The 111,060-nt window shown below is 69.0% G+C and carries 111 protein-coding genes, 1 tRNA gene and 1 riboswitch (1 of these 113 only partly in view); of the genes, 72 read left to right on the top strand and 40 right to left on the bottom strand.

Going from position 1 to position 111,060, the window contains the following annotated elements; genetic code table 11:
- The 3 genes in view from CQ034_RS09800 to CQ034_RS09790 are tightly spaced (each overlapping or abutting the next) and all read left to right on the top strand, a layout consistent with a single transcriptional unit that may run on beyond the window.
- Positions 1 to 151: the 3' end of a hypothetical protein gene (locus tag CQ034_RS09800; RefSeq protein ID WP_081859885.1), read on the top strand. The gene continues 494 nt to the left of window position 1, outside the view; the window shows 151 of its 645 coding nt (coding positions 495-645); the start codon falls outside the window, past its left edge; the stop codon is at positions 149 to 151.
- On the top strand, positions 148 to 831 hold the full coding sequence (locus CQ034_RS09795; RefSeq protein ID WP_105710888.1) for a DUF4166 domain-containing protein: 684 nt from the start codon (positions 148 to 150) through the stop codon (positions 829 to 831). The genes CQ034_RS09800 and CQ034_RS09795 overlap by 4 nt, the downstream gene beginning before the upstream one ends.
- Entirely contained in the window at positions 828 to 1,493 is a 666-nt protein-coding gene (locus CQ034_RS09790; protein WP_105710887.1) for a DUF4166 domain-containing protein, read from the top strand. The genes CQ034_RS09795 and CQ034_RS09790 overlap by 4 nt, the downstream gene beginning before the upstream one ends.
- Here CQ034_RS09790 and CQ034_RS09785 read toward each other — a convergent pair.
- The 6 genes from CQ034_RS09785 to sdhC all read right to left on the bottom strand — a co-directional run bounded on the left by CQ034_RS09785 (position 1,481) and on the right by sdhC (position 7,179).
- Complete coding sequence (locus CQ034_RS09785; RefSeq protein WP_181156274.1) at positions 1,481 to 2,320, bottom strand: exodeoxyribonuclease III; 840 nt, start codon at positions 2,318 to 2,320, stop codon at positions 1,481 to 1,483. The genes CQ034_RS09790 and CQ034_RS09785 overlap by 13 nt on opposite strands.
- Positions 2,321 to 2,330: 10 nt before the next feature.
- Positions 2,331 to 3,539: a YihY/virulence factor BrkB family protein gene (locus CQ034_RS09780; RefSeq protein WP_029262560.1), complete on the bottom strand. Its 1,209-nt coding sequence runs from the start codon at positions 3,537 to 3,539 to the stop codon at positions 2,331 to 2,333.
- A gap of 144 nt (positions 3,540 to 3,683) precedes the next feature.
- Entirely contained in the window at positions 3,684 to 4,451 is a 768-nt protein-coding gene (locus CQ034_RS09775) for a succinate dehydrogenase iron-sulfur subunit (RefSeq protein WP_105710885.1), read from the bottom strand.
- Positions 4,452 to 4,453: 2 nt separating this feature from the next.
- Positions 4,454 to 6,280 (bottom strand): succinate dehydrogenase flavoprotein subunit, encoded by a 1,827-nt coding sequence (gene sdhA / locus CQ034_RS09770; protein ID WP_029262558.1) that lies wholly within the window; start codon positions 6,278 to 6,280, stop codon positions 4,454 to 4,456.
- A gap of 18 nt (positions 6,281 to 6,298) precedes the next feature.
- On the bottom strand, positions 6,299 to 6,745 hold the full coding sequence (locus CQ034_RS09765) for a succinate dehydrogenase hydrophobic membrane anchor subunit (protein WP_091030821.1): 447 nt from the start codon (positions 6,743 to 6,745) through the stop codon (positions 6,299 to 6,301).
- On the bottom strand, positions 6,745 to 7,179 hold the full coding sequence (gene sdhC / locus CQ034_RS09760) for a succinate dehydrogenase, cytochrome b556 subunit (RefSeq protein WP_105710884.1): 435 nt from the start codon (positions 7,177 to 7,179) through the stop codon (positions 6,745 to 6,747). Before sdhC ends, CQ034_RS09765 begins: the two co-directional genes overlap by 1 nt.
- Positions 7,180 to 7,358: 179 nt before the next feature.
- On the opposite strand from sdhC, the gene CQ034_RS09755 reads away from it, so the two are divergent.
- The 10 genes from CQ034_RS09755 (at position 7,359) to CQ034_RS09710 (ending at position 18,875) form a co-directional block, all read left to right on the top strand.
- The gene (locus CQ034_RS09755; RefSeq protein ID WP_029262556.1) at positions 7,359 to 8,474 is read left to right on the top strand and encodes a mannose-1-phosphate guanylyltransferase; all 1,116 of its coding nucleotides are present in this window, start codon (positions 7,359 to 7,361) and stop codon (positions 8,472 to 8,474) included.
- 160 nt (positions 8,475 to 8,634) lie between these two features.
- Positions 8,635 to 9,747 (top strand): BMP family protein, encoded by a 1,113-nt coding sequence (locus CQ034_RS09750; RefSeq protein ID WP_029262555.1) that lies wholly within the window; start codon positions 8,635 to 8,637, stop codon positions 9,745 to 9,747.
- 120 nt (positions 9,748 to 9,867) lie between these two features.
- On the top strand, positions 9,868 to 11,382 hold the full coding sequence (locus tag CQ034_RS09745; RefSeq protein ID WP_029262554.1) for an ABC transporter ATP-binding protein: 1,515 nt from the start codon (positions 9,868 to 9,870) through the stop codon (positions 11,380 to 11,382).
- The gene (locus CQ034_RS09740) at positions 11,379 to 12,698 is read left to right on the top strand and encodes an ABC transporter permease (protein ID WP_029262553.1); all 1,320 of its coding nucleotides are present in this window, start codon (positions 11,379 to 11,381) and stop codon (positions 12,696 to 12,698) included. The genes CQ034_RS09745 and CQ034_RS09740 overlap by 4 nt, the downstream gene beginning before the upstream one ends.
- Positions 12,698 to 13,981: an ABC transporter permease gene (locus tag CQ034_RS09735; RefSeq protein ID WP_374956817.1), complete on the top strand. Its 1,284-nt coding sequence runs from the start codon at positions 12,698 to 12,700 to the stop codon at positions 13,979 to 13,981. Before CQ034_RS09740 ends, CQ034_RS09735 begins: the two co-directional genes overlap by 1 nt.
- A gap of 26 nt (positions 13,982 to 14,007) precedes the next feature.
- Positions 14,008 to 14,406 (top strand): cytidine deaminase, encoded by a 399-nt coding sequence (locus CQ034_RS09730; RefSeq protein WP_029262551.1) that lies wholly within the window; start codon positions 14,008 to 14,010, stop codon positions 14,404 to 14,406.
- Entirely contained in the window at positions 14,403 to 15,695 is a 1,293-nt protein-coding gene (locus CQ034_RS09725; protein ID WP_105710882.1) for a thymidine phosphorylase, read from the top strand. The genes CQ034_RS09730 and CQ034_RS09725 overlap by 4 nt, the downstream gene beginning before the upstream one ends.
- 50 nt (positions 15,696 to 15,745) lie before the next feature.
- On the top strand, positions 15,746 to 16,861 hold the full coding sequence (locus CQ034_RS09720) for an adenosine deaminase (protein WP_029262549.1): 1,116 nt from the start codon (positions 15,746 to 15,748) through the stop codon (positions 16,859 to 16,861).
- Between the two features lie 56 nt (positions 16,862 to 16,917).
- Positions 16,918 to 17,985: a polysaccharide deacetylase family protein gene (locus CQ034_RS09715; RefSeq protein ID WP_258134165.1), complete on the top strand. Its 1,068-nt coding sequence runs from the start codon at positions 16,918 to 16,920 to the stop codon at positions 17,983 to 17,985.
- Positions 17,986 to 18,011: 26 nt separating this feature from the next.
- Entirely contained in the window at positions 18,012 to 18,875 is an 864-nt protein-coding gene (locus CQ034_RS09710) for a carbohydrate kinase family protein (RefSeq protein ID WP_105710880.1), read from the top strand.
- Positions 18,876 to 18,878: 3 nt separating this feature from the next.
- On the opposite strand, the gene CQ034_RS09705 is transcribed toward CQ034_RS09710, so the two are convergent.
- The 10 genes from CQ034_RS09705 to CQ034_RS09660 form a co-directional block, all read right to left on the bottom strand.
- On the bottom strand, positions 18,879 to 19,625 hold the full coding sequence (locus tag CQ034_RS09705) for an alpha/beta hydrolase (protein WP_258134163.1): 747 nt from the start codon (positions 19,623 to 19,625) through the stop codon (positions 18,879 to 18,881).
- Positions 19,626 to 19,634: 9 nt separating this feature from the next.
- Positions 19,635 to 20,600, bottom strand: a complete 966-nt coding sequence (locus CQ034_RS09700; RefSeq protein ID WP_105710879.1) for an SDR family oxidoreductase — start codon at positions 20,598 to 20,600, stop codon at positions 19,635 to 19,637.
- Positions 20,600 to 21,550 carry a bile acid:sodium symporter family protein gene (locus CQ034_RS09695; RefSeq protein WP_105710878.1) on the bottom strand — a complete coding sequence of 317 codons (951 nt, stop codon included), beginning with the start codon at positions 21,548 to 21,550 and terminating at the stop codon, positions 20,600 to 20,602. Before CQ034_RS09695 ends, CQ034_RS09700 begins: the two co-directional genes overlap by 1 nt.
- On the bottom strand, positions 21,547 to 22,839 hold the full coding sequence (locus CQ034_RS09690) for an NAD(P)/FAD-dependent oxidoreductase (protein ID WP_105710877.1): 1,293 nt from the start codon (positions 22,837 to 22,839) through the stop codon (positions 21,547 to 21,549). Before CQ034_RS09690 ends, CQ034_RS09695 begins: the two co-directional genes overlap by 4 nt.
- 86 nt (positions 22,840 to 22,925) lie before the next feature.
- Entirely contained in the window at positions 22,926 to 24,083 is a 1,158-nt protein-coding gene (locus CQ034_RS09685) for a mannitol-1-phosphate 5-dehydrogenase (protein WP_105710876.1), read from the bottom strand.
- A complete protein-coding gene (locus CQ034_RS09680; RefSeq protein ID WP_105710875.1) occupies positions 24,080 to 24,514 on the bottom strand; it encodes a PTS sugar transporter subunit IIA in 435 nt (144 codons plus the stop codon). Before CQ034_RS09680 ends, CQ034_RS09685 begins: the two co-directional genes overlap by 4 nt.
- Positions 24,511 to 26,139, bottom strand: coding sequence for a PTS mannitol transporter subunit IICB (locus CQ034_RS09675; RefSeq protein WP_105710874.1), 1,629 nt, complete (start codon positions 26,137 to 26,139; stop codon positions 24,511 to 24,513). Before CQ034_RS09675 ends, CQ034_RS09680 begins: the two co-directional genes overlap by 4 nt.
- Complete coding sequence (gene ptsP / locus CQ034_RS09670) at positions 26,136 to 27,827, bottom strand: phosphoenolpyruvate--protein phosphotransferase (protein ID WP_105710873.1); 1,692 nt, start codon at positions 27,825 to 27,827, stop codon at positions 26,136 to 26,138. Before ptsP ends, CQ034_RS09675 begins: the two co-directional genes overlap by 4 nt.
- Positions 27,824 to 28,105 carry an HPr family phosphocarrier protein gene (locus CQ034_RS09665; RefSeq protein WP_105710872.1) on the bottom strand — a complete coding sequence of 94 codons (282 nt, stop codon included), beginning with the start codon at positions 28,103 to 28,105 and terminating at the stop codon, positions 27,824 to 27,826. The genes ptsP and CQ034_RS09665 overlap by 4 nt, the downstream gene beginning before the upstream one ends.
- On the bottom strand, positions 28,102 to 28,419 hold the full coding sequence (locus CQ034_RS09660) for a PTS sugar transporter subunit IIB (RefSeq protein ID WP_029273791.1): 318 nt from the start codon (positions 28,417 to 28,419) through the stop codon (positions 28,102 to 28,104). Before CQ034_RS09660 ends, CQ034_RS09665 begins: the two co-directional genes overlap by 4 nt.
- Positions 28,420 to 28,585: 166 nt before the next feature.
- Here CQ034_RS09660 and CQ034_RS09655 point away from each other — a divergent pair, with 166 nt between their 5' ends.
- Positions 28,586 to 30,508: a PRD domain-containing protein gene (locus tag CQ034_RS09655; RefSeq protein ID WP_105710871.1), complete on the top strand. Its 1,923-nt coding sequence runs from the start codon at positions 28,586 to 28,588 to the stop codon at positions 30,506 to 30,508.
- 8 nt (positions 30,509 to 30,516) lie between these two features.
- Here the strand turns inward: CQ034_RS09655 and CQ034_RS09650 are convergent, their stop codons facing one another.
- The 3 genes from CQ034_RS09650 to CQ034_RS09640 are packed head-to-tail and all read right to left on the bottom strand — an operon-like array spanning position 30,517 to position 33,286.
- On the bottom strand, positions 30,517 to 30,780 hold the full coding sequence (locus CQ034_RS09650) for an HPr family phosphocarrier protein (RefSeq protein ID WP_029262535.1): 264 nt from the start codon (positions 30,778 to 30,780) through the stop codon (positions 30,517 to 30,519).
- A 2-nt stretch (positions 30,781 to 30,782) separates the two neighbouring features.
- Positions 30,783 to 32,456 carry a phospho-sugar mutase gene (locus CQ034_RS09645; protein WP_029262534.1) on the bottom strand — a complete coding sequence of 558 codons (1,674 nt, stop codon included), beginning with the start codon at positions 32,454 to 32,456 and terminating at the stop codon, positions 30,783 to 30,785.
- Complete coding sequence (locus tag CQ034_RS09640) at positions 32,453 to 33,286, bottom strand: purine-nucleoside phosphorylase (RefSeq protein ID WP_029262533.1); 834 nt, start codon at positions 33,284 to 33,286, stop codon at positions 32,453 to 32,455. The genes CQ034_RS09645 and CQ034_RS09640 overlap by 4 nt, the downstream gene beginning before the upstream one ends.
- 48 nt (positions 33,287 to 33,334) lie before the next feature.
- Between CQ034_RS09640 and CQ034_RS09635 the strand changes: the two genes are divergently transcribed.
- Complete coding sequence (locus tag CQ034_RS09635) at positions 33,335 to 34,783, top strand: NAD(P)H-quinone dehydrogenase (protein WP_029262532.1); 1,449 nt, start codon at positions 33,335 to 33,337, stop codon at positions 34,781 to 34,783.
- A gap of 70 nt (positions 34,784 to 34,853) precedes the next feature.
- On the opposite strand, the gene CQ034_RS09630 is transcribed toward CQ034_RS09635, so the two are convergent.
- Positions 34,854 to 36,620, bottom strand: coding sequence for a biotin carboxylase N-terminal domain-containing protein (locus CQ034_RS09630; RefSeq protein ID WP_105710870.1), 1,767 nt, complete (start codon positions 36,618 to 36,620; stop codon positions 34,854 to 34,856).
- 78 nt (positions 36,621 to 36,698) lie between these two features.
- The gene (locus CQ034_RS09625) at positions 36,699 to 37,337 is read right to left on the bottom strand and encodes a nucleoside triphosphate pyrophosphatase (RefSeq protein WP_105711007.1); all 639 of its coding nucleotides are present in this window, start codon (positions 37,335 to 37,337) and stop codon (positions 36,699 to 36,701) included.
- Between the two features lie 23 nt (positions 37,338 to 37,360).
- Between CQ034_RS09625 and CQ034_RS09620 the strand changes: the two genes are divergently transcribed.
- The 5 genes from CQ034_RS09620 (at position 37,361) to CQ034_RS09600 (ending at position 43,048) form a co-directional block, all read left to right on the top strand.
- Positions 37,361 to 38,608: a class I SAM-dependent RNA methyltransferase gene (locus tag CQ034_RS09620; RefSeq protein ID WP_105710869.1), complete on the top strand. Its 1,248-nt coding sequence runs from the start codon at positions 37,361 to 37,363 to the stop codon at positions 38,606 to 38,608.
- A gap of 40 nt (positions 38,609 to 38,648) precedes the next feature.
- Positions 38,649 to 39,308 carry a response regulator transcription factor gene (locus CQ034_RS09615; RefSeq protein ID WP_029262528.1) on the top strand — a complete coding sequence of 220 codons (660 nt, stop codon included), beginning with the start codon at positions 38,649 to 38,651 and terminating at the stop codon, positions 39,306 to 39,308.
- Positions 39,298 to 40,533, top strand: coding sequence for an ATP-binding protein (locus tag CQ034_RS09610; protein ID WP_105710868.1), 1,236 nt, complete (start codon positions 39,298 to 39,300; stop codon positions 40,531 to 40,533). Before CQ034_RS09615 ends, CQ034_RS09610 begins: the two co-directional genes overlap by 11 nt.
- Complete coding sequence (locus tag CQ034_RS09605) at positions 40,530 to 41,537, top strand: hypothetical protein (protein WP_231481809.1); 1,008 nt, start codon at positions 40,530 to 40,532, stop codon at positions 41,535 to 41,537. Before CQ034_RS09610 ends, CQ034_RS09605 begins: the two co-directional genes overlap by 4 nt.
- 311 nt (positions 41,538 to 41,848) lie before the next feature.
- Positions 41,849 to 43,048 carry an ROK family transcriptional regulator gene (locus CQ034_RS09600; protein ID WP_105710867.1) on the top strand — a complete coding sequence of 400 codons (1,200 nt, stop codon included), beginning with the start codon at positions 41,849 to 41,851 and terminating at the stop codon, positions 43,046 to 43,048.
- 6 nt (positions 43,049 to 43,054) lie between these two features.
- Here CQ034_RS09600 and CQ034_RS09595 read toward each other — a convergent pair whose 3' ends face one another.
- The 4 genes from CQ034_RS09595 to CQ034_RS09580 all read right to left on the bottom strand — a co-directional run bounded on the left by CQ034_RS09595 (position 43,055) and on the right by CQ034_RS09580 (position 46,701).
- Positions 43,055 to 43,297: an acyl-CoA carboxylase subunit epsilon gene (locus tag CQ034_RS09595; RefSeq protein WP_374956815.1), complete on the bottom strand. Its 243-nt coding sequence runs from the start codon at positions 43,295 to 43,297 to the stop codon at positions 43,055 to 43,057.
- Positions 43,294 to 44,883, bottom strand: coding sequence for an acyl-CoA carboxylase subunit beta (locus tag CQ034_RS09590; protein ID WP_372466447.1), 1,590 nt, complete (start codon positions 44,881 to 44,883; stop codon positions 43,294 to 43,296). The genes CQ034_RS09595 and CQ034_RS09590 overlap by 4 nt, the downstream gene beginning before the upstream one ends.
- Before the next feature lie 87 nt (positions 44,884 to 44,970).
- A complete protein-coding gene (locus CQ034_RS09585; protein WP_105710865.1) occupies positions 44,971 to 45,930 on the bottom strand; it encodes a hypothetical protein in 960 nt (319 codons plus the stop codon).
- A 78-nt stretch (positions 45,931 to 46,008) separates the two neighbouring features.
- On the bottom strand, positions 46,009 to 46,701 hold the full coding sequence (locus CQ034_RS09580) for an NTP transferase domain-containing protein (RefSeq protein ID WP_029262521.1): 693 nt from the start codon (positions 46,699 to 46,701) through the stop codon (positions 46,009 to 46,011).
- 247 nt (positions 46,702 to 46,948) lie between these two features.
- Between CQ034_RS09580 and CQ034_RS19765 the strand changes: the two genes are divergently transcribed.
- The 3 genes from CQ034_RS19765 to CQ034_RS09565 are packed head-to-tail and all read left to right on the top strand — an operon-like array spanning position 46,949 to position 50,566.
- Complete coding sequence (locus CQ034_RS19765; RefSeq protein WP_258134161.1) at positions 46,949 to 48,718, top strand: ABC transporter ATP-binding protein; 1,770 nt, start codon at positions 46,949 to 46,951, stop codon at positions 48,716 to 48,718.
- A complete protein-coding gene (locus CQ034_RS09570) occupies positions 48,694 to 50,259 on the top strand; it encodes a hypothetical protein (protein ID WP_105710864.1) in 1,566 nt (521 codons plus the stop codon). The genes CQ034_RS19765 and CQ034_RS09570 overlap by 25 nt, the downstream gene beginning before the upstream one ends.
- Before the next feature lie 40 nt (positions 50,260 to 50,299).
- Positions 50,300 to 50,566 carry a DUF3039 domain-containing protein gene (locus CQ034_RS09565; RefSeq protein ID WP_026049764.1) on the top strand — a complete coding sequence of 89 codons (267 nt, stop codon included), beginning with the start codon at positions 50,300 to 50,302 and terminating at the stop codon, positions 50,564 to 50,566.
- A gap of 2 nt (positions 50,567 to 50,568) precedes the next feature.
- Here the strand turns inward: CQ034_RS09565 and CQ034_RS09560 are convergent, their stop codons facing one another.
- Entirely contained in the window at positions 50,569 to 51,894 is a 1,326-nt protein-coding gene (locus CQ034_RS09560; protein ID WP_105710863.1) for a nicotinate phosphoribosyltransferase, read from the bottom strand.
- 63 nt (positions 51,895 to 51,957) lie between these two features.
- Between CQ034_RS09560 and murI the strand changes: the two genes are divergently transcribed.
- The 4 genes from murI to CQ034_RS09540 all read left to right on the top strand — a co-directional run bounded on the left by murI (position 51,958) and on the right by CQ034_RS09540 (position 55,202).
- Positions 51,958 to 52,788 (top strand): glutamate racemase, encoded by an 831-nt coding sequence (gene murI / locus CQ034_RS09555; protein ID WP_029262517.1) that lies wholly within the window; start codon positions 51,958 to 51,960, stop codon positions 52,786 to 52,788.
- 53 nt (positions 52,789 to 52,841) lie between these two features.
- The gene (gene rph, locus CQ034_RS09550; protein WP_029262516.1) at positions 52,842 to 53,579 is read left to right on the top strand and encodes a ribonuclease PH; all 738 of its coding nucleotides are present in this window, start codon (positions 52,842 to 52,844) and stop codon (positions 53,577 to 53,579) included.
- Positions 53,580 to 53,581: 2 nt separating this feature from the next.
- A complete protein-coding gene (rdgB, locus tag CQ034_RS09545; RefSeq protein ID WP_029262515.1) occupies positions 53,582 to 54,175 on the top strand; it encodes an RdgB/HAM1 family non-canonical purine NTP pyrophosphatase in 594 nt (197 codons plus the stop codon).
- Between the two features lie 106 nt (positions 54,176 to 54,281).
- A complete protein-coding gene (locus CQ034_RS09540; protein ID WP_105710862.1) occupies positions 54,282 to 55,202 on the top strand; it encodes a cation diffusion facilitator family transporter in 921 nt (306 codons plus the stop codon).
- 22 nt (positions 55,203 to 55,224) lie between these two features.
- Here CQ034_RS09540 and ligD read toward each other — a convergent pair whose 3' ends face one another.
- A complete protein-coding gene (ligD, locus tag CQ034_RS09535) occupies positions 55,225 to 57,201 on the bottom strand; it encodes a non-homologous end-joining DNA ligase (protein ID WP_105710861.1) in 1,977 nt (658 codons plus the stop codon).
- A 58-nt stretch (positions 57,202 to 57,259) separates the two neighbouring features.
- Between ligD and CQ034_RS09530 the strand changes: the two genes are divergently transcribed.
- Complete coding sequence (locus CQ034_RS09530) at positions 57,260 to 58,069, top strand: Ku protein (RefSeq protein WP_029262512.1); 810 nt, start codon at positions 57,260 to 57,262, stop codon at positions 58,067 to 58,069.
- A gap of 32 nt (positions 58,070 to 58,101) precedes the next feature.
- On the opposite strand, the gene CQ034_RS09525 is transcribed toward CQ034_RS09530, so the two are convergent.
- From CQ034_RS09525 to CQ034_RS19430, 3 genes are all read right to left on the bottom strand, one after another.
- Positions 58,102 to 58,866: a DedA family protein gene (locus tag CQ034_RS09525; protein WP_105710860.1), complete on the bottom strand. Its 765-nt coding sequence runs from the start codon at positions 58,864 to 58,866 to the stop codon at positions 58,102 to 58,104.
- A gap of 96 nt (positions 58,867 to 58,962) precedes the next feature.
- Positions 58,963 to 59,044, bottom strand: a tRNA-Leu gene (locus CQ034_RS09520).
- An 85-nt stretch (positions 59,045 to 59,129) separates the two neighbouring features.
- Positions 59,130 to 59,345, bottom strand: a complete 216-nt coding sequence (locus tag CQ034_RS19430; protein ID WP_146114827.1) for a hypothetical protein — start codon at positions 59,343 to 59,345, stop codon at positions 59,130 to 59,132.
- 189 nt (positions 59,346 to 59,534) lie between these two features.
- Between CQ034_RS19430 and CQ034_RS09515 the strand changes: the two genes are divergently transcribed.
- From CQ034_RS09515 to CQ034_RS09485, 7 genes are read left to right on the top strand one after another with little or no spacing between them, the layout of a single operon-like run.
- Positions 59,535 to 60,677, top strand: coding sequence for a CpaF family protein (locus CQ034_RS09515; protein WP_258134160.1), 1,143 nt, complete (start codon positions 59,535 to 59,537; stop codon positions 60,675 to 60,677).
- Positions 60,674 to 61,531, top strand: a complete 858-nt coding sequence (locus tag CQ034_RS09510; RefSeq protein ID WP_105710858.1) for a type II secretion system F family protein — start codon at positions 60,674 to 60,676, stop codon at positions 61,529 to 61,531. The genes CQ034_RS09515 and CQ034_RS09510 overlap by 4 nt, the downstream gene beginning before the upstream one ends.
- On the top strand, positions 61,528 to 62,466 hold the full coding sequence (locus tag CQ034_RS09505) for a type II secretion system F family protein (protein WP_029262507.1): 939 nt from the start codon (positions 61,528 to 61,530) through the stop codon (positions 62,464 to 62,466). The genes CQ034_RS09510 and CQ034_RS09505 overlap by 4 nt, the downstream gene beginning before the upstream one ends.
- A 33-nt stretch (positions 62,467 to 62,499) precedes the next feature.
- Positions 62,500 to 62,730, top strand: coding sequence for a hypothetical protein (locus CQ034_RS09500; RefSeq protein ID WP_105710857.1), 231 nt, complete (start codon positions 62,500 to 62,502; stop codon positions 62,728 to 62,730).
- A gap of 1 nt (position 62,731) precedes the next feature.
- Positions 62,732 to 63,133, top strand: coding sequence for a TadE/TadG family type IV pilus assembly protein (locus CQ034_RS09495; RefSeq protein WP_105710856.1), 402 nt, complete (start codon positions 62,732 to 62,734; stop codon positions 63,131 to 63,133).
- A complete protein-coding gene (locus CQ034_RS09490) occupies positions 63,123 to 63,557 on the top strand; it encodes a TadE family protein (protein WP_231481811.1) in 435 nt (144 codons plus the stop codon). The genes CQ034_RS09495 and CQ034_RS09490 overlap by 11 nt, the downstream gene beginning before the upstream one ends.
- A gap of 35 nt (positions 63,558 to 63,592) precedes the next feature.
- The gene (locus tag CQ034_RS09485) at positions 63,593 to 63,994 is read left to right on the top strand and encodes a pilus assembly protein TadG-related protein (RefSeq protein ID WP_374956816.1); all 402 of its coding nucleotides are present in this window, start codon (positions 63,593 to 63,595) and stop codon (positions 63,992 to 63,994) included.
- A gap of 13 nt (positions 63,995 to 64,007) precedes the next feature.
- On the opposite strand, the gene CQ034_RS09480 is transcribed toward CQ034_RS09485, so the two are convergent.
- Complete coding sequence (locus CQ034_RS09480) at positions 64,008 to 64,568, bottom strand: NUDIX hydrolase (protein ID WP_105710854.1); 561 nt, start codon at positions 64,566 to 64,568, stop codon at positions 64,008 to 64,010.
- Positions 64,565 to 65,818: an MFS transporter gene (locus CQ034_RS09475; protein ID WP_105710853.1), complete on the bottom strand. Its 1,254-nt coding sequence runs from the start codon at positions 65,816 to 65,818 to the stop codon at positions 64,565 to 64,567. The genes CQ034_RS09480 and CQ034_RS09475 overlap by 4 nt, the downstream gene beginning before the upstream one ends.
- A 118-nt stretch (positions 65,819 to 65,936) precedes the next feature.
- Here CQ034_RS09475 and prfB point away from each other — a divergent pair, with 118 nt between their 5' ends.
- A complete protein-coding gene (prfB, locus tag CQ034_RS09470; RefSeq protein WP_029262501.1) occupies positions 65,937 to 67,046 on the top strand; it encodes a peptide chain release factor 2 in 1,110 nt (369 codons plus the stop codon).
- Between the two features lie 50 nt (positions 67,047 to 67,096).
- Here prfB and CQ034_RS09465 read toward each other — a convergent pair whose 3' ends face one another.
- Positions 67,097 to 68,053, bottom strand: a complete 957-nt coding sequence (locus tag CQ034_RS09465) for a DUF2510 domain-containing protein (RefSeq protein WP_181156273.1) — start codon at positions 68,051 to 68,053, stop codon at positions 67,097 to 67,099.
- A gap of 25 nt (positions 68,054 to 68,078) precedes the next feature.
- Entirely contained in the window at positions 68,079 to 69,131 is a 1,053-nt protein-coding gene (locus CQ034_RS09460) for a DUF2510 domain-containing protein (RefSeq protein WP_105710851.1), read from the bottom strand.
- Between the two features lie 184 nt (positions 69,132 to 69,315).
- Here CQ034_RS09460 and ftsE point away from each other — a divergent pair, with 184 nt between their 5' ends.
- The 3 genes from ftsE to smpB all read left to right on the top strand — a co-directional run bounded on the left by ftsE (position 69,316) and on the right by smpB (position 71,909).
- Positions 69,316 to 70,458, top strand: a complete 1,143-nt coding sequence (gene ftsE, locus CQ034_RS09455) for a cell division ATP-binding protein FtsE (RefSeq protein ID WP_105710850.1) — start codon at positions 69,316 to 69,318, stop codon at positions 70,456 to 70,458.
- A complete protein-coding gene (gene ftsX / locus CQ034_RS09450) occupies positions 70,455 to 71,369 on the top strand; it encodes a permease-like cell division protein FtsX (RefSeq protein WP_105710849.1) in 915 nt (304 codons plus the stop codon). Before ftsE ends, ftsX begins: the two co-directional genes overlap by 4 nt.
- A 63-nt stretch (positions 71,370 to 71,432) precedes the next feature.
- Positions 71,433 to 71,909 carry an SsrA-binding protein SmpB gene (gene smpB, locus CQ034_RS09445; protein ID WP_021199784.1) on the top strand — a complete coding sequence of 159 codons (477 nt, stop codon included), beginning with the start codon at positions 71,433 to 71,435 and terminating at the stop codon, positions 71,907 to 71,909.
- A 10-nt stretch (positions 71,910 to 71,919) separates the two neighbouring features.
- Here smpB and CQ034_RS09440 read toward each other — a convergent pair whose 3' ends face one another.
- Together CQ034_RS09440 and lexA are read right to left on the bottom strand one after the other, a co-directional pair.
- Positions 71,920 to 73,785, bottom strand: coding sequence for a prolyl oligopeptidase family serine peptidase (locus CQ034_RS09440; protein ID WP_105710848.1), 1,866 nt, complete (start codon positions 73,783 to 73,785; stop codon positions 71,920 to 71,922).
- 22 nt (positions 73,786 to 73,807) lie between these two features.
- Positions 73,808 to 74,494 carry a transcriptional repressor LexA gene (gene lexA, locus CQ034_RS09435; protein WP_029262496.1) on the bottom strand — a complete coding sequence of 229 codons (687 nt, stop codon included), beginning with the start codon at positions 74,492 to 74,494 and terminating at the stop codon, positions 73,808 to 73,810.
- A 290-nt stretch (positions 74,495 to 74,784) separates the two neighbouring features.
- On the opposite strand from lexA, the gene CQ034_RS09430 reads away from it, so the two are divergent.
- The 7 genes from CQ034_RS09430 (at position 74,785) to CQ034_RS09400 (ending at position 79,619) form a co-directional block, all read left to right on the top strand.
- Complete coding sequence (locus tag CQ034_RS09430; RefSeq protein WP_029262495.1) at positions 74,785 to 75,153, top strand: LysM peptidoglycan-binding domain-containing protein; 369 nt, start codon at positions 74,785 to 74,787, stop codon at positions 75,151 to 75,153.
- Between the two features lie 66 nt (positions 75,154 to 75,219).
- Entirely contained in the window at positions 75,220 to 76,305 is a 1,086-nt protein-coding gene (locus tag CQ034_RS09425) for a histidinol-phosphate transaminase (protein ID WP_105710847.1), read from the top strand.
- Complete coding sequence (gene hisB, locus CQ034_RS09420; protein ID WP_029262493.1) at positions 76,302 to 76,919, top strand: imidazoleglycerol-phosphate dehydratase HisB; 618 nt, start codon at positions 76,302 to 76,304, stop codon at positions 76,917 to 76,919. Before CQ034_RS09425 ends, hisB begins: the two co-directional genes overlap by 4 nt.
- Positions 76,916 to 77,551 (top strand): imidazole glycerol phosphate synthase subunit HisH, encoded by a 636-nt coding sequence (gene hisH, locus CQ034_RS09415; protein WP_105710846.1) that lies wholly within the window; start codon positions 76,916 to 76,918, stop codon positions 77,549 to 77,551. The genes hisB and hisH overlap by 4 nt, the downstream gene beginning before the upstream one ends.
- Positions 77,552 to 77,654: 103 nt before the next feature.
- Positions 77,655 to 78,401 (top strand): bifunctional 1-(5-phosphoribosyl)-5-((5-phosphoribosylamino)methylideneamino)imidazole-4-carboxamide isomerase/phosphoribosylanthranilate isomerase PriA, encoded by a 747-nt coding sequence (priA, locus tag CQ034_RS09410; protein WP_029262491.1) that lies wholly within the window; start codon positions 77,655 to 77,657, stop codon positions 78,399 to 78,401.
- The gene (locus tag CQ034_RS09405) at positions 78,385 to 79,182 is read left to right on the top strand and encodes an SseB family protein (protein ID WP_029262490.1); all 798 of its coding nucleotides are present in this window, start codon (positions 78,385 to 78,387) and stop codon (positions 79,180 to 79,182) included. Before priA ends, CQ034_RS09405 begins: the two co-directional genes overlap by 17 nt.
- Positions 79,183 to 79,205: 23 nt before the next feature.
- Entirely contained in the window at positions 79,206 to 79,619 is a 414-nt protein-coding gene (locus CQ034_RS09400; protein WP_105710845.1) for a hypothetical protein, read from the top strand.
- 1 nt (position 79,620) lies between these two features.
- Here CQ034_RS09400 and CQ034_RS09395 read toward each other — a convergent pair whose 3' ends face one another.
- Positions 79,621 to 80,019: a DUF1844 domain-containing protein gene (locus CQ034_RS09395; protein WP_029262488.1), complete on the bottom strand. Its 399-nt coding sequence runs from the start codon at positions 80,017 to 80,019 to the stop codon at positions 79,621 to 79,623.
- Positions 80,020 to 80,250: 231 nt separating this feature from the next.
- Here CQ034_RS09395 and infC point away from each other — a divergent pair, with 231 nt between their 5' ends.
- From infC to argH, 22 genes are all read left to right on the top strand, one after another.
- Positions 80,251 to 80,901, top strand: coding sequence for a translation initiation factor IF-3 (infC, locus tag CQ034_RS09390; RefSeq protein WP_081860006.1), 651 nt, complete (start codon positions 80,251 to 80,253; stop codon positions 80,899 to 80,901).
- Positions 80,902 to 80,972: 71 nt separating this feature from the next.
- Entirely contained in the window at positions 80,973 to 81,167 is a 195-nt protein-coding gene (rpmI, locus tag CQ034_RS09385; RefSeq protein WP_017828564.1) for a 50S ribosomal protein L35, read from the top strand.
- Positions 81,168 to 81,202: 35 nt separating this feature from the next.
- On the top strand, positions 81,203 to 81,589 hold the full coding sequence (rplT, locus tag CQ034_RS09380) for a 50S ribosomal protein L20 (RefSeq protein ID WP_029262486.1): 387 nt from the start codon (positions 81,203 to 81,205) through the stop codon (positions 81,587 to 81,589).
- Positions 81,590 to 81,673: 84 nt separating this feature from the next.
- Positions 81,674 to 82,486, top strand: coding sequence for an RNA methyltransferase (locus tag CQ034_RS09375; RefSeq protein ID WP_105711006.1), 813 nt, complete (start codon positions 81,674 to 81,676; stop codon positions 82,484 to 82,486).
- Positions 82,487 to 82,521: 35 nt separating this feature from the next.
- Entirely contained in the window at positions 82,522 to 83,193 is a 672-nt protein-coding gene (locus tag CQ034_RS09370) for a response regulator transcription factor (protein ID WP_105710843.1), read from the top strand.
- Positions 83,194 to 83,196: 3 nt separating this feature from the next.
- Entirely contained in the window at positions 83,197 to 84,573 is a 1,377-nt protein-coding gene (locus CQ034_RS09365) for a HAMP domain-containing sensor histidine kinase (protein ID WP_029262483.1), read from the top strand.
- On the top strand, positions 84,570 to 85,532 hold the full coding sequence (locus CQ034_RS09360) for a TAXI family TRAP transporter solute-binding subunit (protein ID WP_105710842.1): 963 nt from the start codon (positions 84,570 to 84,572) through the stop codon (positions 85,530 to 85,532). Before CQ034_RS09365 ends, CQ034_RS09360 begins: the two co-directional genes overlap by 4 nt.
- Before the next feature lie 252 nt (positions 85,533 to 85,784).
- Positions 85,785 to 86,534, top strand: a complete 750-nt coding sequence (locus CQ034_RS09355; RefSeq protein WP_372466466.1) for an amino acid ABC transporter ATP-binding protein — start codon at positions 85,785 to 85,787, stop codon at positions 86,532 to 86,534.
- Positions 86,535 to 86,598: 64 nt separating this feature from the next.
- Positions 86,599 to 87,513 (top strand): glutamate ABC transporter substrate-binding protein, encoded by a 915-nt coding sequence (locus tag CQ034_RS09350; protein WP_029262480.1) that lies wholly within the window; start codon positions 86,599 to 86,601, stop codon positions 87,511 to 87,513.
- Between the two features lie 82 nt (positions 87,514 to 87,595).
- Positions 87,596 to 88,243 (top strand): amino acid ABC transporter permease, encoded by a 648-nt coding sequence (locus CQ034_RS09345; protein WP_029262479.1) that lies wholly within the window; start codon positions 87,596 to 87,598, stop codon positions 88,241 to 88,243.
- Positions 88,240 to 89,142: an amino acid ABC transporter permease gene (locus CQ034_RS09340; protein WP_029262478.1), complete on the top strand. Its 903-nt coding sequence runs from the start codon at positions 88,240 to 88,242 to the stop codon at positions 89,140 to 89,142. Before CQ034_RS09345 ends, CQ034_RS09340 begins: the two co-directional genes overlap by 4 nt.
- A 42-nt stretch (positions 89,143 to 89,184) precedes the next feature.
- Positions 89,185 to 90,225, top strand: coding sequence for a phenylalanine--tRNA ligase subunit alpha (gene pheS / locus CQ034_RS09335; RefSeq protein WP_105710841.1), 1,041 nt, complete (start codon positions 89,185 to 89,187; stop codon positions 90,223 to 90,225).
- Positions 90,225 to 92,735 (top strand): phenylalanine--tRNA ligase subunit beta, encoded by a 2,511-nt coding sequence (gene pheT / locus CQ034_RS09330; RefSeq protein WP_105710840.1) that lies wholly within the window; start codon positions 90,225 to 90,227, stop codon positions 92,733 to 92,735. The genes pheS and pheT overlap by 1 nt, the downstream gene beginning before the upstream one ends.
- Positions 92,736 to 92,812: 77 nt before the next feature.
- Positions 92,813 to 93,775: an NAD-dependent epimerase/dehydratase family protein gene (locus CQ034_RS09325; RefSeq protein WP_105710839.1), complete on the top strand. Its 963-nt coding sequence runs from the start codon at positions 92,813 to 92,815 to the stop codon at positions 93,773 to 93,775.
- Positions 93,776 to 93,802: 27 nt separating this feature from the next.
- Positions 93,803 to 93,896, top strand: a riboswitch (TPP riboswitch).
- A complete protein-coding gene (thiM, locus tag CQ034_RS09320; RefSeq protein WP_105711005.1) occupies positions 93,887 to 94,735 on the top strand; it encodes a hydroxyethylthiazole kinase in 849 nt (282 codons plus the stop codon). (Overlaps the previous riboswitch by 10 nt.)
- Positions 94,732 to 96,882, top strand: coding sequence for a bifunctional hydroxymethylpyrimidine kinase/phosphomethylpyrimidine kinase (locus CQ034_RS09315; RefSeq protein ID WP_105710838.1), 2,151 nt, complete (start codon positions 94,732 to 94,734; stop codon positions 96,880 to 96,882). The genes thiM and CQ034_RS09315 overlap by 4 nt, the downstream gene beginning before the upstream one ends.
- 240 nt (positions 96,883 to 97,122) lie before the next feature.
- Positions 97,123 to 98,175, top strand: coding sequence for an N-acetyl-gamma-glutamyl-phosphate reductase (gene argC, locus CQ034_RS09310; protein ID WP_029262472.1), 1,053 nt, complete (start codon positions 97,123 to 97,125; stop codon positions 98,173 to 98,175).
- Positions 98,172 to 99,329 carry a bifunctional glutamate N-acetyltransferase/amino-acid acetyltransferase ArgJ gene (argJ, locus tag CQ034_RS09305; protein WP_105710837.1) on the top strand — a complete coding sequence of 386 codons (1,158 nt, stop codon included), beginning with the start codon at positions 98,172 to 98,174 and terminating at the stop codon, positions 99,327 to 99,329. Before argC ends, argJ begins: the two co-directional genes overlap by 4 nt.
- Complete coding sequence (gene argB / locus CQ034_RS09300) at positions 99,326 to 100,243, top strand: acetylglutamate kinase (protein ID WP_105710836.1); 918 nt, start codon at positions 99,326 to 99,328, stop codon at positions 100,241 to 100,243. Before argJ ends, argB begins: the two co-directional genes overlap by 4 nt.
- Positions 100,240 to 101,445: an acetylornithine transaminase gene (locus CQ034_RS09295; RefSeq protein ID WP_105710835.1), complete on the top strand. Its 1,206-nt coding sequence runs from the start codon at positions 100,240 to 100,242 to the stop codon at positions 101,443 to 101,445. The genes argB and CQ034_RS09295 overlap by 4 nt, the downstream gene beginning before the upstream one ends.
- Complete coding sequence (gene argF, locus CQ034_RS09290; RefSeq protein ID WP_105710834.1) at positions 101,442 to 102,371, top strand: ornithine carbamoyltransferase; 930 nt, start codon at positions 101,442 to 101,444, stop codon at positions 102,369 to 102,371. Before CQ034_RS09295 ends, argF begins: the two co-directional genes overlap by 4 nt.
- Positions 102,371 to 103,801 carry an argininosuccinate lyase gene (gene argH, locus CQ034_RS09285; protein WP_105710833.1) on the top strand — a complete coding sequence of 477 codons (1,431 nt, stop codon included), beginning with the start codon at positions 102,371 to 102,373 and terminating at the stop codon, positions 103,799 to 103,801. Before argF ends, argH begins: the two co-directional genes overlap by 1 nt.
- 134 nt (positions 103,802 to 103,935) lie before the next feature.
- Here the strand turns inward: argH and CQ034_RS09280 are convergent, their stop codons facing one another.
- Both CQ034_RS09280 and CQ034_RS09275 read right to left on the bottom strand, forming a co-directional pair.
- Positions 103,936 to 104,772: a type IV toxin-antitoxin system AbiEi family antitoxin domain-containing protein gene (locus CQ034_RS09280; RefSeq protein WP_105711004.1), complete on the bottom strand. Its 837-nt coding sequence runs from the start codon at positions 104,770 to 104,772 to the stop codon at positions 103,936 to 103,938.
- Positions 104,773 to 104,997: 225 nt separating this feature from the next.
- Complete coding sequence (locus tag CQ034_RS09275; RefSeq protein ID WP_105710832.1) at positions 104,998 to 105,582, bottom strand: DUF1349 domain-containing protein; 585 nt, start codon at positions 105,580 to 105,582, stop codon at positions 104,998 to 105,000.
- Positions 105,583 to 105,642: 60 nt separating this feature from the next.
- Here CQ034_RS09275 and CQ034_RS09270 point away from each other — a divergent pair, with 60 nt between their 5' ends.
- From CQ034_RS09270 to CQ034_RS09255, 4 genes are all read left to right on the top strand, one after another.
- Positions 105,643 to 106,287, top strand: coding sequence for a SatD family protein (locus tag CQ034_RS09270; RefSeq protein WP_105710831.1), 645 nt, complete (start codon positions 105,643 to 105,645; stop codon positions 106,285 to 106,287).
- Entirely contained in the window at positions 106,284 to 107,111 is an 828-nt protein-coding gene (locus CQ034_RS09265) for a hypothetical protein (RefSeq protein WP_105710830.1), read from the top strand. The genes CQ034_RS09270 and CQ034_RS09265 overlap by 4 nt, the downstream gene beginning before the upstream one ends.
- 84 nt (positions 107,112 to 107,195) lie before the next feature.
- Positions 107,196 to 108,497, top strand: a complete 1,302-nt coding sequence (tyrS, locus tag CQ034_RS09260; RefSeq protein ID WP_181156271.1) for a tyrosine--tRNA ligase — start codon at positions 107,196 to 107,198, stop codon at positions 108,495 to 108,497.
- Positions 108,498 to 108,525: 28 nt separating this feature from the next.
- A complete protein-coding gene (locus CQ034_RS09255) occupies positions 108,526 to 109,320 on the top strand; it encodes a DUF4184 family protein (protein ID WP_105710829.1) in 795 nt (264 codons plus the stop codon).
- Here CQ034_RS09255 and CQ034_RS09250 read toward each other — a convergent pair.
- Positions 109,305 to 110,648 carry a CoA transferase gene (locus CQ034_RS09250; protein WP_105710828.1) on the bottom strand — a complete coding sequence of 448 codons (1,344 nt, stop codon included), beginning with the start codon at positions 110,646 to 110,648 and terminating at the stop codon, positions 109,305 to 109,307. The two genes, CQ034_RS09255 and CQ034_RS09250, sit on opposite strands and share 16 nt — an antisense overlap.
- Between the last annotated feature and the right edge of the window lie 412 nt (positions 110,649 to 111,060).

The raw sequence follows: 111,060 nt of genomic DNA, 5'->3' as shown, positions 1-111,060 counted from the left end.
AGAGGGGACCTCCCCGGAGCAAGCCAGCGGATGGCGGTCGCTGCGCCGCGGATATCGGCCCCGTGCGCGGAACTGTCGATCGCGACCTGCCCGCCGCACCGGGCGCACGATCATGGACGACGCACCGAGATCGCTCGAGGAGATCGCATGACGACGTCGACCGGTATCTTCGAGCGCGCGCTCGGAGACGATTTCGCCCGGCTCCACCCGCAGCTCCAGCGTCGCTTCGGGGTCGGCGTCGAGGCCGGGTACGGCTGCATCGGACGCGGCACGATGACGGAGGTGCGTCGTGGCCCCTGGTGGACGCTGCCCTTCTTGCTGATCGGGACGTTCCGGAACATCCTCTTCCCGGAGCGCGGACGCGATGTCCCGTTCCGGATAGACAACCATGCGTACCTCGATGATTTCGGCCGTGAGACCGTGACGTTCGTCCGGACGATGGAAGTGCGCCCCGGTCGTCGCCGACGCTTCGACGCCACCATGATCTACAGCGACGCCCGCCGTCGAGTGGTCGACTATCTGGGCACGCATCAGCACCTGGCGGTCGACCTCGACCTGGCCGTCACCGACGACGGCGCTCTGCAGCTGACCTCCGGCGAGCAGCGGTTCTACGAGGGGCCTCTCGCCTTCCGATTCCCGATGCTGTTCAGCGGGCGGGCGCGGCTGCGGGAGAGATACGACGATGAGCAGCAGCGGTTCCTGATCGATCTCGAGATCCACAACGACATCCTCGGATTCCTGTTCGGCTACCGCGGCGCGTTCACGTGCGAGTTCGTCGAGGGGCCGGCGCCTGCGACCGTCAAGCCCTATCGTGAGGAGCTTCGCGAATGACGGCCAGGGGCGCCGTCTTCCTCGCCGCGCTCGGCGACGACGCGGAGCGGCTGCACCCGGAGATCCTCGCGCAGATGCGGGTGGAGGCCGAGAGCGACAGCGCGGTCGGCGTGTTCTCGGTCGCCGGCAGCCGGTTCGGGCGGCTGACCGCTCTGGGCTACCCGGTGGTGGGACCCGGACTGCTCGTCACGCGTTTCGCCCGCGATGTCCCGTTCCGGATCGACACGGTGGCCGGCCGATCGAGATCGGGCCGGGCGACCCTCGCCGCCCGGCGGGAGTTCCGGTTTCCCGGGGCGATCCAGCACATCTCCGATCGCCTCACGGTGACCGAGCGCCCCGGGATCCTCCACAACGTACTGGGCGTTCGCGGGCGCGTGGAGATGCTCGAGGAGTGCGCCGTCACGTCGGAGGGCGCCCTGCGGATGCGCTCCCGCGCGGTGGCCCTGCGGGTCGGCAGACACCGGATCACACTTCGCGGCATCCTGCGCCTCGATGTCGACCTCGTCGACGGCTGGGACGACGCCGAGCAGCGTCGCACCATCGCGATGCGCGCCACGAACCCCGTGCTCGGAACAGTCCTCGAGTACCGCGGTTGGTACCGTCACGCGGAGCACACCGACCGCGACGCCGGGGCCGCCCCCGGATCGGGTCAGTACGAGTAGTCGACGACGACCGGAGCGTGATCGCTCCAGCGCTGGTCGTAGGCCGCCGCGCGGGCGACGTGATAGGTCGCGACGCGCTCGGCGAGTGCCGGCGTGGCGAGGTGGTAGTCGATGCGCCACCCCGAGTCGTTGTCGAATGCCTGACCGCGCATCGACCACCATGTGTACGGCCCGTCGATCTCGCCGTGGAAGCGGCGGCCGACGTCGACCCACCCGAGGCCCGTGCCGATCGTGCCGTCGACGGCGGTGATCTCTGCGCCCGACTCGCCGAGGAAGCGGTCGAAGTAGGCACGCTCACGGGGCAGGAATCCGGCCTTCTTGCGGTTGCCACGCCAGTTCTTGATGTCGAGCTCACGGTGCCCGACGTTGAGGTCCCCGGTGACGAGGGCGAGCGCACCGTCGGCGCCGAGTTCGCCGAGCCGCGTGCCGAACGCGTCGAGGAACTTCCACTTCTCGTCCTGCTTCGGGGTGTCGGCCTCGCCGGAGTGCACGTACGCGCTCACGACGGTGAGCGGACGGTCTCCGAGCAGGTAGTCAGCCTCGATCCAGCGGCCCTTCGAGTCGAAGTCCGCAGCACCGAACTCGGTGCGCGACGCGATGGCCGGCGTACGACTCGCGATGGCGACGCCCGCGCGACCCTTGGCGGTGGCCTCGTCGTGCACGAACGACCAGCCGGGCAGCGCGGCTTCGAGGTGCTCGTCCTGCCCGCGCACCTCCTGGAGCGTGAGGATGTCGATTCCGGCCTCGTCGAGCCAGCTGCTCATCCCGTTGCGAGCCGCGGCTCGGATTCCGTTGACATTGACCGTGGCGATACGCAGATGAGGCATGCTCACAAGCCTAACGAGCGCCGCCGACATCCCGATCCGGCCGGTGCAGGTCGGCGATGAGTCGCTGCGCGAAGGGGGTGGGGGAATCCACGGGCGGGGGAGGGGACGCCTCGAGAGCCGCGAGCTCGTTCTCCGCGGCGCGCAGCGCTCGTCCCGCCGTCCATGCCTGGAACCACGGGGCGGCGTCGCGGGCCTCGCGAGCCTCCCGCACACGGATCCGCGCCGCGGTGAGCAGGGTCTCGTACTCGATCAGGCGGCGCTCCGCCTCGGTCTGCTCCAACAGGGGCTGATCCCGGTCCTGCGCGGCGACCGCGATCCACGACGAGGCCACCAGCATCACGACGCCGTTGACGCGGAACCACAGCAGGAGGCCGATGAAGATGGCGAAGGTCGCGAGCAGCGGATTCGACGGGGTATAGCTCAAAAGGAAACCGGCTCCGTACTGGAGAACGGTCATCGCGCCGCCGCCGAGAAGGGCACCGGGCCAGATCGTCCGCCACTGCAGGGACGTCCCTGTGAGGAAGCGGACCATGGCGGCCAGCGCCGTCGACATGATGGCGAACGACACGATGACGGTCGCGATGCGGATGCCGAGGTTCAGCCCGTCCGAGCCGGAATCCCAGCCCAGCAGACTGAGGAGCCAGCTCAACACGGCGGCGCTGGCGGAGCTGAGGAGGGAGCCGACGATCAACGAGACGCCGAAGATCAGTGCGGCGAGCAGGTCCCGGGCCTTCAGGATGACGTAGCTGCGCCGGTCCGGAGGAAGGCCGAAGATGTCCCTGGTCGCTCGCCGCGAGAACGTCACCCAGCCGATGGCCGTCCAGATGACGGTTCCGAGGGCGATCAGGCCGGTGATACCCAGGACGTTGGCGGTGCTCGCGGCGACGTCCTGCACCTGTTCCGGCGTGAAGACGCCACCCTCGGGGAGGATCAGGTTGGGGATGTACCTGTTGATCATGTCGATCAGACCGTTGACGGCTTCTTCGCTGCCGCCGAGCCAGAGCCCGGCGATGGCGAAGGCGAGGTAGATCGCCGCGAAGATCGCGAAGAGCGCCTGATAGCTCACGCCCGCAGCGAGCAGGAACCCGTTGCGCTGCAGGAAGTGTCGCCAGACGCGGACGGGAAACAGGCCGAGAGTGCGCTGCGTGAGTGCGGTCGCGCGCTCGACGGCCGCATCGAGGCGACCGGGCTCGGCCGCGGAGCCATCGGGTTCAGACACGTCCCCACCCTATCCAAGGGCCGCGCGATGCGAGAGCAGCCGGGGACGTGAGAACAGCCGGAGACGCGTGAACAGGCGGAGACATGGGAACAGGCGGCCCCGGAAGGGAACCGCCTGTTCTCGGATGTTGGCCTGCGGGGCGCGTCAGGGACGGCCGCGAAGAACCGCCTGCTTGACCTCGGCGATGGCCTTGGTGACCTCGATGCCGCGCGGGCAGGCCTCGGAGCAGTTGAAGGTCGTGCGGCAGCGCCATACGCCTTCCTTGTCGTTGAGGATGTCCAGACGCACGGCCGCGTTGTCGTCGCGGGAGTCGAAGATGAAGCGGTGCGCGTTCACGATCGCGGCAGGGCCGAAGTACTGGCCGTCGGTCCAGAACACAGGGCAGGACGAGGTGCACGCGGCGCACAGAATGCACTTGGTGGTGTCGTCGAAGATCTCGCGGTCGGCGATCGTCTGGACGCGCTCCTTGCCCTTCTCCGGGACGGAGCTGGCGACGAGGAACGGCTGCACCTCGCGGTACGAGGCGAAGAACGGCTCCATGTCGACGACGAGGTCCTTCTCCAGCGGCAGGCCCTTGATGGCCTCGACGTAGATCGGCTTCGAGATGTCGAGGTCCTTGATCAGCGTCTTGCAGGCCAGGCGGTTCCGGCCGTTGATGCGCATGGCATCGGAGCCGCAGATGCCGTGCGCGCAGGAGCGGCGGAAGGTCAGCGAGCCGTCGACCTCCCACTTGATCTTGTGCAGCGCGTCGAGGACACGATCGGTGGAGTACAGCTCCACGTCGTAGTCGACCCAGTGCGGCTCGGCATCGACCTCGGGGTCGAACCGGCGGATGTTGAACGTGACGATGAAGGACTGGATGCCGGTCTCTGCGGTCGTGTCCGCGGGTGCTTCGGCGATGGCGTTCGACATGCTCAGTACTTCCTCTCCATCGGCGGGTAGTTCAATTCGCCCTGATCGTTCTTCGTGAAGACGACGGGCTTCCAGTCGAGCTTGATGTGGTCGCTCGGAGTCGACGAGTGCGGGTCACCGGTGAGGTAGGCCATGGTGTGCTTCATGTACTTCTCGTCGTCGCGCGTCGGGAAGTCGTCGCGCATGTGGCCACCGCGGCTCTCCTCGCGGTTCTGCGCGGCGTAGACCACGACCTCGGCGATGTCGAGAAGGAAGCCCAGCTCGACGGCCTCGAGGAGGTCGGTGTTGAACCGCTTGCCCTTGTCGTCGACGTGCACGTTCTTGTAGCGCTCACGCAGCTCGGCGATCACTCCCAGCACGTGCTGCAGCGAGTCGTGCGTGCGGAAGACCTGCGCGCCCTTGTCCATCTCGTCCTGCAGCGTCTTGCGCAGCACGGCGATGCGTTCGGTGCCCTGGTTGTTGCGCAGGTCCTCGAGCATGCCGGAGACGAAGCCGGCGGGGTTCTCGGGGAGGGGCACGAACTCGGCCGTCTTGACGTACTCCACGGCGTTGCGGCCGCTGCGCTTGCCGAACACGTTGATGTCGAGCAGGGAGTTGGTGCCGAGACGGTTGGCACCGTGCACCGAGACGCAGGCACACTCGCCGGCGGCGTACAGGCCGGGGACGATCGTGTCGTTGTCGGCCAGGACCTCGCCGTTGTTGTTGGTCGGGATGCCGCCCATGGCGTAGTGCGCCGTCGGCATCACCGGCACCGGCTCGACGACCGGGTCCACGCCCAGGTACGTGCGGGCGAACTCCGTGATGTCGGGCAACTTGGTCTCGAGGACCTCGGCGCCCAGGTGCGTGCAATCCAGCAGCACGTAGTCCTTGTGCGGGCCGGCGCCACGGCCTTCCGCGACCTCCTGCACCATGCAGCGGGCGACGATGTCACGTGGAGCGAGGTCCTTGATCGTCGGGGCGTAGCGCTCCATGAAGCGCTCTCCCGAGGCGTTGCGCAGGATCGCGCCCTCGCCTCGTGCGCCCTCGGTGAGGAGGATGCCGAGGCCGGCGAGCCCGGTCGGGTGGAACTGGAAGAACTCCAGGTCCTCGAGGGGGAGGCCCTTGCGCCAGACGATGCCGACGCCGTCGCCCGTGAGGGTGTGCGCGTTGGAGGTCGTCTTGAAGATCTTGCCGAAGCCGCCGGTCGCGAAGATCACGGCCTTGGCCTGAAACACGTGCAGCTCGCCGGTCGAGAGGTCGTAGGCGACGACTCCCGAGACCTGGGTCTTGCCGTCGGCGTCCTTCACCGTCAGCAGGTCGAGCACGTAGAACTCGTTGAAGAAGTTGATGCCGAGCTTGACGCAGTTCTGGAAGAGCGTCTGCAGGATCATGTGGCCGGTGCGGTCTGCGGCGTAGCAGGCGCGGCGGACCGGGGTCTTGCCGTGCTCTGCGGTGTGCCCGCCGAAACGGCGCTGGTCGATCTTGCCCTCGGGCGTGCGGTTGAAGGGGAGGCCCATGTTCTCGAGGTCGATGACCGCCTCGATGGCCTCCTTCGCGAGGATCTCCGCCGCGTCCTGGTCGACGAGGTAGTCGCCGCCCTTGACGGTGTCGAAGGTGTGCCACTCCCAGGAGTCCTCCTCGACGTTCGCGAGGGCTGCCGCCATGCCGCCCTGCGCCGCACCGGTGTGCGAGCGCGTGGGGTACAGCTTGGAGATCACGGCGGTCTTCGCCCCGGGGCCGGCCTCGATGGCCGCCCGCATCCCGGCGCCACCGGCGCCCACGATCACGATGTCGAACTGGTGGTAGTGCACGCCGTCACGGACGACGGAATCCTGCGTCTCGGTAGTCACTTCTTCTTAGCCTTCTTCTCAGTTCCCGACCAGTGCGGCGCATTCGCTCCACAGGACGCTGTCCTCGGTCGCACCCAGGCACGGGTCGAACGTGAAGACGACGAGCGTGCCCAGGATGATGAGCAGGCCGGCGGCGAGCCCGAGGGCCCAGGTGAGGGCCTTCCGGGCGGTGGTGTTCGTGACGTAGTCGTTCACGATCGTGCGCATGCCGTTGGCGCCGTGGATCAGTGCGAGCCACAGCATCAGCACGTCCCACCACTGCCAGAACGGCGTGGCGAACTTGCCGGCGATGAATGCGAAGTCGAGGGCGTGGATGCCCTCGCCGACCATGAGGTTGACGAAGAGGTGGCCGAAGATCAGCACCACGAGCACGACGCCCGAGGCGCGCATGAAGACCCAGCCCCACTTCTCGAGGTTGACTCCGCGCCGGCGGCGAGCCGGGGCTGCGATGGTCTGCGCGGTCATCAGTGTCCCCCTCCGAATCCGGCGAACGCGAGCATCAGGTGGCGGGGCACGAAGCCGGCCATGATGATGCCCCAGACCAGCAGCACGCCCCAGAAGAGCTGACGCTGGTACTTGGCGCCCTTCGACCAGAAGTCGACGGCGATGATTCGCAGTCCGTTCATCGCGTGGAACACGATGCCGGCCACGAGCACGACCTCGCCGAACGCCATGATGGGGTTCTTGTACGTGCCGATCACGGCGTTGTACGCCTCCGGCGAGACCCTGATCAGTGCCGTGTCGAGCACGTGCACCAACAGGAAGAAGAAGATGGCGACTCCGGTGATGCGGTGAAGCACCCACGACCACATGCCTTCGCGGCCCCGATAGAGGGTGCCGCGGGGGGTCTTGGACGTGGTTTCCGAAATCGACGGTGTCAAGCGAGCGCTCGTGGACACGGTCGTCCTCCCTGATCGATGTGCGTCGGTCGCATGCGCTGCTCTCGTTCAAGTGTGAGCCTGTCGAAGTCAGGCACGCCCGATCGCTGTCCATCCTATTCCTGTCAGAAGACTGGGAGCGACGAAGGGGAGCCTAAGTATCTCGATGTCGAGAGGTCTCCTCGGGCTACCCTGGCAGGGTGAGCGCACCCATCAAGGATTTCTACGCAGTGATTCCCGCCGGCGGCATCGGCAGCCGGCTCTGGCCGCTCTCCCGGGCGGACGCGCCCAAGTTCCTGCACGACCTCACGGGTTCCGGGCATTCGCTGCTCCGCGACACCTGGGACCGCCTGGAACCGCTCAGCGGATCCGACCGGATCGCCGTGGTCACCGGACGCGCGCACCGCGCCGCGGTCGAGGCCGAGCTGCCGGGCATCGCCGACCTCAACGTCTTCCTCGAGTCGGAGCCGCGGGAGTCGGCCGCCGCGATCGGCCTCGCCGCAGCCATCCTGCACCGACGCGAGCCCGACGTGATCATCGGCTCGTTCAGCGCGGACCATGTGATCCGCAGCACGCGCGTTTTCGAGTTCGCGGTGCGCGACGCCGTCGAGGTCGCCCGCGAGGGGTACATCTGCACGATCGGCATCTCACCCACCGAGCCGGCGATCGGCTTCGGCTACATCAAGAAGGGCCCGGAGCTCGTGGTCGACGGCGCGCGCGAGGCCGCGCTCGTGGAGAGCTTCGTCGAGAAGCCCGACCTGGAGACGGCGAAGGAGTACCTCGCCGATCGCGACTACCTGTGGAACGCCGGCATGTTCATCGCGAAGGCGAGCGTGCTGTTGGACGAGCTCGCCGCGAACGAACCCGAGCTGCACGCCGGGCTCCTCGAACTCGCCGAGGCCTGGGACGACCGCGAGCTGCGCGGACCTGCGGTCGACCGCATCTGGCCGCGCCTGAAGAAGATCGCCATCGACTACGCGGTCGCGGAGCCCGCCGCCCGCCGCGGACGGCTCGCGGTGGTCCCCGGCCATTTCGACTGGGATGACGTGGGTGACTTCGCCTCGCTGACCAAGCTCATCAACAACGGACGTAAGAACGACCTCGCCGTCCTCGGGCCGAATGCCCGGGTGCTGACCGACGGCGCGAGCGGGATCCTCGTCAGTCAGACGTCTCGGGTGATCAGCCTGGTGGGCGTCCAGGACATCGTCGTCGTGGACACCCCCGACGCGCTCCTGGTCACCACGGTCGAGCACGCGCAGCGCGTGAAGGGCGTCGTCGAGTCCCTCAAGCTCACCGGCCGCGGAGACGTGCTCTGAACCCTGCGCCGATGAGCAGGCGTTCACGCTCATCGGGTGGCTTGATTTCAGCTTTGTAACCTTTGGCCAGCGCATCCGCCGCGCACGTGCGCAAAAGGCGAAACAGTAGGTAACTTTGATCGATCCGCGATGGCCGCGGTTTCGTTGAGGGAGGCATCAGTTGACCATCTCCACCACCAAGAAGCTGCTCGGCGCGACGGTCGCCGCGGGCGTCATCTTCGCGCTCGCCGGCTGCGGTCAGGCACCGACCGACAAGCCCGCGGGCTCCGAGAAGCCGGTCGACTCCGACTTCCTTCCCTGCCTCATCTCCGACGCGGGCGGCTGGAACGACAAGTCGTTCAACCAGTCGGCCAAGGAGGGCATGGACAGCGCGGCTGACGAGCTCGGCATCAAGCCCCTCGAGTTCGAGTCGGCGAACGACAACGACTACGCGCCGAACCTCGAGACCGCGGTCTCCGAAGGCTGCTCGCTCATCGTCGCCGTCGGCTTCAAGCTCTCCGCAGCCACGGTCGAGTCCGCGCTCGCGAACCCCGAGATCGACTACGCGATCATCGACGACTACGCCGACAACGACTTCGACGGCACCACCGATGCCCCGAACATCAAGCCCCTCGTCTTCGACACCGCGCAGGCGGCCTACCTCGGCGGCTACGCCGCGGCAGCCTGGTCCGCGCAGAGCGGCGTGAACAAGGTCGGCACCTTCGGCGGCATGCAGATCCCGTCGGTCGCCGTGTTCATGGACGGCTACCAGCTCGGCGTCGACAAGTACAACGAGGACAAGTCGGCTGCGGTCGAGGTCTTCGGGTGGGACGCCGCGACGCAGAAGGGCTCGTTCACGGGCGGCTTCGACGCGAACGACACCGCCAAGCAGACCGCACAGGGCGTGCTCGACCAGGGCGTCGACGTGATCCTCCCGGTCGGCGGTCCCGTCTACCAGAGCGCTGCTGCGGCGATCACCGACAGCGGCAAGGACACGCTGATGCTCGGCGTCGACAGCGACCTGGCCGTGGCCGACCCGAACGTGGCCGGCATGACGCTGGTCTCGATCATGAAGGCGATCGACGTCGCCGTGCATGACGCCACCGTCGCGGCCGCCGCCGGCGAGTTCGACGCAGCGCCGTACGTCGGCACGCTCGAGAACGAGGGCGTCAAGCTCTCCGGCTTCGGCGACTTCGAGGGTGAGCTGCCCGACGGCCTGCTCGACGAGCTGGCCGAGCTGCAGAAGCAGATCATCGCCGGTGACATCACGGTGGAGTCCGAGAACTCCCCGTAAGTCGTAACCGGTCCAGCACGGGGCGAGTGGTGAGCAGGCTGCCACTCGCCCCGTGCCGTGGACGGACGACGATTCTCCTGGATGACTCTTCTGGATAACTCTTCTGGATAAGGTGCAGATATGAAGCTCGAACTTCGCGGCATCACCAAGCGATTCGGTAGCCTCGTGGCCAACGACCACATCGATCTGGTGGTCGAGCCGGGGGAGATCCACGCGCTCCTCGGCGAGAACGGCGCGGGCAAGTCCACGCTCATGAACGTCCTCTACGGCCTGTACCAGGCCGATGAGGGAGAGATCCTCCTCGATGACGAGGTGCAGCGCTTCCGCGGTCCTGGCGACGCGATGGCTGCGGGGATCGGCATGGTCCACCAGCACTTCATGCTCGTCCCGGTCTTCACCGTGGCCGAGAACGTGATGCTCGGTCACGAGCAGACCAAGGCGCTCGGCAGGCTCGACATCGCGAAGGCGCGAGAGCACGTGCGCTCGGTCGCCGCCCGCTTCGGATTCGACATCGACCCGGATGCGCTCGTGGGCGACCTGCCCGTCGGCGTGCAGCAGCGCGTCGAGATCATCAAGGCCCTGTCGCGCGACGCGAAGGTGCTCGTCTTCGACGAGCCGACCGCGGTGCTCACCCCGCAGGAGACCGACGAGCTGATGAACATCATGCGTCAGCTGCGCGACGAGGGTACGGCGATCGTGTTCATCACACACAAGCTGCGCGAGGTGCGCGAGGTGGCCGACAAGATCACCATCATCCGTCTGGGCAAGGTCGTCGGCGAGGCGTCTCCCACCGCGACGAACGCGGAGCTCGCCTCCCTCATGGTCGGTCGCGCGGTCGAGCTGACCGTGCACAAGGACCCGCCCCGCCTGGGCGAGGGCGGTTTCGAAGTCAAGGGACTGCGCGTCCTCACCGCCACGGGCGCGATCGTCGTCGACGGCGTCGACCTCGCCGTCCGTCCCGGCGAGGTCCTCGCGATCGCCGGTGTGCAGGGCAACGGCCAGACCGAACTGGTGGAGGCCATCGTCGGCCTCGCCGCCCGCGTCGAAGGCAGCATCGTGCTCGACGGGAAGGAACTCGTCGGCAAGAGCGTGCGCGCCATCCTCGACGCCGGCGTCGGCTTCGTCCCCGAGGACCGCACGGAGGACGGGCTGGTCGCCGGCTTCTCCGTCGCGGAGAACCTCATCCTCGACCGCTCGGACGACCCGGCGTTCAGCCGCGCCGGCACGCTGCGCCGTTCGGCTCTCGACGAGTTCGCCCGTGCGCGCATCACCGAGTACGACATCCGCACGCAGGGGCCGGAGACGCCGGCGGGCACGCTGTCGGGTGGCAACCAGCAGAAGGTCGTCATCGCCCGGGAGATGAGCCGCGACCTGCGGCTCCTCGTCGCCGCGCAGCCGACGCGTGGCGTGGACGTCGGCTCGATCGAGTTCATCCACAAGCGGATCATCGAGACGCGCGATGCGGGCATCCCCGTGATCGTCGTCTCCACGGAGCTCGACGAGGTCGCGGCTCTCGCCGACCGGATCGCGGTCATGTACCGCGGCACGATCGTCGGCATCGTCCCCGGAGACACGCCTCGGGAGACACTCGGACTCATGATGGCCGGAGCGGCCGAAGGGGAGGTGGCCGCGTGAGCGGAGCGACGCCCGGCGCAGGAGATGTGACCAAGGGGATCCCGCCGCAGGAGCTCGCCACGAGCACCGGCACCGTCCCGCGCGACCCCTCCGACGTGCCGCCGCCTCCGCGCGGAAACCTCATCCTCAAGGAGATCCTCCGCGGCAACGCCGTCACGACGATCCTCGCGATCGTCCTGGCACTGATCGTGGGCGGCATCCTCATCGCCTTCACGAACGAAGACGTGCAGACGGCCTCGGTGTACTTCTTCGCGCAGCCGGGCGACACGTTCGTCGCCGCCTGGAACGCCGTGTACAACGGCTACGAGGCGCTGTTCCGCGGAGCGATCTTCAACGCCCGTGGCGCGGACTTCGCGGCCCAGATCCGGCCGTTGACGAACACCCTCGGCTTCGCGGCTCCGCTGATCGCGGCCGGCCTCGGTGTCGCTCTGGCGTTCCGCGTCGGCCTGTTCAACATCGGTGCCCGTGGGCAGATGCTCATCGGTGTCGCCGTCGCGGCGCTCCTGACCTTCTCGCTCGATCTGCCGATCTGGCTGCACATCCCGGTGACGCTGATCGCCGGTATCGCCGGCGGTGCTCTCTGGGGCGCCATCGCGGGGCTCATCAAGGCGCGCACCGGTGCGCACGAGGTGATCCTCACGATCATGCTCAACTACATCGCGTACTACCTGCTGCTGTGGATGATCCGCACGCCGGGTCTGCTGCAGAAGCCGGGCACCAACCAGGCACTCGGCTCGGCGACGCCGCAGAGCGCGCAGTTCCCGACCCTGCTCGGTCCGCAGTTCCCGCTGCTCGATCTCGGCTTCGTGATCGTGATCGTCGCGACGCTGTTCGTCTGGTGGCTGATCGAGCGCTCGTCGCTCGGCATGCGGATGCGCGCGGTGGGGGAGAACCCCCATGCGGCACGCGCCGCCGGCATCAGCGTGCAGCGCATCTACGTCTACGCGATGCTGTTCGCCGGAGGCCTGGCGGGTCTCGCCGGCATGAACCAGATCCAGGGCGCCGTCACCACCGGCGTGACCGAGACGATCGACGCCGGCATCGGCTTCGACGCGATCACGGTCGCGCTCCTCGGCCGCAGCCGTGCGTGGGGCACGTTCGCCGCCGGCATCCTGTTCGGGGCGCTCAAGGCGGGCTCGTTCTCGATGCAGGCGCAGGACATCCCGGTCGACATCGTGCTCGTGGTGCAGTCGCTCGTGGTGCTGTTCATCGCGGCGCCGCCGCTGCTGCGGACGGTGTTCTTCCTTCCGAAGACCGATGCGGAGAAGGCTGCCAAGGCAAGAGCCAAGGCCGCGAAGAAGGCGGTGATGGCATGATGTCCCTCGTTCAGACCCAGGCCGCCGACGGCACGGTGCAGCTCGCGACGGTCAAGGAGCGGCACCTCAAAGCGCCGATCGTCCTCGCCGCAGCGACCGCGCTGCTGGCGCTGCTGTTCCTCGCGGTGCCGCGCTCGGGCACCAGCACGTTCCGCCTCTCCGACCAGTCCTCGGCCCTCTCGCTGCCCGACGTGGCATTGCCGACCGCCTCGACCTTCTGGGTCGTGTTCGGCACCCTGGTGGTCCTGACCGTCGGTGCCTTCCTCCGGGCATGGACCTACCGCAAGCCCTCGCTGTGGCTGGTCGTGGCTTACGGGGTGCTCGCCGTCTTCGCGTTCCTCGTCTGGGCATCGGCCGGGGGACTCGTTCCGGTCACCAGCCTGCTGTTCGGAGCGGTGTCGCTGTCGGTACCGCTCGTGTTCGGTGCTCTGGGCGGCGTCATCGGCGAGCGTGCCGGTGTCGTGAACGTCGCGATCGAGGGTCAGCTCCTGCTCGGTGCCTTCTCCGCCGCTCTGCTCTCGAGCATCACCGGCAACCCTTTCGTCGGTCTGATCGGGGCGATGGTGGGCGGCGTGCTGGTCGCCAGCGTGCTGGCCGCGTTCGCGATCAAGTACCTCGTCGAGCAGGTCATCGTCGGTGTCGTGCTCAACGTGCTCGTCACGGGTCTCACCGGCTTCCTCTACGGCGCACTCCTCGCACCGAACGAGATGACCTTGAACACCCCCGTCCGGTTCCCGCGCGTCGAGATCCCGGTGCTCAGCGACATCCCGATCATCGGGCCCGTCCTGTTCAACCAGACGTTCATCGGATACCTGATGTTCATCACCGTCGCCGTGGTCGCGTGGGGGCTGTACCGCACCCGCTGGGGTCTGCGGCTCCGTGCCGTGGGTGAGCACCCGCAGGCCGCGGACACCGTCGGCATCAAGGTGAACCCGACCCGATTCTGGAACGTGCTGCTCGCGGGGGCGATCGCCGGCATGGGTGGTGCGTACTTCACGCTCGTCTCGGTGCCGCAGTTCGGCAAGGACATGACGGCGGGACTCGGCTTCATCGCCCTCGCCGCCGTGATCTTCGGCCGCTGGGACCCGATCCGTGCCACGCTCGCCGCGCTGCTGTTCGGCTTCGCGACCAACCTGCAGAACCTGCTGTCGATCCTGAAGACGCCGATCCCGGGTGAGTTCATGCTCATGCTGCCGTACCTGGTCACGCTGCTCGCCGTGGCCGGATTCGCCGGGCAGATCAAGGCGCCCGCCGCCGACGGCAAGCCCTACATAAAGTCCTAGCCCGGTCGGAAGAGGAAAGCATCGCAATGACAGACATCGACTGGGATGAACTGCGCCAGGTCGCCACGGATGCCATGACGAAGGCGTACGCGCCGTATTCGCGTTATCGCGTGGGGGCGGCGGCCCTCGTCGGCGACGGCCGCATCGTCGCCGGCTGCAACGTCGAGAACGCCTCCTACGGCGTGACCCTGTGCGCCGAGTGCGCCCTCGTCGGCGATCTGCACATGTCGGGCGGCGGCCAGCTCGTCGCCTTCGTGTGCGTGAACAACGACGGACAGACGATCATGCCGTGCGGACGCTGCCGGCAGCTGCTGTTCGAGCACGCGATGCCGGGCATGCTGCTGGAGACCGTCTCCGGCATCCGCACGATCGACGAGGTGCTGCCCGATGCGTTCGGGCCGCGCGACCTGGAGGAAGCACGATGACTGTTGAGCCCTTCGACGCGGTGGACGTGATCCGCGCCAAGCGCGACGGCGGTGCGGTCCCTGAGGCGGCGCTGCGGTGGATGATCGACGCGTACACCCGCGGCTACGTCTCCGACGCGCAGATGGCCTCGTTCGCGATGGCGATCTTCCAGCGCGGGATGGAGCGCGATGAGATCCGCGTACTGACCGACGCGATGATCGCATCGGGGGAGCGGATGAGCTTCGCATCGCTCGGCAAGAAGACCGTCGACAAGCATTCCACCGGCGGCGTCGGCGACAAGATCACCCTGCCGCTCGCCCCGCTGGTCGCGTCGTTCGGCGTCGCCGTCCCGCAGCTCAGCGGTCGCGGACTCGGCCACACCGGAGGCACGCTCGACAAGCTCGAGTCGATCCCCGGTTGGCGCGCCGCCCTCAGCAACGAGGAGATGTTCGCGCAGATGCAGGGCGATGTCGGCGCGGTCATCTGCGCCGCGGGCTCGGGTCTCGCGCCTGCCGACAAGAAGCTGTACGCCCTCCGTGACGTCACCGGCACGGTCGAGGCGATCCCGCTGATCGCGTCGAGCATCATGTCGAAGAAGATCGCCGAGGGCACCGATGCGCTCGTGCTCGACGTGAAATTCGGCTCCGGCGCCTTCATGCAGGACATCGACCGCGCCCGCGAACTCGCGCGCACGATGGTCGCGCTCGGCACCGATTCCGGAGTGGCGACCACCGCGCTCCTCACCGACATGAACGTGCCGCTCGGACTCGCGATCGGCAACGCCAACGAGGTCCGCGAATCCGTCGAGATCCTCGCCGGCGGCGGCCCCGCCGATGTCCGCGAACTGACCCTCGCGCTGGCACGGGAGATGCTCGCCCTCGCCGGACAGCCGGATGCCGACGTGGAGGCCGCGCTCGACGACGGCCGCGCGATGGACACCTGGAAGGCGATGATCCGCGCCCAGGACGGCGACCCCGATGCGGCGCTGCCGACCGCGCGGGAGACACATGTCGTGACCGCCCCGGCCGACGGCGTGATCACACGTATGGATGCGCTGCCCTTCGGCATCGCCGCGTGGCGGCTCGGAGCCGGTCGCGCCAGGGCCGAGGATCCGGTGATCTTCGAGGCGGGGATCGACCTGCACGCCAAGCCCGGTGACCGCGTCGTCGCGGGGCAGCCGCTGTTCACCCTCTCCGCTGCCGACGACGCACGCTTCGGCCGGGCTCTCGATGCTCTCGAGGGCTCGTGGGAGATCGGCGACGAGGCTCCGGCGGCCGGTCCCATCGTGCGCGAGCGCATCACGGCGTGACCCACGACCGCTAGCCTGAACTGAGCACATCCGCGACCGAGAGGATCACCATGTCGATCGATGCGAACGGCGACGTCACGCTGCAGGGCGTCTCCCTGCGGAGCCTCCCGAAGGTGTCGCTGCACGACCACCTCGACGGCGCTCTGCGCCCCTCGACGATCCTCGAGCTCGCGGACTCCATCGGCCTCGAGGTCCCGGAATCCACGCCCGCAGCCCTCGGGAAGTGGTTCGCGAAGCAGAGTGACTCCGGTTCGCTGGTCGAGTACCTCAAGACGTTCGACCTGACCACCGCCGTGATGCAGACCCAGGAAGGGCTCACCCGCGTCGCGCGCGAGTTCGTCCAGGATCTCGCAGCCGACGGCGTGGTCTACGGCGAGGTGCGCTGGGCTCCGGAGCAGCATCAGGCGCAGGGCCTCACGCTCGAGCAGACCGTCGAAGCCGTGCAGCAGGGCATCGAGGAGGGCGAGGACGCGGCGGATCGCGACGGTCGCAGCATCCGCGTCGGCCAGCTCATCACGGCGATGCGCCACACCGACCGTGCACGGGAGATCGCGGAGCTCGCGGTCGCCTTCCGCGGTCGTGGCGCCGTCGGCTTCGACATCGCCGGCCCGGAAGACGGCTTCCCGCCGTCGAACCACCGCGCGGCGTTCGACTACCTCGCCGACAACTTCTTCCCGGTGACCGTGCACGCGGGTGAGGCCGCAGGGCTCGCGTCCATCCGCTCGGCGCTGATCGACGGTCGCGCGCTGCGCCTCGGCCACGGCGTGCGCATCGCCGAAGACCTCCAGGTCGTCACGCAGGAGGGCGACGAGGTGCAGGTGCAGTTCGGCGACCTGGCCCGTTGGGTGCGCGACCGCGAGATCCCGCTCGAGCTGTCGCCGTCGTCGAACCTGCAGACCGGTGCGATCGCCGCGTGGGGCGACACCCTGGCCGACCACCCGTTCGATCTGCTGTACCAGCTCGGGTTCTCGGTGACGGTGAACGTCGACAACCGCACGATGAGCGCCACCTCGCTGACCCGCGAGCTCGCCCTGCTCGTCGAGACCTTCGAGTACGACCTCGACGATCTCGAGACGTTCCAGTTCAATGCGGCTGCGGCCGCGTTCCTCCCCGTCGAGGAGCGGGAGGAGCTCGTCGAGTTGATCGCCGAGGGATTCGACATCTGACCGTGGCCTCCGGGGGGAGACGGCGCGGGGGCGTCGCGGGAATCATCATCGCTGCGGTGATCGTCGTCGTGGGCGGTGGCTTCACAACATACGTCTGGCTGAACCATGCACCGGCCGAGGCCGAGGCCGAAGCGAAGCCGACACGGACACCGACTCCGGTCGAGACCGTGGTTCCGCTGACACCGGCGGAGCAGCTCATCGCGGATGCCGATGATCCGCTCGCCTGCGCGGTGACGTTCACGGGCGAGGGGGCCCCAGCCGATCCGCAGCTGCAGCGGCAGGACGGTCTGTACCAGGCGCTCCCGATCCCGGCGGTCGCCGGCCGCGTGTTCGCCGGCTGGTACGCGACGGCGGCGGATGCCGCGGCCTACACCGTCGCCGCACGGGTGAACGGCGCGGACCCCGTCGTCTGCGACCAGCAGCAGGTCGAGCTCTTCGCCGCCTGGAAGACGCCGGAGCAGAATACGGCCGAGGGCGTGCAGGTCCCGATCCTCATGTACCACCAGTTCACGGCGAATCCCGAGGGGGAGTCCGGCTGGCTGCGCGGCAACTACGCCTACATCGGCGACTTCGACGCGCACATGAACCACATCGCGACGACGGGCTTCTACCTGCCCACCTGGGACGAGCTGAGCGCCTTCATCGACGGTCGGCTCTCGCTGCCCGCGCGGAGCGTGATCATCACGGATGACGATGCCGACCAGACCTGGTTCGACCTCGGGGCCCCCGTCGTGGCGAAGCAGAAGCTGCTCGCGACGTCGTTCATGGTGACCGCCTACCGCTCCGACCCGCCGCCGTCGATCCACGTGCTGCGCCGTTCGCACACGCACGACATGCACAAGGCGGGCGATAACGGTGACGGGCTGATGGTGAACTGGACCGCGGATCAGATCGCCGCCGACCTCAACCTCTCCGGCGACACTCTGGGCGTTCGCGAGGTCATCGCCTATCCGTTCGGGCACTACAACGACACCGCCAAGCAGGGCGTCCGGCAGGCCGGCTACGAGATGGCACGGACGATCGAACCCGGGTTCGTCACCATCGGCACCGACAAGCTCGCCCTCCCCGTGGTGCGCATCGACTACGGCATGGGCCTGGACGCCCTGGTGTCGCGCATCGGCTGACGGCGTCGAAGCGGCAGGATGGTCGCATGCCCGACTCCGTCTTCATCGCCGGTCCCGCCTCGTGGAACACGATCGTCGTTCTCGACCGGCTTCCCGAGCCGGTGCCCCACATGCAGTTCGCCGACGAGACGTGGGCGACCGTCGGCGGCACGAGCGCCGGTAAGGCCCTGACCCTCACCGGGCTCGGACGTGCGGCGCAGCTCTATGCCCTCGCCGGACCCGACGAGGAGGGCGGCCGCGTGCGTGCGGCCCTCGACCGTGCAGGAGTACGGGTGCGCTGGGGCGAAGGAGCCACCGAGCGGCATCTGAACCTCATGACCCGCGCGGGAGCCCGGGTCTCGCTGTACCTGTCGTCGCCGGAGGCGACCGCGGGCGAGGACGATGCCTGGGTGCGCGAGCGGATAGGGGAGGCGGCGGTGATCGTGCTCGACCTCGCCGCCGAACCGCTGCGGCTCCTGCCGATGGCGCGCGAGACCGGAGTCCCGATCTGGGTCGACGTGCACGACTACGACGGTGAGGCCGAGTTCCACCGCCCGTTCCTGGCGGCGGCGGACGCGGTGTTCTGCAATGCAGATCGCCTCCCGGACCCGGTCGCATTCCTGCACTCCCGCATCGCCGCCGGTGCCTCACTCGCCGTGTGCACGCTCGGGGCCGAGGGCGCAGTGGCCGTGGATGCGGAGGGGGTCGAGTATCGGGTGGCGGCCGTGCCCGTCGAGGTCGTCGACACGAACGGTGCGGGCGACGCTTTCCTCGCGGGCGTGCTCGACGCGCGCCTGGACGGCGCGGGAGTCGGCGCGGCACTCGAGGTGGGCGCCCGGACAGCCGCTACCGTCCTCCGTTCGCGACACCTGCATCCGCTGTTGGATGCGGTCATCGACGCGGGGGAGTGAGTCTCAGGGCGCGAGCGGCGCGAGGAACTCCTCGGTGAGTCGCGTGACCTCGTCGTGCATCTCGTCCGTCGAGATCGTCGGGGTGCCGTCGCCGTCCTGCGGGCCGTAATCCCCGAAAGATGCGTGCGATGCGCCGTCGATCTCCACCATCTCGGCGTCAGCGGGCAGCAGGTCGCGCGCGTCTGCGATCTTCTCCGGAGTGGAGAGGCCGTCTTCGCTGCCCGAGATGCTGAGGACCGGAAGGCCGCTGTCCGACACGTCGGTCGCGCAGTACGAGCCGAACAGCACCAGCGCGTCGGCATCCGCTGCGAGCTGGCAGGCACGGACGCCCCCGAGCGAGTGCCCGCCGACACCCCAGACATCGATATCCGGGGCGACCGAGGTGAAGGCGTCGAGTCCGCGCGGGTCGAAGAAGGCCAGGTTCAGCCAGGGGCGGGTGATCACGACCGTGGTTCCCTCCTCGGCGAGCCCTTGGAGGATGGCCGCGTAGGCCCACGGGTCGACCTTGGCGCCGGGGATGAAGACCAGGCCGAGATCCGAGTCGCCGTCGGCGGGGGCGAGCACGATGCCCTCGTCCGCGTCGGTGACGGTGATCGCGGGGTTCTCCCGTACGCTCGCGAGCGGCTCCGGCTCGGCGGCCATGACACCGATCTGCGTGTACGCGAGGACGCCGACCACCGCCAGCACCAGCACGATCGCGAGACTCCACAGCACACGTTTCAGGACCCGGCGGCCACGCTTCTTCTGCACGGATCAACGCTACCCCGCGTCACCACGCTTCCGGGCGACGGCCGGGTGCGTGCGGAGATACTCCTCGAAGGCCTCCCGCGTCGTGCGGCGCGGGGTGTAGCCGAACTCCTCCTTCAGCCGACGGTTCGCCAGCACCGGGCGGTACCGGAGGAACGGGACCTTCTCCGGTCCGTGTGGGGTGAGGCGCAGCGTCCGTCCGATCCGCAGTGCCGTCGACAGCGCCCACGCGGGCAGCACGAGCTGCGGCTTGCCGAGACGAGCGGCGATCTCCGGCACCGTCGTCCGCCCGTCACCCGCGACGTTGAAGATGCCGGCCGGGCCGTCGGTCGCCGCCCGCACCATCGCGGCCGCCACGTCGTCGACCCAGACGAAGACGAAGGGCGACTCCGAGCCGGCGATGCGAAGGATCCGCCGCCCGTGCCAGAGCGCGGTGATCTGGTTGCGCACGGTCGGACCGAGGATCGTGCCGATGCGGAAGATCACCTGGGCGAGCTCGGGGTGGGTACGCCGGTGCTCGGCCAGCATCTCCTCGACCAGCCGCTTGTGCCGGGCGTACGGGAACGCGTCGTTGCCTCGAAGCGGCTGGTCCTCGTCGATCCACTCCGGGTTGTCGGAGTGATAGCCGTACGCGGCGCCCGAGCTGGAGACCACGATGCGGCGGACTCCCGCCTCGACGCACGCGGCGAGGACGTTGGCGGAACCGGTCACATCGACGCGGTACTCCAGATCGACGTCGTGGCCGGGATTCACGATCGCCGCGAGGTGCACGACCGTGTCGATGCGGTGCTGCCGCAGCACCGGGGCGATCGCCGCCGCATCCGTCACATCCAGCGCGGCATCGATGATGCCCGCGCGGGGTGCGCCCGCTCGCAGATCCGCGGCGACCACGATATCGACGTCGTCTCGCGCAGCGAGCGCCAGCGCCACGTGCGAGCCGAGGAAGCCGCTGCCGCCCGTGATCAGAACCCGGGGCATCAGGCGGCCTCGACGGTCGTGCGGCCGCTCGCATCGCCGGTGCTCGATCCCGTGCGCTTCCTGGTGTGCCGAGCCCAGAGTCCGGCGAGGACGAGGCCGGCGACGATGTCCCAGATGCCCCACCACCCGGCCACGATCGCCATGCCGCCGAGGCCGTCGAAGAACAGGAACACCAGGCCCAGCCCGAGGCCGGCGTTGCGGATGCCGACTTCGAAGGTCATGGCCTTGCGCTCGCGGGTGCCGAGCCCGCCCACCACAGCAGTGCCGTAGCCGAGCGCGAGCGCCACCGCGTCGTGCACCGCGACCACCAGCAGGATGATGCCGAGCACCTGCACGAACACCGCCCAGTTGCCGACGAGGGCGGCGATGATGAAGCCGAGCAGGGCGATCAGGCTGAACCACTTCACGAACGGCTGCACGCGGGCGCTGAACCGGGGTGCCTTCGCACTGAGGAGCAGGCCGAGAGCGAAGGGGAGACCGACGATGAGGAGGATCTCCAGGAGCATCCGCCACGGGTCGAGCGTGATGTCGCGCAGCAGAGTGCGAGCGGTCGGATGCAGCGAGGCCCAGAAGGTGATGCTCAGCGGCATCGCGACGATGTAGATGAGGTTCCCCACCGCGGTGAGCGACACCGAGAGGGCGACGTTGCCCCCGGCGCGATGCGTCAGCACCTGGGAGATGTTCCCCGGCGGGCAGCAGGCCACGAGCAGCATCCCGAGCGCCATCGACGGCGGCACGGGGAGCACGAGCGTCAGCAGGAACGTCGCGATCGGCAGCAGGAGCAGCTGGGCGAGGATCGCGATCGCGAACGGCTTCGGATGCTTCGCCACGACGCGGAAGTCGCTCGGTGAGGTGTCCAGCGCGATGCCGAACATGATGAGGCCGAGGACCACGTTGAGGATCGTCAGCGTGCCGGGCGTGAACGAGAGGACGACGTCGTCGACGTTCATGCCGAGGCCTCCAGTGCACTCTTCTCGCGCCGCACGGCGCCCCGGTAGGCGTCTTTGTTGACGTAGTACGCCATCCGGTCGAGGCCCAGGTAGTGATAGCCGCCCGTGACATCGGGCCACGCCGCGCCGGTGACCCGGTCGCGGAAGCGGGCGGCGCGGGTGGGATCGGTCTCCACCGCGTCGAGGTAGGCGGCGAGCAGCTCCGCCTGTTCGTAGCGACCCTGCCAGCCGATGCCGGACGCCTCGATCATGCCCATCACGTAGAGGCCGTTGAACGAGGCGGGGAAGACGTTCAGGAAGAGCCGTGGCGAGGCTCCCTGCCAGTGCAGGTGCTCCCGGTCGACGAACGGATAGTCCAGGGTGTAGCCGGTGGCGAGCAGCACGAGGTCGTACTCGTCGGCGCTGCCGCCGCGGAAGTGCACCGTCTGCCCGTCGAAGCGGTCGATGTCCGAGCGGATGCGCAGGTCGCCCTGGCCCAGGTGGTTGAGGATCAGGGTGTTCACGATCGGATGAGACTCGTAGATGCGGTAGTTCGGCTTCGGGAAGCCGAACCGCACGGGGTCGCCCGTGAACGCCCGCAGGACGCGGCTGTCGACGGCCTGCTTGATGCGCGCCGGCAGCGGGCGGCCCTGGTTGAGGGTGTCGCTGGGCTTGCCGAACAGGTAGCGGGGCACGAAGTAGTACCCGCGTCGCACGCTCATATCGACGGACACGGCGTGATGCACGGCATCCACAGCGATGTCGCAGCCCGAGTTCCCGGCGCCGATCAGCAGCGCGCGCTTGCCGCGCAGCTGTTCCGGGGACTTGTACGCGCTGGTGTGCAGCAGTTCGCCCGAGAACTCCCCACGGAACGTCGGCACGTTCGGCTCGGCGAGGGTCCCGTTGGCGAGGACGACGCCGGCGTACCAGCGCGTGTCCGTGCCGTCGGGGCCCGAACTGGTCAGCTCCCAGCCGCCGTCGGCAGGCTCGAGGCGCGTGACGCGCGTGTCGAACCGGAACAGGCCGGTGAGCCCGAAGTGATCGGCGAAGTCGTCGAAGTACTCCTTCAGCACCCGGTGGCCGGGGTAGTCGACCCGCGAGCGCATCGGGAACTCGGCGAACTCCGTCGTGGTGCGCGAGGAGATCAGATGCGCGGACTCGTACATCGTGCTGCGGGGATTGGTGATGTCCCAGAGCCCACCCACGCCGTGCGAGGCCTCGTAGCCGTCGACCACGATTCCGCGCTTCTGCAGCGCACGCGCCGCGGCCAACCCCGATGGACCCGCGCCGATCACGGCGTATCTGTTCATGCTGCTCCCCGCACGTCAGTGTGCTCGAAAAAACGCCCCCGCCCACCGATCGTAACGGGTGAGCGGGGGCGTCGAGTTCCGAGGGGTCAGGCGGTCCCGAGGTGCTGCTGACGCGCTGCGACGGCCTCCCGGATGGCGGGGAACAGCGGATGCTCGGGATCCAGGCCCGTGGTGCGGGAGGTGAACGCGGCGGGCTCCTCCGTGCGCAGCAGCTCCTGCATCTCGACCGACTGCTCGTCGGCCGGATCGTCGAACTCCAGTGCTGCCGACACGGCCGCCACGAGAGCCACGGTCGGCAGACCGCGCTCCGCAGCCATCGCCGCTGGCCCCACGAAGCGCTCGTGCCGTGAGATCTTGCGCAGCGGCTGCCGTCCCACCCGCTGCACGGTGTCGACGAGCGCAGGATTGCGGAACCGCTCGAGGATCGTGGCGCGATACGCCGCGAGGTCGGCGGGGTCGAGCCCGTGCTCGGCGACCAGCACAGCCGAGGTCTCCTCCAGCGCGGCCGAGACGCTCGCCGCGATGGCGGGGTCGGCCAGCGCGTCCGAGATGCGGTCGATCCCCGCGCGGGCCCCGAAATACGCGGTGGCGGCGTGCCCCGTGTTCACCGTGAAGAGCTTGCGCTCGATGTACGGCGCCAGGTCGTCCACGAAGTGCGCGCCGGGGATGGTCGGCAGCGTGCCGCCGAACGGACCCGATTCGATCGCCCACTCGAAGTACGGCTCGACCGTGACGTCGACGCCGCCGTCTGCGGGCTGTGCCGGCACGATGCGGTCGACCGCGGTGTTCGCGAAGACCGCGCGGGCCAGCAGCGTCTCGGCATCCGCCCCTGCCGCCGTCGCGATCTCGTGGCGGAGCAGATCGGTGGCGCCGATCGCGTTCTCGCAAGCCATGACCTGCAGAGGCGCGGCATCGGGGGAACGGAGGGCGAGTCCGGCCACGATCGACGGCGCCACGAACCGCAGCACCGTCGGTCCGACCGCGGTCGTGACGACATCGGCCGTCGCGACCTCCTCCGCCACGGCGGCGGGATCGGTGCGGCTGTTGACGGCTCGGAAACCGGTGACGACATGGTCGGTCCCTCCGGGGCCGGCCTCGTGCACGGTGTACGAGTCGACCGCGTTGATCGCGTCCACCAGAGCATCGGCGACGTCGGAGAACACGACCTCGTATCCGCCCTGGCGGAGCAGCAGCCCGACGAAACCGCGCCCGATGTTGCCCGCCCCGAAGTGGACCGCCTTCATCCCTCGTTCACCTCCGAGAGGAGGGCGTAGAGCTCCTCCGGGGTCTGTGCTGCGGAGAGCCGGGCCACGTCGTCCTCCTCGGAGAACAGGATCGCGATCCGGGAGAGGATCTCCAGGTGCTCGTCACCGATCCCGGCGATGCCGATCACGAAGGTCGCGGGATCGCCTGCCCAGTCCACACCGCCGTCGTAGCGGACGACCGACAGGGCCGAGGCGAGGATCGCGTCCTTCGCATCGTTGGTGCCGTGCGGGATCGCGAGCCCGTTGCCCATGAAGGTCGACACGGTCTCCTCGCGCTGCCGCATCGCGTCGACGTAGGCGGGGGTCACGGCTCCGGCGGCGACGAGGATGTCCGTGGACTCCTGGAGCGCCTCGTCCCGCGTCGCCCCGCCGGGGTGGATGCGGACCTGCTCGGGGGTGAGAACGCTCATTCTGTGTCCTTTCGCTGTGCCCGCACCATCTCGACGACCTCTTCGTAGCGGGGCGAGTTCATGAAGTTGTCCACCGACACATGGACCGAGTTCGGCGACTTCGCCGTGGCGCGCTCGGTGAGCTGCTGCTGCGTGATCACCACGTCGGCCGTTCCGTCGAGGTTCGCGATGGCCTGGTTGGTGACGTTCACGTCCTCGATGCCGGCCTTCTTGAGCTTGTTGCGGAGGACGCTGGCGCCCATCGCCGATGAGCCCATACCGGCGTCGCACGCGAACACGATCCGCTCGATCGGTGCGGCGGCGACGGCGGTCGCGCTCGGCACCGCATCCGTCGCAGCGGGCGCGGCCGATGCCGTCGAGGTTCGCAGCGCATCCATCGCCGCGGACGACTTGCCCTTGTTCGCCTCGGTCTGTGCGATCGCGTCGCCGAAGGTGTCGCCCTCGGCCTCGAGGTCGCGCTTGTGGGAGGCCCGCAGGAACGCGGCTGTGAGCAGGAAGGTCACGGTCGCGGCCAGCACGACCGACAGGTAGACCACCAGCAGGTTCGCGAATCCGCCCGCAGCCGGTGCGACGGCCGCGGCGGTGACCGCGATGATGCTGCCCGGCGCCGCGGGGAAGGCGAGTCCGCCGTTCAGCAGCATGTTCGTCGTCACGCCGGTGGCCCCACCCGCGATGAGCGCGATGATGGTGATCGGCTTGCTCAGCGCATACGGGAAGTAGATCTCGTGGATGCCGCCGAAGAACTGGATGATCGCCGCTCCCGGAGCGGACGCCTTCGCCGCACCGACGCCGAAGAAGCTGAACGCCAGCAGCAGTCCGATGCCGGGGCCGGGGTTCGCCTCGATGAGGAACAGGATCGACTTGCCGGTCTCCTCGACCTGCTGGAGACCGAGGGGGGTGAACACTCCGTGGTTGATGGCGTTGTTGAGGAACAGCACCTTGGCCGGCTCGACGACGACCGAGAGCAGCGGCAGCAGCTGAGCGTCGACGAGCCAATCGACGACCTTGCCCAGGAAGGTGCTCACACCGAGGATCACCGGACCGAACACGAAGAAGCCGATGATCGCGAGCAGCATTCCGAGGATGCCGGCGGAGAAGTTGTTCACCAGCATCTCGAAGCCCGGGCGGATCTTCCCTTCCCACAGCTTGTCCATCTGCTTGGTGATCCAGGCCGCGAGCGGGCCCATGATCATGGCGCCGAGGAACATCGGGATGTTGGTGCCGACGATCACGCCCATCGTGGCGATGACGGCGACCACGCCGCCGCGCTCGCCGTAGATCATGCGTCCGCCGGTGTTGGCGATCAGCAGGGGCAGCAGGTACGTGACCATCGGCCCGACCAGGCCCACGTACTGCGGGAAGGTGGCGCCGTCCTCGGTCTGTGCCAGGGTCGTCATCGCACCCTCCCAGCCGACGAGATCGGCGTTGCCGAAGCCGCCGAGCAGGTCGGAGACCGGGTGCCACCACCCGAGCCAGCCGACGGCGATGAAGAGCATCGTGATGAAGCCCCAGGCGATGAAGGCCGCGATGTTCGGCATGATCATGCCGGAGAGGAAGGTGCCGAAACGCTGCACTCCTACGCGGAGGCCACCGGGTTTGGTGGCGGCAGGTGACGTCGTCGTCATGATGTCGTCTCTTTCTTGTGAAGGGGGAGTTCCGCGGCGAGCATCGCCACGGCGGTTCGGGCGGAGGAGGCATCGTCGGCGGCCAGGGCGGCCTCGGCGAGGCTCCGCGCCTCGGACGGGGTGCGTTCGGAGAGCGCGTGTCGCACATCGGCCAGCGCTGGGGGCGCCATCGAGAGACTCGTGGCGCCGAGACCGACCAGCACGACGGCGAGGAGCGGATCGGCGGCGGCCTCGCCGCAGATGCCGATCGGCTTGCCCAGGCGGGCACCGGCATCGCCGACCTCGCGCACCAGGCGGAGCACGGCCGGATGCCAGGGGTCCTGGAAACCGGCGACCGAGCCGAGCATCCGGTCGGCCGCCATGGTGTACTGCGTGAGGTCGTTCGTGCCGATCGAGGCGAAGTCGGCATGCGCGAGCACCCGGTCGGCGAGCAGGGCGCTCGCCGGGATCTCGACCATGACGCCCGCGGTCTGCAGCCCGTACTCGCGGGCGAGACCGGTGAAGTAGATGGTCTCCTCGACGGTGGCCACCATCGGAGCCATCACCCAGAGATCGGCCTCGGTCTCGGCGTCGGCTTCGGCCAGCGCCGTCAGTTGCTCGCGCAGGATGTCTTCGCTCGCGCGCAGCGCCCGAAGACCCCGCAGCCCCAGCGCCGGGTTCTCCTCGTGCGCGTCGTTGAGGAACGCCAGCGGCTTGTCGGCGCCGGCATCGAGCATCCGGACCACGACCTTCTTGCCGGGAAAGGCCGCCAACAGCTCGCGGTACGACTCGCGTTGCTGGGCGATGGTCGGCGCCTGTGCCGAGGAGAGGAACAGGAACTCGGTGCGGAACAGCCCGACGCCCTCGGCCCCCCGAACGACCGCATCGGCCGCATCTGCGGGCTTCCCCAGGTTCGCGAGCAGCGCGACAGGTGTGCCGTCGGCGAGGGCGCCGGGAGTGGGAGGAGCGGTGTCGGCCGACTGGCGGGCAGCGGCGCGCTGAGCTGCGCGGTCCTTCTCGTCCTCCGTCGGTTCGCGGGTGACCACGCCGCTGGCGGCATCGACGATCACCGTCTCGCCCGTGACGAGCTGCGTGCCGTCCGCGACACCGACGCCGACGATCGCGACGATGCCCTTCTCCCTCGCGAGGATCGCGGTGTGGGAGGTCGGCCCGCCGTCGGTCGTGATCAGAGCGAGCACCTGATCGAGGTCCAGGAGTGCGGTGTCGGCCGGGGCGAGGTCGCGGGCGACCAGGACGAACGGGTGTCCCGGGTTCGGGACGCCGGGCGCATCGACGCCGCGCAGGTGCGCCAGGACGCGCTGCGCGATGTCGTCGAGATCGGCGGCGCGCTCGCCGAGGTACCCTCCGACGGCCTCGAGTGTGGCGCGGAAACCTGCGAACGCATCGTGTACCGCCCATTCGGCGGTCGCCCCGGCGTCGATCCGCTCGTCGACCTCCTCCTGGAGCGTCGGATCCTCGGCGATCATCGACTGCGCTTCCAACACATCCTGTGCGGCACCGCCTGCCGCCTCACCGCGGTCGTTCAGTTCGCGGGCGACCGTCGCGACCGCCTCGCGTACTCGCGCGCGTTCGGTTTCGGCGCCCACCGTGCTCGGGGTGTTCTCCGGAGCCGGCATCGCCTCGGCCATGCGGACGACCGGTCCCTGGGCCACGCCGAGACCGATGCCCACCCCGCGCAGCTCGCTCATCCGGCGGCGTCCTGGTCATGGTCGGTGGTGAGGAGCTCGGTGAGCGTGTCCAGCACGCCTTCGGCCCCGTCGCCGTCGGCCGTCAGGGTCACGTAGTCGCCGTACTCGATCGCGAGCGAGATCACGCCGAGGATGCTGGCGGCATTGACCGGCTTGCCCGAGTCCTTCGCGATCGTCACGGCGAGGCCCGAGTCCTTGGCCGCCTGCGCGAACAGCTTCGCGGGGCGGGCGTGCAGTCCGTGGGAGGAGCCGATCCGTACGGTGCGGGTGGCGGTCATGATGTTCCTTTCGGGGTGTCGCCGGCGGCGGCGAGGATCGATCGGGCGAAGTCGAGGGTGCGGGATCCGTCACGGTCGGAGAAGACGTCATCAGGAAGCACGGCGACGGGCGCTTCCACGCTGCGGCGCATCGCCTCGAGCCGGTCACCGAGATGCGGGCCGACGAGGACGAGGTCGTGGTCGGAGCCGGCGACGGAACTCTCGGTGCCCGCCACGGCATCCCAGCCGAGACCGGCCGCTGTCGCCGCAGTGCGGAGCCGCAGCGCGACGAACGTGCTCGACGCGCCGGCGCCGCACACCACGAGGATCCTCATCGATTCCCACCTTCCTGAGAACAGTCTGGGAACCAGGAGGGGTGCCGCACCAACAGGTTCCTTTCCGCCCGGGCGGAACCCCGGTTTCCGCCCGGGGATGCCGGCATGCTGACATCATGGAGACCACGTCGAGACAGTGCGGTCACCAAGCGGGAAGGGGAGGATCATGTCGCGCCAGCGCCAGGACCAGCTCCTCACCGCTCTGCTGCGCCAGGAGGGGTGGGCGACGGCGGCCAGCCTCGCCGATCTGCTCGGGGTCACGCCCCGCAGCATCCGGTCGTACGTGGCAGCGCTGAACGCACGGACTCCGGGGGCCGGCGTGATCGAATCCGGCCCGGCCGGGTATCGCGCAGGATCCGGTGCCCGTGGTGCGCTCCGGATGCGCCAGAGCGGCGAGTCCGCGCCCCGCGATCGTCTGCACACGCTGGTGCGGCTGCTGCTCGACGAGCCCGCCGGGATCGACGTGTTCGACACGGCTGACGAGCTGCACGTGAGTGAGGCGACTCTCGAGGCGGACCTGGTCAGGGTGCGCAGTCTGCTCGACGGCACCGAACTCGCGCTCGAGCGCGACCGCGAGAGGGTGCGACTGCGAGGGAACGAAGCCGCCCAGCGGCGCCTGCTCAGCAGACTCGCGCACGACGAGATGGATGACGCCTCCTTCCATCCGGAGACCTTCCGGCGTGCCCTGTCGAGGTCTGCGGTGGCCGCCAGCGCGGTCGGTCCGTTCAAGACGTCACTGGTGCGGGAACTCGGCGAGCTCGGCTACTACGTGAACGAGCTCGCGATCGCCGACGTGCTGCTGCACATCGCGATCGCCGCCGAGCGGGTGGCCGCGGGGTACGCCCTCGAGTCGTCGCCGGCGGGTGCCCGGGAGGAGATCCCGCGGGTGGGTGCCGTCATCGCCCGGCTCGCCGCCGAGCACTTCGACGTGGTCCTCGGCGACGGCGACAGCGGTCACCTCGCCTCCCTGGTCCTGACCCGGATCGTCGCGCCGGGGGAGGACGCGACGAGAGAGGTCGCGCGCAGCGGTGTGGACCCGGCCGTCGAAGCCGCGGTCCGGGCGGAGATCGCCCGCGCCGCCGAAGACTTCCAGGTCGATCTCGTGGACGAGACCTTCGTCCTCCGACTCGCCCTGCACGTGCAGAACCTGCTGCGGCGGGCCGAGGAGAGCGCACTGACGCGCAACCCGCTCACCCGCTCGCTCAAGACGACGTATCCGATGATCTTCGAGGTGGCGGTCTCGATTGCGAGCGGGCTCCACGACCGCGTCGGCACACCCATCCACGACGATGAGATCGCCTACATCGCCATGCACGTCGGCGGGCGACTCGAGCGCAGTCGCAAGGCGGAGTCGATCCTGACGGCCACGATCGTCTGCCCCGGCTACCAGGAGCTGCACGAGCTGCTGCGCTCGAGCGTCGACCGCTCACTCGGCTCGGCGATCGAGGTCACGACCGTCGTCACCAACGTCGATCCCGACTGGACCTCCTTCGACACCGATCTCGTCCTGAGCACGATCGAACCGGGGGATGCGGGCGACCGATTCGTCCGCATCCAGCCGTTCCTGACGGACGCCGACGTCGACCGCATCCAGCAGGCCGCCGCCCGCGTCCGACGCGGGCGACGCCTCACCCGCCTACGCGGCGAACTCGCGCGCTACTTCCTGGCCGACGCCTACGTCTTCCCGTTGCCGGATGAGGGGGAGGAGGCGATCATCAGGCGTCTCGGTGGTCTCCTGGTGCGGGCGGGACTGATCGGCGAGGACTACGTCGAGAACACGATCGTGCGCGAGCGGATGTCGTCGACCGCCTTCACGGATGCGCTCGCGGTGCCGCACGCGCTGCAGATGACGGCGACCCGCACGGCCATCGCGATCGGTGTGGCGGACGGCTCGGCCGCGTGGGGCGGCGGACGCGTGCAGGTCGTCGCGCTCGCCGCGTTCAGCGAGAGCGATCGGGCGGCGTTCCAGACGGTTTTCGAGCAGCTGGTCGAGGTGTTCAGCGAGCGCGAGAGCGTGCAGCGCATCGTCCGCAGGGGCACCACGTTCGAGGCCTTCCTCGACGAGCTCGTCGCGGTGATCGACGGCTGATCCGCGTCTCACGCCCGAGGCGCGAGCACCTCGGCGAGCTGATCCAGCACGTCGTCCGCGGTGTCGGACGCCGCCGTCTCGAGCACGACCGCGTCACCGGACGAGATCCCGAGGTCCATGACCGCCAGCACGCTGCTCAGGTCGACGGTCGTGCCGTCGGCGGTGCGCAGGGTCACCGGGGCTCCGTGCGACTGCGCGAGTCGCACGAGCTCGGCCACCGGCCGGGCGTGCGCGCCGTTGTGCGCGCTGACGATCAGGCGTCGGGTGGGCATGCTCAGGAGCGCTCGTCGAGCAGGGCGCGCACTCCCGCCTCGAGCTCGGCCACGGCACCGCGTGCGGCTTCGGCGGAGTCCGCTCGGGCGTCGATGTAGACCTTGAGCTTCGGTTCTGTGCCGCTCGGTCGGACGATGACGCGCGAGCCGTCGCCGAGGCGATACCGCAGCACGTCGCCGGAGGGCTGTCCCGGTGCCGCCTGCAGCAGGTCTTCGGCCGACGTGATGCTGCGTCCGGCGATGTGTGTCGGCGGCAGCGAGCGCAGCGCGAGCATGACATTGCCGATGACGGCGAGATCCTCGACGCGCACCGAGACCTGGCCGCTGGCGAAGTGCCCGTACGTCTCGCCCAACTCATCGAGCAGATCGACGAGCGTGGCCCCGCGGTCTCGCGCCTCGGCGGCGAGTCCGAGCACGGCGACCGCCGCGGACACTCCGTCCTTGTCGCGCACGGTCTCGGGGTTGACGAGGTACCCGAGCGCCTCCTCGAATCCGAAGACGATGCCGGGGGCGCGGGAGATCCACTTGAATCCGGTCAGGGTCTCGTGGAAGTCGAGTCCGTGGTGCGCGGCGACGGCACCCAGTCCGGGCGACGACACGAGCGAGCAGGCGAGCGAGGCTCCGGGGGTGCCGGCCGCGGCGCGGGCGGCCCTCGCGCCGAGCAGGAGTCCCACCTCGTTGCCCGTCAGACGACGCCAGCCGTCCGCGGCGGAGTCGTCGGGAACTGCGACGGCGAGGCGGTCGGCGTCGGGGTCGTTGGCGAGGATGAAGTCCGCTTTCACACGGCGGGCCCGCGCGAAGGCGAGGTCCATCGCCCCCGGCTCCTCGGGATTCGGGAACGAGACGGTGCGGAAGGTCGCATCGGGCGTGAGCTGCTCGTCGACGACGAACGGCTGGGGGTAGCCGGCGTCCCGGACGATGCGCGACAGTGTCTCCCAGCCCACCCCGTGCATGGCGGTGTAGACCCACCGCATGCCGGAGGATCCGGCGGGTGCGGGAGCGACGGCGGCGGTGGCCGCGATGTAGGCCTCGACGACGTCCTCGCCGGCGGTCTCGTAGGCCGCGGAGCGGGGCAGCGCCGCCACGGAGCCGGTGTCGGCCGTGCGCTGGATGTGCGCGGCGATCTCGGCATCCGCGGGGGAGACGATCTGCGAGCCCTGATCGGCGCCGCCGAGATACACCTTGTAGCCGTTGTCGTTCGGCGGGTTGTGGCTCGCCGTCACCATGACGCCGGCGTCGGCGCCGAAGTGGCGCACGGCGAAGGCGAGCACGGGGGTCGGCAGCAGGCGGGGCAGCAGGATCGCGCGCAGACCGGCACCGGCGAAGAGTTCGGCGGAGTCCGTGGCGAACACTCGGGAGTTCCGGCGGCCGTCGTAGCCGATCACGACGGTCGGGGTGTGCCCGGGAACCGCCTTCTCGCGCAGGTACGCGGCGAATCCCGCGGCCGCCTGCGCCACGAGGACGCGGTTCATCCGGTTGCTCCCCGCGCCGAGCTCGCCGCGGAGGCCGGCGGTTCCGAACTCGAGGCGCGCGCGGAACCGGTCGTCGAGTTCCGCGACGGCGGCACCGTCCCCGCCGGAGGCTCGAGTGATCAGACCGGCGAGCTCGTCGCGGGTCTCGTGATCGGGGTCCTGTCGCAGCCAGGCGCGCGCCTGTGCGAGCCGCTCCTCGCTCACAGGGCCTCGACCACCCTGGCCAGGAGCGCCGAGATCACCGGTTCGGCCTCGCGGCCCGCCTCGATCACCTCGGCATGGCTGAGCGGGGTCTGCTGGATCCCGGCAGCCAGGTTCGTGATGAGGGAGAACCCGAGGATCTCCATGCCGGCCTCGCGGGCGGCGATCGCCTCGAGAGCGGTCGACATGCCGACGATGTGTCCGCCGATGTGCTTCGCCATCTGCACCTCGGCCGGGGTCTCGTAGTGCGGGCCGCGGAACTGGGTGTACACGCCCTCGTCGAGCATCGGGTCGATGCTGCGCGCGATGTCGCGGAGGCGCTTCGCGTACAGGTCCGTCAGGTCGACGAAGGTCGCTCCCTCGAGCGGGGAGTCGGCGGTGAGGTTGATGTGGTCGCTGATCAGCACCGGCTGGCCGGGCGTCCACGTCTCGCGGATGCCTCCGGCGCCGTTCGTGAGCACCATGATCTTGGCCCCCGTGGCGGCGGCGGTGCGGACGCTGTGCACGACGCGACGGACGCCGTGGGCCTCGTAGTAATGGGTGCGGGCGCCGATCACGAGGACGTTCTTGCCCCCGGGCGTGCGGATGCTGCGGAGCGTGCCGACGTGTCCCTCCAGCGCGGGCTTCGAGAACCCGGTCACCTCGGTGGCGGGGATCGTCGCGACGGTCTCGCCGATGATGTCGGCGGCCTTGCCCCAGCCGCTGCCGAGGGTGAGGGCGATGTCGTGATTCTCGACTCCGGTCAGACGCGCGATGTCGGCGGCGGCCTGGGCGGCGACCTCGAACGGGTTCGCGGTCGGGTCATCGAGAGGGTTGCTGTGCGTTTCGGGCATGGATCCACTCTAGGAAGGTGCAGGCTCCGGGGCCAGGATTGCGGAAGAATGGGTTGCATGTCTTCCACCACTTTCGAGCGCACTCAGCGCGTCGCCGTCCTCGGCGGCGGTCCCGGCGGTTACGAGGCGGCTCTCGCGGCCGCTCAGCTCGGGGCGGAGGTGACGCTGGTCGAGCGGGTGGGAGTCGGCGGATCGGCCGTCCTCACCGACGTCGTGCCCTCCAAGAGCCTGATCGCGACGGCTGATGCCGCGGTGGCCATCTCCGAGGCGAGCGACCTCGGGGTGAACTTCTACGCGAAGGGGGAGAACGGCAAGCCGCTCAAGCCCGAGATCGCGATCAACCTCGCCGCCGTCAACAAGCGTCTCATCGCGCTCGCCGGGCAGCAGTCCGAGGATATGCGGGCGACTCTGCTCGAAGCCGGCGTCCGGATCCTCTCCGGGCACGGGCGCCTCGAGGGTCCCACCGCGATCGTGGTGTCGACGGGCGAGAAGGGCACCGACTTCGACCGCGTCGAGGCCGACACCATCGTCGTGGCCGTGGGGGCGTCGCCCCGTGAGCTCGATTCCGCGAAGCCCGACGGCAAGCGCATCCTCACGTGGACGCAGCTGTACGACATGAAAGCGCTGCCGGAACACCTCATCGTCGTGGGCTCCGGCGTGACCGGCGCGGAGTTCGCCTCCGCCTACATGAACCTCGGCGCCAAGGTCACGCTCATCTCCAGCCGCGAGCAGGTGCTTCCCGGTGAGGACAAGGATGCGGCGAGCGTCCTGGAGAAGGTGTTCAAGCGCGGCGGGATGCAGGTGCTCTCGAAGTCCCGTGCCGACAAGGTCGAGGCCACGAAGGAGGGCGTGACCGTCACGCTGTCCGACGGTCGCACGGTCGAGGGGAGCCACTGCCTCATGGCGGTGGGCTCGATCCCGAACACCGCGGGGATCGGCCTGGAGGAGGCCGGCGTCGAGCTCGACGACTCGGGTCACGTGCGGGTGAACAAGGTCGCGCGCACCTCGGTGCCCAACGTCTACGCGGTCGGGGACTGCACGAACTTCTTCCCGCTCGCCTCGGTCGCATCCATGCAGGGGCGCACGGCTGTCTTCCACGCGCTCGGTGACATCGTGATCCCGCTGGAACTCATCAAGATCACCTCGAACATCTTCACCGCTCCGGAGATCGCGACGGTCGGATACGGGGTGAAGGACGTCGAGGACGGCGTCGCGGACGGCATGGTCTACAAGCTCCCGCTCGCGGCCAACCCCCGCGCCAAGATGATGGGCATCAAGGACGGCTTCGTCAAGCTCATCGCCCGCAAGGGATCCGGCACCGTCATCGGCGGCGTGATCGTGGCCCCGAAGGCCTCCGAGCTGATCTATCCGATCGCTGTGGCGGTCGAGCGTCGCCTCACGGTCGACCAGGTCTCGCGGGTGTTCGCGGCATACCCGTCGCTCTCGAGCAGCATCACCGATGCCAGCCGGGCGATGCACCTCGTGAACATCTCCTGAGACACCGGACGACGAGAAAGGCGCCCCACCTCAATGGGGCGCCTTTCTCGTAGGCGGGGGTAGGCGGGGATCAGCTGATCGTGAGCAACTGGTGTCCGGCGGAGACCGTCAAACCGGCATCCGCGTTGATGTTGCCGATGATGCCGTCCTTGTGCGCCTGCAGCGGCTGCTCCATCTTCATCGCCTCGAGCACGACGACGAGATCGCCCTTGACGACCTGCTGACCGTCTTCGACGGCGATCTTGACGACCGTGGCCTGCATGGGCGACTTCACCGCGTCGCCGGATGCGCCCGCGTTGGCCGTGGTGGCGTGGCTGCGCCGCGAGGGCGGCACGACGGCGGGGCGACCCGCGGTGCCCGGAGCGACCGCCACGCGGTCGGGCAGGCTCACCTCGAGGCGCTTGCCGGAGACCTCGACGACGACGGTGTGGCGCGACTCGCCGGCGGCCGGCGACTCGAGCTCGCCGTCCCACGCGGGGATGTCGTTGACGAACTCGGTCTCGATCCAGCGGGTGAAGATGCCGAACTCACCGTTCTCGGCCGTGAATGCCGGGTCGCGGACGACCTTGCGGTGGAACGGGATGACGGTGGGGAGACCGGCGACCTCGAACTCGTCGAGTGCGCGGCGGGAGCGCTCCAGCGCCTCCGCCCTGTCCTTGCCGGTCACGATGATCTTCGCGAGCAGCGAGTCGAACGCGCCCGAGACCGAGTCGCCGGCGGTGACGCCGGAGTCGAGGCGGATGCCGGGACCCCCGAAGGTCTTGAAGACGTGGATCGGACCGGGCTGGGGGAGGAACCCGCGACCGGGGTCCTCACCGTTGATGCGGAACTCGATGGAGTGGCCCTGCGGCTTCGGGTCTTCGTAGTCGATGGTGCCGCCGGCCGCGATGCGGAACTGCTCGCGCACCAGGTCGATGCCGGTGACCTCTTCGGAGACCGGGTGCTCGACCTGCAGGCGGGTGTTCACCTCGAGGAACGAGACCGTGCCGTCGGCGCCGATCAGGAACTCGCAGGTGCCCGCGCCGACGTATCCGACCTCCTTGAGGATGGCCTTCGACGCCGAGTAGAGCAGGTCGTTCTGCTCCTCGGTCAGGAACGGTGCAGGAGCCTCTTCGACGAGCTTCTGGTGGCGGCGCTGCAGCGAGCAGTCGCGCGTGGAGATGACGACGACGTTGCCCTCGGCATCGGCCAGGCACTGCGTCTCGACGTGGCGCGGCTTGTCGAGGTACTTCTCGACGAAGCACTCGCCGCGACCGAAGGCGGCGACGGCCTCGCGGGTGGCCGACTCGAACAGCTCGGCGACCTCGTCGAGCTCGCGGGCGACCTTGAGGCCACGTCCGCCGCCGCCGTATGCCGCCTTGATGGCGATCGGGAGGCCGAACTCCTTCGCGAAGGCGATGACCTCGTCGGCTCCGGCCACGGGACCGGGGGTTCCGGGCGCGAGGGGAGCACCGACCTTCTCGGCGACGTGACGCGCGGTCACCTTGTCGCCGAGGGCCTCGATCGCCTCGGGCGACGGGCCGATCCAGGTCATCCCCGCGTCGATGATGGCGCGGGCGAACTCGGCGTTCTCGGCGAGGAACCCGTAGCCGGGGTGCACGGCGTCGGCACCGGCGCGGCGGGCGATGGAGAGGATCTTCTCGATCTGCAGGTACGTCTCGGCGCTGGTCGAGCCGCCGAGCGCGTACGCCTCGTCTGCGAGACGGGAGTGCAGGGCATCACGATCCTGGTCGGCGTAGACGGCGACCGACGCGATCCCGGAGTCTCGAGCGGCGCGGATGATGCGTACGGCGATCTCGCCGCGGTTGGCGACGAGCACCTTGGCGATAGCAGGCATGGTTGCCAGCCTAGCGAGAAGGCCCTCGATCCCTTTGACGACTCCCCACAAGAAAGTGGGGGAAACGTGGAGGGGAGTCTACGACCACAGATCCGTCCATCGGACGCCGAGCTCCGCGGCCAGGCGCCGCACGGTCGACAGGGACATGCCCACGACGGTCGAGGGATCGCCGTCGACCCGGGTGATGAAGGCGCCGCCCAGACTGTCCACGGTGAAGGCTCCGGCCACGTGCAGCGGCTCGCCCGAGGCCACGTAGGCCGCGATCTCCGCGTCGCTCACGTCGTCGGCGAAGGTCACCGCCGCCTCGGCGACGGCGGTCGCCTCGACGGGCTCCGCGCCGGGAACGACCCGGAACACCGAGTGCCCGGAGTGCAGGATGCCGGTCGCGCCGCGCATCTCCTCCCACCGCCGGGTGGCCTCCTCCGCGGTGTACGGCTTGCCGTAGACCCGCCCGCCGAGCGCGAACATCGAGTCACCGCCGATCACGAGACCGTCGAACTCGCCCTCCTCTGCGAGACTGCGGGCGACCGCTGCGGCCTTGGCGCGGGCGAGGAGCAGCACCAGCTCGGCGGGGGCGAGCACGGCGCCGTGTTCGGCCTCGGCGGCTGCGGCGACGGCATCCTCGTCGACGTCCGGAGACAGGGTGAGCGGCTCGATCCCCGCCTGCCTCAGCAGCATCAGTCGGGCGGGAGACGTGGAGGCGAGGCAGACGCGCATGTCCACCACCGTATCCTCGAAGAATGACTTCCTCCGCAGCCGACGTGCTCGAACTCGACATCACCGGCATCGCACACGGGGGCACCTTCGTCGCCCGCCATGAGGGCCGCGTGGTCTTCGTCTCCGATGCGATCCCCGGGGAGCGTGTCCGTGCCAGGGTGATCGCCCCGCAGGAGGGCGCGGACGCCTCCACCCGCAGCTTCTGGCGGGCCGAGACGATCGAGGTGCTCGACTCCTCGGAGCACCGCCGCCCGCACATCTGGGCCGAGGCCGATCTCTCCCGTGATCCGGCGGACCGCCCGGGCGGAGCCGATCTCGGCCACATCGACCTCGGGCATCAGCGGGTGCTCAAGCGCCAGGTGCTGACGGAGGCGCTCGACCGATTCGCGGGCTCAGGTCTCGTCGCTCCCGAGATCGAGGCCGTCGACTCCGGTGACGGCACCGGCTGGCGCACCCGCGTCACCCTGCACGTCGACGACTCGGGTGAGGTCGGTCCGTTCGCTGCGCGCAGCCACCGCGTCATCCCCGTCACCCGCTATCCACTCTCGCGTCCCGCCATCGCCGAGGCCGCACTCGCCCTCCACGGCGAGGCACCCGGACGCATCGAACTCGTCGAGCCCGCTGATGGCAAGGTCCGTGTCATCCGGCGGGAAGAGACCGAGCGGCCGGCGAAGGTCGCTCGCGGCTTCCGTCGCCGCCCGACACCGGAAGTGATCGAGGAGGTCGTCGGCGACCGCCGCTTCCAGGTCGATGCGACGGGATTCTGGCAGGTGCACCCGCGCGCGGCGTCCGTGCTCGACGCCGCGGTCTACGGCGTGCTCGAGGGACACGTCGACGAGCAGAAGACGCACTACGACCTCTACGGCGGTGTCGGACTCTTCGCTGCGACCCTCGCCGACCTCGGCGGCACCGACATCGTCACGGTCGAGTCGAGCGCGCGGGCCACGCAGCACGCCGCCGCCAACCTCGCCCCGCTCGACGTGAAGGCCGTGACCGCGCGCGTCGATCGCTTCCTCTCCACGCAGAAGAGCGGGGGGCGCACCGGAGCCGTCATCCTCGACCCGCCGCGTGCCGGGGCAGGGCGCCAGGTCGTCGACGCGGTGCACGCCCTCGCGCCGGAGGCCATCGCGTACGTCGCGTGCGACCCGGTGGCCCTCGCCAGAGACCTCGGGACGTTCCGGACCCTCGGGTGGAAGGTCGACCGGCTGCGCGGCTTCGACCTCTTCCCGCACTCGCACCACTTCGAGGTCGTCGCGCTCCTCACCCGGTGACCGATCCCGGCCGCCGCCGGGTACTCACTAGGCTGGGTGGATGAGCAGGGTCGCACTCATCGACGATCACGAGTCCGTTCGCCTCGGCCTCGAGGCCGCGTGCGCGCGTGATTCGCAGACGGTGGTGTTCTCCGGCAGCACGGTCGTCTCCTACCTCGAGTGGCGAGTGGCCTCCGCGTCCGCTCCGGCCGACGTGGTCGTGCTCGACCTCACTCTCGGTGACGGGTCGACCGTGACGGAGAACGTGACCTCGCTCGTGAACGACGGGGCGAGCGTCGTGATCCACAGCGTGGCCGACCGTCCCGCAGCAGTGCGCGAGGCGCTCTCGGCCGGCGCCGCCGGCGTCGTCAGCAAGTCATCCGCTCTCGACGACGTGTTGGATGCGATCCGCACCGTCGCCCAGGGCGAAGCGCTCAACAACGTCGAATGGGCCAGCGCCGTCGACGGCGATCGGGCGTTCGCCGACGCGCAGCTCTCCACTCGCGAGCGCGAGGTGCTCCGGCTCTATGCCACGGGACTGCCGCTGAAGGCGGTCGCCGAACGTCTCGGCGTCGCCTACTCCACGGCCAAGGAGAACATCACCCGCGTCCGCGTGAAGTACGTCGAGGTCGGTCGTCCGGCACCCACCAAGGTCGACCTCCTCCGTCGGGCGATGGAAGACGGGATCGTCGCGGCCGACGGGGCGGCGAGTGCCCGCTGATCCGCTCAGCATCCGCGATGCCTGGAGCAAGATCCCCTCGCCCGGCAGCGCGGACACCGAGTTCGAGCGCTTCACCGGCAAGCGAATGGAGCGGATCCTCGCGATCGTCGTGGCGATCGGCTCTGCTGCGCTCGGCGTGCAGGCTCTGATCGCCGCGCTGAGCTCTCCGTTGCGTACAGATGCGGCGGATGCCGTGATCCTGGCCGCGGTCTTCGTGCCCCTGGCGGCGATGCTCGCCGCGTGTCTGATCGGGCGCGGTGTCCGCCTCTTCTCCGGCGTCTTCGCCGTGATCTACGTCCTGGCCCTGGCCGCATGGCCGACCGTCGTCGATCCGACCGACAAGAGTGCGGGGGATCAGCCGTGGATATTCTTCCTCGTCAACGTCGGCGTGGTCGCGGCGATGCTCGCGTTCCCCCTGCGACTCCAGTTCGCCTGGGCGGCGGGGATGCCGTTCGTCTACGGGTACGTCCGACTCGTCCAGGGCGAGTTCTCGCGGGAGTTCTGGGTGACGACCGCGTTCGATGTGTCGTTCACGCTGATCCTGGGCGTTGTCATGATCTCGCTCGGCTGGATGTTCCGCTCGGTCGCGGCCGGCGTGGACGAGGCCAGAGGTCAGGCGGTCTCGTCGTACTCGACCGCCGCCGCTGCTGCTGCCGCAGAGGAGGAGCGGGTGGCCATGTCGGCACTCATGCACGACAGCGTCCTGGCTGCGCTGATCGCCGCGGAGCGCGCCGAAGGCGATCGGGCGAAGGAGCTCGCTGTCGCGATGGCGCGCGAAGCGCTCACCCGGCTGGCGAACACCGAGGCCGCGGTGGCGCAGGAGGGGAGTGATGAGCCGATCGGGACGGCGCAGATCGTGGTGGAGCTGCGTCGAGCGCTCTCCGAACTCGGCGCCGACGCGATCGTCGAGGAGCGGGGCGGGATCGGGCTGATTCCCGGTCGCGCGGCCCGGGCCCTGGTGCTCGCCGCGCGTCAGGCCATCGGCAACGCCATCGCACATGCCGGCGGGCGCGGCCTGCACATCGTCGCCGAGGGTCACGGCGACGAGGGGATCGCCGTCACGGTGTCCGACGCCGGGCCGGGTTTCGACGTCGAGAGCATCGGGGCGGATCGTCTCGGCATCCGGGCGTCCATCCTCGCTCGCATGGCCGGCGTCGCGGGCACCGCGGAGATCCGATCCGACGAGCACGGCACGATCGTGGTCCTGGGCTGGGAGCGCTCGTGAACCGCACCGTCCGCAGCGTCGCCACCTCGCTCGCCGTCGGGTTCGCGCTGTACTTCGTCGCGCGCGGTATCTGGTGGATCGAGCAGCCGACCGCACCGCTGGCGATGGTCCTCGCGATCGGTCTCTACCTCGTCGTCGTCAACATCGCGATCCTCGGCAGCGCCACTTCGGTGCGGATGCCGTTGTGGTCGGCCGTGCTCGCGCTGCTGGCCAGTGCCGTCATCCCGGCGCTGGTGACGTTCGCGCTCGACCCCGCCGACCGCACTGCGCCGTTCGCCACCTGGTACATCGGCGCACTCGGCCTGCTCGGGGTCGTGTGCGTCGTTCGTCGTCGGTTCCTCGTCGGCTGGGCGACGCTGGCGGTCCTGGTGGCGGCGACGTCCGCCTATCTCGGCCTCGGTGTGGCGTTGAGCCTCGGTCTGGTGGGCTCGATCATGTGGGTCGTCGTCGCCCGTCTGCTCGTGATGTTCTGGGATCGCGCGGTCCGCGACACGGAACGCCTCGCCGAGATCCAGCAGGCGGTCTCGGCCTGGCACGCCACGCAACGGGTGCGTCAGCGTGAACGGCGCCTGCGCACGCAGTTCGCTCTGGCTGTCGCGGGGCCCGTCCTGAGCCGTGTGGTGGCGTCTCGCGGGTCGCTGGACGATCAGGAGCGCCTGGATGCCCGTCTGGCCGAGGGGCGACTGCGGGATGAGCTGCGCGGTGCGGATCTGCTCAACGATGCGGTGCGGAATGCGATCGACAGCGCGCGTCGACGGGGCGCGGTCGTGACGGTGTTCGACGAAGGCGGCTTCGACGGCATCGACGAGGCGCGACGGGTCGAGATCCGGGATGAGCTGGCCGCCGTGCTCATCCGTGCCCGGAGCGCTCGCCTCATCATCCGTTCGGCTCGTGATCCTCGCGTCGCCGTGACCGTGGTCGGCCGCGCCGGCACTCGCTCCTCCGGCGACGATGATTCCGTCGACCTGTGGCACGAGATCCTGCGGGACGCCGCCGCGGTCTGATCCCACCGACGCGGCGCGCCGCCCCTCGGCTCCGGTGGGGGATGAGACCGGAGTCGAGGCGGTAGAGAGTGGGCGAGGGGCGGCGTATCCGCCTGCCCCTCGCCGTGCGGACAGTTACCCGAAAACCGTCCGCTGGTGGCCGATCAGCGTCTGTCTACCCTGGGACAGAGAGACCAGCCGAACGCGAAGCGTCTCATTCAGTCTGAGGGTTCTTCCAATCGTTGTCTGTAGGTATTTTGGGGGACACGATTTCCCCGCCGATGGGGGATCATTGGACGATGGGAACGCGCCGGGGCACGAATCTTCCGCGGATGGGCGACTTCAATCAGTCCGTCGTGTTGGAGGCCATCCGTCAGTCCGGTGAGGGGTCGAGCCGGATCGAGCTCGCCGCAGCGACGGGTCTGTCGGCGCAGACCGTCACCAACATCACGCGGCGGCTGCTCGATGAAGGCCTCATCCGCGAGGCCGGGCGCACGATCAACGGACCGGGCAAGCCGCGCGTCACGCTGCGGCTCGTCGCGGACAGCCGCTTCTCGGTCGGTGTGCATCTGGATCCCGCCCTCATGACTTTCGTGCTCCTCGACCTGTCCGGTGCGGTCGTGCGGCGTGTCGGCGTGCGCACTCCGGCCATGGAACCTCCTCGGATCGTCCAGGCCATGGCGGCGACGGTCGACGCGCTCATCACGGTCTCGGGCATCGACAGGGCATCGATCGCCGGTGTCGGGGTCGCGGCGCCCGGCCCCCTCGATGCGGAGAAGGGCACCGTGATCGACCCGCCGAAGCTGCTCGGCTGGAACCGCGTGCCGCTTCGCTCCGTGCTGGCCGAGGCGATCGGCCTCCCGGTGGTACTCGAGAAGGACACGACCGCCGCCGCGGTGGGCGAGCTCTGGACGCGGAGGGCGTCGGCCGACGACTCCTTCGTGTTCGTGTATCTGGGCACGGGTATCGGGGCGGCGCTGGTCAGAGACGGGGAGGCCGTCCCCGGAAGCACCCGCAACATCGGAGAGATCGGACACCTCATCGTCGACCCGGACGGACCGCCGTGCACGTGCGGCTCCCGTGGGTGCGTCGAGGTCGTCTGCACCCCGCAGGCGATCGTCGCGCAGGCGGAGCGGGCGGGAGTGTTCCGCGACGATCGTGAGGTCAGCGATGTCGAGGCGGTGGACGCGCGTTTCACGGAGCTGTGTCAGCGGGCGGCTGACGGCGATGAGCTCGCCGACGGTGTGCTGACGCGGGCCGCGGCGCACATGGCGGTGCTGACGGCCGGGCTGACGAACATGCTCGACGTGGACCGTGTGGTCTTCGGCGGCCCGTTCTGGTCGCGGCTGGCCGAGGTCTACCTGCGGGAGATCCCCGACCGGCTCGAACGGGCGAGCGCCACACGTGCGGTGCGCTCGCTGCCCGTGGACGGGACGGTCGTCGGTGACGATGTCGCCGCTGTGGGGGCCGGCTGCGTGGTACTCGACTCCGTGCTCAGCCCGCGAGCATCGGCGCTGCTGCTCGACCACTGATCCCGATCAGCCGGAGAATCGTCCCCAGGGGATGTCTCGACGCAGCGGACGACGGAGCGGGCGCTGCGTGCGGGTCCAGGCCGAGACCGACGGCTCCTCGACGACGGCGTCCGCCGCCTCGGCCGCGTACGCCTCGCTGATCACCGCGATGAGTGCGGCGAGTTCCTCTTCGGTGGCGGCTCCACGGGTGATCTCGAGCATCGGGGCGACGTCCCCTGATGCTGCGTCCTGCGTGTCGTGCTCGGTCACAGCGGGATGTTCCCGTGCTTCTTCGGCGGCAGCTCCGCACGCTTGCCGCGCAGAGCACGCAGCGCCTTCGCGATCGAGACGCGGGTGTTCGCGGGCTCGATGATGCCGTCGAGCTCGCCGCGCTCCGCCGCGAGGAACGGCGACGCCACGTCGTAGGTGTACTCGTTCGCGAGGCGGGTGCGCACGGCGGCGACGTCTTCGCCGGCCTCCTCCGCCCTCTTGATCTCACCGCGGTACAGGATGTTGACGGCACCCTGGCCGCCCATGACCGCGATCTCGGCGGTGGGCCAGGCGAGGTTCACGTCGGCGCCGAGCTGCTTGGACCCCATCACGATGTAGGCGCCGCCGTAGGCCTTGCGCAGAATGACGGTGACCAGCGGCACGGTGGCCTCGGCGTACGCGTAGAGGAGCTTCGCACCACGCCGGATGACGCCTTCCCATTCCTGGTCGGTGCCCGGCAGGTAGCCGGGCACATCGACGAGGGTGACGATCGGGATCGAGAACGCATCGCAGAAGCGCACGAACCGGCTGGCCTTCTCTCCGGCCTCGATGTTGAGCGTTCCGGCCATCTGCGACGGCTGGTTGGCGATGATGCCGACCGAACGTCCCTCGATGCGGCCGAAGCCGATCACGATGTTCGGGGCGAACAGCGGCTGCACCTCGAGGAAGTCGCCTTCGTCGACGATGTGCTCGATCACCGTGTGGATGTCGTAGGGCTGGTTCGTCGAGTCCGGCACGATCGTGTTCAGCGTGCGGTCCGCGTCGGTGGTCTCGAACTCGAAGGTGCTCTCGTACGAGGGCAGCTCCGCCATGTTGTTGTCGGGGAGGAAGCTGAGGAGCGTGCGCGCGTAGTCGATCGCATCGTCCTCATCCTCGGCGAGATAGTGCGAGACGCCGGAGCGGGTGTTGTGCGTGTACGCGCCGCCGAGCTCCTCCATACCCACGTCCTCGCCGGTGACGGTCTTGATCACGTCGGGTCCGGTGACGAACATCTGGCTGGTCTTGTCGACCATGATGACGAAGTCGGTGAGTGCCGGCGAGTACACAGCTCCTCCGGCGGCCGGGCCCATGATGATGGAGATCTGCGGGATGACTCCGGAAGCGCGGGTGTTCAGGCGGAAGATCTCGCCGTACTTGCCGAGCGCGACGACACCCTCCTGGATGCGTGCGCCGCCCGAATCGAGGATGCCGATGCACGGCATGCCTCCGGAGAGCGCGAACTCCATGATCTTGATGATCTTCTCGCCGGCGACCTCGCCGAGCGATCCGCCGAAGGTCGAGAAGTCCTGGGAGTACACCGCGACGGTGCGTCCGTTGATCGTGCCGACGCCGGTGACGACCGAGTCGCCGTAGGGACGGGAGCGGTCCATGCCGAACGCGGTCGTGCGGTGGCGCACATACTCGTCGAATTCGACGAAGCTCCCGGGGTCGACGAGCAGTTCGATGCGCTCGCGGGCGGTCATCTTGCCCTTGGCGTGCTGCTTCTCCTTCGCCTTCGCTTCCGCGTCGACGACGGCTTCCGTGTAGCGAGCGCGCAGATCCGCGATCTTGCCGGCGGTGGTAAAGAGGTCGGGCTTGTCCGTCACGGATTCCACCCTAGCGTCGGGGCGACGCGCTCCGTTGGATGCTCGGCACAACGGGTCGGTCGATCCTTTGGCGATGAACGCGCGAGCTCAGTGCCCGCCGGGGTCCGGTTCCTGCTCGTGGTCGGTCTCCTCCAGCGCCGGATCGTTTCTGGGCGAGCGGCCGAGGGAGAGCGCTTTGCGACCGACCCACTCGACACCGCGGACCGTCGTCCCGGCAGCGCCGGCCACCGCCGTGCCGGCGTACCGGGCGCCGCGCAGCACGCGCAGTTCGACCTTCTCGGCGCCGGGAACGGGCTCCAGCTCGAACGGGAGATCGATCGGAGCTGCACCGAACGCCCGATGCGATGTGGTGAGCACGCGACGACCGAGGATGTGGTTTCCGGCCCCGCCGATCGCCGCCCCGATGCCGAACGGCAACGCTTTGCCGATGATCGACGCTCCGCCCTTCGCGGCGAACTGCTTCACGAACATGCTCTTGAGCTGGTCGACCAGGGGGCCGACGGCGGCGCGGGGCAGCGACTTCGTGACCAGCTCGCCCCAGTAGGACGATCTGCTCCCGCCGCGCCCGGCCACCTGCCCCGCCAGTTGCCCGACCAGGTCGACGCCCTCCTTGCCCAGCATCAGGGTCATCACGAGAGCGCGTGCGCGATCGGGGTTGGCGACCGCGATGCCGTGCACCTCGGCGACCGACTGCGCGAAGAGCGCCGTCGACTCCACGAAACCCACGGTCTCGACGCCCGAGAGTGCCAGGGTCACGCCGGTACCGATGCCGGGGACGACCGCGGTCGCTCCCACTGCCGCCCCGCCCGTGGTCACGGCAGCGAGGTAGCGTCGCTCGAGGATGCGGATGATCTCGGCGGGCGTCGCGTGCGGGTTGCGCAGGCGGATGCTGCGGATGTGCGCGAGCACGAGCGGGCGCTGGATCGACAGCACGCGGTCGAGCCCCCGCACCATCATCGGATGCTCCGGGGATCCGGCGGGAGGCACGCCCTTGTCCCACGGAGCATCGTCCGGCAGGGAGTGGATCTTGTGCACCTTGGGGGTCATGCGGCGATCCTAGGGAGTCAGCCCGCGAAAACGCCGAAAGCCCGGCCCCACGACGGGGCCGGGCGTTCGGGAACCGGGTCAGACGAAGAGGTTCGCCCGCTCGAGGTCTTCTGCGAAGTCGACCTCGACCGCGTACAGGTCAGAGACGTCCATCGGCTCGAGGAGGAGACCGTCCTCGGCGATGGCCAGCTCGAGACCGCGCTCGAAGTAGTCCTGATCCTCGACGCGCTGCAGCTGGCGCATGAACGCCTTCTTGTGCGCGGAGGAGATGTAGTTGATGCCCACGGCCTCGCCCAGACCGCCCTTGACGGTCTTGGACAGCTCGTTGATGAAGCCCTCGGCGGTGACCGTGTACTTCACCTCTTCGTCGCTGACCTTGGAGGTGTTGACGGTGACGAACGACTGATCGCGCTCGATGAAGGCGGCGGCACGACCGAGGATCATCGGGTCGAACACCACGTCGCCGTTCATCCACAGCACTCCACCCTTGCCGGTCGCGCCGAGGGCGCGCAGCAGGCTCTTCGACGTATTGGTCTCGTCGTAGCGCTCGTTGTGGACGTAGTTGACGGCGGGGAAGGCGTCGATGATGGTCTCGGCGCGATAGCCGACCACTGTGGTGATGCGCGCGTCCGAACCGAAGGCGGCGCGGATGTTGTCGTGCTGCTGGCCCATGATCGTGCGGCCGTCGCTCAGTTCGGTGAGCGGCTTCGGCAGCGCGCGGCCGAGGCGCGAGCCCATGCCGGCGGCGAGGATGACGGTCTGAAGAGTCACGAGTGCTCCTAAAGGAAGTTGTGTTCACGGTCGATTCACCGACCAGACACTTCGTCGTGCCGAGTTCATGGTAGCGAGGCAGCCTGGGAAGCCCCGGGTCGGGGAGCCTCCCGTTGTCATTTCGTGATCGAGTACACACCGGACGCACAGGCTCGCCCTCCGGGCCCATCGTGTCGGATCCGAGGGTTCGTCGGTGAATGTTGCGCGGCGGCCTTGGCATGCGGCTCCCCATTGATACCGTAGGACGGTGACTTCCTCCCCTGACGACCGCGCCGCCCAGGTGGACGAGACCGAGACCGCGCCGCCGAAGGCATCGACGAAGCCTGTGGCGAAGACGACTGCCGCGAAAACGACGCCCGCGAAGACCGCTGCTGCGAAGTCGACGGCTGCGAAGACCGCTGCTGCGAAGTCGACTGCTTCCAAATCGACCGCCGCGAAGACCACTGCCGCGAAGAAGCACGCCGGGAACCGCGCTCCGGCGAAACCTGCCGCCTCGAAGAGGGCTCCTGCCAAGAGGCCCGCCGCCACGACGACGGCGAGATCGGCTGCAGAGCAGGCGGCACCGACCGCTGAGGTCGTCGTGGAGCCTCTGAAGAACGCGATGCTCGATCGATCCGCGTCGAACGCCGCTCCGAAGCGCACGTCTGCGACGGCCCGCACGGCCGCGGCGAAGAACACGGCCGCACGTGCCGCGGCGACGAAGCCCGCCGCGGGGACGACGGCATCGGCGAAGTCCGCGGCAGCCAAGACCGCCGCAGCGAAGACCGCCGCAGCCAAGACCGCCGCAGCGAAGACGGCGGCGGCCAAGACTGCGGCCGCGAAGACCACGGCCCGGTCGACGACCGCGAAGACGGCGGCAGCGAAGACCGCGGCAGCGAAGACGGCGGCAGCGAAGACGGCGGCGGCGAAGGCTGCCGCGGAGAAGGCTGCCGCGGAGAAGGCTGCCGCGGCCGCCGCCGAGGCCGAGACGGTTGCCGCCACCGCAACGCCCGTCGTCGAGCCGGCGCCGGCTGGCGACCAGACGGCTCCCGTCGAGTCCGCTTCGGCGATCGAACCCGCCCCCGCATCCGAGGAACCGGTGCGCGGTGAGGTAGCGGCACCCGCGGTGACGGCGGCAGACGACGTCGCTGTACCGACCGAGGTCGAGGTCGAGGTCGAGTCGGAGCGCGAAGCGACGTCGGTCGAGGTCGTCGAAGCCGTGGTCGACTCCGACGACGCGGCCTCCGACGCGGTCGGCGCATCCGACAGCACGTCCGGCGGCGAGGCCATCAGCATCCGCGGTCTCGTCAAGCAGTTCGGCGACAATCGTGCCGTCTCCGGGATCGACCTGACCGTGCCTGCCGGGTCGTTCTACGGGGTCGTCGGCCCCAACGGTGCCGGCAAGACCACCACGCTCTCGATCCTCGCCGGCCTGCTGCGCGCCGATGAGGGAAGCGTCGTGATCTGCGGAATCGATCAGGCGACGCAGCCGCAGGCCGCGAAGCGCATGATGGGTGTGCTGCCCGACCGGCTGCGCACGTTCGACAGGCTCACAGGGCGTCAACTCCTTTATTACTACGGGCTTCTGCGGGGGCTCACGGCCGATGTCATCGAGAAGCGTGCGTCCGACCTCGCCCGTGCGTTCGATCTCGGCGACGCGCTCAGCCGGGTGGTTTCGGACTATTCGGCGGGCATGACGAAGAAGATCATGCTCGCCGGGGCCATGATCCACTCGCCGCGCGTCCTCGTGCTCGATGAGCCGTTCGAGTCGGTCGACCCGGTCTCGTCCGCGGTCATCCTCGACATCCTGCGCGCCTACGTCTCACACGGCGGCACCGTCATCCTCTCCAGCCACGGTATGGATCTGGTCGAGCGCGTCTGCTCGCGTGTGGCCATCATCGTCAACGGCGAGGTGCTCGCAGAGGGAACGATCGACGAGGTGCGCGCAGGCCAGACCCTCGAAGCGCGCTTCGTGGAACTCGCCGGTTCCAGCGGAGAGGTGGAGGGGCTCGAGTGGCTGCACACGTTCTCCGACTGAGGTTCGCGCTGCTCGTCGGGGCGCTGCGCAGCGATCGTCGGGTTCGGATGCTCGTTCTGCTCGCTGCGGTCGTCGCGGTCACCGTCGTCGTCTGCCTGGCGGTCTTCAGCCTCGCCGATGCTCCTGTTCCCGTCGCCCGCGCGGTCACGGTGCTCGGCGGGGCCGCCCTGCTCGTCGGCTTCCTCGTGGGCCCGATCCTCGTCGGCGCGGTCGACCAGCTGGATCCCCGTCGGTTCGCGGTCTTCGGCGTGGACGAACGCCAGATGCCCTGGGTGCTCACGCTGGCGGCCTTCGTCAGTGTGCCCAGCCTGGCGCTGCTCGCCGTCTACATCAGCGTCTGCATCGTCGCGGTCCAGGCGGGAACGCCGTGGCCGCTCGCCATCCTGATGACGCTCCTCGGCGTCGTGACAACCGTGCTCGTCTCCCGGATCGGTATGGCGGTCAACGCCCTGCTGCTCCCCGAGCGTCGCTCGCGCGAGCTCACCGCGCTGTTCGCGCTCGCGCTGCTGGTGATCGCGTTCCCCGTCGCGGTGTTCCTCGGGTCCCTGCGCTGGGACGGTCTCGTCCCCGACTCTCTGGCGACGCTGTCGACGGTGCTCGGGTTCAGCCCGTTCGCCGCGGCGCCTGCCTTCCTCTTCTCGTCCGCTGCAGGAGGGACGGCATCGGCGTGGGTGAGCGGCATCGTGGCGATCCTCACCGTCGGCCTCCTGTGGGTCGCCTGGTCGTGGCTCGTGCGTCGCCTGCTCACGACGACCGAGCGCCCCGTCACCTCGCGAGAGCGCACCGGGCTCGGTTGGTTCGGTCTCCTGCCGTCCAACGCGTTCGGCGCGATCGCCGCCCGCAGTCTCGTGTACTGGCTCCGGGATCGCCGGTACATCATGAACATCATCGTCGTGCCGGTCGCCGGGGTGCTGACGGTGCTTCCTCTCATCGTCGCGGGCGTGCCCGTCGAGGTCGCCGCCCTGGTGCCCGTCCCGGTGATGGCGCTCTTCTTCGGCTGGCTGCCGCACAACGACGTCGCCTACGACTCGACGGCTCTGTGGACCCACGTGGCGAGCGGGGTGCGCGGGCTTCCCGATCGCCTCGGTCGCCTGGTTCCGGTTCTGCTGGTGGCTGTTCCCGTCCTCGCGATCGCCACGCCGCTGTCGCTCCTCCTCATCGGCGACTGGAGCCTCCTGCTGCCGCTCGGGGGGCTTGCGGCGAGTCTGCTGTTCTCGGCGCTCGGCATCTCGAGCATCGTCTCGGTCGTGGCCCCGTACGCGGTCTCCCGGCCCGGTGACAGCCCTTTCCAGCAGCCGCAGCGGCCCAGCTCGCGAGGCACGTACGGCCCGGCGGCCGCTTTCCTCGGAGCGATCGTGGTCAGCATCCCGACTGCCTGGCTGTTCGCGGCCACGGTCCTCGAGGGGTCGGCCTATGCGCCGGCGACGTTCTGGGTCGGGCTCCTCGTCGGGCTCACCGTGCTGGCAGCCGGAGCGGTCATCGGCGGCCGCATCTTCGAGCGCAGCGGCGAGAGGCTGATGGAGTTCGTCGAGACCGCGTGACGACCGCCCGCGGCGTCTTCGACGCCGCTAGACTCTCGGGATGAGTACTCCGCTGGACAGCCCCGATCAGGGCGGCGTGGCAACGCTTGATCGCGAACTGGAAGAGCTCCTCCGCGAGGAGAATCTCGAGCCGGGCGACCACGAGCGCTTCTCGCACTATGTGAAGAAGGACAAGATCCTCGAGTCCGCGATCACCGGGAAACCGGTGCGGGCACTGTGCGGCAAGAAGTGGACGCCGGGTCGCGACCCGGAGAAGTTCCCGATCTGCCCCACGTGCAAGGAGATCTACGAGTCGATGATCGGCTGACGTCAGTTGGCTTCGACGTACACGGTGGGAATCGCCGGGTCGGACTTGCTGAGCGCGAGAGCGCGCACCGGCAGTTCCTCGCGCACGCGCAGGTGGTGCGCTCGCGCGGCCGCCGTCCCCTCCGCGCCCTCGTGGGCGGTGTCGATGTCGCCCGCCTCGACGAAGGTCACCTGAAGCGCACGGCCGTCGGGGTGCTCGTCGGGCGTGTCCAGTTCCTCGAAGCCGTCGGAGACGACGACCGTCTCTGCGGTCGCGACGCCGTCGACCACGGTGCGGAACGCCGCCTTGCGGCCGCCGTACGAGGCCTTGTCGGCAGACGCCTTCGCCACGCCGATCCACGACCCGTCGGCATCCTGCCGTGCGACGAGCTTGTAGACCATGCTCGCCGTGGGGTATCCGGAGCCGGTGACCACGGATGTGCCGACACCGTAGGCATCGACCGGTGATGCGGCGAGAGCCGCGATGGCGTACTCGTCGAGGTCGCTGGTCACGGTGATGCGTGTGTGGGCGGCACCGAGCTCGTCGAGCTGTGCGCGCACATCCGCGGCGACGATCGGAAGGTCGCCGGAGTCGATGCGCACACCGCCGAGACGGGGGCCGGCGACGCGGATCGCCGTCTCGACGCCGGTGCGGATGTCGTACGTGTCGACGAGCAGCGTGGTGTCGGCGCCCATGCTCTCCACCTGGGCGCGGAACGCCTCCTCCTCGGTGTCGTGCAGCAGCGTCCACGAGTGGGCGGCCGTGCCCATCGTAGGAATGCCCCAGCTCCGCCCGGCTTCGAGGTTGCTCGTCGCGCCGAACCCCGCGATGTAGGCGGCGCGGGCTGCGGCCACGGCTGAGCGCTCGGCCGCACGTCGCGAACCCATCTCCGCCAGCGGACGCTCGCCCGCCGCGATGCTCATCCGCGCGGCGGCGGTCGCGACTGCTGAGTCGTGGTTGAGCACGCTGAGCGCCAGCGTTTCCAGGACCACCGCGTCGGCGAACGTCCCCTCGACGGTGAGGATGGGGGAGCCGGGGAAGTACAGTTCACCCTCGCGGTAACCGCGGATCGATCCGGTGAACCGGTAGTCCTCGAGGTACTTCAGCGACTCGGCGTCCACGACCTGCGCGTCACGCAGGAAGCGCAGCTCCTCCTCACCGAAGCGGAACTCGCGCAGCAGCCCGAGAAGGCGACCGGTGCCGGCCACCACGCCGAACCGGCGACCGCCGGACAAGCGGCGGGAGAACAGTTCGAAGACGCTGGGACGGAAGGCCGTCCCGTCCCGGAGGGAAGCGGCGAGCATCGTCAGCTCGTAGCGGTCGGTGAGCAGCGCCGTCGACGTGGTCATGCGCTCAGCTTACTGAGCGTGCTGATGCGCGCGTCGGGCCGCGCGCGGGTAGGCTGGGGAGTCATGAACGACGCGCCGATCGGGATCTTCGACTCCGGTGTCGGCGGGCTCACGGTGGCGCGGGCCATCCGCGCCCAGCTGCCCCGAGAGTCCTTCGTCTACATCGGCGACACCGCGCACTCCCCGTACGGCCCCAAGCCGATCGCCGACGTCCGCCGCTACTCGCTCGAGGTGCTCGACACACTTGTTGACCAGGGTGTGAAGATGCTCGTGATCGCGTGCAACACGGCGTCGGCGGCGATGCTCCGTGACGCGCGCGAGCGATACGACATCCCCGTCGTCGAGGTCATCGGCCCCGCCGTGCGCCGAGCCGTCTCCACGACGCGCAACGGGCGGGTCGGCGTCATCGGCACGGTGGGCACCATCGGATCCCGGGCCTACCAGGACATGCTCGAGGTGAACGAGAGACTGCGGGTCTTCACGGCGGCCTGTCCGCGGTTCGTCGAGTTCGTCGAAGCGGGGATCACGGGTACGCCCGAGGTCCTCGCGGTCGCCGAGGAGTACCTCGCCCCGTTGCGGAACGCGGACGTGGACACGCTCGTGCTCGGGTGCACGCACTATCCGTTCCTCCGCGGTGCCATCAGCTATGTCATGGGAGAGGGCGTCACCCTCGTCTCCAGCGACGACGAGACCGCAGGCGACGTGTACCGCCAGCTGGTCAGAGGCGACCTCCTGGCGTCGCCCGACGCGACGGCGACCTACGTCTACGAGGCCACCGGAGCCTCGGCCGATGAATTCACGGCATTGGCCAACCGGCTCATGGGTCGTGAGGTCCGCGACGTGCAGCTTGTGCAGACCGGCGTGATCCCCCTTCCCCGCATCGCCTTCGAGTAAGGCCTCCTCGAATCGTCCTGACTCGATTCGTCCACCCCGACCGAGAGAAGCACATGACCGAAATCGTCCGCGTCGACGGCCGTTCCACCGACCAGCTGCGAGAGATCACCATCGAGCGCAACTGGAGCGCGCACGCCGAGGGGTCCGCCCTGATCAGCTTCGGCGGCACGAAGGTGCTGTGCACCGCCTCCTTCACCAACGGCGTCCCGCGCTGGCTGACCGGGAAGGGCAAGGGATGGGTGACGGCCGAGTACTCGATGCTCCCGCGTGCGACGAACAGCCGCAACGACCGCGAGAGCGTCAAGGGGCGTATCGGCGGTCGCACACACGAGATCTCCCGCCTCATCGGCCGCGCGCTGCGCGCCGTCGTCGACACCAAGGCACTCGGTGAGAACACGATCGTGATCGACTGCGATGTGCTGCAGGCAGACGGTGGCACGCGCACCGCAGCCATCACGGGCGCGTACGTAGCGCTGGCCGACGCGATCGAGTGGGGTCGGGAGAAGAAGTTCATCGGCAAGAACTCCACGCCGCTGCTCGACTCCGTGGCCGCCGTGTCGGTGGGGATCATCGATGGCGAGCCCATGCTCGATCTGGCATACACCGAGGATGTCCGGGCCGAGACCGACATGAACGTCGTGGTCACCGGGCGCGGGCTCTTCGTCGAGGTGCAGGGCACTGCGGAGGGAGCGCCGTTCGACAAGCGCGAACTCGATGCGCTGCTCGAGCTCGGCGTGGCCGGCTGCGAGGACCTGAAGGGCAAGCAGCTCGCCGCGCTGGCGGGGGAGTGACGATGCAGGTCGTCCTCGCGACCCACAACGCCCACAAGGTCGCGGAGTTCCAGCAGATCGTGGCGCAGGCGCGTCCTGACCTCGAGGTCGTCGGCTACGACGGACCCGAACCGGTCGAAGACGGAGTCACCTTCGCCGAGAACGCGCTGATCAAGGCGCGGGCGGCGTCCGCGCACACCGGACTCGCTGCCCTGGCTGACGACTCCGGGATCTGCGTCGACGTGCTCGGCGGCTCTCCCGGAGTCTTCTCCGCCTACTGGGCAGGACAGAAGAAGGATGCTTCGGCCAACCTCGAGCTGCTGCTCGACCAGCTGCGCGATATCGCTGACCCGCACCGGGCCGCGCACTTCACCTCGACGATCGCTCTGGTTCTGCCGGATGGACGCGAGCATGTCGTGGAGGGGCGCTGGCCTGGGCGCCTCGCGCACGCGTCGTCGGGCGACGGCGGCTTCGGATACGACCCGATCTTCATCCCCGACGGTCAGCCGGAAGGGCAGGAGCGGACCGTGGGCGGCTTCTCCGCGGACGAGAAGCAGTCGCAGTCGCATCGGGCCCGCGCTTTCGCCGAACTGCTGCCGCTGCTCGGCGCGCTCTGACGTCGCACGGTCCTTCAGCGAACCGCAGATGACGGTGAGAATCGTTACCCTTCCCGACTAGTCGGAACCGGGCTTCCGGCCCGGTTTCCCGGTCTAGCCTGGGGGCATGCACGATCACGCACCCGCCGCCGGCGGCATTCGTTCAGCCAGTAGTCGACGCCTGCTGGCGATCTCGTTGTCGCTCACCGCGACCGTGATGGTCGTGCAGGTCGTCGGTGCGATCCTGACCGGATCGCTCGCGCTCCTCGCGGACGCCGCCCACATGTTCACGGATGCGTCCGCCCTCGTGATCGCGCTGATCGCGGCGACGGTGGCGGCACGCCCGGCCGATGACCGGCGCACCTTCGGCTATCAGCGCGCCGAGGTGTTCGGGGCGCTGATCAACGCCGTGATCCTGATCGCCCTGGCGACCTGGGTCGCCGTCGAGGGAATCGGGCGGCTCGTGAACCCGGGCGAGGTCGAGGTCGCCGGCGGGCTCATGCTGGTCGTCGCCGTGGTCGGCCTGTTCGCGAACGCCATCTCGATGTGGCTGCTGAGCCGCGCGCAGCGGACGAGCATCAACGTGCGCGGCGCATATCTCGAGGTGATGGGCGACCTGATCGGATCGGCGGCTGTCATCGTCGCGGCCATCGTCATCCTCCTCACCGGATGGATGCCGGCGGACGCCATCGCCTCGCTCTTCATCGCCGCGATGATCCTCCCGCGGGCGATCACGCTCCTGCGCGAGGTCTTCTCGGTCCTCGCCGAGTCCGCGCCGAAGGGGACCGCTGTCAGCGACATACGGACGCACCTGCTCGGCTATGCGGGTGTCATCGGCGTGCATGACGTCCACGTCTGGCAGCTGACCCGAGGCGCCCCGGTCTTCACGGCCCACGTGAGCGTCGATCCGCAGTTGCTCGCCGACGGACGGTCGACGCAGCTGCTCTCCGACATGCAGGCGTGTCTTGCCGATCACTTCGATGTCGCGCACTCGACGTTCCAGATCGAGCCGGCCGAGCAGTCCGACTGCGAACCGCATCACGCCTGAGCCGCCGTGACGAGCGAGTTGGTCAGACCTCCACGACGATGTCGTCCGGCTCTTTGTCCGGGCGCAGTCCGCGCCACCGTGCGTGACGGAGCACTCCGTCCGGGGTCCAGTTCGCGAACTCCACCTCGCCGACGAGCTCAGGACGCACCCAGAGCGCATCGGACGCATCGGGGGCCGGCACGCCGTCGAGGGGAGCGGTCTTCACGCGCAGCGGCTCCAGTCGCGTGAGGAGGTCGCGCAGGATACGGTCCGTGAACCCGGAGCCCACGCGTCCGACGTAACGGAGCCGTGGCGGTCCGTCGACACCGTCAGCAGGCTCCGGCACCGCGAGCAGCAGCGAGCCGAGGGTGCTCTCCCGATCCCCCTTCCCCGGGCGGATGCCGACGATCACGGCCTCCTGCATGCGCGTGTGCTTGAGTTTCAGCCAGGACGGGCTTCGTTGCCCCGGGCGATAGCGGGACTGCGGATCCTTGACCACGACCCCTTCGAGTCCGAACTCCCGGCTCGCGGCCAGGGCAGCGTCGACGTCGTCGAAGACCGGCGGGAGCTGGACGGGAGCGTCGAGGTCGGCGATCACGTCTTCGAGCAGTGTGCGCCTTTCCCGCAGCGGCATTCCGGTGAGGTCATGACCGTCGAGGCGCAGCAGATCGAACAGCATGTAGACGATCGGCGTGCGGATGACCTCACGCTCGATCTCACGCGGCCGCGTGAGGTGCATGCGGTTCTGCAGCAGCGAGAAGCTCGGTCGCCCGTGGCCGTCGAACGCCACGATCTCCCCGTCCACGACGGCGTCCGTGACCGGGAGGAACGGCGCACCATCCGCTGTCAGTTCGGGGTAGCGGGCGGTGATATCGGTGCCGCGACGTGCGTGCAGCAGCATCCGCCCGTCCGCCCACGTGCCCATCGCGCGGATGCCGTCCCACTTCACCTCGACCCAAGAGGGGTCGCTCAGCGCGCGCGCGACTCCGGGCGTGCCGTTCTCCGCGAGCATCGGTGCGAGCGTGGCGGCGGTGCTGTCGGTCGCCGGGATCGGTCCGCTACGCGGATGGCGCGAAGATCGACGCGGCGATGTCGTCGCCGCGGGCGGCGGCGTCGGCGTCGACTCGATGGCGAGGGGTCGAAGGCTCGCGAGAGGATCCATGCCCGAAGCCGACCTGTCCAGAACCTGTTCGAAGTCGAGCTGCGCCAGGGCGGGGTCGTCGAGCTCCTCCCAGGTGCGAGGGGCGGCGACCCAGGGGCGTGCGCGACCACGAAGGGAGTAGGGCGAGATGGTCGTCTTCTTGCCGTTGTTCTGGCTCCAGTCGAGGAAGACCTTCCCCCCGCGCACTGCCTTCGACATGACGCTGGTGGCGAGGTCGGGGTGATCGTTCTCGATCAGGCGCGCGAGCTCCTTCACGACGGCGGAGATCTCGTCGCTGGTCTGCTCGCCCGGCAGAGCCGCGTACAGGTGGATGCCCTTGCTCCCGCTCGTCACAGGGAACGGATCGAGTCCCATGTCGGTCAGGATGACGCGGGCGAACCGGGCGACCTCGGCGCACTGCGCAAGACCCACCCCGGGCCCGGGATCGAGATCGAGGACGAGACGATCGGGGCGACCGGGCAGCCCGTCCGGGGCGAAGCGCCATTGCGGCACGTGCAGTTCGATCGCCGCGACCTGGGCGAGCCACACCAGGGTGGGCACGTCCTCGACCAGCGGATACTCCTTCGTGCCGTCGGAATGCTGGATCGCCTGCCGCGGAATCCACTCGGGCGCCCCGGGTTCGAGCTGCTTCGTGAAGAACGCATCGGCCGGAGCATCCGCGGTTCCGACTCCGTCCACCCAGCGCTTGCGGGTCACCGGACGACCGTCCAGCAGAGGAAGGAGGAGGGGGGCGATCGTGCTGTAATAGGCGATGACCTCACCCTTGGTGGTGCCGGTCTCGGGGTACACGACCTTGTCGAGGTTCGTCACGCGCAGACGACGGCCGCCGACCTGCACGACCTGCCCCTGTCCGACCATGCAGCCAGCGTAGTCAAGGGTCTGGCCGCGACGGTGTCGGCTGGTGTTCACTGGTCACATGAGAACGATCTGGAAGGGCGCGCTGACGTTCGGCCTCGTGAACGTGCCGGTCAAGGTGTACTCCGCGACCGAGGACCACGACGTGCCGCTGCATCAGGTGCACGAGAAGGACGGCGGGCGCATCCGCTACCAGCGCACCTGCGAGGTGTGCGGTGAGACGGTGGCATACGCCGACATCGACCGCGCCTACGTCGAGGAGGGGCAGACCGTCGTGCTCACCAAGGACGACCTCGCAGCCCTCCCTGCGGAGAAGAGCCGGGAGATCGACGTGGTCGAGTTCGTCCCGTCCGACCAGGTCGATCTGCTCACGCTCGACAAGCCGTACTACCTCGAGCCCGACTCGAAGTCTCCCAAGGCGTACGTTCTGCTGCGGAAGACCCTGGAGCAGACCGACCGCACCGCGATCGTGCGGTTCACGCTACGACAGAAGACGAGGCTGGCGGCGCTCCGCGTGCGGGGCAAGGTGCTCGTGCTGCAGACGCTCCTGTGGGCCGACGAGGTGCGCGAAGCCGAGTTCCCCGCGCTGGACGAGGACGTGCGGATCTCGAAGAAGGAGCTCGAACTCTCGGCATCGCTCGTCGACAGCTACTCGGCCGATTTCGATCCCGAGGAGTTCGTGGACGAGTACCAGAAGGAGCTGCGCACCCTCATCGACGCGAAGATCGAGGCAGGCGACACATTCGACGTGGCAGAGACCTTCGGCGAAGCCGAGAAGGCAGCCGAGGGCGGCGAGGTCATCGACTTGATGGAGGCGCTCCGCGCCAGCGTCGCGCGCACCAAGGAGGAACGCGCCAAGAACGCGGGCTGAGAGGTCGGCGCCGCGGTGACGGCGCCGGGAACTCAGTGCTTGCCGTCGCCGTCCAGGTCGGGCGCGCGGTCGAACACGTCGGCGTCCAGGACGAGCTCCTGCGCCTCTTCGGCATCCGTCACGACGTCTTCACCGGCCGCTGCAGCCTTCTTCGCCTTGTGGCGCTCGGAGAAGTAGTGCCAGAGCGTAACCAGAGCGGTGCCGCCGACCGCGATCAGCAGGATCACGTCGATGTACTCGACGACGAGAGCGCGCACCCACGGGATGTAGGCGATCAGGTAGCCGACCATCGTGAGGCCGAAGCCCCAGATCATGGCGCCGATGAAGTTGTACAGCGAGTATCGACGCCACGGCATGTGTCCGACGCCCGCTGCGACCGGGGCGAAGGTGCGCACGATCGGGACGAAGCGCGCCAGGATGACCGTGAGACCGCCGAAGCGCTCGAAGAACGCGTTCGTCCGCTCCACGTTCTTCTTGCTGAAGAGCCCCGATTCCTTGCGCTCGAAGATCGCCGGGCCGCCCTTGTGGCCGATCAGATAGCCGACTTCGCCGCCGATGAACGCCGAGAGGGCGATCAGGAGCGAGACGACCCAGATGTTCACGCCGAACACGTTGCTGGTGTGCGTGAGCAGGCCCGCGATGATGAGCAGCGTGTCGCCGGGAAGCAAGAACCCGACCAGCAGACCCGTCTCGGCGAAGATGATGAAGCACACGACGAGAAGTGCCCACGGCCCGGCCGCGCCGATGATCGTCTGGGGGTCGAGCCAGGGGATGAGAGCGGTCGGCGCGTGCAGCATGGTTTCGAGCACTGGGGGAGTCCCGTCGGTCGTGATTGGTCGGCGGTAGAACAGAGCGATGTCGTGGCGGCCTGAGATGGCCGCCGTCGTCTCTCGTGCGGAAGGTGGGACTTGAACCCACACGCCCTGGGGCACAGGAACCTAAATCCTGCGTGTCTGCCAATTCCACCACTCCCGCGCGGTGGAATCAGTCTACTGACCGCTGAAACCGCGTGTCTGGGGATCAGCCCGCAGTTCGCCCCCGCCGACCGACGGGCCGCGCCTCACGCGTGAGGAGCCGAGGGAGGGATGCCGGGCTCCGACGGGTTCGGCGCGAGAGGTTCTTCGGGGTTGGGCGCCAGCGGCTCCTGAGGGTTCGGCGCCAGCGGCTCTTGGGGGTTTGGGGCCAGTGGCTCTTCCGGGTTGGGGGCGAGCGGCTCATCGGGGAAGAGCGGAGAGGGCTCGTCGGGGTTCGACGGGGACGGAGTGGTCTCGGTCATGTCGGTGTCCTTTCGCTGAAATCACGTCATGCATCGCCGAGTCGAGCAGGGTGCGGCCACGGTGTCTGCTCCCTTGCGCGACGGCGACGGATGTGGTGAGGGTCGTGCTGAGGCGGCGCTCCCGGCGGTCCCCAAGATGGCTGTGGATAACTTCGGACCCGCCCGGCGGATTGTTGCGAGGATGCCGGGGTGAGTCATCCTTCCGCCCTTGTCGCCGAACGTGTGCGGATGCGTCTCCGATCCGAGGGGATCGATCCCACCGTCGATCCGGACTCGGCGTGGCGGATCACTCACGCGGAGGTGCGTCGTCATGACGACCGCGCCCTCGCGCGCGGGGACGCCCTGATCGAGGACGAAGCGGCGTGCGTCCGCGAGGTGCTGGCATCCCTCAGCGGGTTCGGGGCGCTGCAGCCCCTACTCGACGATCCCGTGGTCGAGGAGATCTGGCTGAACGGCTCCGGCCACGTGCACGTGGCTCGTGAGGGCGTAGCGGAACGGACCCGGCTGCGACTCGACGAGATCGCGGTGCGCGATCTCGTCGAACGGATGCTGCAGTCCACTGGACGACGTGTGGACATCAGTCAGCCGTTCGTTGACGCGTCGCTGCCCGACGGCTCGCGTCTGCACGTGGCCATCGCCGATGTCGTGCGAGGGTCGTGGGCCGTCAACATCCGCAAGTTCCTGCCGAAGTACCGGTCGCTCGAGGCATTGACACGTCAGGGCATGATGCCCGCCACCGTCGCGGAGACCTTGCGGGGCGCGATGCACGACGGTCGCAGTGTGATCGTCTCAGGAGCGACGCATGCCGGCAAGACGACCGTGCTCGGGGCGCTGCTGGACTCGTGTGCCGGGTCGCAGCGCATCGTGACGGTCGAGGAGACCTTCGAGCTGGCCGTCGACGGCCCCGACCTCGTCGCGCTCCAAGGGCGTCAGGCCAGCCTGGAAGGCACAGGCGAGATCACTCTGCGCCGTCTGGTCAAAGAAGCGCTGCGCATGCGGCCGGATCGGCTGGTGGTCGGTGAGGTGCGCGACGCCGAGGCGCTCGATCTGGTGCTCGCGCTCAACACCGGCGTCCCCGGTGCCTGCACCGTACACGCGAGCTCCGCCACGGAGGCGCTCGAGAAGCTGAGCATCCTGCCGTTGCTGGCCGGCCGGAACATCGATCGCGGATTCATCGCTCCTGCGCTCGCGGCGTCGGTCGATCTCGTGGTGCACTGCGTCCGCGACCGTGCCGGGGAACGGCGGGTGCAGGAGATCATCGCTCCCACCGGCGACGTCGATGACGGACGCATCCGAACCACCCGGATCTATCAGGCCGAGGTCGCGTCGTGACGTTCCTCCTCGGGGCGGTCCTCGCGGCCGGAGTGCTCCTGTGCGCGTCTCCGTGGCTGTGGCCACCGAGACCGGACGCCGCCCCGACGGCCCCCAAGGCGCGACTGATCCGTTTGAACGCCGAGGCGGGGTTCGACAGTCTGTCGGCGCGCGCGCTCATCGCCGTGATCATGGCCGCCGGGCTCATCGCCGCCTCCACCGCATGGCTGCTGACCGGACTCCCCATCCTCGTGCTGCTCGCCGCGTCGGCGGGAGCCTTGACGCCGATCATGTTCCTGCGCGGAAGGCGGCTGCGGCTGCGCCGGCTGCGTCGGCAGCTGTGGCCCGACGTCTGCGACCTTCTGATCGCGTCGATCCGCGTCGGACTCTCCCTCCCCGATGCCGTGGCGAGCCTGGCCGAGTCCGCGCCCACGATGCTGCGGCCCGCGTTCGGCGTGTTCGCCAAAGACCTGCAGTCGAGCGGTCGATTCGAGACGAGCCTCGATCGGCTGAAGACGTCGTTGGCGGACCCGATCGGCGATCGCATCGTCGAGACCCTGCGGATGGCGCGTCAGGTCGGCGGCACCGAGCTGGTCGGGGTGCTCCGCGCGCTCTCCACCTCCGTGCGGGCAGATGCCGCGCTACGCGGAGAGGTCGAGGCGCGACAGTCGTGGATTCGTGGCGCAGCCGTCCTCGGCGCGATCGCGCCGTGGGTCATCCTCAGCCTGCTCGTCATGCGGCCGGAAGGGGCATCGGCGTACGGCACACCGGAAGGCGTGATCGTCATCTGCGTCGGTGCGGGGGTCTCGGTCATCGCCTTCCAGATCATGGTCCGCATCGGGCGGCTCCCGGAACCTCGGCGGTGGTTCGGGTGAGCGGGTTCTCGGCCCTCGCCTGTGCCGTTCTCGTCGGTGGCGGCTTCGCCGTCGGGGTGCTGAGCATCCTCGCCGGCCTCCCGCGCTGGCGGGCCGCTTCACTGAGCGTGCGGATCGGCCCCTACGTGCGAGAGGTGGTCCCGGATGAGGACCTCCCACGGGGTGTTCTCCCGCTCGCGGGCACACTGCCCGCGAACGCCCGAACTCTGTGGGGCGGGCTGCGGGACGTGTTCGAGCGCATACTCGGAGGCGGAGAGGTGCTTCGGCGGCGGCTCTCCCAGGCCGGTGTTTCGATGGAGCCGGCGACGTTCCGTGGCAGGCAGTTGGGCTGGGCGCTCGCCGGCATCGGGGCCGGCGCCGTCGTTCTGATCGTGCTCGCCCTGACCGGACGGCTGTCCGTTCCCACAGGCGTCATGCCGTTGCTGTGCGGCGCCGCCGCCGCGACCGCGTACGATCTGCAGCTGTCGGCACGGGCCAAGGCGCGCCGCGTGCGTCTCACCGATGAGCTTCCGACGACCCTGGAGTTCCTGGCCCTGTGCCTGTCGGCAGGCGAGGGGTTCCTCGATGCTCTGCGTCGTGTGGCCGCTGTCGGCTCCGGCGAGCTGACCGGCGAGCTCCGTGGCGTCGTGGTCGCGGTCGGCACCGGGTCGCCGCTCGCCGATGCGCTGACCGAGATGGCGAGACGCCTCGACCTGACCGCGCTGTCACGTGCCGTCGACCAGGTGATCGCCGCCCTCGAGCACGGTGCACCGCTCGCCGCCGTGCTGCATGCGCAGGCGGGAGACGCACGGGAAGACGCGAAGCGAACGCTCATCGAACAGGCAGGGCGCAAGGAGATCCTGATGCTGCTGCCGCTCGTCTTCCTCATCCTCCCGCTGTCGGTGTTGTTCGCCGTCTACCCGGGACTTTTCATCCTCCGACTCGGTATCGGCTGATCGGCCATGATGATCGGCCATGAAAGGACGACCATGTTTGCACCTTCACTGGACACCCGTCACCGACAGGGCACCCGGCGACGCTGGTGGCGCTCTGCAGCGAGCCGCGTCGACGCGTTCGCCCGCGACGAGACCGGAGACGTACCCGGCTGGGTGCTCGTCACGCTGATGACCGCCGGATTGGTCGTCTTGATCTGGGCTGTGGCCGGTCCGGCGCTGACCACCCTGTTCGAGCAGGCGATCCAGCGCGTCTCCGGGCTCTGACATGCGCGTCGCGCGGGCACTGGCCGACGAACGCGGATCCAGCCCTGTCGAGTTCCTCCTGGTCGGCACGCTCCTGACCGCACTGACGCTCGGAGTCCTCCAGCTCGCGCTCGCCGTGTACGTGCGCAACGTGGTCCACGACGCGGCCGTGGAGGGCGCGTATCACGCGGCCCTCGCCGACACGACTCAGGAGGAGGGGATCGAGCGCACCCAGGAGGTCATCACCCGGGCGATCGGTGCGTCGTATGCCGAAGACGTCCGGATCGGCTCCTCGGGCGCTCGAGGGCAGGAGACCGTCGACGTTCGAGTGCGCTCGACCTTCCCTCTGCTCGGACTGATCGGCGTACCTTTCGCGATGGAGGTGGAGGCGCATGCACCGGTGGAGGCGTTCGGTGATCGATGACGCCGGTTCCGCGGCGCTCGAGTTCATCACCGTCGGCGTGATCCTCCTGGTGCCGATGATCTACCTCGTCGTCGCACTCGGAACGATCCAGGAGCAGATTCTCGGAGCGGAGGCGGCCGCTCGCCACATCGCCCGCGCCATCGCGCAGGCTCCCGACGCCGCGTCGGCCGCGGCACGCGGCGACGTCGTGCTCGCACAGGTGATCGACGAGTACGGGCTCGATGCCGGCGCGGTCGATCTCACACTCTCCTGTCGCCCCACGGGCACCGAATGCCCTTCTGCCGGAGCGACGATCATCGTCACCGTCGCCACGCGGGCGCGACTCCCGCTGGTGCCGGAGATCCTCGCCTTGGATCGATCCACCGCGGTGCCCGTGCAGGCGCAATCCGTGCAGAAGATGTCGAGGCTGTGGGGCTCGGAGTGAGCGGCCGCAGTATGCGCGGAGCGCGGGCGGCCGGCATGGGCGATGACGGCAGCACGCTTCCGTTGATCCTCGGCTATGTGCTCCTCGCCCTGGTGGTGATCTTCGTGTGTGTCTGCGCCACCGACCTCTATCTCGCGCAGAAGCGACTGGACGCGCTCGCCGACTCCGCCGCGCTCGCCGGGGCGGACGGATTCACCGTGCAGGCGATCGATGGTGCGGTTCGGGCCGAGCTGACGGATGCCGCGGTGACGGAGCAGGCGGCCGAGTTGGTGAGTGCATTGCCGGGGGAGGCGTCACTCGTCTCGGCCAGGACTCCGGACGGGGTGTCTGCGCGAGTGACCGTGGCGGCCTCGTGGCATCCGCCCCTGTTGTCCCCGTTCGTGCCCGACGGCGTCCGCCTGGAGTCCACGGCGACGAGTCGCACCGCGCTGCGTTGACGAGCGAGTCGGTTCAGCGGGGATCGCGTAGCTGCGCGAGCAGACCGTCGAGCCGGGGCTCGAGCTGTGGCGGTATCTCGGTAGGCAGCGCGTCGACCGGCCACCAGCGCAGATCCTCGGATTCGTCGCTGACGGTGAGCCCTGCATCTCGATCGACCACGACGGCGATCCCGATGTCGAGGTGCGAGACGCAGGCACCGAAGCGGGAGGACAGCCCATGGTGGTCGAGGTCGTACGCGAGGGGAGCGGCCGGTGGGTCCGTCACGATACCGGTCTCCTCACGCAGCTCCCGCAGTGCTGCGCTCACGACAGAGTCGTCGCCGCGCTCGACGTGACCCCCCGGCTGCACCCAGAACTGTCCCTTGCGGTGGAAGACGAGCAGCGTGTGTTGCAGCGAGGCGTCGAAGACCACGCACGAGGCGGTCAGATGATCCGGACCTGAGCCGCGATGCACCGGCCCCCGGGCCTCCCCGAAGAACGAGGCGAAGTCCGCGTGTGCGCGGCGGTCACGCTCGGAGCGGGGCACGAACGTCGAGACCAGACGATGGGCATCGGCCGTCAGATTCGTGATCATTCCGCACCCTCGTCGGTCGGGTTGTCGTTCGGTCGCTCCCGCGGTACGAACCTCGGTATCCAGCGCACGAACCCTGCCGCGCCGACGAGACCGATCACACCCATGGCGGCTGCGGCGAACGGCAGTGCGGCGACGGCGGTTATCGCCGAGACCAGCAACGGCGCGAGCGCACCGCCGGCATCGGTCAGCGTCCGCCAGGAGCCCAGGAAGGCGGCCGGCTCGCGCTTCGGGGCCACGTCCGCGCCGAGAGTCAGCAGGATGCCGCTGGACAGGCCGTTGCCGACGCCCAGCACCGCCGCGAACATCCCGAACCACAGCACCGCGGCGTCGACATCGTGCGTGAACGACAGGGCGAGGAAGCCGGCACCCATCAGCACCATCGCGGGCATCGCCGCCCACAACCGCCCGAAGCGGTCCATCACCTGGCCACTCGCATAGAACAGCGCGAAGTCGATCGCGCCGGAGACGCCGACCACGAGGGCGATCGTCGAGGCATCCAGTCCCAGCGAGAGTCCCCACAGAGGGAGCACGACCTGTCGGGCGGATCGGACGGCGGAGAGTGAGGCGGCGGCCAGTCCGAGGCGCCCGAGCACCGCGCGCTGTCGCCACATGGTTTGGAAGATCCCCAGCCGTTCGATCGTCGGGATGGATCCGCTCACGGCCTCACCGGAGTCCTCCAGATAGCGCTCGTGAGTGGTCGACGGAAGGGGAGCGATCGCTTTCTCGGGGTCGGGCCCGAAGAGGACCAGCACGACCATCACGACGAGGCAGCCCAGGAAGAACCAGATCGCCGCACTCTCGCTGCCGAAGAGCTGCAGGAGCCCGGCGGCGACGAACGGCCCGATGAAGATTCCGAGGCGGAAGCTGCCGCCGAGCAGCGAGAGGGAGCGCGCACGGAAGGCGACCGGCACGCGGGTGGTCATGAACGCGTGACGGGCGAGGCCGAAGGCCGCCGCGCAGATGCCGAGCAGGAACACCGACGCCGCGAGCACACCGAGCGAGGGCGCGAACACCATCCCGATCCCTGCGATGATCGCGATCACGCCGGCGATCACCATCGTGTACCGCTCGCCGATCCTGCCCACCGCCCATCCGGCAGGGAGGTTGCCGCACAGCTGGCCGATCACCAACGCCGACGCCACGAGCGCGGCGAACGCCACGTCTGCGCCCATGGATGCCGCCAGCACCGGGATGAGCGGGATCACGGCGCCCTCGCCGAGCGCGAACAGGACCGTCGGCAGGTACACCATGGGTCCGAACTGTCGAAGGACCGCCGATGCACTGCTCACGTCTTCACGCTACTCCGGCCGATGTGCCGTCGAAGACGAGGTCCCCGTGCGTGCGGGCGGCACGTTAGGCTGAGGTGTCATGCTCGAACTAGATCTCTCCGCCGAAATCCAGGCGCTCAGGCACACCTTCGGCGACATCAGCGAGGTCGTCGATGTCTCCCGTCTCCGCGACGACATCGCGCGTCTCAGCGAGGAGGCCGGTGCCCCCGACCTCTGGGACGACACCGAGAACGCGCAGAAGGTCACCAGCGCACTCAGCCACCGTCAGTCCGAGCTCGCCCGCATCACCGGCATCGCGCAGCGTCTCGACGACCTCGAGGTGCTCGTGGGTCTCGCGAACGAGATGGGGGATGAGGAGTCCGCGCAGGAGGCTCGCACCGAACTCGCCTCGCTCACCGACCTGATCAACCAGCTCGAGGTGCAGACTCTGCTCGACGGCGAGTACGACGAGCGCAGTGCCATCATCACCATCCGCTCCGGTGCGGGCGGCGACGACGCCACCGACTTCGCCGAGATGCTGATGCGCATGTACCTGCGCTGGGCCGAGCGCCACAAGTACCCGGTCAAGGTCATGGACACCTCCTACGCGGAGGGCGCCGGCATCAAGTCGGCGACGTTCGAGATCGACGCGCCCTACGCGTTCGGCACCATCTCGGTCGAGGCCGGCACCCACCGTCTGGCCCGCATCAGCCCGTTCGGATCAGCCGACAAGCGTCAGACGTCGTTCGCCGCGGTCGAGGTCATCCCGCTGATGGAGGAGGCGACCGAGGTCGACATCCCCGAGAACGACATCCGCGTCGATGTGTTCCGGTCCTCCGGCCCCGGCGGTCAGTCGGTCAACACGACCGACTCCGCTGTGCGCCTGACGCACCTTCCGACCGGCATCGTCGTGTCGATGCAGAACGAGAAGTCGCAGATTCAGAACCGCGCCGCCGCCATGCGCGTGCTGCAGACCCGACTGCTGCTGTTGCAGAAGGAACAGGAAGCAGCGAAGAAGAAGGAGCTCGCGGGCAACATCACCGCGAGCTGGGGTGACCAGATGCGCTCGTACTTCCTCTATGGCCAGCAGCTGGTGAAGGATCTGCGCACCGGCCAGGAGTCGGGCAACCCGGCTGCCGTGTTCGACGGAGACCTGGATGACTTCATCTCCGCGGGCATCCGCTGGCGCAAGCGCAAGATCGAAGACTGAATCCATGAAGAAGGCCCCGGATCACTCCGGGGCCTTCTTCGTGTGACTCGTCAGTATTTCGCACCCTCGAGAGTGCCGGTCACGTCTTCATAGCTGTACAGGATGCACTGGACGGTGCGATCGTCCGCGCGGGCCCAGGAGGTCTCCGTCGGCTGATAGGTGTAGAAATCCAGCACCGAGTCTTCGTAGGCGATGCCGACGTATGCGTCGAAGTGCGAGGCGCAGCCGTCCCATGCCGCTTCGCCGAGAGCATCGTCGCCGGGGAACGCCTCCTCATCGACCTCGAAGATGAAGTACACCTCATCCGTATGCGGCCGCTCGCACGGGACGACGGGCAACTCGTAGATCTGACCCGTGTCCTCGTAGTCGACGAACGGCAGGCAGTCGCCGACCTCGAGCTCGGCGAAGGGCACCATCTCGGCACCCTCGATCGACGCGGGGTCCGTGCGCTCCTCGGCGCTCGCAGCGGCGTCGGCCGGGGCCGAGACGGTCGCGAGCAGCAGCAGCGACACGGCGAACGCCAGGAGCGCTCCGATCGCCGACACCACCAGCCCCGTGATCCCCGGCCACTTGCGGCCGCGGAGGAACAGGGACACGAGCGACAGCACGAATCCGACGCCGAGAAGCGCCCAGCCGACGATCGAGATCACCGGGATGCAGGCGCACACGACGCCGACGACCACCACGGCGAGACCGATGATTCCGAGCACCGACACTCCGGGCGCGGGTGGCTGCGGTGCCGGCGCACCCCACGCTCCGCCGGGTGCTCCGACGAGGTCAGGCGCGATCACCCGCTCGGTCGACACCCCCGACGAGGGCAGCGTGTAGGGCGGGGTGAACGGCGCTGTGGCGGGCGACGGCACGGCGGAGGCAACCGGCTCGACCGACGGTCGTTCCGGGGCCACCGGCGCATCGTCGGAGGTCCGCACGTGCGCGGTCCACTGCGTGCCGTCCCACCACCGCAGGCTGCCGGAGCCGTCGTCATACCAGCCGGCAGGCGTCGTCATCAGATGGTTCCGCTCGTCCGACGGCTCAGGGGACGAAGCACGCGGTGATGGCTTCGGTGTCGCCCAGTACCTCGGCGAAACCGTACGCGGCGTCGACATCCGTCAGCGTGCCGTCGCTCTCCGCGATCGCGCGCAGCGTCGAGTTGTCGAGCTCGGACTCGACGAGAAGGTCCGAGAGGCACGTGATCTGCGGCTCGGTGTAGCCCTCCGTGCCTTCGGCGGCCAGGATCGCGGTCAGTCCGACCGCCACCTCGGCCGAGGTGGGACGCGTGCCGTCGTCGGCGCCGTCCGTCCCGTCGGTCTCGCCCGGCTCGGTGGCTTCGATCGACGGCGAGGAGCTGGGCAGGTTGTTCATCTCTTCACTCGCGTTCTGGGCGATAGCGAAGAAGAAGACGAAGAACATCACGGCGCTGATGATGCCGCCGACAACGGAGAGGATCAGGCCGGTGATCCCCGGCCACTTCTTCCCCTTCAGGAAGAGCGAGATGAGGGAGACGATGAAGCCCGCGCCGAGGAGGATGAAGCCGATGAAGCCGATCAGCGGGATGAACGCCAGGATCGTGCCGACGGCCGACAGCCCGAGTCCGACGAGTCCGAGCACCGACGGCTTCTTCGGAGCTTCCGGCTCGGTCTGCACGTACGGGGCAGCTGCGGGATAGCCGGAGGCTGCGCCCGCGCCGGGGTATGCCGGAGCCGCGCCCGGGTAGCTCGACACGGGCTGTTCCGGCGTGGCCGTGGGGGAGTAGTCGGGCGCTGCCGGAGCCGCGTAGGCGGCCACGTCGTCGCCGAGCGGTGTGGTCGCGGCGGTCGGCGCCTCGGCGGAGGTGCGGATCACGGTGTCATCGGTGGACGGTGCCTCCGGTGCGTCATAAGAGGGCTCCTCGTCGACGGCGGGAGCGTCGGTCGCCGGTGTCTCGATCCCGGTCGACGCCTCGGCGGCATCCGGTGCCACCGGTGCCGACTCCGCATCGGCTGCGGCGGTCGCGTCCGGAGCGAAGTGCTCCGTCCACTGCTCACCGTCCCACCACCGCTGGCGTCCGCTGCCGTCGTCGTACCAACCTGCAGGTGTCGTGCTCATGGGTCCCCCTCGAAGACGATTCGGCCGCTCCATGGTGCGACCGCACCCTTATGTATAGCAGTGGCCGGTGACTTCGCAGGGAGTTCCTGATGGGGAGCAATCCCCATGCTCTCCGGATGCGGACGCGCCGGTGCGGGGTGTCGCTCGCGGTCAGCAGGAGGGGCGCGCTTAGGCTCGAACCGTCATGATTCGGTTCGAGAACGTCACGAAACGCTACCGCGGGACGTCGAAGCCCGCCCTCTCCGGTGTCGACTTCGAAGTGCAACGCGGGGAGTTCGTCTTCCTCGTCGGCGCCTCGGGCTCCGGCAAGTCCTCCTGTCTTCGTCTGATCCTGCGCGAAGACGTACCCACGGCAGGCCGCGTCGCCGTGCTCGGCCGGGACCTCCGCTCGCTCGCCAACCGCAAGGTGCCCTATTTCCGGCGCCACATCGGTTCGGTGTTCCAGGACTTCCGCCTCCTGCCGTCGAAGACGGTCTACCAGAACGTCGCCTTCACCCTGCAGGTGACCGGCTCTTCGCGGGGATTCATCCAGCAGGCAGTGCCCGAGGCACTCGCGCTCGTGGGACTCGACGGCAAGCAGAAGCGCATGCCGCATGAGCTGTCCGGCGGCGAGCAGCAGCGCGTCGCGATCGCTCGTGCCCTCGTCAATCGTCCGCAGGTGCTGCTCGCCGACGAGCCCACAGGCAACCTCGACCCTGCGACCTCCGTCGACATCATGCAGCTTCTTGCTCGCATCAACGCCGGCGGCACTACCGTGCTGATGGCTACGCACGAGGCCGGCTTCGTCGACCAGATGCAGCGCCGGGTGATCGAGCTGCGCGACGGCGAGATGGTGCGTGACGAGGTTCACGGCGGATACGGCGACACCTCCAACATCCCGCGCCTCGTGCCGGAGAAGGTGCGCGGTGCTGCCGCCGCAGCGGCGTTGACGGCGGTGCAGGAGGTCCAGCGTCAGACGGCGGACCTCTCCTCGGTCCGCGCTGCTCTCGCCGAAGAGCTCAGCTCGCAGCGGAAGGCCGCCGCAGACGAGCGCGCCTCGGATGCTCCGGCAGGTGCTCCGCAGAAGGCCGAACCCCCGCGCACGGTCGAACCCCCGGAGTCGAGTGCCGTCCCGGCGACCGGCGCCATCGCCGCTGTCGTGGAGCCGCCGACCGTCGCGGAATCACCGGCCGTCGTCGAGCCGCCGACCGTGACGGAGCCGCCGGCGGTCGTCCGACCGCGCACGCACCCGATCACCCTGCCCACCGTCGATGTCGCCGAGCTCGGAGTCGCAGATCGCCTCGGGCTCTCCGACGAAGACGACGAGGAAGTGGGCCCGACCTCATGAGAATCGGACTCATCCTGACCGAGGCCCTGGGCGGTCTCCGACGGAACATCTCGATGGTCATCTCGGTGATCCTCGTCACCTTCGTCTCGCTCACCTTCGTCGGCGCGGCGATCCTGATGCAGTCGCAGATCGGCGTCATGCGGGGTTACTGGGCCGAGCGTGCCCAGGTCGCCGTGTACATGTGCTCCGCGGTCTCGGAATCCGAAACCTGCATCGACGGAGCCGCGAGCGAGGAGCAGGTGGCCGCGGTCCGGGCGCAGCTCGAAGGCGACGCGCTGGCACCGCTCATCAGCTCGCTGACCTTCGATACCAAGGAGGACACGTACGCCAAGCTCGTCGAGCAGCTCGGCGAGGACCAGGCGAGTGTGCTCACGCCCGACCAGGCATTCGAGGTCTTCTTCGTGACGATGAAAGACCCGGGGCAGTCGCAGGTGCTCGCCGAGGCATTCAGCGGCCAGGCCGGAGTGGAGCAGGTCAAGGATCAGCTCCAATACCTCGAGCCGCTGTTCTCCGCTTTGACCGTCGCGACGTATATCGCCGTCGGCATAGCGGTGCTCATGCTGATAGCGGCGACCCTGCTGATCGGGACGACGATCCGGTTGTCGGCGTATGCGCGTCGCAAGGAGATCGGCATCATGCGCCTGGTCGGCGCCTCGAACCGGTTCATCCAGACACCGTTCGTGCTCGAAGGCGTGTTCGCGGCGTTCCTCGGCTCGGCGCTGGCCAGTGCCGCGGTCGTCGCCGGCATGCATTTCGGGGTGAACGGCTACCTGCGAGGCCGCGTCCCGTTCATCACGACCTGGGTGACGATGCAGGACGCGATGCTCGTCGTGCCGGTGCTGATCGGCATCGGCGTCGTCCTGGCCGCGTTGTCCGCCGGCTTCGCGATCAGGCGTTGGCTCCGTACCTGATATCCTGAAAGGCTGCTCAGTCGGAACGATCGATCGAGCTCATCACGGCAACAGGAGAGCATCATGCCCAGGGAACGCGGAGAGAAGGTCGTCGCGACCAATCGTCGCGCACGTCACGACTACACGATCGAGAAGTCGTACGAGGCGGGGATGGTGCTCACCGGCACCGAGGTCAAGTCACTGCGTCAGGGGCGCGCCAACCTCAGCGACGGTTACGCGTTCGTGAAGGGCAACGAGGTCTTCCTCGATTCGGTGCACATCCCGGAGTACTCCCAGGGGCATTGGACCAATCACTCGGCGAAGCGGATCCGCAAGCTGCTGCTGCATCGCGAGGAGATCGCCAAGATCGCGCATGCCGTCTCGGCGGGTGGATACACCCTGATCCCGCTGAAACTGTACTTCTCCGATGGGCGGGCGAAGGTCGAGATCGCCCTCGCCAAGGGAAAGCGCGAGTACGACAAGCGGCAGACCCTGCGCGAACGTCAGGACACCCGCGAGGCGGATCGTGCCATGCGCCTGCGCAATCGCGTGGGCGAGTAGCGACCGGTCGTCACAGCGTCGGCTCGAAGCCGAACACGCGGCCGAGGAAGATCAGTTCACGCTCGAGCGCGTCGATGATCGTGTCGGCACTGCGGAACCCGTGCCCCTCATCGGGGTAGAGGACATACTCGTGGTCGACGCCTCGGGCGGCCAGCGCGTCTCTGATCGCCTCGGACTGCGAGGGCGGGACCACTCGATCTTCTCCGCCCTGCAGCAGCAGCACGGGGACTCCGATGCGATCCGCGTGGGTGAGTGGTGACCGTTCGACGTAGATGTGCTCGTACTCGGGGAGAGGCCCCACGAGACCGTCGATGTACGACGCCTCGAAGTCGTGCGTCTCGGCGACCAGCATCCGCAGATCGGCCACGCCGTAGCGGCTGATCCCCGCGGCGAAGGCCCCGCCGCGCACGAGCGCGGACAGCACCGTCCAGCCGCCTGCGGATCCACCGCGGATGGCGATGCGGGACGGGTCGGCGAGCCCGGCATCCGCGAGGCCCTGTGCGGCGGCGATCACGTCGTTGACGTCCACGACGCCCCATCGGCGGTCCAGACGCTCGCGATAGGCGCGACCGTAGCCGGTGGAGCCGCCGTAGTTGACGTCGAGCACGCCGATTCCCCTGCTGGTGTAGAAGGCGTTGGCTGCCGATGCCGCACCGGTGGCGTGCGCGGTCGGGCCTCCGTGCACCAGCACGACATACGGGGGGAGCTCGTCGGCGGGTGCCGTCGCGTCGGGGTTCGCCGGAGGGTAGGCGAAGGCATGCACGATGCCGTGCCGACCGTCGACCTCGATCGGCAGGGCGCGCGGCATCCAACCGGTGTCCACTGGCTCGCCTCCTCGCACCGCGACGGTCTCGCCGGAGTCGACATCGACGCACCACAGTCCGGCGGTCACTCCCGAACCGTTGCCCGAGAGCAGCACGCGAGACCCGTCCACATCGTCGACGCTCACATGACCGTCGGCCGGGACATCGATCGGGCGTGCGGCACCGTCCGGAGAGATCAGGACGACCTCGTCGCGCCCGTTCGTGCGGGTCGCGACGATGCGTCCGTCGGCGAGCGGCCGATACCAGCGGTTGCCGAGCACCCAGAGTCCGTAGCCGGTGTCGGCGTCGGCCGGGGCGAGCGCGCGCGGGGCGCCGACCGGCGAGGTGCCGTCGAGCTCGAGGCGGTAGAGCCCCCAGCGGTCGTCCGGATCATCGGCGAACACCAGCTCGGAGTCGCTGAGCCACTCGGGCTGCAATGCCGCCCGAGTAGGGACCTCGTGCACGTCGCCGCCGTCGCTCCTCGCGATCTGCAGGTGGGCGGCCTCCCACGGCATCCGTCCGCGGTGCCAGGCGACCCAGGCGACGCGGCTGCCATCCGGCGAGAGTGCGGGGTGGGCGAAGAAGCCGTCGCCCTCGACGATGACTCGAATTCCGGACGCGTCCTCCGCGGCGGAGCCGTCGATCGGGATCTCGACGATCGCGCGGGTATGCGGCGCGGCCGACAGATCTTCGCGCACGGCGAGCAGACGGCCGTCTTGCACGCGGAGGCCTCCGTGTGATGGCCCCGCCGGTGTCAGCGGGACGGGCTCGGCACCGGCGACCAGTCGATGGACACGCTGATCGCCGGCATCGACGAAGTACAGGATGCCCGTGGAATCGGCGGTCCATGCCCCGCCGCCGTACTCGTGTACACGGGAGCGAGCACTCCAGGGCGCCGGGAGCATCTCGGCTCCCGAGGAGCTTCGCACCGTGACCCGCCCCTTCTCGGCGGGCACGGATTCTCCCCACCAGATCTCGGAGCCGACGAAGCGCGCCCCGTCGATGCGCGGGGAGGATGCCGCGACGGAGGCTGCGGAGAACGGAGAGGGCCAGGAACCGTGAGGCGACGACATGCTCCGAGCCTATGGTCTGAACTCAGACGGCGCGCAGCACCGCCACGACCTTACCGAGCACCACGGACTCGTCGCCGAGGATGGGTTCGAAGGAGGAGTTTCGGGGGAGGAGCCAGGTGTGGCCGTCGCGACGGCGCAGCACCTTGACCGTGGCCTCGCCGTCGAGCATCGCGGCCACGATCTCGCCGTTCTCCGCATTGTTCTGCGAGCGCACGACGACCCAGTCGCCGTCGCAGATCGCGGCGTCGATCATCGACTCGCCCGAGACCTTGAGCATGAAGAGGTCTCCTTTGCCCACCAGTTGACGGGGGAGAGGGAAGATCTCCTCCACCTGCTGATCGGCGGTGATCGGCACGCCGGCGGCGATGCGACCGACCAGGGGCACGAGCGCCGCGTCGCCGACCGGAGTCGCCACGTCGGCGGGGTTCTCGCCGCTGGCGCCGGGGAGATCGATCAGGACCTCCATGGCACGTGTCTTGCCGGGGTCGCGTCGCAAGTAGCCGCTCAGTTCGAGTTGACCGAGTTGGTGGGTCACGCTCGACAGGGACTTCAGGCCGACGGCGTCTCCGATCTCCCGCATGCTCGGCGGGTAGCCGTGATGAGCGATGGAGTTCTGGATGACCTCGAGGATCGCCATCTGCTTGGGGCTCAGGCTCTTGCGGCGTCGCGTCCGCGGTGCCTCCGACTCGGGGGCCGAGTTCTCGCTCATGGTGCTCCTTAAGTGCGGTGTTCCGACGTCGCTCTTCGAATGTCGGAGGCCCGTGGTGTGGTGTTCTCATCGAAACCGTATCCGAGAAACGGCCCGATCTGGAAGATCTGTTCGAGCGTGTCGGCAGAATCGTGCATCCGGTTTCGAAGACAACTTGACAGATGTTCGAACTCGAAGATATCTTCGGTACGTAGCTTCGCATTCACGGCTCCCGGCCGAGACGGGAATGCGAACGCTACGCCAACTTCCCCGGCAGCTTCACCGCTCCGGGACAGGCTAAGGAGCACCACATGAGCAGCATCGGCTTCAGCACCGCGGCAGTCATTCCGGCGTCGACCCGTCCTACGACGCGACTCCGTCTGACCACGCGCGGTCGCGCCGTGCTGCTGGGGTTCGCCTCCGTGCCGCTCGCGATCGGCATCGCCTTCGCCGCACTCAGCGGTGGCAGTGCGATCGCCTCGGGCGCAGACACGGCAGCCGTCAGTGTCGAGACCGTGACCGTCATGCCCGGTGACACTCTCTGGTCGATCGCCACCGGTGTCGCCCCCGGCGCCGACCCGCGCGACGTCATCGGTGAGATCAGCCGCATGAACCTGCTGCGTGGCGGTGAGCTCCAGATCGGCCAGACGCTCGCCATCCCGGCCCAGTACGTGGACTGATCCCGTCGCGCCCGAGCTGCAGCAACTTTGCGTCATCGACTCGGGGCGCCGCTTAACATGGGAAGGGTGACCCTCTCCCTCAACGATCTCCCGCTACGCGATGATCTTCGCGGACTGACTCCGTACGGCGCTCCTCAGGCACCGCTCCCGATCGCCCTCAACGTGAACGAGAACACGCATCCCATTCCGGACGCGGTGGCGAGCGACATCCTCGACGACATCGCGCTCGCGATCCGTGATGTGAACCGTTATCCCGACCGGGAGTTCACCACTCTTCGCGAGTCGTTCGCAGAGTATCTGGGTCACGGCCTCACCCCGGAGCAGATCTGGGCGGGCAACGGCTCGAACGAGGTGCTCCAGCATATCCTGCAGGCCTTCGGCGGCCCCGGGCGCACGGCCTTCGGTTTCGCGCCGACCTACTCGATGTACCCGCTCATCGCGCAGGGCACGGGCGCGCAGTGGATCCCCGGGACGAGGCAGCCCGACTACACGATCACACCGGAGGAGGCAGCGGAGCAGGTGCGCACCGCGGACCCCGACGTGATCATCCTGTGCACCCCGAACAATCCCACCGGCACCCCGCTCGGCCTGGACGTCGTCGAAGCCGTCTACGAGGCGGCGCGGGGCATCGTGATCGTCGACGAGGCCTACCAGGAGTTCGCACCGCACGACGCGCCTTCCGCGCTGACACTCCTCGAGGGGCGCCCGCGCCTGGCGGTCTCGCGCACGATGAGCAAGGCCTTCGCCTTCGCCGGTGCGCGAGTCGGGTATCTGGCGGCAGATCCGACGTTCATCGATGCGTTGCGTCTGGTGCGCCTGCCCTATCACCTGAGCACGCTCACGCAGGCTGCGGCCGTCGCCGCTCTGCGCAACTCCGACGTGATGCTCGGCATGGTCGAGGAGATCGTCGAACAGCGCGACCGCATCACAGCGACCCTCGAGGCGCTCGGATATACGCCCCACGAATCCTGGTCGAACTTCGTCCTCTTCGGCGGCATCGCCGATCCGCGTGCGACGTGGCAGCAGCTCTTCGACCGCGGCGTGCTGGTGCGTGATGTCGGCATCCCCGGTCATCTCAGGGTCAGCGCGGGCACCGAGGCCGAGACCACCGCGTTCCTCGATGCTCTGGCCTCGATAGGATCGGCATCATGAGCACCCCGTCATCGACCCCGCGCACCGCGAGCCGCGTGCGCAGCACGTCGGAGTCCACCGTCGAACTCGAGCTGAACCTCGACGGCACGGGGGCGAGCCGCATCGACACGTCGGTGCCGTTCTTCGACCACATGCTCACCGCTTTCGCGAAGCACTCGCTGACCGACCTGACCGTGCGCGCTTCGGGCGACACGGACATCGATGCGCACCACACCGTCGAAGACGTGTCGATCGTGCTCGGACAGGCGATCCTCGAGGCGCTGGGCGACAAGTCCGGCATCTCCCGCTACGGCGATGCGCTCGTGCCGCTCGACGAGGCGCTCGCGCAGGCGGTCGTCGACATCTCGGGTCGTCCGTACCTCGTGCACACCGGCGAGCCCGCCGGATTCGAGCACCACCTCATCGGTGGGCACTTCACCGGCTCGTTGGTGCGTCACTCTTTCGAGGCGATCACCTTCAACGCCGCGCTGACCGTCCACGTGCGTGTGCTGGGCGGCCGCGACCCGCACCACATCGCCGAGGCGGAGTACAAGGCTTTCGCCCGCGCGTTCCGCCAGGCAAAAGCACTCGATCCGCTGGTCGACGGGATCCCGTCCACCAAGGGTGCACTGTGAGCGCGAGTCCCCGCGTCGCCGTCTTCGACTACGAGTCGGGCAACGTCCACTCGGCTGTCAAGGCGCTGGCCGCTGCCGGCGCAGATGCCGTGCTGACGCGCGACCGCAAGGTCGCCCTGGAGGCCGACGGTCTCCTGGTTCCGGGCGTCGGCGCGTTCCAGGCGGTCCGTGACGCGCTCCACGCACACGGCGGCGACGAGATCATCGACCGGCGTCTGGCCGGCGGACGACCGGTGCTCGGGATCTGCGTCGGCATGCAGGTGCTCTTCGAGCACGGGGTCGAGCGCGGGCACGACACCGCGGGCCTCGGCGAGTGGCCCGGAGCGGTCACCGAGCTCAACGCACCCGTGCTGCCGCACATGGGCTGGAACACCGTCGAGCCCGGCGCAGACAGCGTGCTCTTCCGGGGCCTGGAACATGAGCGTTTCTACTTCGTGCACTCCTACGCCGCCCAGTCCTGGGAGCTCGACGTCATCCCGCCGTTCCCCGAGCCCGTGCTGACCTGGACGACCTACGGCGACCCCTTCCTCGCCGCCGTCGAGAACGGTCCGCTCTCGGCAACCCAGTTCCACCCCGAGAAGTCGGGCGAAGCCGGCATCCAGCTCCTGCGCAACTGGGTCGGGAGTCTCTGACACCCATCGTGGACGTCATCCGTTTTGTCACCCGCTCTCCGGCGGACTACCCTCGGTTCTCGTGCCCGCTCCGGGCTGCAGACCTTCCCTAGCCAAGGACCCCATGAACGACTTCGCGCAGTCTCCCTCGCTCACGCTCCTTCCCGCGGTCGATGTCGCCGGTGGTAAGGCCGTCCGCCTCACCCAGGGCGAGGCCGGAACCGAGACGAGCTACGGCGACCCGCTCGACGCGGCAGGGGAGTGGGCCGCACAGGGCGCGAAGTGGATCCACCTCGTCGACCTCGACGCCGCTTTCGGCCGCGGGAGCAACGCGCCGATCCTGCGCAAGGTCATCAAGCAGTTCAAGGGCGTCAGCATCGAGCTCTCGGGCGGCATCCGCGACGACGCGACCCTCGAGGCGGCGCTCGAGAGCGGCGCCACCCGGATCAACCTCGGCACGGCCGCACTGGAGAACCCCGAGTGGGCCGCCGATGTGATCGGTCGCTACGGCGAAGCGATCGCGGTCGGCCTCGACGTGCGCGGCACCACGCTCGCCGCACGTGGTTGGACCAAGGAGGGCGGCGACCTCTGGGAGGTCCTCGAGCGCCTGGAAGACGCCGGATGCAGCCGCTACGTCGTCACGGACGTGACGAAGGACGGCACGCTTCGCGGCCCGAACCTCGAGCTCCTTCGCGAGGTGACCTCGCGCACACCGAAGCCGGTCGTCGCATCCGGGGGGATCTCCAACCTCGACGACATCGCCGCGCTCCGTGAACTCGTGCCGCTGGGCGTCGAGGGTGCGATCGTCGGCAAGGCCCTGTACGCCGGTGCGTTCACGCTGGCTGAGGCACTGGATGTCGCAGGAGACTGACGGCCACGCCTGCGGGCCCGAGTCGCACAACCACGGAGACTCGGCCGGTGTCCCCTGGGAGGGACGCAGCTTCGAGTCGAATCCGCACGCGGCGGACGACGGCTCGGCCGACCCGGCGCTGCTGGCCGCACTGCTGCGCTTCCGCGCCGGCGAAGGCAGTCAGGTGGAAGTCGTCGACGCTTTCCGCTCGGCTCGCGTGCTGATCCCTCTGATCGCCGAGAAGGGTGAGGAAGGCGTCGCGCCGAGCGGCCTCGCCGTCGACAAGACGCAGGAGCTGTCGATCGTCACGGTCGCGGCCCCCGACGGGCGGCGGGTGCAGCCGGTTTTCTCCTCCGTCGAGGCGATGCAGAAGTGGGATCCCACGGCACGCCCGATTCCTGTGGAGGCGCTCCGGGCGGCGCTGGCGGCGTCAGCCGAAGACACCGACCTGATCGTGCTCGACCCGACGGCCGACACGGAGTTCGTGATCCGGCGGCCGGCCGTCTGGGCGATCGCCCAGGAGCATGCCTGGGAGCCGAGCTTCCTCTCCACCGAGGTCTACACCGCGCTCCAGGAGAGTGTGGCCCACGAACTGGCCGTGATCGACGTGGCGGTGGCGTCCGGCGACCCCGACGCACGTCTGCGCGGCCCGGAGCTGATCGTGGTCCTGGAACTCGTCGACGGTCTGGAGCGCGAGGTGCTCGACGCCGTGCTCTCGCGTCTGGCTCAGCGCTGGGCGTCGGACGACCGCATCGCCGTCCTGGCGGACTCGCTCACGGTGAAGCTCCGCCGCAGCGTCTGAGCGCGCTTCGCTACGATCGGGGCATGTCCCGAGGTCTCCTGCGCGCCATCGCCGTCGTTGCTCTCCTCGGGGGCGCCGTTACCGGCAGCTCGGGCTGCGCGCTGGCTTGCCCCGCGATCGGATGGACGAACGCCGTCGCACTCGAGACCAGTGCCGTAGCGGGGGTGGTGGCGGTCCAGTTCTGCGTCGCGGGGGAGTGCTCACCGGCGCCGGGTACCGAGCCGACCTCATCGACCAACCTGTTCATGGTGACGCCTCAGGGTGACGGGACGTGGGTGCTCGGGTTCGACATGTCGACGCCCGACGGCGTCGACATCCGCCTGTTCGACGCCCAGAACACGCTCATCCACGAGTCCGAGGAATCGATCTCGTGGACGCACTCGGATGAACCGTGCGGCGGCCCCTCGACCGCGGATCCGATCGTCCTCGAATCCTGAACTAGTTGACCGGCCCGGTCCACTTCTCGCCCGGACCCTTGCCGATGGGGTCGGGGATCGTCGATGCCTCGCGGAACGCGAGCTGCAGGGAGCGGAGCCCGTCGCGGAGCGAGCGTGCGTGCATGTCGCTGATCTCGGGGGCGCCGGCGGTGATGAGCCCGGCGAGGGCGTTGATGAGCTTGCGAGCCTCGTCGAGGTCGAGCTGTGCCGCCGCGTCGGGGTCGTCGGCGAGGCCGAGCTTGACGGCGCCGGCGCTCATGAGGTGCACGGCCGCCGTGGTGATCACCTCGACCGCGGGTACGTCGGCGATGTCTCGAGTGGCCGACGACGCAGCCTCCTCCTGACGTGCCCAGCGCTCTTCGCGCTCGCGTGCAGCCTCGTCCGGTGCCTGGTTCGTCACTTCGCCTTGCTTTCTGTTAGACTTTGGCGGGCTCCGGAGCGTCATGCTCCGGATCGAAAGAGGATTCACTTCCCACCCGCGCTTGCCGTTCAAGGCTACCGGGTCTTGCACTCCACCGGCTCCGTTCGCAAGACGGACCCGGCAGGCAGGGTGCGGAGCCGGCGTCTGAATGCCGGTGGGTGGGGACGATTCCGATTTCGCCCGTGATGCAGACAGCGTCGCGGTGGCCGAATCACATCGTCTAAGGAGTTCCGCATCAGCGATCCCCGTACCAATGAGCGCATCCGCGTCCCCGAGGTCCGCCTCGTCGGCCCCGCGGGTGAGCAGATCGGCGTCGTCCGCATCGAGGCAGCGCTGCGCCTCGCGCAGGAAGCCGATCTCGACCTCGTCGAGGTCGCCCCCAACTCGAAGCCGCCCGTCGTCAAGATCATGGACTACGGCAAGTTCAAGTACGAGGCCGCCCAGAAGGAAAAGGAAGCGCGCCGCAACCAGGCGAACACGATCCTCAAGGAAGTCCGCTTCCGTCTGAAGATCGAGGCTCATGACTACACGACCAAGCTGAAGCGCGCCGAGGGCTTCCTCAAGGCCGGCGACAAGGTCAAGGCCATGATCCTGTTCCGCGGTCGTGAGCAGTCGCGTCCCGAGCAGGGTGTGCGTCTGCTGCGCAAGTTCGCCGAAGACGTGGCCGAGCTCGGAACGGTCGAGTCGAACCCGACCATCGACGGTCGCAACATGGTCATGATCGTGGCTCCGCTGAAGAGCAAGTCCGAGGCCAAGCAGGAGCAGAACGCGGTTCGCGACGCACAGCGCGCGGCGAACAAGCAGGCATCCCGCGACGCCAAGAGCGATGCCGACGCACCGGCAGAAGCTGCCGCGGAGTAGATCCGCCCCAGAACTCCCGCACCGCGGGTTGACACCGTCGCCTGAGAAGGCGCCATACGAAGGAAGAGAAGATGCCGAAGCAGAAGACCCACTCGGGTGCTAAGAAGCGCTTCAAGATCACCGGCAGCGGCAAGCTGAAGAAGCAGCAGGCCGGGATGCGCCACAACCTCGAGCACAAGTCGAGCCGTCGCACCCGTCGTCTGAACCAGGACCAGGTGCTCTCGAAGGCTGACACCAAGGTCGCGAAGAAGCTTCTCGGCCGCTGACGCGCGCCCGAACGCACGAATAGGAACACAGGAAAATGGCAAGAGTCAAGCGGGCAGTAAACGCCCACAAGAAGCGCCGGGTCATCCTCGAGCGCGCAAAGGGTTACCGCGGTCAGCGTTCGCGCCTCTACCGCAAGGCCAAAGAGCAGGTCATCCACTCGCTGGTCTACTCGTACCGTGACCGTCGCAAGCGCAAGGGTGACTTCCGCCGCCTCTGGATCCAGCGCATCAACGCTGCTGCTCGCCAGAACGGCATCACGTACAACCGCTTCATCCAGGGCCTCGGCCTCGCGGGTGTCACCGTCGACCGTCGCATGCTCGCCGACCTCGCGGTCAACGACGCTGCCACGTTCACGACGCTGGTCGAGACGGCGAAGAAGGCTCTGCCCTCCGACGTCAACGCACCGAAGTCGGCTGCGTAAGCATCTCGCTTCCTACGGGCGTCTTCCTTCGGGGAGGCGCCCGTTTCGCGTATCCGGCACCCGCGGTGACCCTAGACTGTGAACGTGCTGGAGAACCCCCGTTCGCCCCGAGTCCGTGCTGTCGCGAAGCTGACCAAGCGCAGCGCGCGAACCGAGACGGGCCTGTTCCTTCTGGAAGGTCCGCAGTCGGTGCGTGAAGCACTCACGTATCGCCCGGAGGCGATCGTCGAGCTGTTCGCGACGCCGAGCGGGTGGGAGAAGCACCCGGACATCCGTGCCAAGGCCGCCGACGCCGACATCGACGTCGAGTACGTCACCGAGTACGTATTGAACGCGATGGCCGACACGGTCACTCCGCAGGGATTGGTCGCCGTCGTCCAGCAGACACCGACCTCGGTGCGTGACATCTTCGATGCCTCGCCTCGTCTCGTGGCGATCTGCGAAGAGGTGCGCGACCCCGGGAACCTGGGCACGATCATCCGCGCGGCCGATGCGGCGGGCGCGGATGCCGTCGTGCTGACCGGCCGGACCGTCGATCCGTACAACCCGAAGGTCGTGCGCGCCACGACCGGGTCGCTGTTCCACCTCCCGGTCTCGGTCGGGGGAGACCTCGCCGACGTCGTGAAGCGCGCGCACGCCGCGGGTCTGCGCATCCTCGCCGCCGACGTGAAGGGCGACGATCTGCTGGAAGCCCGCGCGGACGGAGTGCTCGCCGAGCCGACCGGATGGCTGTTCGGAAACGAGGCGCGGGGTCTGGAAGACGATGCTCTCGCCTTGGCCGACCAGGTGCTGCGGCTGCCGATCTTCGGCAAGGCCGAATCCCTCAATCTGGCGACCGCAGCGAGCGTCTGCCTGTATGAGAGCGCCTTCGCACAGCGGGCGACCTCTGTCGGCTGACGTCCGGCCGACGAAGGAAGCGGGTCACAGGGTCGATGAGGATTCTGATCGTCGAAGACGACGACCGTGTCGCTGGGGCGCTCGAAGCATTCCTCGCGCGGTCGGGCTACGCGACCGTGCGCGCCTCCGATGGGGCGTCGGCGCTGGCTCTCCTCGGCGCTGACACCGAGGTCGTGCTCCTCGATCTGGGACTCCCCGACATGGACGGCGTCGACCTGTGCCGCCGCATCCGCGGACGCTCCGAGGTTCCGATCATGATCGTGACCGCGCGCAACCAGGTCGCCGAGCGCATCAAGGGACTGCGTGCCGGCGCCGATGACTTCGTGGTGAAGCCCTATGACGTGCATGAGCTTCTGGCCAGGATCGAGGCCGTGACCCGGCGTTCTCGGCCGATGCGCCCGGATTCCGACGCGCGGGTGCTGCTCCTCGGGGGCTCGCTGGAGATCGACCTCGTCGGGCGGCAGGTCCTGGTCGACGGTGCGCCGATCGAGCTCACCCGCAAGGAGTTCGACATCATCGCGGTGCTCGCACGCTATCCGGGTGTGGCGGTTCCGAAGGAGCGTCTCATCCGTGAGGTGTGGAACACGGACTGGCGGGGCTTCGGGCATTCCCTCGAGGTGCACGTCGGGGCGATCAGGAAGAAGACCCGATCCCGCGGTGTCATCGAGACCGTGCGCGGCGTCGGCTACCGTCTCGTGGGGTCCTGAGTCGTGCGTCGACGTCTGGTGATCGTCTTCCTCGTCCCGCTCGTGGCGATCCTGGTCGCTCTGGGCGGTGCGGCCGGATGGAGTGCGGCCCGGAGCGTGCAGCAGTCGTTCTACACGCAGCAGCTCGGCGACCTCGGCTACTTCATCACCAGCGCGCGTCAAGCGCTTCGATCGGGCAGCGCGGCGGTGATCGATGCCGAGGTCGTCCGTTTCGAGGAGGTGTACGGCATCGAGGTGACGGTCTTCGATCTCGGCGGTGCCCCCTGGGCGGCGGGGGAGCATGGCTCGACCGTGCTCGCGGAGGAGGACGCGGAACGGGTGCGGCTGGCGCTGTCCGGGCGACGCGCCGAGCAGCCGGCGGCCGTTTTCCCCTGGACGGTGGCGGATGCCGCGCTGGCGGAGCCGGTCTTCGACGACGGCGACGTGATCGGGGCCGTGCTGGTCGCCGGAGATGTCGACGCCCCCCGGGCCGCGATCGTGCAGCAGCTTCTGATCATCTCCGCCATCGCGCTGGTGCTGATCGCGCTGGGCGTGCTGCTCGTCTTCCGGCTCGCCCGATGGGTGCTGTCCCCGGTGAGGCGGCTGGACGAGGCGATGGTGGCCATCGAGCGGGGCGAGATGGACGCGCGTGTCCCCGAGGATGCCGGGCCACCAGAGCTCCGCCGCATGGCGCAGGTGTTCAACGGCATGGCCGACGAGATCGAGCGCGTCATGACGCGGCAGCAGGAGTTCGCGCTGAACGCCTCCCACGAGTTGCGCAACCCGCTCAACGCGCTGCTCCTGCGTGTGGAGCACCTCGCGACCGGGCTCGGGCGGGAGTGGCGCGACGACGTGGAGGAGACGAGGGAGGAGGGGCGTCGGATGACGCGGATCCTCGAGACACTGCTCGGCCTCGCACGCGGCGGGCGCGTGGACACCACGATCTCCGCCGTCGACCTTGCGACTCTGTCCGCCCGCCGTCTCGAGGCCTGGCGCGACGTCGCCGGGCAGCGGGGGATCGCCCTGCGTTCGGCGGGGGACCCGTCGGTGATGAGCGTGACCGACCGGACGGTCGTGGAGAGCGCGCTGGACGCCGTGATCGACAACGCCGTGAAGTTCTCGCCGGACGGCGCGTGGATCGGCATCGGAGCGCATCGCGAGGGAGACGTCTGTCGGATCACGGTCCGCGATCATGGTCCGGGGCTCTCCGCCGAGCAGGCGGCGGCGGCGACGGACAGGTTCTGGCGGAGCGCCGAGAGCGCGGACACGCCGGGCTCCGGACTCGGACTCGCGATCGCGAGCGACCTGCTGGCGACGGTCGGCGGCGAGGTGGCTGTGGCAGCGGCCGACGGCGGTGGACTCGAGGTCGTGCTGCTGCTCCCCGACAGGACGACCCCATGATGGCCGTTGGGCGGCGGGCGGTCGCCGGAATCCTCTCGGTCCTGCTGCTCGGGGCGCTCACCGCATGCAGCCAGCGCGCGAGCGAGTGGACCGACGCCGAGTACGCGATCGCGGCGGGCGGCCCCACGGGGGTCTACTACGACTACGGGAGCCATCTCGCCGAGGCGCTCTCTGCAGACCTGGACATCAGGATCGTCGGGCAGGAGACGGCCGGGTCCGTGGACAACCTGCTGCGCGTGGACTCCGGTGAGGCGCTGCTGGGCTTCGCGCAGGGCGATGCGGCAGCCGATGCCGTGGCGGGAACCGGCGCCTTCGACGCGCCCCTCCAGGTGCGGGCTCTGGCGCGTCTCTACGACGAGTACGTGCAGGTCGTCGTGCGCGGAGACTCCGACATATCGAGTCTCCCGGAGCTGGAGGGGCGCACCGTGTCGCTCGGTGCGGAGAACTCCGGGGTGAACGTGATCGCCTCACGCGTCCTCGACACCGCCGGCGTCGGCATCGGGTCCGTCCGCGATCCCCAGCTCGACCTCGGGGAGTCGATCGCCGCGATGGAGCGCGGCGAGATAGACGGGTTCTTCTGGGTGGGTGGGCTGCCGACACCGGGAATCGCGGCGCTCTCGCAGACCACGTCCGTGCGCCTGCTCCCGATCGAGCAGGATTGGGTGAACGAGGTGAACGACCGCTACTCGGATGCCTATCGACCAGCCGATGTCCCCGCCGGCACCTACGGCATCGCTGCCTCGGCGCCGACCATGGCCGTGCCGAACTACCTCGTCACGAGTTCCTCTACCCCGGACGGCGTCGCGCGCGACATCCTGGCCGGACTGTTCGATGCCCGCTTGCGGATCGCGGGGGAGGTCCCGACCGCCGCGCTGCTGGATCGTCGATCGGCGATCTTCACCGGCCCGGTTCCGTTGCATCCGGGCGCGGTCGAGTACTACCGGGACCTGCGCGGCTGACTGCTCAAGAAATCCTCAAGAAGTCTGACACCGGGCCCTCGGCTCTGCCAGTGTGAGGTCGATCGCGCGCGATCGGATCCTGCAGCTCCGCTGTCGCTGGGGGCGAGGCCGCAGGACGATCCCGCGGCCCGTGGGGGCGGGCCGTGGGGTACCCGTGCAAAGCAGCATTGGTACCGCGATCAGGTGATTACGAACGTGTAAATCTCACCGAGGCGCCTGGAGACCCGCGTCCGACGTGGCTAGTTTGGAGAAATGATGACCTCTGATACACCCCTCGTCGTGGTCGAGAACGTCCAGAAGCACTACGGAGATTTCCAAGCTCTCGCCGACATCGACCTCACGGTCAACTCGGGAGAGGTCGTCGTCGTGATCGGCCCGTCCGGGTCCGGCAAGTCGACTCTGTGTCGCACGATCAACCGACTCGAGACGATCACCAGCGGCACGATCCGCATCGACGGCAAGGAGCTCCCCGCCGAGGGCAAGGGCCTCGCACACCTCCGTGCGGACGTCGGCATGGTGTTCCAGTCGTTCAACCTGTTCGCCCACCTCACGATCCTCGAGAACGTGACCCTGGGGCCGATGAAGGTCCGGGGCCTCAAGAAGGCGGATGCCGAGAAAGAGGCGATGATCCTGCTCGAGCGCGTCGGCGTCGCACAGCAGGCATCCAAGCTTCCCGCGCAGCTCTCCGGCGGCCAGCAGCAGCGTGTGGCGATCGCCCGGGCGCTCGCGATGCAGCCCAAGGTGATGCTCTTCGACGAGCCGACCAGCGCGCTCGACCCCGAGATGATCAACGAGGTCCTCGACGTGATGGTCGAGCTGGCTCACGAGGGAATGACCATGATCGTCGTCACGCACGAGATGGGCTTCGCTCGGAAGGCGGCCGACCGTGTCGTCTTCATGGCCGACGGGCGGATCGTGGAGGAGGCGACTCCGGAGGAGTTCTTCACGCACCCGAAGAGCGACCGTGCCAAGGACTTCCTCTCGAAGCTCCTCACGCACTGACGCGCGACCACACTGACGCCCGACCACACAGACCCTGCACACACAGCACACGAAGGAGACGCACATGCGACGCACACGGACACTGGCAGGCATCGGAATCGCAGCGGTGGCACTGCTCGCGCTCACGGCCTGCAACAGCGGCACGCCGTCGAGCTCGGGGGCCCCGGAAGACGGCGGCGAGGAGGAGACCTCCGGCACGCCGTGGACGGTCCTCGAGGATGTCAGCATCGACGGGAGCCCGACGTTCGATCGGATCTCGTCCTCCGGCACGATCAAGGTCGGCGTGAAGGAAGACCAGCCGGGCCTCGGCTACCTCGACCCGGTGACCGGAGACCGCACCGGTTTCGACGTCGACATCGCCCGCTGGATGGCGGCATCGCTCGGCGTCGACCCGGAGACGATCGAGTTCACGGCGATCGCCTCGGCGAACCGCGAGCAGGCGATCGTGAACGGCGACATCGACTACTACGTCGGCACCTACTCGATCACCGACAAGCGCAAGGAGCAGATCTCCTTCGCCGGTCCGTACTTCCTGACCGGACAGGGCCTCCTCGTCGGAGCCGACAGCGACATCGCGAGCGTCGACGACCTGAGCGACTCGACCACGGTGTGCTCGGCGACCGGCTCGACGCCGATCCAGAACATCAAGGAGAACTACCCCGACGTCCCGACCAAGGAGTACGACACGTACTCGAAGTGCGTCGAGGACCTCAAGAACGGGCAGGTCGACGCCGTCACCACCGACGAGGCGATCCTCATCGGTTACGCGGCGCAGGACCCGGAGAAGCTGAAGGTCGTCGGCGAGCCGTTCAGCGAGGAGCGCTACGGCATCGGACTCGCCAAGGGCGATGACGCGCTGGCCGAGTACTTCAACACCCAGCTGACCGACGGTGGCGACATCTGGCAGCAGATCTTCGACAACAACCTCGGTGCCTCCGGCGTCAAGGCGACGCAGCCTGAGGTCGACCCGATCGGTTGATCGCATGGGGGCGGCTGACACCATCGGCCGCTCCCATCCGTCAGCAGGGCCATCGCGAGAACACGAATCGACAGGAGCAGCCGTGGGAGTCATCAGCGACCACCTCGATCTCTGGGGTGAAGCACTGTGGGGAACGATCGTGCTGTTCCTGGGCGGCGGCCTCATCGCCCTGGTGCTGGGACTGATCGTGGGAGCGGCACGGGTGTCCCCGGTGCCGATCGCCCGCGCAGTCGGGGGCATCTACGTCAACTGGATCCGTAACACCCCGCTCACCCTCGTGATGTTCTTCTTCGCGTTCTGCCTGCCGATCCTTCTCGGCGAGCGGGTCAACTCCCTGCTGCTCGCAGTCATCGCACTCGGGCTCTACACCGCGACCTACGTCGCCGAGGCTCTGCGCGCCGGCATCAACACGGTGCCGGTCGGGCAGGCCGAGGCAGCGCGAGCGATCGGTCTCAACTTCGGTCAGGTCATGCGCTACGTCGTCCTGCCGCAGGCCACGCGCTCGGTGGTCCCGCCGATGATGAGCGTCCTCATCGCCCTCATGAAGAACACCACGGTGGCGGCCGGCTTCTCGGTCGTCAACCTCGGCACCATCCGCGCGGCACTCAGCGAGCGCGGCGAGAACGCGCTCGTCGTCCTGCTGTGGGTCATGGTCATCTTCGTGGTCCTGGTGCTGCTGCTCGCCTGGGTGCAGCGAACGCTAGAGAACAAGTGGAGGATCGCGCGATGAGTTCCGTCCTGTTCGACGTCCCCGGCCCCCGTGCCATCGCCCGCAACCGCCTCATCGGAGTCGCGACGGTGCTCGTCGTCCTCGCCGTGCTCGGCTGGGTCGTGTGGCGGCTGTTCGCCACCGGGCAGTTCACCGCCGAGAAGTGGAACATCTTCACGTTCTCCGCCGTCTGGGTCCGTTTCGGTGAAGGACTGCTGGCCACGCTGGCGGCCTTCGGTGCCGCCGGAGTCGGCTCGATCATCCTCGGCTTCGTCCTCGGCATCGGTCGCCTCTCGGAGCATGCCTGGGTGCGTGAGCCGGTCCGCTGGATCATCGAGGTGCTGCGGGCCGTGCCCGTCCTCGTGCTGATGATGCTGCTGTACTACGGCCTGCCCGTGCTCGGCGTGAAGATGCCGCCCTACTGGGCGGTCGTGATCGCGCTCATCGTCTACAACGGGTCGGTGCTCGCCGAGGTGCTGCGGGCCGGCATCGAGTCGCTGCCCCGCGGACAGTCCGAGGCGGGATACGCGATCGGACTGCGCAAGACCGGGGTGATGTACTTCATCCTGATCCCGCAGGCCGTGCGGGCCATGATGCCCGTGATCATCGCGCAGCTCGTCGTCGCGCTGAAGGACACGGCGCTCGGGTTCATCATCACGTACCAGGAACTCCTCTACGTGATCAACCAGATCGGCAACCAGGCGCCCTACGGCTCCCCGTTGATCCCCGCCGCGATCATCGGCGGATCGATGTACGTCGCCGTGTGTCTCCTGCTCTCCTACGTCGCCTACCGCCTGCAGCGTCGCGCCAAGCGCTCGCCGAAGGCCGGACCCGCAGTGCCCGATCCCCGTCAGCACGGCGGCGAGACGAACACCTCGCTCATCGTGCTGCAGGGGGACGGGGCCGAGCCGACGCGCTGATCAGCGAAAGGGACCCACGCGCCCCCGGTAGACTCGATTCTCGTGTCAGAGTCTCCTGAAATCACCCCGGAAGCGGTCGAAGCCGCTGTCGCCGACGCCCTCTCGGCGATCGCCGCAGCCGCCGACACCGCCGAGCTGAAGGCGGCTCGCGCCGCACACGTCGCGGAGGGTTCGCCGCTCGCGGTCTTGAACGCCTCGATGCGCCAGGTCGCCCCCGAGAACAAGGCCGCGTTCGGCAAGCTCGTGGGGCAGGGGCGCGGGCAGGTGACGCAGGCGCTCGCCGCCAAGGAGGCCGAGCTGGCCGCAGCCGAGGTCGCTGCGCGTCTCGAGTCCGAGCGCGTCGACATCACGGCGGTGCCCTCGCGCACGCGGGTCGGCGCCCGGCACCCGCTCACGCTGCTCCAGGACCAGGTCTGCGACATCTTCGTCGGCATGGGCTGGGAGATCGCGGAGGGACCGGAGCTCGAGCACGAGTGGTTCAACTTCGACGCCCTGAACTTCGACGTCGACCACCCCGCCCGCCAGGAGCAGGACACGTTCTACGTCGACCCGACCTCGCGCCACCTCGTCATGCGAACGCACACGAGCCCGGTGCAGGTGCGCTCGATGCTCGACCGCGACGTGCCGATCTACGTGCTGTGCCCGGGGCGCGTGTACCGCACCGACGAGTTCGACGCCACGCACCTGCCGGTGTTCACCCAGTTCGAGGGCCTCGTGATCGACAAGGGCATCACGATGGCGCACCTCAAGGGCACGCTCGACCACTTCGCGAAGCAGCTGTTCGGCCCCGAGGCCGAGACGCGCTTCCGCACCAACTACTTCCCCTTCACCGAGCCCTCCGCCGAGCTCGACCTGTGGCACCCGACCTTCAAGGGCGGCGCGCGCTGGATCGAGTGGGGCGGTTGTGGCATGGTCAACCCGAACGTGCTGCGCGCGGCCGGGATCGACCCCGAGGTGTACAGCGGCTTCGCGTTCGGCATGGGCATCGAGCGGGGACTGATGTTCCGCAGCGATGTGCAGGACATGCGCGACATGGCCGAGGGTGATGTCCGTTTCAGCGAGCAGTTCGGGATGGTGGTGTGATGCGCGTCCCGCTTTCGTGGTTGCGTGAGTACGTCGATCTGGCAGCGGATGCCACGCCCGAGGATGTCCTCGCGGCACTGGTGACCGTCGGCTTCGAAGAGGAGGACGTGCATCGGTTCGAGATCTCCGGTCCCGTCGTCGTCGGGCAGGTCGTCTCGATCGAGGCCGAGCCGCAGTCCAACGGCAAGACCATCAACTGGTGCCAGGTCGACGTGGGCGAGGCGAACGGCGGCATCCGCGGGATCGTCTGCGGTGCGCACAACTTCGTCGCCGGCGACAAGGTCGTAGTCACCCTCCCCGGCGCCGTGCTGCCGGGGCCGTTCCCGATCGCCGCCCGCAAGACCTACGGTCACGTCTCCGACGGCATGATCGCCTCGGCGCGCGAACTGGGCCTGGGCGACGAGCACAACGGCATCGTCGTGCTCTCCGACCTCGGCATCGACGCGCCCGTCGGCGCCGACGCGATCGCGCTGCTGGGCCTCGACGACGTCGCGGTCGAGATCAACGTCACCCCCGACCGCGGCTACGCGTTCTCCCTGCGCGGCGTCGCCCGCGAGTACGCGCACGCCACAGGGGCGGCCTTCCGCGACCCGGCGGAGCGCGACTTCGCCGAGCTTCAGCCCGGCACCGGACACACGACCGTGGTCGATGACGTCGCCCCCGTGCGTGGCCGCGTCGGCGCGAGCGAGTTCGTGACCCGCGTCGTGCGCGGCGTCGACCCCTCACGTCCGACTCCGCCGTGGATGATCGCGCGGCTCAGCCTCGCGGGCATGCGCTCGCTGGGCATCCTGATCGACATCACCAACTACGTGATGCTCGAACTGGGGCAGCCGCTGCACGGCTACGACCTCGACAAGCTCGCGGGCGGCATCACGGTCCGCCGCGCCACCCCCGGCGAGAAGATGACCACCCTCGACGGCGTCGAGCGCGCGCTGCACGTCGAAGACCTGCTCATCACCGACGGGTCCGGCCCGATCGGCCTCGCCGGCGTCATGGGCGGCGGAACGACCGAGATGAGCGAAACCACGCGCAACGTGCTCATCGAGGCGGCGAACTTCGACCCGATCACGATCGCCCGCACCGCGCGTCGACACAAGCTGCCGAGTGAGGCCTCCAAGCGCTTCGAGCGCGGTGTGGACCCGCTCATCCCGTTCGTCGCCGCGCGCCGTGCAGCCGACCTGATGGTCGAGCTCGCCGGGGGCACGCTGACCGAAGAGGGCGGTGCACTGTTCGCCGAGGTCTTCGTCGAAGCGATCGAGCTGCCGGCCGGCTTCGTGCAGGGGCTCATCGGCGTCGACTACACCGACGACGAGATCACCGGCGCGCTGACCACCATCGGTGCCGACGTCACCGCTTCCGAAGGCGGATCCGGCTGGACCGTGATCCCGCCGACCTGGCGCCCCGACCTCACCGACAAGTGGACGCTCGCCGAGGAGGTCGCCCGCATCCACGGACTCGACCGCATCCCCTCGGTGCTGCCGACGCCGCCGTCCGGCCGCGGGCTCACAGCGCACCAGCAGGGACGCCGCCGCGTGGCCGACGCGCTGGCCGCCGCCGGCCTGGTCGAGACACCGTCGTTCCCGTTCACGACCGAGGTGCAGAACGACCTCCACGGCTCCGCCTCGGGAGAGCACCTGCCGAGCATCCGCCTGGCGAACCCGCTCGACGGGCAGGCGCCGTTCCTGCGCCGCTCGCTCATCCCTGGCCTGCTGCAGACCGCGCACCGCAACATCTCGCGCGGACTCACCGACCTGGCGATCTTCGAGACGGGTGCCGTGTTCCTCCCGGAGCCGGGTGTCGAGTACGGCACCGACGAGGTGCCGCCGCTGGGTGAGCGCCCGTCCGATGCGACGCTCGCGGCACTGAACGCCTCGATCCCGCCGCAGCACCGGTTCGTCTCGGCGCTGCTGACGGGCCACGTTGCGCCGCGTCAGCCCGGACGCCCCGCCGAGGCCGCTGGCCTGACCGAGGCGCTGGACGCGGTCCGTGTGATCGCGGCAGCAGCCGGAGTCGAGATCGACGTGGTCCAGGCTGAGCGTGCAGCTCTCCACCCGGGACGCACCGGGTCGCTGCGCGTCGCCGGCGAAGAGGTCGGCTATGTCGGCGAGCTGCACCCCACGGTGGCTGAGGGGGCGGATCTGCCCGGGCGCGCGACCGTGTTCGAAATCGACCTCGACCGCATCCTGACGCTCGCGGGCGGTCGGGTCGTCGCGGCATCGCTGTCGACGTTCCCCGCGGCGACGCAGGACGTCTCGCTCACGCTCCCCGCGGACGTACCGGCCGCCGACGTGCAGGCCGCACTCGCCGAGGGCGCGGGGGCGCTGCTCGAATCGGTGCGACTGGTGGACGACTACCGCGGCGAAGGTGTGCCGGAAGGCTCGAAGAGCTTGACCTTCGCATTGCGCTTCCGCGCCGACGACCGCACGCTCACGGCAGCCGAGGCCACCGAGGCCAAGCTCGCCGGTGTGGAGGTCGCGGCCCAGCGCTTCGGAGCCGCACTGCGCGACTGAGTCGTCTCCGCGGAAGCCCTGATCTGCTCTGAGCGGAAGGGCTTCCGCGGGTGCCGCGTTCCTGGTGACATGGGTCCATGACGGACGTGTTGATCCTCGGTGGAACGGGCTGGCTCTCCGGGCGCATCGCCCGCCGATGGCTGGATGCGGGGGCCACGGTGACATGTCTCGCTCGCGGGGCGAGGCCTGCGTCCGACGGTGCCGAGCTCGTACGTGGAGACCGCGACGATCCCGCGGCGTACACCGCGCTCACCCGGCGGGACTGGGATCACGTGGTGGATATCTCGTCGCAGGCGTCGCAGGTCGAGGCGGCCGTCGCTGCCCTCGGCGAGCGTGTCGCGCGGTGGACCTACGTGTCTTCCCTGTCGGTCTACTCCGACGACGAGACGGTCGGTGCGGACGAGTCGGCACCGCGGCATCCGTCCGCCCGCCCCGGTGACGAGTACGAGTACGGGGCGCAGAAGGCTGCGGCCGAGGACGCCGTGGGCACCCTGGGCGATCGTGCGCTCATCGTGCGACCGGGACTCATCGTCGGCGAAGGCGACCCCAGCGATCGATTCGGTTACTGGGCAGCGGCGTTCGCGCGGGCGGGTGGGGAACCGGTCCTGTCGCCGCCGCTCGAGGGGAAGAGCGCCCAGGTGATCGACGTGGACGATCTCGCCGAATTCATCGTCGCGGCGACCGTGAGCGGGCCGGTCAACGCCATCGGCGACGCGCAGCCCTTCGACGAGGTATTGCGCGAGATCCGGACCGCCGCGGGTCATACCGGCGAGATCGTGGTCGCCGAGGAGGACTGGCTCGTCGCACACGGGGTCCAGCACTGGGCGGGGCCCAGATCCCTGCCGCTGTGGCTGCCCCCGGGGATGACGGGCTTCATGACCCGGTCTAACAGCGCGTACCGCGATGGAGGTGGTCGGCTGCGGCCGCTGACCGACACCGTCCGTACCGTCGTCGCCGATGAGCGGGCGCGCGGGGTCGACCGCGACCGTCGTGCCGGACTCACCCGCGCGGAGGAGTTGACGCTCCTGGCCGATCGCTAGACGTTCCTGGCCGATCGCTAGACTCTGAGCAGTGACACGGGGTGCCGCATCCGCGGCTGAGAACAGACCCGTCGAACCTGATCTAGTTCGTACTAGCGAAGGGATGTCGCGATGAGCGATCTTCTGCGTCCTGATTCCATCACCGATCTGCCCGGCGCCGCCGCCGCCCTGTGGGGGGTGCTGCGCGAGACGCCCCCACTGACGCACTGCATCACCAACACGGTCGTCGCCGGGTTCACCGCCAACGTGCTGCTCGCCCTGGGGGCTGCCCCGGCCATGGTCGACATCGTCGGAGAGGCCGAGATGTTCGCCGGTGTCGCGTCCGGTGTGCTGATCAACCTGGGAACGCCCACTCCCGAGCAGCGCGCGGCGAGTCTCGAGGCCGTCGCCGGGGCTGCGACCGCCGGAACACCGTGGGTGCTCGATCCGGTCGCGATCGGGGCCCTGCCGATCCGCACCGCGCTCGCGCACCGGCTGGCGGAGCAGCGTCCGACGGCGATCCGCGGTAACGCCTCGGAGATCCTCGCGCTCGCCGGGCTCAGCGCCGGCGGTCGGGGAGTGGATGCGACCGACAGCACGGATGCCGCAGCCGACGCGGCCGCTGCCCTCGCGCGACGGACCGGTGCCGTGATCGCGGTGTCCGGTCCGATCGACCTCGTCACCGACGGGGAGCGGGTGCTGCGCCTCGCGAACGGGCACGAGCTGCTGACCAGGGTCACCGGCGGGGGCTGCGCTCTCGGGGCCGTGATGGCCGCATTCCTCGGTACCGCGCGCAATACCGGACACGATGCCCTCACGGCCGTCGCCGCCGCGAGCCTCGTGTACACGATCGCGGCCGAGCGCGCCGCCACGATCTCGACCGGCCCCGGCAGCTTCGCCGTGGCGCTGTTGGACGCCCTCGCCTCCGTGGACCCCGCCGACGTGATCGCGGACGCCCGTGTGCAGGCGGGTGCGCGGTGAACGCCGACCTCTCCCTCTACCTCGTCACCGATCCCACGCTGTGCGGCGACCGCGGTGTCGTCGAGACCGTGCGCCGTGCCGTCGACGGGGGCGTGCGCATCGTGCAGCTTCGCGACAAGACCGCGTCCGATGCCGAGACGGTCGAGCAGCTGCTCGCGCTGTCGCAGGCGATCGACGGTCGTGCGCTGCTCGTCGTGAACGATCGGCTGGATGCCGCAATCGCCGCCCGCGCCCGCGGTGCACGCGTCGACGGCGTGCACCTGGGGCAGGGGGACGCGTCGGTGCTGCGGGCCCGCGAGGTTCTCGGGCCGGATGCGCTGATCGGTCTCACCGCGAACAGTGCAGCGCACCTCGACGCGGTTCTCGCATTGCCCGACGGAACGGTCGACTACCTCGGCGTCGGGGTGATCCGCCCGACCTCGACCAAGCCGGATCATCCTGAGCCCCTCGGCGTGGAAGGGTTCCGCGACTTCGTGACCCGCAGCCCGCTTCCGTGCGTGGCGATCGGCGGCGTCGGCATCGACGACACCGAGGCGCTTCGCGATGCCGGTTCCGCCGGGCTCGCCGTGGTCTCGGCGCTGTGTGCGGCCGATGATCCCGCCGCGACCGCCCGGGAGTTCCGGCGACGCTGGCTCGCGGGGTCCGTGCCACGGGTGCTCAGCATCGCGGGGAGTGATCCTTCGGGAGGGGCGGGTATCCAGGCCGACCTCAAGTCCATCGCCGCGAACGGCGGGTACGGCATGGCCGTCCTCACCGCGCTGACCGCGCAGAACACGCAGGGTGTCCGGGCGGTGCATGTGCCGCCGGTGGACTTCCTCCGTGCGCAGCTCGACGCGGTGTCGGACGACGTCGTGATCGATGCGGTGAAGATCGGGATGCTGGCCGAGACGGAGGTGATCCGTGCGGTGGGCGAGTGGCTCGATCGGGTGCGTCCGCCCGTCGTCGTGCTCGACCCGGTCATGGTCGCGACGTCGGGGGACAGGCTCCTCTCTCCGGATGCCGAGGCGGAGCTGCGGAGTCTGCTCGGTCGCGCGACGCTGGTCACCCCGAATCTCGCCGAGCTAGCGGTGCTGACCGGTCGTGACATCGTCGATTGGGCCGACGGTATCACCGCCGCCGAGGAGCTGTCGGCCGAGATCGGTGCCGCCGTGCTCGTCAAGGGCGGTCATCTCACCGGCGACGAAGCTCCGGATGCGCTGGTCGACACGCGTCGCGGCCTTCGCCAGGAGTTCACCGGCCCGCGCATCGTGACGTCGAGCACGCACGGCACGGGCTGCTCGCTCTCTTCGGCCCTGGCCACGCTGCTGGCACAGGGGAGTGATCCCGAGGAGGCGGTACGCGCGGCACGCGCCTGGCTCCGCGAGTCCCTCCGCGCGGGGGACGGGCTGCGCGTGGGGCGCGGACACGGCCCGATCAGCCACTTCGCCGGGCTCTGGGAGCGTGGTGGCACGGCGACGCGACCGGGGTCGACCGACATCGCCGCGGACTGGTGGCAGGAGATCGCCGGTATCCGCGCGGGGATCGACGAGCTGCCGTTCATCCGCGCGCTCGCCGACGGCTCTCTCGAGCGCGCGCCGTTCCTGTCGTACCTCGCCCAGGACGCGCTGTATCTGCGCGACTATGCCCGCGTGCTGGCCGAAGCCGCCCGCCTCGCGCCGACCTCGGCCGAGCAGGCGTTCTGGGCGGACTCCGCCCACGGTTCGATCGTCGGCGAGCTCGAACTGCACGCGTCCTGGCTGACCCCGTCGCAGGGGGTGAGCGCGGCGACGTTCGCGGCGGAGCCCTCCGCGGTGACGACGGCATACCTCGACCACCTGCGGTCCGTCGCCTTCGCCGGTGACTACGCCGAGATCGTCGCCGCGGTACTCCCGTGCTTCTGGCTCTACACGGATCTCGGTCGGCGTCTGCACGCGGGAGAGTTCGGTGAATACGCGACCGATCCGCAACATCCCTACGCGTCCTGGCTCGCGACATATGCCGACCCCGCGTTCGAGGAGGCGACCCGGACGGCGATCGAGCACGCGACCGCCGCCGCTGCGGCGGCGGACGCCGATACCAGGGCGCGGATGCGGCGGGCATTCGTGTCATCGAGTGAGCACGAGCTCGCCTTCTTCGCCGCTCCGCTGGAGTCGCCGCCGGCCACATGATGGTCCGGATTTGCGGTGGCTGCCGGGGCCGCGCTACTGTCGCGACATGCCTTCGGCCGCCACCGCTTCTTCGACGCTCGCTCCGAGCGTCATCGCTGTGCGCCGACGCCGCGGCCGCCGACTGTAGGCGACCCCGCCCTCCTGCCTGCGCCCGCGCGGCGGTCGAGAGCCGGTGTCGCCGCCTCCGGCCCCGCCCCCGGTCCTCCTTTCGAGGAAGGACCCGACCGTTAAGGTAGAAGCATGACGTATTCCGTCGCCGTCTCTGGCGCATCCGGCTACGCAGGCGGCGAGATCCTACGCCTCCTGGCCGACCATCCCGACATGGAGATCCGCACCGTCACGGCGCATTCGAACGCCGGACAGCCTCTCGTCGACCACCAGCCGCATCTGCGTTCACTCGCGCACCTCACCCTGCAGGACACGACGCCGGAGATCCTCGCAGGTCACGACATCGTGTTCCTCGCGCTTCCGCACGGGCAGTCGGGGCAATACACCGACGCCCTGGGCGACGCGCCGCTCGTGATCGACGCGGGTGCCGATCACCGACTCACGTCGGCGTCGGCCTGGGATGCGTTCTACGGCGGCACCTTCCACGAACCGTGGACATACGGTGTCCCCGAGCTCCTCGTCGATGGAGTGAAGCAACGCGAGCACCTCCGCGGGGCGACGCGCATCGCTGCCCCGGGCTGCAACGCCTCCACGGTGAGTCTCAGCCTCGCCCCGGGCGTCGCGGCCGGAGTGATCGACCCCTCCGACATCGTCTCGGTGCTGGCCGTCGGCCCGTCGGGAGCGGGAAAGAGCCTCAAGCCGAACCTGCTGGGCAGCGAGATCCTCGGCACCGCGAATCCCTATGCGGTCGGCGGAACCCACCGGCACATCCCCGAGATCCGTCAGGCGCTCGCCGCGGCGTCCGGGGCGGATGCCGCGGGCATCCGCATCTCGTTCACCCCGGTGCTCGTCCCCATGTCGCGGGGCATCCTCGCCACCTCGACGGCGCCGATCGTCGACGGCGCGACCGATGCGCAGATCCGCGATGCCTGGCAGAGCGCCTACGGCGACGAGACGTTCGTGCAGTTGCTGCCGGAGGGGCGCTTCCCCCGAACGGCCGACGTGCTCGGAGCCAACACCGCGCTCATCGGTCTCGCGATCGATCGCGCCGCCAACCGGGTCACGGTGGTCACCGCCGTCGACAACCTCGTCAAGGGCACCGCCGGCGCTGCCATCCAGTCCATGAACATCGCGCTGGGTCTTCCCGAGAACCGCGCCCTCTCAGTGAACGGAGTCGCGCCGTGAGCGTCACCGCCCCCGCAGGATTCGAGGCGGCCGGTGTCGCCGCAGGACTGAAGTCCACCGGCAAGCCCGATGTCGCCGTCGTCGTCAACCGGGGGCCGCGCAAGGTCGGTGCCGCCGTCTTCACGAGCAACCGCGCCAAGGCGAACCCGATCATCTGGTCGCAGCAGGCGGTCGCCGACCGCATCGTCGAGGCCGTGGTGCTCAACTCCGGCGGGGCGAACTGCTTCACCGGGGCCTTCGGGTTCCAGACCACGCACCAGACCGCCGAGAAAGCCGCCGAGCTCCTCGGAGTGAGCGCCGGTGACGTGCTGATCTGCTCCACCGGACTCATCGGCACCGGCGACGAGACCTTCCGGCAGCGGGTGCTCTCCGGCACGGAGCAGGCGATCGCCGCGCTCAGTGCCGACGGGGGCGACGCCGCCGCGCAGGCGATCATGACCACCGACACCGTGGCGAAGACCGCCGTGATCAGCCGTGACGGATGGACGATCGGCGGCATGGCGAAGGGCGCGGGCATGCTCGCACCGGGTCTCGCCACGATGCTCGTGGTGATCACGACCGACGCGGTCCTCGAGCCGCTGCAGGCCGACGACGTGCTGCGCCGCGCGACGGGGCAGACGTTCGACCGGCTCGACTCCGACGGGTGCATGTCGACGAACGACCAGGTCACGCTGCTCGCCAACGGCGCATCCGGAGTCGTCCCCGACCTCGACGACTTCGCCGCCGCACTGACCGAGCTGTCGCAGGAGCTTGCGGTGAAGCTGCAGGGCGATGCCGAAGGCGCCAGCCACGACATCACCATCGAGGTGCAGCACGCGGCGTCCGAGCAGGATGCGGTCGAGGTCGGCCGATCCGTCGCGCGCAACAACCTCTTCAAGGCCGCGATCTTCGGGAACGACCCGAACTGGGGCCGCGTGCTCGCCGCGATCGGCACCACGAACGCGCAGTTCGACCCCTACGACGTGGACGTCTGGATGAACGGCGTCCGCGTCTGCACCGAGGGCGGCCCGGATCGCCCCCGGGAAGAGGTCGATCTGACGCCGCGCGCCACGCACCTCGTGATCGATCTCAAGGTGGGGGAGTCGACGGCCACCGTGCTCACGAACGACCTCACCCACGATTACGTGCACGAGAACAGCGCATACGCCTCATGACCGACATCCAGGACACTCCCGCCGAGGTCGCCGCGCAGAAGGCCACCACTCTCATCGAGTCGCTGCCGTGGCTGAAGAAGTTCCGCGACCAGATCGTCGTCATCAAGTACGGCGGGAACGCGATGGTGTCGGAGGAGCTGCAGGATGCCTTCGCCCAGGACATCGCCTACCTCCGTTACGTCGGCGTGCTGCCGGTCGTCGTGCACGGCGGTGGTCCGCAGATCTCGAACATGCTGCAGCGACTCGAGATCCCCAGCGAGTTCAAGGGCGGTTATCGCGTCACCAACACCGAGGCGATCAGCGTCGTGCGTATGGTGCTCACGGGGCAGGTCAACCCGCAGCTCGTGTCGAAGATCAACTCGCACGGTCCGATCGCAACGGGTCTCAGTGGTGAGGATGCGGGACTCTTCGGCGGACGCCGTCGCGGCGTCGTGATCGACGGGGAAGAGGTCGACCTCGGCCGCGTCGGCGACGTCGTGGAGGTCGATCCGACCCCCGTGCTCGATCACCTCGCCGCCGGACGCATCCCGGTCGTGTCGAGCATCGCGCCCGACCTCGACCACCCCGGTCAGTCGCTCAACGTCAACGCCGATGCCGCGGCCGCCGCTCTCGCGGTGTCGTTGCACGCGCGCAAGCTCGTGATCCTCACGGATGTGCCTGGGCTCTACGCGGATTGGCCGAACCGCGACTCGCTCGTTTCGCACCTGACCTCGGAAGCCCTCATCGAGATGCTGCCGAAGCTCGAATCGGGGATGATCCCGAAGATGCGGGCGTGCCTCGATGCGGTCGAGGGCGGCGTGGACGCGGCAGCGATCATCGACGGCCGCGTGCCGCATTCGGTGCTCGTCGAACTTTTCACCAGCAAAGGAATCGGGACCGAAGTGGTCCGGGGAAAGAATGAGGTGACGGCATGACCGTCTGGCAGGACGACGCGGCACGCGATCTCGTGCTCAACGCAGGGGACCGGCTCGCGATGCTGGTCCGCGGCGAGGGCTCGTACCTGTGGGATGCCGACGGCCGACGCCACCTCGACTTCCTCGCCGGTATCGCGGTGACCTCTCTCGGGCATGCGCACCCGGCCTTCGTGGAGGCGGTCTCGACGCAGGCAGCCACGCTCGCCCATGTGTCGAACTACTTCGCCACTCCGCCCCAGCTCGCACTCGCCGCACGGCTCAAGCGTCTCGCGGGTGCCGGTATCGACGGGCGGGTGTTCTTCTCGAACTCGGGCGCCGAGGCCAACGAGGCCGCCTTCAAGCTCGCCCGCCTGCACGGTGGCGCCGAGCGGCCGCGCATCCTCGCGCTCGAGAACGGCTTCCACGGACGCACGATGGGGTCCCTCGCGCTCACCGCGAAGGCGTCAATGCGCGCGCCGTTCGAGCCGATGCCCGCCGGTGTGGAGCACATCCCCGCCACGATCGAGGCCCTCGAGGCGGCGATGGACGACCGCGTCGCCGCCATCATCGTCGAGCCCATCCAGGGTGAGGCCGGCGTCGTCGAGCTGCCGGAGGGCTACCTCTCCGCCGCGCGCTCGTTGACCCTCGCTCACGGCGCGCTGCTGATCGTGGATGAGATCCAGACGGGTGCGGGCCGCACGGGAGAGTGGTTCGGGTTCAGTCACGAGGGCATCACGCCCGACGCGATCACGCTCGCCAAGGGCATCGGCGGCGGCTTCCCGATCGGCGCTCTGGTCACCTACGGTGCCGCGAGCGCCCTCTTCACCCCGGGCTCGCACGGCTCGACCTTCGGCGGAAACCCGCTCGCGACCGCTGTCGCCGACGCCGTGCTCGCCGAGATCGAGAGCGCCGGCCTGGTGGAGAACGCGGCCCGTCGTGGGGCGGAGCTGCGGGAGATCCTCCTCGGCATCGACTCTCCGCTGATCGAGGGCGTGCGCGGACGTGGTCTGCTCGTCGGTGTCGCGCTCACCGCTCCGGTCGCCGGCGCGGTGGTCGCGGCTGCGCAGGAGCGCGGCCTCATCGTCAACGCCGCCAACCCCGAGACCGTGCGCATCGCGCCCGCCCTCACCATCGGCGACGCCGAACTCGCGGAGTTCCGCGAGCTGTTCACGGCTTCCCTCGCCGACGTCCAGGCCTCTGTTGCCGGAAAGGTATCCGCATGACCCGCCACCTGCTGCGCGACGACGATCTGACCCCCGCCGAGCAGGCCGAGATCCTCGATCTCGCCATCGAGCTGAAGAAGGACCGCTGGGCCGACAAGAGTCTCGCGGGCCCGCAGACCGTCGCGGTGATCTTCGACAAGTCCTCCACGCGCACCCGCGTCTCGTTCGCGGTGGGCATCGCCGACCTCGGCGGCTCCCCCCTCATCATCTCGACCGCGAGCAGCCAGCTCGGCGGCAAGGAGACCCCGTCCGACACCGCGCGGGTGCTCGAGCGCCAGGTCGCGGCCATCGTGTGGCGCACCTACGCGCAGTCCGGACTCGAGGAGATGGCGGCGGGAACGCGCGTCCCCGTGATCAACGCGCTGTCGGACGACTTCCACCCGTGCCAGCTGCTCGCCGACCTGCTGACGATCCGTGAGCACAAGGGCGAGCTGAAGGGGCTCACGCTCACCTTCCTCGGTGATGGCCAGAGCAACATGGCGCACTCCTACGCGCTCGCGGGTGTCACGGCCGGCATGCACGTGCGCATCGCCTCGCCCGAGGACTACGCCCCTCGTGCCGACGTCATCGAGGACGCCGATCGCCGTGCCGCCGAGACCGGCGGTTCGATCACGCTCTACACCGATCCGGTCGAGGCCGCAGCCGGTGCCGACGTCGTCGTCACCGACACCTGGGTCTCGATGGGCAAGGAGGAGGAGAAGCTCGCGCGCATCCGCGATCTCGGCGGCTACAAGGTCACCCCCGAGACGATGACGCTCGCCGACCCCGAGGCGATCTTCATCCACTGCCTCCCCGCCGATCGCGGCTACGAGGTCGACTCCAGCGTGATCGACGGGCCGCAGAGTGTGGTCTGGGACGAGGCCGAGAACCGGCTGCATGCGCAGAAGGCCCTCCTGGTCTGGCTGCTCGGCAAGAAGGACGCGTGATGGCCGACTCCTCGCACGAAGGCACCAACGAGGGCGCGCTCTGGGGTGCCCGCTTCGCCACCGGGCCGTCGCCGGAGCTGGTGGAGCTCAGCCGCTCCACGCACTTCGACTGGATCCTCGCGCCGTACGACATCGCCGGCTCCCACGCGCATGCCACGGCGCTCGAGGCGGCCGGATATCTCGAGCCCGATGAGGCGCGGCGGATGCACGAGGGGCTGGATGCCGTAGCCCGCAAGGTCGCCGACGGCGTCCTGCGCCCGGTGCCGACCGACGAGGACGTGCACGGCGCGCTCGAGCAGGCGCTGATCGCCGAGCTCGGGCCGGAACTGGGCGGGCGCCTCCGCGCCGGTCGCAGCCGCAACGACCAGATCGCGACGCTGGTGCGCATGTATCTGATCGACCATGCGCGGGTGATCGCCCGTGACATCCTGCGGGTCATCGACGCGCTGGTCGCCCAGGCCGAGGCCCACCCCGATGCCATCCTCCCCGGGCGCACGCACCTGCAGCATGCGCAGCCCGTGCTCCTCGCCCACCACCTGCAGGCCCACGGCTGGCCGCTCGTGCGCGAACTCGAACGCCTGGTGGACTGGCGTCGTCGTGCCGGTGTCTCGCCCTACGGCGGGGGAGCGCTGGCCGGTTCCACGCTCGGTCTCGACCCCGCGCTCGTGGCGACCGAGCTCGGACTCGACCGCCCGGCCGAGAATTCCCTCGACGGCACCGCCGCCCGCGATGTGGTGGCGGAGTTCGCCTTCATCACGGCCATGACGGGTGTCGACATCTCGCGCCTGTCCGAGGAGATCATCCTCTGGAACACCCGCGAGTTCGGTTTCGTCACGCTCGACGACGGGTACTCGACGGGGTCGAGCATCATGCCGCAGAAGAAGAACCCCGACATCGCCGAGCTCGCGCGAGGCAAGTCGGGCCGTCTCATCGGCAACCTCTCCGGGCTGATGGCCACGCTCAAGGGGCTCCCGCTGGCGTACAACCGGGATCTGCAGGAGGACAAGGAGCCGGTCTTCGACTCGGTGCAGACCCTCGAGGTGGTGCTCCCCGCGTTCGCCGGCATGATCGCGACGCTGCGTTTCGACACCGAGCGGATGGCGGCGCTGGCGCCCCAGGGCTTCTCGCTCGCGACGGATGTCGCGGAGTGGCTCGTGAAGCGGCGGGTGCCGTTCCGCGACGCCCACGAGATCTCCGGCGCGCTCGTGCGTGCGTGTGAAGAACAGGGGATCGGGCTGGAAGACGCTTCCGATGAACTGCTGTCGTCGGTGTCCCCGCATCTCGTCCCCGAGGTCCGCGAGGTCCTCACGATCGAGGGTTCGGTCGCGTCTCGGACCGGTGTCGGCGGCACCGCACCGGTCCGCGTCGCGGAGCAGCGCGCCGAGCTCGTCGCCCGCGCCCAGGCCGCCGCCCACGCGCTCGGCCTGTAGCCGGCGCACACGCCGAACGACTTACGATTCGCCGACGGTGTGACGATTCGACGGAAGTTTCCTTTGGACCCCTCCGTGTATCGTCATCCCCTCGGCGAATCGTCGTCCTCGCGCCGCACATCCTGTCGATGACCTCACCGAGACGCCGGCATCCGGCTGAGCGCGCCGAGTACAGACGCGCGCACCGCTGGCCAGTCATGGATGATCTGGGCATAGTCGAATCGGAGTGTCTCATATCCGAGTCGTGATGCCGTGGCGTCTCGCACGCGATCGCGATGGCGTTGCGTCGACGAAGCGTGATTTTCGTCGCCGTCAGCCTCGAGGATGACTCGGCCCGCGATGACGAAGTCGACTCTTCCCACGCCGTCGACCATCACCTGGCAGTCCAGTCGAAGGCCGAGGAGATGGAGCCGCAGGCGGAGGAGTGATTCCAGGCCACTGTCGGCATCGGGCCGCGCCAGCTCGACCAACCACCGTGCGGTGCGGGGTAACGCTGCTCTGATCCGCGATCGAGCTGCGGAGGAGAGGATCCCCAGTCTCCAGGCCGACTCGTAGGCGGCGAAGAACGCCTCGTCGCCGCTGCAACGTCGCAGGTGCAGCAGTGCAATCTCGACGGGTGCCGCCCCCAGGGGTGGGGCTCCGCGGTAGTAGTGCGCGACGCACACGCAGTGCGGATGCCGCAGCGCATGTTGATCCGGACCGAGCCAGACGTGAGGGCCGTCTTCGGTGGGAAGGACCCAGATTCCCCTCATGCGGAGCACACTGACGCAGGTGAGCGCGCCGCCGTGCGCGATGGCCGATCGCGTCTGCTCACTCATCGGACCGATCGCGAAGACGCCGTCCCGCAGGCGCTCGATCTCTCCGCGCGTGACCAGCGCGGCGAGGGCCTGCCGGGAAAAGCCGAGAGTTTGCAGTCGCTTCCCCCGTACGATTCCGCCGAGGTCTCTGATCGTGTCTGTTGCGGAGAGCATCACGCCACGATGCCGGAGCGGACGCTCGGCGTCAGACCACACGGCCGAGGAATGTGGATGGCTCGTCCCTCCCACAGCGCGTGCAGAGGCGGTGGCCGCGACCTGGTGGCGACAATCAGCGGACGCGCAGACGATTCGCCGTGGCATCGACGGGGATTCTCCCGTCAAACGTCGGGACCACGGCTAATCGTCGGCGTCACGCTCGGTGAGCAGACGGCGGCGAGCTCAGTGCAGTTCGGCGTCGGCCGCGGACCGCGCCCACCGGGTGAACCGTACGGTGAGACCTGCACGCGTGGGAGCGGCGAGGAAGGGCCCGGCGGATGCCGCTGCCTGGCCGTCGAACGGAGCGACCCGCACGAGCCGCCACGGCTCCTCGGCGGTGCGCGCCCGCACGATCACGGAGTCCGCCCAGCGGCTCACGCGCACTGTGATCTCGCTCTCGAGCCACTCGTCGACGAAGCCGACCGACCAGTCGGACGCACCGGCGGTGACCACGGCGCCGAGCCCGAGGTGGTCGTCGGCGTACTCGACGCCGGTCTTCACCCAGTGCTCGTCGTCGATCCGCACGAAGATGCCCGCCTGGTCGAACTGGCCGTCCCACGGCGCCCGGAACGACACTTCCATCGCCTCGCCCACGGCGAGCGGTGCGAGCAGGGCGTGTTCGGTGTCGTGCACGAACCCGTAGGCGGTGTGCCGCCAGGCGTCGCTGCCTTCGATGGCAGTGACGTCGAAGTGCTCGGCGTCGGTCACGGCGGCGGGGGTGTGGGTCCAGGTCCCCTCAGACCAGGCAAGAATGCTCGAATCAGGCATATTTCCAATCCATAACCACATAGTGCATATATCTAGGAATATTCCTGATAAGGTTATCGCATGGTCATCGCTGTGATCGCAGACATCGTGGGCTCCCGTGAACTCGGGGACCGCGGCGCCGCGCAGCGCGTGCTGGACGAGACCATCGCGCAGGCCGAGAGCGACCTCCCGCTGGCGGCGCAGCCGTTGACGCCCACCGTAGGGGACGAGCAGCAGGGCGTCTATCGGGAGCTCGGCGATGCGCTCAGCTCGCTCTTCCTCATCCAGCTGCGACTGCCCGATGGGATCGCCTTCCGATTCGGCATCGGCGTGGGGGAGGTGCGCGCCGTCGCCTCCGTGCACGGCGAGCTCGCCGACGGGCCGGGCTGGTACGCCGCGCGGGCCGCGATCGAGACCGTGCACTCCCGTGAGCAGCGTGCGGTGCCGCGCACGCGCACCTGGATTGTCGGAGCCCCGGGCCAGGATGAGGTCATGGCGTCGACGATCGCAGTCTCCAATGCCTACCTGCTCGCGCGTGACGAGCTCGTGGGCGCGATGAGCGCGCGCGAGCGGCGACTCACATACGGGCGCCTGGTCGGCCGCTCACAGCAGGAGCTCGCGGCCCAGGAGGGCATCTCCCAGCCGAGCGTCTCGAAGTCGCTGCGCCGCGCCGGATCCGCCGCGCTCATCGAGGGGCTCGACGCTTTGAGAGGGGAGTCGGCATGATCGTCGCCGGATTCATCCTGCTCGCCATCGGGGCCGCAGACCTCGTGCGGCAGTTCGTCCCACGGCGGTGGATCGGATATCTGGCCGCGACCATCGTGCTGCTGCTGCTCGGCAGCGTCAGCGATGCTCTCCTGCCCATGATCGCCGCGCTCGTGTCCGGCGCGCTCTGGGTCTGGTGCATGCCCGACGGGCGACCGTCACGCGCGGGGTTCTGGCCCGCCGTGGTCCTCGCGCTCGTCGTCGTCGGAGCCGTGATCTCGATGGGAGCACGTGCCCAGGCCGGACTCATCGGCGAGGTGTGGCAGTTGCGTTCGCCGTTCGGTGAGGTCACGTTCGACCTGGCGATCCTGGTGCTCGGGGTGTCGGCGTTCCTCCTCGAGTCCGCGAACCTCGTGGTGCGCGCCGCTCTCGATGGGGAGCACACCTGGCGCCCCGCGGAGCAGATCACCGAGCCCGCACGGGCCGTCGAGTCCGCCGCCGGCGCCGATGCCGCGCCAGACGACGAGGAGGCGCGTCAGGCCCTCGCTGAACCGACAGCAGGCCCGATACCTGTGGGGGAGACCGCCCCCGATCCGCGGGCCGGCTTCCAGGGTGGGCGACTGATCGGTCCGCTCGAACGCATCCTCGTCTTGATCCTCACGCTCGCCGCCGCATATCCGATCCTCGCGGCGATGCTGGCGGCGAAGGGGATCGTGCGCTTCCCGGAGATCTCCCGCGACGGCGAGACCGGCGCCAGAGCCGAGTACTTCCTCGTGGGCAGCCTAGTCAGCTGGGTCATCGCCCTCGGCGCCGCCTTCCTCGTCTGGTGGGCGGCACACAGCTGACGCCTGTCCGTCGAGGAGATCACTCTCCTCGACGAGCCGGCGTGAGGCGATTCGGCGGTGCGCGGCGCTGATAGCCTGGAGCGCGTGTCAACTCCCGATCTGACGACCGCACCCCAGGCGATCGACCCCGCGTTCGAGAACGTGTGGGACGAACTCGTGTGGCGTGGCCTGGTCCAGGTGTCCACCGACCAGGAGGCGCTGCGCGCCCTGCTCGCGGGAGACCCCATCACGTATTACTGCGGGTTCGATCCGACGGCGCCGAGCCTGCACCTGGGCAATCTCGTGCAGTTGCTGACGCTGCGCCGCATCCAGCTCGCCGGGCACAAGCCTCTCGGTCTGGTCGGCGGGTCCACCGGACTCATCGGCGATCCGCGTCCGACTGCCGAGCGAACGCTGAACACCCGCGAGACCGTCGAGGAGTGGGTCGGACGCCTGCGTGCGCAGGTCGAGCGCTACCTCAGTTTCGAGGGCGAAAACGCCGCCCGCATCGTGAACAACCTCGACTGGACCGCGCCGCTGAGCGCGATCGACTTCCTCCGCGAGATCGGCAAGTACTACCGCGTCGGCACGATGCTCAAGAAGGATGCGGTTGCCGCGCGACTGAACTCCGACGAGGGCATCAGCTACACCGAGTTCAGCTACCAGATCCTGCAGGGGATGGACTTCCTCGAGCTGTACCGCCAGTACGACTGCGTGCTGCAGACGGGTGGGTCCGACCAGTGGGGAAACCTCACCAGCGGGACGGATCTGATCCGCCGCGCCGAGGGATCGTCCGTGCATGCGATCGGAACTCCGCTGATCACCAACAGTGACGGTACGAAGTTCGGCAAGAGCGAGGGCAATGCGATCTGGCTCGACGCCGAGATGTGCAGCCCGTACCGGATGTACCAGTTCTGGCTGAGCACCGCGGATTCCGACGTCGTCGACCGCCTGAAGGTCTTCACGTTCCTGAGCCGCTCGGAGATCGAGGGGTACGCCGGACTCGTGACGACGGAGCCGTTCCGTCGTGCCGCCCAGAAGCGTCTCGCGCTCGAAGTGGTGGCGACCGTGCACGGCATCGACGCGGCGGCGGCGGTGATCGCGGCATCCGAGGCCCTGTTCGGACAGGGCGATCTGACCGCGCTCGACGCGCAGACACTCCGCACCGCGCTGGAAGAGCTCCCGAATGCGACCGTCGCCACCGGCACCCCGGTGGTGGACGTGCTGGTCGCGACCGGGCTGGTCGCCAGCCTCTCCGAGGCGAGGCGTGCGATCGCGCAGGGCGGTGTCACGCTCGACGGCAACCGCGTCGAAGACGAGACTGCCGCGGTCCAGGGCACCCTTCCCGGGGGAGTGTCCGTACTCCGTCGCGGCAAGAAGACCCTTGCCGGCGTCTTCCTCGGCTGAGCCTTCGCGCTTCGGATAGCAGAGCCGGATGCCTTTCACTCCCAGTCACGCGCTCGTCGCGCTGCCGTTCATCCGAACGCCGTTGGTGCCCGCGGCGATCGCGATCGGCGCCATGACGCCGGATCTGCCGCTGTTCGTGCGGGGTGTCGGGCTGAACTACTCGTTCACCCACACGTTCGGCAACATCCTGTGGACGGCACTCCTCGCGTTCGTGCTCTTCCTCGTCTGGCGCGTGATCCTGCGTCCCGCGGTGCCGGAACTCGCGCCGCTGTGGCTGGCGCGTCGGCTCCCGGAGGACTGGCGCGAGGGCGGTGCGGAAGCCGCACGACGAGCCGTCGGCGTGGGGGAGAAGCGCTGGTATCCGGTGCTCCTCGCGGTGTCTTTCCTGATCGGCGTGGCCTCGCACATCCTCTGGGATCTCTTCACGCATGAAGGTCGTGCCGGCGTGCAGTTGCTCCCCGGTCTCGACGCGATGTGGGGTCCGCTGCCCGGATTCAAGTGGCTTCAGCACGGGTCGAGTGTGATCGGCCTGCTCATCATCGGTGTCTGGGCACTGCTCTGGCTGCGTCGACGGGAAGCGCGCGCGGATTTCGCGCAGTCGCTGCCGCAGGGGGTGCGCATCGCGTGGTGGGTCTCGCTTCCGGTGATCCTGGTCGCTGCGCTCGTCTGGGGGATCATCGCGTTCGGTCCCATCGACACGGAGTTCACCGTGCAGCATCTGGCCTATCGCGTGCTGCCTCCGGCATGTGCGCTCTGGGGTGCGATCACCTTCGTGCTCTGCGTCGTTCTGGCGGTTCGCGGCCGTCGTCACCAGATCGCCTGATCCGACCCCCAGAGGTGCGGGGCATCGAACTCGAGACCGGTCATAGCCGGTCGCGAGGTGACGAGGGACCTGCCGTCGACCTCGAAGCGCGCGAGGTGCGGGCCGACGTCGAACCCGACCTCCCCTTCCGGCTCCCGGCTGCGCGGCATCCCGAGAAGTTCGGCGGCGATGCGGCGGAGCGAGGTGCCGGTGTACCAGGACCCGCCTTCGCCGGTGCGGCGTTGCAGCAGCGCCGTCACCGCGGCGGCGAGCAGATATCCGGCACTGTGGTCGAGCGCCTGGGCGGGAAGCGTGCCCGGGCGGTCCCCGTCCGGCGACTCGATGAGCGCGATTCCGGATGCCGCCTGGACGAGGCTGTCGAAGCCGGCGCGATCGGGATGCTCCGTGCCCCAGGCACTCAGTTGCGCGACGACAAGGTCCGGATACCGTTCGGCGAGCACACTCGGATGAAGTCCCAGTCGGTCCAGCGCGGCGGGACGGTAGCCGAGCACCACGGCATCGGCGTCTGAGAGCAGGTCGTGCATCTGCGCGGTGCGCGCATCCAGCCGTGCCGAGCGCTTGCCGTGCCCGGTGTCGAGGTGCTGCCACTCGGGTTCGGGCAGGTGCGGCGGATCGATGCGCAGCACGTCGGCGCCGAGGAGAGCGAGCGTGCGGGTGCAGACGGGACCGGCGATAACGCGGGTGAGGTCGAGCACGCGCATACCGGCGAGGGGGTGGCGATCATCCTGCGCGGCCGTCGCTCGTGAGCCGCGTGGGCGACGACGTGCGGAGGCGGCGGTGCGTCGGACCTCGAGAAGCGGAGCCGCACGGAGGGCTCGATCAGCGGCGGGGTCCTCGGCGGACACGGCGACGGCGAGACCACCGAGCCGAGTGATCGCCGCGACGGCGTCAGCCGTCGTCCGTTCCTCGAGTGCGGCGCGGACCGCATCGGCGTCGGCGTCATCCTGCAGTGCGAGTGCGGTGCGCAGAGCGGCGGAGTGATGCGGATAGTTCCCATGGGTCCTGACCCATCCGTCCGCAGTCCGCCAGAAACCCGAATAGGGCGACCACACCGAGGGAGCGACGCCGTCGATCGAGAGCACGCGGTCGCTCCGGTAGGCGGTGGCCACACGGTGCGGGTCGATGAGCGCGGGCGAGCGACCGGCGGCGAGCAGGGCAGAGGCGACGCTGGCCCAGGCGAGTTCCGCGGTGGCGAGCCGAGAGGGCAGGGCGACGGCGGCGTGAGCTTCCGTCGTTCCCTCTGCCGCGGGGAGATCGAGCAAAATCCTGACACGGTCGAGCAGAGCAGCTCCCGGGTTGGGAGCCGGGTCAGTGGTGAGTGGGAGCATGGCCAGATCGTACTCTCGGCGGCACGCGGCAACGGAAACCGCGGCTGATCCGGCGTAAAGCGCGCGGAACGCTCGAACGACACGCCCGGGCTGTATGCCCCGATTTGCCAGAACCCCGGAACCCACGTAACTTATTACTTGTTCGCCCCACAGGGAAGCGGAGGAGCCAAGAGCTTCACCCCCCTCAAGCGGAGAACCACTCCCGATCCACTCTCACTTGAGAGATCAGGCGCTTGCGTCTAGGATAGGGAATCCACCTCTTCTGCGGCTGTCATCAGCTGCGCTGCGGATCTCTGATCTGCACGGCGCGCCGATTTGACAAGCGGGACAGGGTGGGTAAGATAGAGAAGTTGCCCTGCGGGCCTGGCTGTGATGGCTGGGTCGTGGGAGCATCCGATCCTTGAGAACTCAA

The sequence above is a fragment of the Microbacterium sp. MYb45 genome (assembly GCF_002979655.1).
Taxonomy (GTDB): Bacteria; Actinomycetota; Actinomycetes; order Actinomycetales; family Microbacteriaceae; genus Microbacterium.
This window is presented reverse-complemented; position numbering and strand designations above follow the sequence as displayed.

What these genes read in the sequence shown, in the direction of transcription:
- CQ034_RS09795 (WP_105710888.1), top strand. Translation starts at nt 148, where the DNA reads ATGACGACGTCGACCGGTATCTTCGAGCGCGCGCTCGGAGACGATTTC.
- CQ034_RS09790 (WP_105710887.1), top strand. Translation starts at nt 828, where the DNA reads ATGACGGCCAGGGGCGCCGTCTTCCTCGCCGCGCTCGGCGACGACGCG.
- CQ034_RS09785 (WP_181156274.1), bottom strand. Translation starts at nt 2,320, where the DNA reads ATGCCTCATCTGCGTATCGCCACGGTCAATGTCAACGGAATCCGAGCC.
- CQ034_RS09775 (WP_105710885.1), bottom strand. Translation starts at nt 4,451, where the DNA reads ATGTCGAACGCCATCGCCGAAGCACCCGCGGACACGACCGCAGAGACC.
- CQ034_RS09765 (WP_091030821.1), bottom strand. Translation starts at nt 6,745, where the DNA reads ATGACCGCGCAGACCATCGCAGCCCCGGCTCGCCGCCGGCGCGGAGTC.
- CQ034_RS09745 (WP_029262554.1), top strand. Translation starts at nt 9,868, where the DNA reads ATGAAGCTCGAACTTCGCGGCATCACCAAGCGATTCGGTAGCCTCGTG.
- CQ034_RS09735 (WP_374956817.1), top strand. Translation starts at nt 12,698, where the DNA reads ATGTCCCTCGTTCAGACCCAGGCCGCCGACGGCACGGTGCAGCTCGCG.
- CQ034_RS09730 (WP_029262551.1), top strand. Translation starts at nt 14,008, where the DNA reads ATGACAGACATCGACTGGGATGAACTGCGCCAGGTCGCCACGGATGCC.
- CQ034_RS09725 (WP_105710882.1), top strand. Translation starts at nt 14,403, where the DNA reads ATGACTGTTGAGCCCTTCGACGCGGTGGACGTGATCCGCGCCAAGCGC.
- CQ034_RS09720 (WP_029262549.1), top strand. Translation starts at nt 15,746, where the DNA reads ATGTCGATCGATGCGAACGGCGACGTCACGCTGCAGGGCGTCTCCCTG.
- CQ034_RS09710 (WP_105710880.1), top strand. Translation starts at nt 18,012, where the DNA reads ATGCCCGACTCCGTCTTCATCGCCGGTCCCGCCTCGTGGAACACGATC.
- CQ034_RS09700 (WP_105710879.1), bottom strand. Translation starts at nt 20,600, where the DNA reads ATGCCCCGGGTTCTGATCACGGGCGGCAGCGGCTTCCTCGGCTCGCAC.
- CQ034_RS09695 (WP_105710878.1), bottom strand. Translation starts at nt 21,550, where the DNA reads ATGAACGTCGACGACGTCGTCCTCTCGTTCACGCCCGGCACGCTGACG.
- CQ034_RS09690 (WP_105710877.1), bottom strand. Translation starts at nt 22,839, where the DNA reads ATGAACAGATACGCCGTGATCGGCGCGGGTCCATCGGGGTTGGCCGCG.
- CQ034_RS09685 (WP_105710876.1), bottom strand. Translation starts at nt 24,083, where the DNA reads ATGAAGGCGGTCCACTTCGGGGCGGGCAACATCGGGCGCGGTTTCGTC.
- CQ034_RS09680 (WP_105710875.1), bottom strand. Translation starts at nt 24,514, where the DNA reads ATGAGCGTTCTCACCCCCGAGCAGGTCCGCATCCACCCCGGCGGGGCG.
- CQ034_RS09675 (WP_105710874.1), bottom strand. Translation starts at nt 26,139, where the DNA reads ATGACGACGACGTCACCTGCCGCCACCAAACCCGGTGGCCTCCGCGTA.
- ptsP (WP_105710873.1), bottom strand. Translation starts at nt 27,827, where the DNA reads ATGAGCGAGCTGCGCGGGGTGGGCATCGGTCTCGGCGTGGCCCAGGGA.
- CQ034_RS09665 (WP_105710872.1), bottom strand. Translation starts at nt 28,105, where the DNA reads ATGACCGCCACCCGCACCGTACGGATCGGCTCCTCCCACGGACTGCAC.
- CQ034_RS09660 (WP_029273791.1), bottom strand. Translation starts at nt 28,419, where the DNA reads ATGAGGATCCTCGTGGTGTGCGGCGCCGGCGCGTCGAGCACGTTCGTC.
- CQ034_RS09655 (WP_105710871.1), top strand. Translation starts at nt 28,586, where the DNA reads ATGTCGCGCCAGCGCCAGGACCAGCTCCTCACCGCTCTGCTGCGCCAG.
- CQ034_RS09650 (WP_029262535.1), bottom strand. Translation starts at nt 30,780, where the DNA reads ATGCCCACCCGACGCCTGATCGTCAGCGCGCACAACGGCGCGCACGCC.
- CQ034_RS09640 (WP_029262533.1), bottom strand. Translation starts at nt 33,286, where the DNA reads ATGCCCGAAACGCACAGCAACCCTCTCGATGACCCGACCGCGAACCCG.
- CQ034_RS09635 (WP_029262532.1), top strand. Translation starts at nt 33,335, where the DNA reads ATGGGTTGCATGTCTTCCACCACTTTCGAGCGCACTCAGCGCGTCGCC.
- CQ034_RS09630 (WP_105710870.1), bottom strand. Translation starts at nt 36,620, where the DNA reads ATGCCTGCTATCGCCAAGGTGCTCGTCGCCAACCGCGGCGAGATCGCC.
- CQ034_RS09625 (WP_105711007.1), bottom strand. Translation starts at nt 37,337, where the DNA reads ATGCGCGTCTGCCTCGCCTCCACGTCTCCCGCCCGACTGATGCTGCTG.
- CQ034_RS09620 (WP_105710869.1), top strand. Translation starts at nt 37,361, where the DNA reads ATGACTTCCTCCGCAGCCGACGTGCTCGAACTCGACATCACCGGCATC.
- CQ034_RS09615 (WP_029262528.1), top strand. Translation starts at nt 38,649, where the DNA reads ATGAGCAGGGTCGCACTCATCGACGATCACGAGTCCGTTCGCCTCGGC.
- CQ034_RS09600 (WP_105710867.1), top strand. Translation starts at nt 41,849, where the DNA reads ATGGGCGACTTCAATCAGTCCGTCGTGTTGGAGGCCATCCGTCAGTCC.
- CQ034_RS09585 (WP_105710865.1), bottom strand. Translation starts at nt 45,930, where the DNA reads ATGACCCCCAAGGTGCACAAGATCCACTCCCTGCCGGACGATGCTCCG.
- CQ034_RS09565 (WP_026049764.1), top strand. Translation starts at nt 50,300, where the DNA reads ATGAGTACTCCGCTGGACAGCCCCGATCAGGGCGGCGTGGCAACGCTT.
- CQ034_RS09560 (WP_105710863.1), bottom strand. Translation starts at nt 51,894, where the DNA reads ATGACCACGTCGACGGCGCTGCTCACCGACCGCTACGAGCTGACGATG.
- murI (WP_029262517.1), top strand. Translation starts at nt 51,958, where the DNA reads ATGAACGACGCGCCGATCGGGATCTTCGACTCCGGTGTCGGCGGGCTC.
- rph (WP_029262516.1), top strand. Translation starts at nt 52,842, where the DNA reads ATGACCGAAATCGTCCGCGTCGACGGCCGTTCCACCGACCAGCTGCGA.
- rdgB (WP_029262515.1), top strand. Translation starts at nt 53,582, where the DNA reads ATGCAGGTCGTCCTCGCGACCCACAACGCCCACAAGGTCGCGGAGTTC.
- CQ034_RS09540 (WP_105710862.1), top strand. Translation starts at nt 54,282, where the DNA reads ATGCACGATCACGCACCCGCCGCCGGCGGCATTCGTTCAGCCAGTAGT.
- ligD (WP_105710861.1), bottom strand. Translation starts at nt 57,201, where the DNA reads ATGGTCGGACAGGGGCAGGTCGTGCAGGTCGGCGGCCGTCGTCTGCGC.
- CQ034_RS09530 (WP_029262512.1), top strand. Translation starts at nt 57,260, where the DNA reads ATGAGAACGATCTGGAAGGGCGCGCTGACGTTCGGCCTCGTGAACGTG.
- CQ034_RS09525 (WP_105710860.1), bottom strand. Translation starts at nt 58,866, where the DNA reads ATGCTGCACGCGCCGACCGCTCTCATCCCCTGGCTCGACCCCCAGACG.
- CQ034_RS19430 (WP_146114827.1), bottom strand. Translation starts at nt 59,345, where the DNA reads ATGACCGAGACCACTCCGTCCCCGTCGAACCCCGACGAGCCCTCTCCG.
- CQ034_RS09500 (WP_105710857.1), top strand. Translation starts at nt 62,500, where the DNA reads ATGTTTGCACCTTCACTGGACACCCGTCACCGACAGGGCACCCGGCGA.
- CQ034_RS09495 (WP_105710856.1), top strand. Translation starts at nt 62,732, where the DNA reads ATGCGCGTCGCGCGGGCACTGGCCGACGAACGCGGATCCAGCCCTGTC.
- CQ034_RS09485 (WP_374956816.1), top strand. Translation starts at nt 63,593, where the DNA reads ATGGGCGATGACGGCAGCACGCTTCCGTTGATCCTCGGCTATGTGCTC.
- CQ034_RS09480 (WP_105710854.1), bottom strand. Translation starts at nt 64,568, where the DNA reads ATGATCACGAATCTGACGGCCGATGCCCATCGTCTGGTCTCGACGTTC.
- CQ034_RS09475 (WP_105710853.1), bottom strand. Translation starts at nt 65,818, where the DNA reads ATGGTGTACCTGCCGACGGTCCTGTTCGCGCTCGGCGAGGGCGCCGTG.
- prfB (WP_029262501.1), top strand. Translation starts at nt 65,937, where the DNA reads ATGCTCGAACTAGATCTCTCCGCCGAAATCCAGGCGCTCAGGCACACC.
- CQ034_RS09465 (WP_181156273.1), bottom strand. Translation starts at nt 68,053, where the DNA reads ATGACGACGCCTGCCGGCTGGTATGACGACGGCTCCGGCAGCCTGCGG.
- CQ034_RS09460 (WP_105710851.1), bottom strand. Translation starts at nt 69,131, where the DNA reads ATGAGCACGACACCTGCAGGTTGGTACGACGACGGCAGCGGACGCCAG.
- ftsE (WP_105710850.1), top strand. Translation starts at nt 69,316, where the DNA reads ATGATTCGGTTCGAGAACGTCACGAAACGCTACCGCGGGACGTCGAAG.
- ftsX (WP_105710849.1), top strand. Translation starts at nt 70,455, where the DNA reads ATGAGAATCGGACTCATCCTGACCGAGGCCCTGGGCGGTCTCCGACGG.
- smpB (WP_021199784.1), top strand. Translation starts at nt 71,433, where the DNA reads ATGCCCAGGGAACGCGGAGAGAAGGTCGTCGCGACCAATCGTCGCGCA.
- CQ034_RS09440 (WP_105710848.1), bottom strand. Translation starts at nt 73,785, where the DNA reads ATGTCGTCGCCTCACGGTTCCTGGCCCTCTCCGTTCTCCGCAGCCTCC.
- lexA (WP_029262496.1), bottom strand. Translation starts at nt 74,494, where the DNA reads ATGAGCGAGAACTCGGCCCCCGAGTCGGAGGCACCGCGGACGCGACGC.
- CQ034_RS09430 (WP_029262495.1), top strand. Translation starts at nt 74,785, where the DNA reads ATGAGCAGCATCGGCTTCAGCACCGCGGCAGTCATTCCGGCGTCGACC.
- hisB (WP_029262493.1), top strand. Translation starts at nt 76,302, where the DNA reads ATGAGCACCCCGTCATCGACCCCGCGCACCGCGAGCCGCGTGCGCAGC.
- priA (WP_029262491.1), top strand. Translation starts at nt 77,655, where the DNA reads ATGAACGACTTCGCGCAGTCTCCCTCGCTCACGCTCCTTCCCGCGGTC.
- CQ034_RS09405 (WP_029262490.1), top strand. Translation starts at nt 78,385, where the DNA reads ATGTCGCAGGAGACTGACGGCCACGCCTGCGGGCCCGAGTCGCACAAC.
- CQ034_RS09400 (WP_105710845.1), top strand. Translation starts at nt 79,206, where the DNA reads ATGTCCCGAGGTCTCCTGCGCGCCATCGCCGTCGTTGCTCTCCTCGGG.
- rpmI (WP_017828564.1), top strand. Translation starts at nt 80,973, where the DNA reads ATGCCGAAGCAGAAGACCCACTCGGGTGCTAAGAAGCGCTTCAAGATC.
- rplT (WP_029262486.1), top strand. Translation starts at nt 81,203, where the DNA reads ATGGCAAGAGTCAAGCGGGCAGTAAACGCCCACAAGAAGCGCCGGGTC.
- CQ034_RS09370 (WP_105710843.1), top strand. Translation starts at nt 82,522, where the DNA reads ATGAGGATTCTGATCGTCGAAGACGACGACCGTGTCGCTGGGGCGCTC.
- CQ034_RS09360 (WP_105710842.1), top strand. Translation starts at nt 84,570, where the DNA reads ATGATGGCCGTTGGGCGGCGGGCGGTCGCCGGAATCCTCTCGGTCCTG.
- CQ034_RS09355 (WP_372466466.1), top strand. Translation starts at nt 85,785, where the DNA reads ATGATGACCTCTGATACACCCCTCGTCGTGGTCGAGAACGTCCAGAAG.
- CQ034_RS09350 (WP_029262480.1), top strand. Translation starts at nt 86,599, where the DNA reads ATGCGACGCACACGGACACTGGCAGGCATCGGAATCGCAGCGGTGGCA.
- CQ034_RS09340 (WP_029262478.1), top strand. Translation starts at nt 88,240, where the DNA reads ATGAGTTCCGTCCTGTTCGACGTCCCCGGCCCCCGTGCCATCGCCCGC.
- pheT (WP_105710840.1), top strand. Translation starts at nt 90,225, where the DNA reads ATGCGCGTCCCGCTTTCGTGGTTGCGTGAGTACGTCGATCTGGCAGCG.
- CQ034_RS09325 (WP_105710839.1), top strand. Translation starts at nt 92,813, where the DNA reads ATGACGGACGTGTTGATCCTCGGTGGAACGGGCTGGCTCTCCGGGCGC.
- thiM (WP_105711005.1), top strand. Translation starts at nt 93,887, where the DNA reads ATGAGCGATCTTCTGCGTCCTGATTCCATCACCGATCTGCCCGGCGCC.
- argC (WP_029262472.1), top strand. Translation starts at nt 97,123, where the DNA reads ATGACGTATTCCGTCGCCGTCTCTGGCGCATCCGGCTACGCAGGCGGC.
- argB (WP_105710836.1), top strand. Translation starts at nt 99,326, where the DNA reads ATGACCGACATCCAGGACACTCCCGCCGAGGTCGCCGCGCAGAAGGCC.
- CQ034_RS09295 (WP_105710835.1), top strand. Translation starts at nt 100,240, where the DNA reads ATGACCGTCTGGCAGGACGACGCGGCACGCGATCTCGTGCTCAACGCA.
- argF (WP_105710834.1), top strand. Translation starts at nt 101,442, where the DNA reads ATGACCCGCCACCTGCTGCGCGACGACGATCTGACCCCCGCCGAGCAG.
- argH (WP_105710833.1), top strand. Translation starts at nt 102,371, where the DNA reads ATGGCCGACTCCTCGCACGAAGGCACCAACGAGGGCGCGCTCTGGGGT.
- CQ034_RS09280 (WP_105711004.1), bottom strand. Translation starts at nt 104,772, where the DNA reads ATGCTCTCCGCAACAGACACGATCAGAGACCTCGGCGGAATCGTACGG.
- CQ034_RS09275 (WP_105710832.1), bottom strand. Translation starts at nt 105,582, where the DNA reads ATGCCTGATTCGAGCATTCTTGCCTGGTCTGAGGGGACCTGGACCCAC.
- CQ034_RS09270 (WP_105710831.1), top strand. Translation starts at nt 105,643, where the DNA reads ATGGTCATCGCTGTGATCGCAGACATCGTGGGCTCCCGTGAACTCGGG.
- CQ034_RS09265 (WP_105710830.1), top strand. Translation starts at nt 106,284, where the DNA reads ATGATCGTCGCCGGATTCATCCTGCTCGCCATCGGGGCCGCAGACCTC.
- CQ034_RS09255 (WP_105710829.1), top strand. Translation starts at nt 108,526, where the DNA reads ATGCCTTTCACTCCCAGTCACGCGCTCGTCGCGCTGCCGTTCATCCGA.
- CQ034_RS09250 (WP_105710828.1), bottom strand. Translation starts at nt 110,648, where the DNA reads ATGCTCCCACTCACCACTGACCCGGCTCCCAACCCGGGAGCTGCTCTG.